Source organism: Streptomyces olivochromogenes, from assembly GCF_001514115.1.
GTDB lineage: Bacteria > Actinomycetota > Actinomycetes > Streptomycetales > Streptomycetaceae > Streptomyces > Streptomyces olivochromogenes.
In genome coordinates this window covers 55,426-170,768 of sequence record NZ_KQ948470.1, presented here as the reverse complement: position 1 = coordinate 170,768, position 115,343 = coordinate 55,426, and the positions used below count along the sequence as shown (strand labels likewise).

Annotated in this window: 93 protein-coding genes, 1 tRNA gene and 1 other RNA gene (2 of these 95 only partly in view); 58 read left to right on the top strand and 37 right to left on the bottom strand. The window is 70.7% G+C overall.

Annotated features, from left to right (window positions below; translation table 11 throughout):
* The 4 genes from AQJ27_RS39520 to AQJ27_RS39505 all read left to right on the top strand — a co-directional run.
* On the top strand, nt 1-919 hold the 3' portion of the coding sequence (locus AQJ27_RS39520) for an NAD-glutamate dehydrogenase (protein ID WP_067379979.1). The gene continues 4,022 nt to the left of window position 1, outside the view; the window shows 919 of its 4,941 coding nt (coding positions 4,023-4,941); its start codon lies off the left edge, out of view; its stop codon occupies nt 917-919.
* 262 nt (nt 920-1,181) lie between these two features.
* Entirely contained in the window at nt 1,182-1,688 is a 507-nt protein-coding gene (locus AQJ27_RS39515) for a GtrA family protein (RefSeq protein WP_235613753.1), read from the top strand.
* A gap of 105 nt (nt 1,689-1,793) precedes the next feature.
* Nucleotides 1,794-4,703 carry a bifunctional glycosyltransferase/CDP-glycerol:glycerophosphate glycerophosphotransferase gene (locus AQJ27_RS39510; RefSeq protein WP_067379974.1) on the top strand — a complete coding sequence of 970 codons (2,910 nt, stop codon included), beginning with the start codon at nt 1,794-1,796 and terminating at the stop codon, nt 4,701-4,703.
* Nucleotides 4,700-5,851: a glycosyltransferase gene (locus AQJ27_RS39505; protein WP_067379972.1), complete on the top strand. Its 1,152-nt coding sequence runs from the start codon at nt 4,700-4,702 to the stop codon at nt 5,849-5,851. Before AQJ27_RS39510 ends, AQJ27_RS39505 begins: the two co-directional genes overlap by 4 nt.
* A gap of 96 nt (nt 5,852-5,947) precedes the next feature.
* Here AQJ27_RS39505 and AQJ27_RS39500 read toward each other — a convergent pair whose 3' ends face one another.
* Nucleotides 5,948-6,772, bottom strand: coding sequence for an ABC transporter ATP-binding protein (locus AQJ27_RS39500; RefSeq protein WP_067379969.1), 825 nt, complete (start codon nt 6,770-6,772; stop codon nt 5,948-5,950).
* 1 nt (nt 6,773) lies between these two features.
* The gene (locus AQJ27_RS39495; RefSeq protein ID WP_067379966.1) at nt 6,774-7,685 is read right to left on the bottom strand and encodes an ABC transporter permease; all 912 of its coding nucleotides are present in this window, start codon (nt 7,683-7,685) and stop codon (nt 6,774-6,776) included.
* Nucleotides 7,686-7,855: 170 nt separating this feature from the next.
* Here AQJ27_RS39495 and AQJ27_RS39490 point away from each other — a divergent pair, with 170 nt between their 5' ends.
* The 3 genes from AQJ27_RS39490 to AQJ27_RS39480 all read left to right on the top strand — a co-directional run bounded on the left by AQJ27_RS39490 (nt 7,856) and on the right by AQJ27_RS39480 (nt 10,591).
* Entirely contained in the window at nt 7,856-8,512 is a 657-nt protein-coding gene (locus tag AQJ27_RS39490) for a TetR/AcrR family transcriptional regulator (protein ID WP_235613754.1), read from the top strand.
* A 212-nt stretch (nt 8,513-8,724) separates the two neighbouring features.
* Nucleotides 8,725-9,918, top strand: a complete 1,194-nt coding sequence (locus tag AQJ27_RS39485; RefSeq protein WP_067379959.1) for a sensor histidine kinase — start codon at nt 8,725-8,727, stop codon at nt 9,916-9,918.
* Nucleotides 9,919-9,943: 25 nt separating this feature from the next.
* The gene (locus AQJ27_RS39480; RefSeq protein WP_067379956.1) at nt 9,944-10,591 is read left to right on the top strand and encodes a response regulator transcription factor; all 648 of its coding nucleotides are present in this window, start codon (nt 9,944-9,946) and stop codon (nt 10,589-10,591) included.
* 49 nt (nt 10,592-10,640) lie between these two features.
* Here the strand turns inward: AQJ27_RS39480 and AQJ27_RS39475 are convergent, their stop codons facing one another.
* Complete coding sequence (locus tag AQJ27_RS39475) at nt 10,641-11,603, bottom strand: ADP-ribosylglycohydrolase family protein (RefSeq protein ID WP_067379954.1); 963 nt, start codon at nt 11,601-11,603, stop codon at nt 10,641-10,643.
* Nucleotides 11,604-11,607: 4 nt separating this feature from the next.
* A complete protein-coding gene (locus AQJ27_RS39470; RefSeq protein WP_067379952.1) occupies nt 11,608-12,222 on the bottom strand; it encodes a TetR/AcrR family transcriptional regulator in 615 nt (204 codons plus the stop codon).
* 117 nt (nt 12,223-12,339) lie between these two features.
* On the opposite strand from AQJ27_RS39470, the gene AQJ27_RS39465 reads away from it, so the two are divergent.
* Nucleotides 12,340-13,302, top strand: coding sequence for an oxidoreductase (locus AQJ27_RS39465; protein ID WP_067379950.1), 963 nt, complete (start codon nt 12,340-12,342; stop codon nt 13,300-13,302).
* A 114-nt stretch (nt 13,303-13,416) separates the two neighbouring features.
* On the opposite strand, the gene galE is transcribed toward AQJ27_RS39465, so the two are convergent.
* The 3 genes from galE to AQJ27_RS39450 form a co-directional block, all read right to left on the bottom strand.
* Nucleotides 13,417-14,397 (bottom strand): UDP-glucose 4-epimerase GalE, encoded by a 981-nt coding sequence (gene galE, locus AQJ27_RS39460; protein WP_067379948.1) that lies wholly within the window; start codon nt 14,395-14,397, stop codon nt 13,417-13,419.
* Nucleotides 14,398-14,497: 100 nt separating this feature from the next.
* Complete coding sequence (locus tag AQJ27_RS39455; protein WP_067379947.1) at nt 14,498-16,093, bottom strand: glycosyltransferase family 2 protein; 1,596 nt, start codon at nt 16,091-16,093, stop codon at nt 14,498-14,500.
* Nucleotides 16,094-16,148: 55 nt separating this feature from the next.
* Entirely contained in the window at nt 16,149-17,429 is a 1,281-nt protein-coding gene (locus AQJ27_RS39450) for a glycosyltransferase family 87 protein (RefSeq protein WP_201264420.1), read from the bottom strand.
* A gap of 108 nt (nt 17,430-17,537) precedes the next feature.
* On the opposite strand from AQJ27_RS39450, the gene AQJ27_RS39445 reads away from it, so the two are divergent.
* Nucleotides 17,538-19,058 carry a glycosyltransferase family 39 protein gene (locus AQJ27_RS39445; protein ID WP_235613758.1) on the top strand — a complete coding sequence of 507 codons (1,521 nt, stop codon included), beginning with the start codon at nt 17,538-17,540 and terminating at the stop codon, nt 19,056-19,058.
* Between the two features lie 84 nt (nt 19,059-19,142).
* On the opposite strand, the gene AQJ27_RS39440 is transcribed toward AQJ27_RS39445, so the two are convergent.
* Entirely contained in the window at nt 19,143-19,658 is a 516-nt protein-coding gene (locus tag AQJ27_RS39440; protein ID WP_054229617.1) for a MarR family winged helix-turn-helix transcriptional regulator, read from the bottom strand.
* A 124-nt stretch (nt 19,659-19,782) separates the two neighbouring features.
* Here AQJ27_RS39440 and AQJ27_RS39435 point away from each other — a divergent pair, with 124 nt between their 5' ends.
* The gene (locus AQJ27_RS39435) at nt 19,783-20,196 is read left to right on the top strand and encodes an organic hydroperoxide resistance protein (RefSeq protein WP_054229732.1); all 414 of its coding nucleotides are present in this window, start codon (nt 19,783-19,785) and stop codon (nt 20,194-20,196) included.
* 109 nt (nt 20,197-20,305) lie between these two features.
* Here AQJ27_RS39435 and AQJ27_RS39430 read toward each other — a convergent pair whose 3' ends face one another.
* The 9 genes from AQJ27_RS39430 to AQJ27_RS39390 all read right to left on the bottom strand — a co-directional run bounded on the left by AQJ27_RS39430 (nt 20,306) and on the right by AQJ27_RS39390 (nt 37,808).
* On the bottom strand, nt 20,306-21,886 hold the full coding sequence (locus AQJ27_RS39430; protein ID WP_067379946.1) for a hypothetical protein: 1,581 nt from the start codon (nt 21,884-21,886) through the stop codon (nt 20,306-20,308).
* Between the two features lie 46 nt (nt 21,887-21,932).
* Entirely contained in the window at nt 21,933-23,303 is a 1,371-nt protein-coding gene (locus AQJ27_RS39425) for a hypothetical protein (RefSeq protein WP_067379943.1), read from the bottom strand.
* A gap of 8 nt (nt 23,304-23,311) precedes the next feature.
* Complete coding sequence (locus tag AQJ27_RS39420; RefSeq protein WP_067379940.1) at nt 23,312-25,522, bottom strand: bifunctional glycosyltransferase/CDP-glycerol:glycerophosphate glycerophosphotransferase; 2,211 nt, start codon at nt 25,520-25,522, stop codon at nt 23,312-23,314.
* A 1-nt stretch (nt 25,523) separates the two neighbouring features.
* Nucleotides 25,524-27,761 carry a bifunctional glycosyltransferase/CDP-glycerol:glycerophosphate glycerophosphotransferase gene (locus AQJ27_RS39415; protein WP_067379937.1) on the bottom strand — a complete coding sequence of 746 codons (2,238 nt, stop codon included), beginning with the start codon at nt 27,759-27,761 and terminating at the stop codon, nt 25,524-25,526.
* Nucleotides 27,762-27,924: 163 nt separating this feature from the next.
* Nucleotides 27,925-30,192, bottom strand: a complete 2,268-nt coding sequence (locus tag AQJ27_RS39410) for a bifunctional glycosyltransferase/CDP-glycerol:glycerophosphate glycerophosphotransferase (RefSeq protein ID WP_067379933.1) — start codon at nt 30,190-30,192, stop codon at nt 27,925-27,927.
* Nucleotides 30,193-30,341: 149 nt separating this feature from the next.
* Entirely contained in the window at nt 30,342-31,250 is a 909-nt protein-coding gene (locus AQJ27_RS39405) for a carbohydrate ABC transporter permease (protein ID WP_067379930.1), read from the bottom strand.
* On the bottom strand, nt 31,247-32,587 hold the full coding sequence (locus AQJ27_RS39400) for a carbohydrate ABC transporter permease (RefSeq protein WP_067379928.1): 1,341 nt from the start codon (nt 32,585-32,587) through the stop codon (nt 31,247-31,249). Before AQJ27_RS39400 ends, AQJ27_RS39405 begins: the two co-directional genes overlap by 4 nt.
* Before the next feature lie 7 nt (nt 32,588-32,594).
* The gene (locus AQJ27_RS39395) at nt 32,595-34,028 is read right to left on the bottom strand and encodes an ABC transporter substrate-binding protein (protein ID WP_067379926.1); all 1,434 of its coding nucleotides are present in this window, start codon (nt 34,026-34,028) and stop codon (nt 32,595-32,597) included.
* Nucleotides 34,029-34,358: 330 nt separating this feature from the next.
* Nucleotides 34,359-37,808: an FHA domain-containing protein gene (locus tag AQJ27_RS39390; RefSeq protein ID WP_067379924.1), complete on the bottom strand. Its 3,450-nt coding sequence runs from the start codon at nt 37,806-37,808 to the stop codon at nt 34,359-34,361.
* Between the two features lie 477 nt (nt 37,809-38,285).
* On the opposite strand from AQJ27_RS39390, the gene AQJ27_RS39385 reads away from it, so the two are divergent.
* The 4 genes from AQJ27_RS39385 (at nt 38,286) to AQJ27_RS39370 (ending at nt 43,801) form a co-directional block, all read left to right on the top strand.
* Nucleotides 38,286-40,043: a serine/threonine-protein kinase gene (locus AQJ27_RS39385; protein WP_067379921.1), complete on the top strand. Its 1,758-nt coding sequence runs from the start codon at nt 38,286-38,288 to the stop codon at nt 40,041-40,043.
* A gap of 135 nt (nt 40,044-40,178) precedes the next feature.
* Complete coding sequence (locus AQJ27_RS39380; RefSeq protein ID WP_067379918.1) at nt 40,179-41,420, top strand: serine/threonine-protein kinase; 1,242 nt, start codon at nt 40,179-40,181, stop codon at nt 41,418-41,420.
* A gap of 341 nt (nt 41,421-41,761) precedes the next feature.
* A complete protein-coding gene (gene prfB / locus AQJ27_RS39375; RefSeq protein ID WP_054229629.1) occupies nt 41,762-42,868 on the top strand; it encodes a peptide chain release factor 2 in 1,107 nt (368 codons plus the stop codon).
* A gap of 312 nt (nt 42,869-43,180) precedes the next feature.
* Nucleotides 43,181-43,801 (top strand): LPXTG cell wall anchor domain-containing protein, encoded by a 621-nt coding sequence (locus tag AQJ27_RS39370; protein ID WP_067379916.1) that lies wholly within the window; start codon nt 43,181-43,183, stop codon nt 43,799-43,801.
* A 199-nt stretch (nt 43,802-44,000) separates the two neighbouring features.
* Here the strand turns inward: AQJ27_RS39370 and AQJ27_RS39365 are convergent, their stop codons facing one another.
* Entirely contained in the window at nt 44,001-44,192 is a 192-nt protein-coding gene (locus AQJ27_RS39365) for a hypothetical protein (RefSeq protein WP_067379913.1), read from the bottom strand.
* Nucleotides 44,193-44,572: 380 nt separating this feature from the next.
* Here AQJ27_RS39365 and ftsE point away from each other — a divergent pair, with 380 nt between their 5' ends.
* The 10 genes from ftsE (at nt 44,573) to AQJ27_RS39315 (ending at nt 52,297) form a co-directional block, all read left to right on the top strand.
* Nucleotides 44,573-45,262: a cell division ATP-binding protein FtsE gene (gene ftsE / locus AQJ27_RS39360; protein ID WP_067379910.1), complete on the top strand. Its 690-nt coding sequence runs from the start codon at nt 44,573-44,575 to the stop codon at nt 45,260-45,262.
* A 31-nt stretch (nt 45,263-45,293) separates the two neighbouring features.
* Nucleotides 45,294-46,211 (top strand): permease-like cell division protein FtsX, encoded by a 918-nt coding sequence (ftsX, locus tag AQJ27_RS39355; RefSeq protein WP_067379909.1) that lies wholly within the window; start codon nt 45,294-45,296, stop codon nt 46,209-46,211.
* A 67-nt stretch (nt 46,212-46,278) separates the two neighbouring features.
* Entirely contained in the window at nt 46,279-47,445 is a 1,167-nt protein-coding gene (locus AQJ27_RS39350; RefSeq protein WP_079065577.1) for a S41 family peptidase, read from the top strand.
* A 69-nt stretch (nt 47,446-47,514) separates the two neighbouring features.
* Nucleotides 47,515-48,057: an SsrA-binding protein SmpB gene (smpB, locus tag AQJ27_RS39345; protein WP_067379905.1), complete on the top strand. Its 543-nt coding sequence runs from the start codon at nt 47,515-47,517 to the stop codon at nt 48,055-48,057.
* Nucleotides 48,058-48,162: 105 nt separating this feature from the next.
* Nucleotides 48,163-48,550, top strand: a transfer-messenger RNA (tmRNA) gene (gene ssrA / locus AQJ27_RS39340).
* Between the two features lie 133 nt (nt 48,551-48,683).
* Nucleotides 48,684-49,067, top strand: a complete 384-nt coding sequence (locus tag AQJ27_RS39335; protein WP_067379904.1) for a hypothetical protein — start codon at nt 48,684-48,686, stop codon at nt 49,065-49,067.
* Between the two features lie 112 nt (nt 49,068-49,179).
* Entirely contained in the window at nt 49,180-49,746 is a 567-nt protein-coding gene (locus AQJ27_RS39330) for a hypothetical protein (protein ID WP_067380057.1), read from the top strand.
* Between the two features lie 17 nt (nt 49,747-49,763).
* Nucleotides 49,764-50,000 carry a Scr1 family TA system antitoxin-like transcriptional regulator gene (locus AQJ27_RS39325; RefSeq protein WP_067379903.1) on the top strand — a complete coding sequence of 79 codons (237 nt, stop codon included), beginning with the start codon at nt 49,764-49,766 and terminating at the stop codon, nt 49,998-50,000.
* 80 nt (nt 50,001-50,080) lie between these two features.
* The gene (locus AQJ27_RS39320) at nt 50,081-50,818 is read left to right on the top strand and encodes a hypothetical protein (RefSeq protein WP_067379901.1); all 738 of its coding nucleotides are present in this window, start codon (nt 50,081-50,083) and stop codon (nt 50,816-50,818) included.
* A 75-nt stretch (nt 50,819-50,893) separates the two neighbouring features.
* Nucleotides 50,894-52,297: a hypothetical protein gene (locus AQJ27_RS39315; protein ID WP_067379899.1), complete on the top strand. Its 1,404-nt coding sequence runs from the start codon at nt 50,894-50,896 to the stop codon at nt 52,295-52,297.
* 6 nt (nt 52,298-52,303) lie between these two features.
* Here AQJ27_RS39315 and AQJ27_RS39310 read toward each other — a convergent pair whose 3' ends face one another.
* The 7 genes from AQJ27_RS39310 to AQJ27_RS39280 form a co-directional block, all read right to left on the bottom strand.
* Nucleotides 52,304-55,246: a glycoside hydrolase family 3 protein gene (locus AQJ27_RS39310; RefSeq protein ID WP_079065576.1), complete on the bottom strand. Its 2,943-nt coding sequence runs from the start codon at nt 55,244-55,246 to the stop codon at nt 52,304-52,306.
* Between the two features lie 11 nt (nt 55,247-55,257).
* A complete protein-coding gene (locus AQJ27_RS39305; protein ID WP_067379896.1) occupies nt 55,258-56,271 on the bottom strand; it encodes a LacI family DNA-binding transcriptional regulator in 1,014 nt (337 codons plus the stop codon).
* Complete coding sequence (yicI, locus tag AQJ27_RS39300; RefSeq protein ID WP_067380052.1) at nt 56,271-58,553, bottom strand: alpha-xylosidase; 2,283 nt, start codon at nt 58,551-58,553, stop codon at nt 56,271-56,273. The genes AQJ27_RS39305 and yicI overlap by 1 nt, the downstream gene beginning before the upstream one ends.
* 11 nt (nt 58,554-58,564) lie before the next feature.
* Nucleotides 58,565-59,386 carry a carbohydrate ABC transporter permease gene (locus AQJ27_RS39295; protein WP_067379893.1) on the bottom strand — a complete coding sequence of 274 codons (822 nt, stop codon included), beginning with the start codon at nt 59,384-59,386 and terminating at the stop codon, nt 58,565-58,567.
* Nucleotides 59,383-60,351 (bottom strand): carbohydrate ABC transporter permease, encoded by a 969-nt coding sequence (locus tag AQJ27_RS39290; protein ID WP_067379890.1) that lies wholly within the window; start codon nt 60,349-60,351, stop codon nt 59,383-59,385. Before AQJ27_RS39290 ends, AQJ27_RS39295 begins: the two co-directional genes overlap by 4 nt.
* A complete protein-coding gene (locus tag AQJ27_RS39285; protein WP_067379887.1) occupies nt 60,348-61,643 on the bottom strand; it encodes an ABC transporter substrate-binding protein in 1,296 nt (431 codons plus the stop codon). Before AQJ27_RS39285 ends, AQJ27_RS39290 begins: the two co-directional genes overlap by 4 nt.
* A 254-nt stretch (nt 61,644-61,897) precedes the next feature.
* Nucleotides 61,898-63,238 (bottom strand): MFS transporter, encoded by a 1,341-nt coding sequence (locus tag AQJ27_RS39280; protein WP_067379886.1) that lies wholly within the window; start codon nt 63,236-63,238, stop codon nt 61,898-61,900.
* 83 nt (nt 63,239-63,321) lie between these two features.
* Here AQJ27_RS39280 and AQJ27_RS39275 point away from each other — a divergent pair, with 83 nt between their 5' ends.
* From AQJ27_RS39275 to AQJ27_RS39250, 6 genes are all read left to right on the top strand, one after another.
* Complete coding sequence (locus tag AQJ27_RS39275; protein WP_079065575.1) at nt 63,322-64,374, top strand: LysR family transcriptional regulator; 1,053 nt, start codon at nt 63,322-63,324, stop codon at nt 64,372-64,374.
* Between the two features lie 1,881 nt (nt 64,375-66,255).
* Nucleotides 66,256-66,993 carry a hypothetical protein gene (locus tag AQJ27_RS39270; RefSeq protein ID WP_067380046.1) on the top strand — a complete coding sequence of 246 codons (738 nt, stop codon included), beginning with the start codon at nt 66,256-66,258 and terminating at the stop codon, nt 66,991-66,993.
* Complete coding sequence (locus AQJ27_RS39265) at nt 66,993-69,203, top strand: bifunctional polysaccharide deacetylase/glycosyltransferase family 2 protein (RefSeq protein WP_067379884.1); 2,211 nt, start codon at nt 66,993-66,995, stop codon at nt 69,201-69,203. The genes AQJ27_RS39270 and AQJ27_RS39265 overlap by 1 nt, the downstream gene beginning before the upstream one ends.
* Nucleotides 69,200-70,516: an acyltransferase family protein gene (locus AQJ27_RS39260; RefSeq protein ID WP_067379883.1), complete on the top strand. Its 1,317-nt coding sequence runs from the start codon at nt 69,200-69,202 to the stop codon at nt 70,514-70,516. The genes AQJ27_RS39265 and AQJ27_RS39260 overlap by 4 nt, the downstream gene beginning before the upstream one ends.
* A 181-nt stretch (nt 70,517-70,697) precedes the next feature.
* The gene (locus AQJ27_RS39255) at nt 70,698-72,077 is read left to right on the top strand and encodes a nitrate/nitrite transporter (protein WP_067379881.1); all 1,380 of its coding nucleotides are present in this window, start codon (nt 70,698-70,700) and stop codon (nt 72,075-72,077) included.
* Between the two features lie 100 nt (nt 72,078-72,177).
* The gene (locus AQJ27_RS39250) at nt 72,178-73,338 is read left to right on the top strand and encodes a uroporphyrinogen-III synthase (protein ID WP_067379878.1); all 1,161 of its coding nucleotides are present in this window, start codon (nt 72,178-72,180) and stop codon (nt 73,336-73,338) included.
* On the opposite strand, the gene AQJ27_RS39245 is transcribed toward AQJ27_RS39250, so the two are convergent.
* Nucleotides 73,287-73,841 (bottom strand): anthrone oxygenase family protein, encoded by a 555-nt coding sequence (locus AQJ27_RS39245; protein WP_067379875.1) that lies wholly within the window; start codon nt 73,839-73,841, stop codon nt 73,287-73,289. The two genes, AQJ27_RS39250 and AQJ27_RS39245, sit on opposite strands and share 52 nt — an antisense overlap.
* A gap of 179 nt (nt 73,842-74,020) precedes the next feature.
* Here AQJ27_RS39245 and AQJ27_RS39240 point away from each other — a divergent pair, with 179 nt between their 5' ends.
* The 6 genes from AQJ27_RS39240 (at nt 74,021) to AQJ27_RS39215 (ending at nt 81,393) form a co-directional block, all read left to right on the top strand.
* Nucleotides 74,021-74,608, top strand: a complete 588-nt coding sequence (locus tag AQJ27_RS39240; protein ID WP_067379872.1) for a CGNR zinc finger domain-containing protein — start codon at nt 74,021-74,023, stop codon at nt 74,606-74,608.
* 333 nt (nt 74,609-74,941) lie between these two features.
* Nucleotides 74,942-75,478 (top strand): sigma-70 family RNA polymerase sigma factor, encoded by a 537-nt coding sequence (locus tag AQJ27_RS39235; RefSeq protein WP_054229655.1) that lies wholly within the window; start codon nt 74,942-74,944, stop codon nt 75,476-75,478.
* 38 nt (nt 75,479-75,516) lie between these two features.
* Nucleotides 75,517-76,305 carry an anti-sigma factor family protein gene (locus AQJ27_RS39230; protein WP_067379870.1) on the top strand — a complete coding sequence of 263 codons (789 nt, stop codon included), beginning with the start codon at nt 75,517-75,519 and terminating at the stop codon, nt 76,303-76,305.
* An 83-nt stretch (nt 76,306-76,388) separates the two neighbouring features.
* Nucleotides 76,389-78,815, top strand: coding sequence for a HelD family protein (locus AQJ27_RS39225; RefSeq protein ID WP_067379867.1), 2,427 nt, complete (start codon nt 76,389-76,391; stop codon nt 78,813-78,815).
* Between the two features lie 424 nt (nt 78,816-79,239).
* Nucleotides 79,240-80,661 carry an NAD-dependent malic enzyme gene (locus tag AQJ27_RS39220; RefSeq protein WP_067379864.1) on the top strand — a complete coding sequence of 474 codons (1,422 nt, stop codon included), beginning with the start codon at nt 79,240-79,242 and terminating at the stop codon, nt 80,659-80,661.
* Between the two features lie 450 nt (nt 80,662-81,111).
* Complete coding sequence (locus AQJ27_RS39215; RefSeq protein ID WP_007382399.1) at nt 81,112-81,393, top strand: HU family DNA-binding protein; 282 nt, start codon at nt 81,112-81,114, stop codon at nt 81,391-81,393.
* A gap of 188 nt (nt 81,394-81,581) precedes the next feature.
* On the opposite strand, the gene murA is transcribed toward AQJ27_RS39215, so the two are convergent.
* A complete protein-coding gene (gene murA, locus AQJ27_RS39210; protein WP_067379861.1) occupies nt 81,582-82,928 on the bottom strand; it encodes a UDP-N-acetylglucosamine 1-carboxyvinyltransferase in 1,347 nt (448 codons plus the stop codon).
* A 280-nt stretch (nt 82,929-83,208) separates the two neighbouring features.
* On the opposite strand from murA, the gene AQJ27_RS39205 reads away from it, so the two are divergent.
* From AQJ27_RS39205 to AQJ27_RS39145, 14 genes are all read left to right on the top strand, one after another.
* Nucleotides 83,209-83,784: a YqgE/AlgH family protein gene (locus AQJ27_RS39205; RefSeq protein WP_054229660.1), complete on the top strand. Its 576-nt coding sequence runs from the start codon at nt 83,209-83,211 to the stop codon at nt 83,782-83,784.
* A gap of 154 nt (nt 83,785-83,938) precedes the next feature.
* Nucleotides 83,939-84,640 carry a transposase gene (locus tag AQJ27_RS39200; protein ID WP_341866134.1) on the top strand — a complete coding sequence of 234 codons (702 nt, stop codon included), beginning with the start codon at nt 83,939-83,941 and terminating at the stop codon, nt 84,638-84,640.
* Between the two features lie 296 nt (nt 84,641-84,936).
* On the top strand, nt 84,937-85,233 hold the full coding sequence (locus AQJ27_RS39195) for a DUF3039 domain-containing protein (RefSeq protein WP_075029065.1): 297 nt from the start codon (nt 84,937-84,939) through the stop codon (nt 85,231-85,233).
* A gap of 253 nt (nt 85,234-85,486) precedes the next feature.
* Entirely contained in the window at nt 85,487-86,806 is a 1,320-nt protein-coding gene (locus AQJ27_RS39190; RefSeq protein ID WP_201264421.1) for an extracellular solute-binding protein, read from the top strand.
* Nucleotides 86,807-86,810: 4 nt separating this feature from the next.
* Nucleotides 86,811-87,743, top strand: a complete 933-nt coding sequence (locus AQJ27_RS39185) for a carbohydrate ABC transporter permease (protein WP_067379858.1) — start codon at nt 86,811-86,813, stop codon at nt 87,741-87,743.
* Nucleotides 87,744-87,745: 2 nt separating this feature from the next.
* Nucleotides 87,746-88,594, top strand: a complete 849-nt coding sequence (locus AQJ27_RS39180) for a carbohydrate ABC transporter permease (RefSeq protein ID WP_373559073.1) — start codon at nt 87,746-87,748, stop codon at nt 88,592-88,594.
* Between the two features lies 1 nt (nt 88,595).
* Nucleotides 88,596-90,254 carry a beta-N-acetylhexosaminidase gene (locus AQJ27_RS39175; protein ID WP_268814603.1) on the top strand — a complete coding sequence of 553 codons (1,659 nt, stop codon included), beginning with the start codon at nt 88,596-88,598 and terminating at the stop codon, nt 90,252-90,254.
* 280 nt (nt 90,255-90,534) lie between these two features.
* Nucleotides 90,535-91,428, top strand: coding sequence for an FAD binding domain-containing protein (locus AQJ27_RS39170; protein WP_067379849.1), 894 nt, complete (start codon nt 90,535-90,537; stop codon nt 91,426-91,428).
* Nucleotides 91,425-93,065, top strand: coding sequence for a 2Fe-2S iron-sulfur cluster-binding protein (locus AQJ27_RS39165; RefSeq protein WP_067379846.1), 1,641 nt, complete (start codon nt 91,425-91,427; stop codon nt 93,063-93,065). The genes AQJ27_RS39170 and AQJ27_RS39165 overlap by 4 nt, the downstream gene beginning before the upstream one ends.
* Nucleotides 93,062-95,368 carry a xanthine dehydrogenase family protein molybdopterin-binding subunit gene (locus tag AQJ27_RS39160; protein ID WP_067379840.1) on the top strand — a complete coding sequence of 769 codons (2,307 nt, stop codon included), beginning with the start codon at nt 93,062-93,064 and terminating at the stop codon, nt 95,366-95,368. The genes AQJ27_RS39165 and AQJ27_RS39160 overlap by 4 nt, the downstream gene beginning before the upstream one ends.
* Complete coding sequence (locus AQJ27_RS56720) at nt 95,365-95,529, top strand: hypothetical protein (protein ID WP_159064507.1); 165 nt, start codon at nt 95,365-95,367, stop codon at nt 95,527-95,529. Before AQJ27_RS39160 ends, AQJ27_RS56720 begins: the two co-directional genes overlap by 4 nt.
* Before the next feature lie 220 nt (nt 95,530-95,749).
* Entirely contained in the window at nt 95,750-96,928 is a 1,179-nt protein-coding gene (locus tag AQJ27_RS39155; protein ID WP_067379837.1) for an SUKH-4 family immunity protein, read from the top strand.
* A 257-nt stretch (nt 96,929-97,185) separates the two neighbouring features.
* Nucleotides 97,186-97,695, top strand: a complete 510-nt coding sequence (locus tag AQJ27_RS39150) for a SigE family RNA polymerase sigma factor (protein WP_067379834.1) — start codon at nt 97,186-97,188, stop codon at nt 97,693-97,695.
* Nucleotides 97,696-97,756: 61 nt separating this feature from the next.
* Complete coding sequence (locus AQJ27_RS39145) at nt 97,757-98,470, top strand: hypothetical protein (RefSeq protein ID WP_067379831.1); 714 nt, start codon at nt 97,757-97,759, stop codon at nt 98,468-98,470.
* A 137-nt stretch (nt 98,471-98,607) separates the two neighbouring features.
* On the opposite strand, the gene AQJ27_RS39140 is transcribed toward AQJ27_RS39145, so the two are convergent.
* Nucleotides 98,608-98,679: transfer RNA gene (locus AQJ27_RS39140), tRNA-Cys, on the bottom strand.
* A 218-nt stretch (nt 98,680-98,897) separates the two neighbouring features.
* Here AQJ27_RS39140 and AQJ27_RS39135 point away from each other — a divergent pair.
* The 4 genes from AQJ27_RS39135 to AQJ27_RS60275 all read left to right on the top strand — a co-directional run bounded on the left by AQJ27_RS39135 (nt 98,898) and on the right by AQJ27_RS60275 (nt 103,618).
* Nucleotides 98,898-100,340, top strand: coding sequence for an MFS transporter (locus AQJ27_RS39135; protein WP_067379829.1), 1,443 nt, complete (start codon nt 98,898-98,900; stop codon nt 100,338-100,340).
* Between the two features lie 256 nt (nt 100,341-100,596).
* On the top strand, nt 100,597-102,396 hold the full coding sequence (locus AQJ27_RS39130) for a DEAD/DEAH box helicase (RefSeq protein ID WP_067379826.1): 1,800 nt from the start codon (nt 100,597-100,599) through the stop codon (nt 102,394-102,396).
* A 407-nt stretch (nt 102,397-102,803) separates the two neighbouring features.
* Nucleotides 102,804-103,448, top strand: a complete 645-nt coding sequence (locus AQJ27_RS39125; protein WP_067379823.1) for an IclR family transcriptional regulator — start codon at nt 102,804-102,806, stop codon at nt 103,446-103,448.
* A 41-nt stretch (nt 103,449-103,489) separates the two neighbouring features.
* Nucleotides 103,490-103,618 (top strand): succinyl-diaminopimelate desuccinylase, encoded by a 129-nt coding sequence (locus tag AQJ27_RS60275; RefSeq protein ID WP_162489357.1) that lies wholly within the window; start codon nt 103,490-103,492, stop codon nt 103,616-103,618.
* Here the strand turns inward: AQJ27_RS60275 and AQJ27_RS39120 are convergent.
* Nucleotides 103,599-104,420: an alpha/beta fold hydrolase gene (locus AQJ27_RS39120; RefSeq protein WP_067379819.1), complete on the bottom strand. Its 822-nt coding sequence runs from the start codon at nt 104,418-104,420 to the stop codon at nt 103,599-103,601. The two genes, AQJ27_RS60275 and AQJ27_RS39120, sit on opposite strands and share 20 nt — an antisense overlap.
* Nucleotides 104,421-104,512: 92 nt before the next feature.
* Between AQJ27_RS39120 and AQJ27_RS39115 the strand changes: the two genes are divergently transcribed.
* On the top strand, nt 104,513-105,019 hold the full coding sequence (locus tag AQJ27_RS39115) for a MarR family winged helix-turn-helix transcriptional regulator (protein WP_067379817.1): 507 nt from the start codon (nt 104,513-104,515) through the stop codon (nt 105,017-105,019).
* A 155-nt stretch (nt 105,020-105,174) separates the two neighbouring features.
* The gene (locus AQJ27_RS39110) at nt 105,175-105,963 is read left to right on the top strand and encodes a YlbL family protein (RefSeq protein WP_067379814.1); all 789 of its coding nucleotides are present in this window, start codon (nt 105,175-105,177) and stop codon (nt 105,961-105,963) included.
* A 30-nt stretch (nt 105,964-105,993) separates the two neighbouring features.
* On the opposite strand, the gene AQJ27_RS39105 is transcribed toward AQJ27_RS39110, so the two are convergent.
* The 7 genes from AQJ27_RS39105 to AQJ27_RS39075 all read right to left on the bottom strand — a co-directional run bounded on the left by AQJ27_RS39105 (nt 105,994) and on the right by AQJ27_RS39075 (nt 111,275).
* Nucleotides 105,994-106,182: a hypothetical protein gene (locus AQJ27_RS39105; RefSeq protein ID WP_067379811.1), complete on the bottom strand. Its 189-nt coding sequence runs from the start codon at nt 106,180-106,182 to the stop codon at nt 105,994-105,996.
* Entirely contained in the window at nt 106,179-106,796 is a 618-nt protein-coding gene (locus AQJ27_RS39100; RefSeq protein WP_067379808.1) for an ArsR/SmtB family transcription factor, read from the bottom strand. The genes AQJ27_RS39105 and AQJ27_RS39100 overlap by 4 nt, the downstream gene beginning before the upstream one ends.
* A 77-nt stretch (nt 106,797-106,873) precedes the next feature.
* Nucleotides 106,874-107,890, bottom strand: coding sequence for a glycine betaine ABC transporter substrate-binding protein (locus AQJ27_RS39095; protein WP_079065571.1), 1,017 nt, complete (start codon nt 107,888-107,890; stop codon nt 106,874-106,876).
* Nucleotides 107,887-108,765, bottom strand: coding sequence for an ABC transporter permease (locus AQJ27_RS39090; protein ID WP_067380040.1), 879 nt, complete (start codon nt 108,763-108,765; stop codon nt 107,887-107,889). The genes AQJ27_RS39095 and AQJ27_RS39090 overlap by 4 nt, the downstream gene beginning before the upstream one ends.
* A 101-nt stretch (nt 108,766-108,866) precedes the next feature.
* On the bottom strand, nt 108,867-110,144 hold the full coding sequence (locus AQJ27_RS39085) for a betaine/proline/choline family ABC transporter ATP-binding protein (RefSeq protein WP_067379802.1): 1,278 nt from the start codon (nt 110,142-110,144) through the stop codon (nt 108,867-108,869).
* Nucleotides 110,137-110,784, bottom strand: a complete 648-nt coding sequence (locus AQJ27_RS39080) for an ABC transporter permease (RefSeq protein ID WP_067379800.1) — start codon at nt 110,782-110,784, stop codon at nt 110,137-110,139. The genes AQJ27_RS39085 and AQJ27_RS39080 overlap by 8 nt, the downstream gene beginning before the upstream one ends.
* A 20-nt stretch (nt 110,785-110,804) precedes the next feature.
* On the bottom strand, nt 110,805-111,275 hold the full coding sequence (locus AQJ27_RS39075) for an Lrp/AsnC family transcriptional regulator (RefSeq protein WP_067379797.1): 471 nt from the start codon (nt 111,273-111,275) through the stop codon (nt 110,805-110,807).
* Nucleotides 111,276-111,398: 123 nt separating this feature from the next.
* On the opposite strand from AQJ27_RS39075, the gene hppD reads away from it, so the two are divergent.
* Complete coding sequence (hppD, locus tag AQJ27_RS39070) at nt 111,399-112,544, top strand: 4-hydroxyphenylpyruvate dioxygenase (RefSeq protein ID WP_067379793.1); 1,146 nt, start codon at nt 111,399-111,401, stop codon at nt 112,542-112,544.
* A 188-nt stretch (nt 112,545-112,732) separates the two neighbouring features.
* Here the strand turns inward: hppD and AQJ27_RS39065 are convergent, their stop codons facing one another.
* Nucleotides 112,733-114,328 carry a tetratricopeptide repeat protein gene (locus AQJ27_RS39065; protein WP_067379790.1) on the bottom strand — a complete coding sequence of 532 codons (1,596 nt, stop codon included), beginning with the start codon at nt 114,326-114,328 and terminating at the stop codon, nt 112,733-112,735.
* 92 nt (nt 114,329-114,420) lie between these two features.
* Here AQJ27_RS39065 and AQJ27_RS39060 point away from each other — a divergent pair, with 92 nt between their 5' ends.
* A protein-coding gene (locus tag AQJ27_RS39060; protein ID WP_067379782.1) for an FAD-binding oxidoreductase crosses the window boundary here: on the top strand, nt 114,421-115,343 show its 5' portion. The gene runs 484 nt beyond the window's last position; 923 of the gene's 1,407 nt are visible here — the first part of the coding sequence; it begins with the start codon at nt 114,421-114,423; its stop codon lies off the right edge, out of view.

The following is a 115,343-nucleotide window of genomic DNA, read 5'->3' as shown; positions in this document are numbered from 1 at the left end:
CGCGTACTTCCCCACCGCGCTGCGCGAGAAGTTCCGCGAGCAGATCGAGGCGCACGCGCTGCGCCGCGAGATCGTGACGACCGTCCTGGTCAACGACACGGTCAACACGGGTGGTACGAGCTTCCTGCACCGCCTCCGTGAGGAGACGGGCGCGTCCCTGGAGGAGATCGTCCGGGCGCAGACCGCGGCCCGCGCGATCTTCGAGTCGAGCAAGGTGTGGGACGCGGTGGAGGCGCTCGACAATGTCGTCGCCGCCGACGTCCAGACCAGGATCCGGCTGCACTCGCGCCGTCTCGTCGAGCGGGGCACGCGCTGGCTGCTCAACAACCGGCCGCAGCCGCTCCAGCTCGCCGAGAACATCTCCTTCTTCCGCGAGGGGGTCGCGCAGGTCTGGGGCGAGCTGCCCAAGCTGCTGCGCGGGGCGGACCTGGAGTGGTACCAGCAGATCTTCGAGGAGCTGACGGGCGCCGGCGTGCCCGAGGAGCTGGCCACACACGTGGCCGGGTTCTCCTCGGCCTTCCCGACGCTGGACATCGTCGCGGTGGCCGACCGCATGGACAAGAACCCGATGTCCGTCGCCGAGGTCTACTACGACCTCGCCGACCGCCTGAACATCACCCAGCTCATGGACCGCATCATCGAGCTCCCGCGTGCCGACCGCTGGCAGTCCATGGCCCGCGCCTCGATCCGCGAGGACCTGTACGCGGCCCACGCGGCGCTCACCGCGGACGTGCTCGCCGTCGGCAACGGCACCTCGACCCCGGAGCAGCGCTTCAAGGCCTGGGAGGAGAAGAACGCCGCGATCCTGGGCCGCGCCCGCACCACCCTGGAGGAGATCCAGACCTCGGACTCGTTCGACCTGGCGAACCTGTCGGTGGCGATGCGCACGATGCGGACGCTTCTGCGGACGCACTCGTAGAGCGCGGTGACGCACGCGCGGGGGTCGAGGTGACCCCCGCGTGGTTCACCTCTGGGTGCGCTTGACTCACTCGTGAGTGCACTTGTTTCACTCGATCGGATGTACGTCGATGGGGCAGCCCCGGCCGGGATGGCCGGGGCTGCCCCTGTTTGTGCGGGTAGGCGCAAGCGCCCTGGCCGCCCTCTTGCCTCGCTCTTGCGGATCTCTCGGGAAAACCGGAACTGGAATTTACCTATTACTGATAAAAGGGACAATTGTGACCGTGAATCTCTCCGAGGGGCCGGCCCGTGTAGGCCGACAGGCCCCCGCGCCGCACCAGCCCGCACCAGCCGCCACTCCTCCCGGGGCGATCGAAAGGACCCGGCGGATCGTCCTCGAAGTGGTGAAGTTCGGAGCCGTCGGCGGTAGCGGTATCGCAGTCAACTTCCTGGTCTTCAACCTTCTCCTGCACGGCCTGAAGTGGGCCCCGATGGCCGCCACGGTCATCGCCAGCTGTGTCGCCATGGGCGGCAACTACCTCGGCTTCCGCTTCTTCGCCTACCGTGACCGGGCCTCGCGCACCCGACGCCAGATCGCCCTGTTCTTCGCCTTCAGCGGCATCGGCGTCATCATGGAGAGCGCGCTGTTCTACATCGGCTACCACGGTCTGGGCATGGACACCCCGCTCGGCTCCAACCTGGCCAAGGCGCTGTCGATCGTGCTGGCCTCGGCGTTCCGTTTCCTGGTCTACCGCACCTGGGTGTTCGAACAGGTGAAACACAGCCGCTAGACAGCCGCCCGCAACCCTTTGCGGGCGATCGACATCTACCTAGGTGATACGCAAATGGACTAGATCGCCTAGGTTGAACCATCAGGAATGTCTAGCATTAATAGGATGAGTGTGGATCACCCCCGCCCGCCAGCAGAAACAGCAGCCGTGCCCGCCGTGTCCGTGGTCGTGATCGTCTACAACGACGCGTCCCGGCTGACGACGGCCGTGCGCTCCGTTCTCGACCAGACCCTGCGCGGCGTCGAAGTCGTCATCGTCGACGACCGCAGCACGGACGGCTCGTACGACGTGGCGCAGCGACTGGCCGCCGCGCACCCGGACCGCGTCCGGGCCTTCAGGCTGCCCGAGAACAGTGGCGGCTGCGGCGCCCCCCGCAACCACGGCATCCAGCAGGCCCGCGGCGACTACGTCCTCTTCCTGGACAGTGACGACGTCCTGGAGCGCAACGCCTGCCGCAACATGCTGGAGGCCGCCGAGTCCACCGGCGCGGACCTCGTCTCGGGCCTGTGCGTGCGTGTGCACGTCGACTCGCGCACCGGCAAGGAGGTCAAGTGGTACCCCTGGCTGTACGACCGCACCCGCACCCTGGAGTCCATCTCCGAGCTGCCCGACCTGCTGGTCTTCGACACGCTGTCGACGAACAAGTGCTACCGCAGGCAGTTCCTGCTCGATGAGGGCCTCGAGTTCCCGGTCGGGATCCACTACGAGGACCTGCTGTTCTCCGCGCAGGCCTACGTGGCCGCGCGGCGCATCACGCTCATCCCGAACCGGGTGTACGACTGGCGGATCGTCGAGAAGGCGGCCGCCAAGTCCATCAGCAACCGGCGTGACGAGATCGCCAACTTCACGCACCGCATGGAGATCCACCGCCGGGTCGACCAGCTCCTCGCCGACCACGGACTGCTGGAGCTGAAGTTCGCCAAGGACGTCAAGTGGCTCAAGCACGACCTGGTGCTGCACCTGCGCGAGCTGCCCTTCCGTGACGAGACCTACCGCCAGGAGTTCGCGCAGATCGCGCGCGCCTACCTGGAGTCGATCGACCGCGTCGCCTTCGACGAGATCGAGCCGATCCACGCCATCTGCGCGTACCTCCTCCACGAGGCCGACTGGGACAACCTGCTGCCCGCGGTGGACACGCTCAGCAACCGCGACAAGATCTCCTCGCCGCTCGTCGAGCACGAGGGGCGCGTGTACTGGTGCGCCGAGCACATCGAGCACGACGCCTTCGCCCGGCACGTCCTGGACGTCACCGAGCTCGGCTACCACACCAAGCCGGTCGAGAAGATGTTCCTGCGCAACGCGCTGACCGGATACGCGGAGACCGACGGCACCGTCCGGCTGGCCGGGCGCATCACCAACCCGCTCGGCGTGATCCCCTCCGACGCCCGGCTCTCCGCGCAGCTGGAGTTCTACGCCCGCCGTCCGGGCGTGCGCTTCCAGACCTTCCGCTTCCCCGTGGCCACCGTGCGGCACGAGGGCGAGGCCATCGCCTGGGAGGCCTCGGCCGACCTCGCCAAGGGCCTGCGCCCGCTCGGCATCGTGGACGCGGTCTGGGACGTACGCCTCCACCTCGCCGTCGCCGGTGAGGGCGAAGGCGCGGGGACGGTCCGCACCACGACCCGGCTCACGGCCTCCGAGCCCGAGCTGGCCCAGGGGCACCTGCCCGTCCGGCCCCGCCTGACCCGGCTGGTCGCCGACCGCATCGAGCCCGAGGTCTCCTCCCGCGGCCACCTCTCCTTCCGGCTCGTGCCGGACAAGAAGGCCAACGAACTCGTCCAGCGCGGTGTGCAGGGCCCGACCGGGCGGCTCGCCAAGACCGGCTACCGCAAGGTCAAGGCGCTGCGCAAGGAACTCGCCTCCGGCGACACCAAGCTGCGCGTCTACCACGACGTGTTCAGCCGCCTGCCCGTCAAGAAGGGCCTCGTCGTCTTCGAGAGCCACCTGGGCCGGCAGTACAGCGACAGCCCCAAGGCCATCTACGAGGAGATGCGCCGCCAGGGCCTGGAGTTCGAGGCCGTGTGGGCCTACGCGGACAGCCCCCAGGGCTTCCCGGACGACGCCACCCTCGTACGCCGCTGGTCGCTGCCGTACCTCAAGGCGCTCGCCCAGGCCGAGTTCTGGGTCGACAACCAGAGCTACCCGCTGAAGGTCACCAAGCGGCCCGAGACGACGTACATCCAGACCTGGCACGGTTCGGCGCTCAAGCGGATGGGCTTCGACGAGCCGGAGTGGAAGCTCAAGTCCCGTGAGGAGCAGGCCGAGCAGCAGCGCACCCTCGACCGCTTCGACCGCTTCCTGATCCGCTCCGAGCACGACGTGCGCACCCTCGCGCGGGCGTTCCGGCTCCAGGAGCGGACGCTGCTGCGGGTGGGCTACCCGCGCAACGACGCGCTCGTCCAGGCCAAGCAGCACGAGGAGGCCACCGGGCAGCGGGAACGCGGTGCGCTGGCGGCCGAGTTCGGCATCCCGGAGGACAAGCAGATCCTGCTGTACGCGCCGACCTTCCGTCAGCGCGGCGGCAAGCGCCGGTTCGAGCTGCCCTTCGACGTGGAGCGCTTCGCCGACACCTTCGGCGACCGCTATGTCCTCCTGGTCCGCTCGCACTACCTCAACCACGTCGTGCTGCCGCCCTCCGTGCGCGGCCGGGTCATCGACGTGACGGACTACCACGACATGACCCCCCTGCTGGCGCTTGCCGACGGTCTGATCACCGACTACTCGTCCGTGATGTTCGACTACTCCCTCCTCGACCGCCCGATGTTCTTCTTCACGTACGACTACGACGAGTACGTGCACGAGGGCCGAGGAACCTACTTCGACCTGCTGGAGAGGGCCCCCGGCCCGGTCGTCCGCACCGAGGACGAGCTGCACGCGGTCCTGGAATCGCTGGAGGAGCAGAAGGTGAAGTACGCGGCCCCGCGCGAGCGGTTCGTCGCCGACTTCGGCGAGTTCGACCAGGGCAACGCCGCGCAGAGCATCGTCGACCAGTTCTTCTCCCAGTGGAGGCGCGCGTGACCGCGTACAGCGAGCGGGACGTCTTCTTCGTCTCCAACAGCGTCGACGAGCTCGGCGGCGTGACCAGCTGGTCGCACCAGATGGCCCGGCTGTTCACCGAGCGCGGCCACCGCGTCCACGTCATCGGCATCACCGAGCCCGCGGTCGTCCAGGAGCTCGGCGAACTCCCGTACCCCACCACGACGTTGTACGACGCCCACCCGCCGCGCGTGGGCTCCGCGCGCGGCATCAAGGGGCGGCTCAACGTCGCCGAGCGCAGGCTGCGCGCCGAACGGGCGGCGGGCATGCGCGAGCAGGCCGCCAAGCTGACCCGGCTGTTCCGGGCCGCGCGCCCCGGCGCCGTCGTGATCGTCACGCAGGTGTGGGCGATGGAGTGGGTGGAGCTCGCCGACACCACCGGCCTGACCGTCATCGGCATGAGCCACGAGTCCTTCGCGTACTCGAAGGCGACCTCGCGCTTCGGACGGGTGCAGAAGCACTACAAGGACGTCGACCGGATGCTCGCGCTCACCCGCGAGGACGCCGACCTGTGGATCCGCCAGGGCCTCGACAACGCGTCCTTCATGCCGAACCCGATCCCCTTCATGCCCGAGGTGCCCTCCTCGCGCACCGAGAACGTCGTCGTCAGCGTCGGCCGGCTCTCGGACCAGAAGGGCATCGACATGCTCCTCGACACCTGGGCCGAGGTGGCGCCCCGCCATCCCGACTGGACCTTGCGGATCTTCGGCTCCGGCGAGGACGAGGAGATGCTCAAGAAGCAGTGCACCGCCCTGGGCCTCGACGACTCCGTCGAGTGGATGGGCCGCACCAGCGACGTACCCGGCGCCCTGCGCGGCGGTTCCGTCTTCGTCCTGTCCTCCCGCGGCGAGGGCTTCCCCCTCGCCCTCATGGAGGCCATGGCGACCGCCCTCCCGTGTGCCGCCTTCGACTGCGCACCCGGCGTCCACGAGATCGTCCAGGACGGCGAGGACGGTCTCCTGGCGGCCCTGGGCAACACCGGGGAACTGGCCCGCCGTCTCGACACCCTGATGTCCGACAAGGACCTGCGCGACCGCATGGGCGAGGCGGCCCGCGTCAACATCCAGCGCTACACGACGGACGAGATCGTCCGCAGGTGGGAAGACCTGTTCACCTTCTTGGAGAGGTGAGCAGAGGCGCCCCGAAGGGGTGCGGGGAACTGCGCGGCCGGCCACGACGAACTCGCGGCCGGCGTCGAGCAGTTCCCCGCACCCCCTGAGTCGCCCCTACTTCCCCGTGAACTTCTCGTACTCCGCGAGCACGTCCTCCGTGGGCCCGTCCAAGCGAAGCTCCCCCCGCTCCAGCCAGAGCACACGGTCGCAGGTGTCCCGGATCGACTTGTTGTTGTGGCTCACCAGGAACACGGTGCCCGCGTGTTTGCGCAACTCTCGGATCCGCTCCTCGGAGCGCTTCTGGAAGGAGCGGTCCCCCGTGGCGAGGGCCTCGTCGATCATCAGCACGTCGTGGTCCTTGGCCGCCGCGATGGAGAACCGCAGTCGCGCCGCCATCCCGGAGGAGTACGTCCGCATCGGGAGGGTGATGAAGTCGCCCTTCTCGTTGATGCCGGAGAAGTCGACGATCTCCTGGTAGCGCTCCTTGACCTGCTCGCGGGACATGCCCATGGCGAGCCCGCCGAGGTAGACGTTCCGCTCACCCGTGAGGTCGCTCATCAGGGCCGCGTTGACGCCGAGCAGCGAGGGCTGACCGTCGGTGTAGATCTTGCCGTTCTCCACGGGAAGGAGGCCGGCGACCGCCTTGAGCAGGGTGGACTTGCCCGAGCCGTTGGTGCCGATCAGACCGATGGCCTCGCCGCGGTAGGCGGTGAAGGACACGTCCTTGACGGCGTGCACCTTGCGTACGCCCGCGGCCTTCTCGGTCTGCTTGCGCCGCAGCATGCGGTTGAGCGCGGCGGTGGCGCTGCCCCGTCCCGCACCGGTGCCGTTGACCCGGTAGACGATGTCCACGTGGTCGGCGACGACGGTGGGGACGAGCGCGTCGGCGCTGCCGGCCGCATCCCGGGGCCGGGCGTCCTGCGTGAGGGTGTCAGCCATGTCAGCCACGTCCGTACGTCTCCTCGGCCTTCCAGAAGTAGATGAAGCCGCCGACTCCGGCGAACAGTGCCCAGCCGATCGCCAGCGCCCACACGTGGTGCGGCAGCTGGTGGGCGTGGAAGCTGTCGATCAGCGCGTAGCGCGTCAGGTCGATGTAGACGGCGGCCGGGTTGCTCTCCAGCGCGACCATCGCCCAGTGCGGCATGTGGCTGTGCTTGAGCGTCGAGGCGATGCTCCACATGACACCGGAGACGTACATCCAGGTGCGCAGCACGAACGGCATGAGCTGCGCGATGTCCGGCGTCTTGGCGCCCATCCGCGCCATGATCATCGCCACGCCCGCGTTGAAGACGAACTGCAGCGTCAGGATCGGCACGACGAGCAGCCACGACGCGCTCACGGGAATGCCGAAGCAGAGCAGGATGACGACCAGTGCGGCCATCGAGAACAGCAGCTGCTGGAGCTGCTGGATGGCGTACGACACCGGCAGCGCGGCCCGCGGGAAGTGCAGGGCCCGGACCAGGCCCAGGCTGCCGGAGATCGCCCGGGTGCCCGCCATGATCGAGCTCTGTGTGAAGGTCCAGATGAAGACGCCGGTGACCAGGAACGGCACGAAGTCCGGCACGCCGTGCTTGGTGCCGAGCAGCACACCGAAGATGAAGTAGTAGACCGCCGCGTTCAGCAGCGGGTTCGCCACCTGCCAGACCTGGCCGAGCTTCGCCTGGCTGTACTGGGCGGTGAGCTTGGCGGTGGCGAAGGCGGTGATGAAGTGACGCCGTGCCCAGAGCTGGCGGACGTACTCCGGCAGCGTCGGGCGGGCGCCACTGACGGTGAGGCCGTACCGGGCGGCGAGCGCCGCGGGATCGTCGGTGGGGGGAACCGACGTCGGCGGTGTGTGGAGGACCTGGCTCACATCCGCTGCTTTCGCTCGGGGGGTGGGATGCGTGGGCCGTCCTTAACGTTTCTTACTGCCGCTTTGCCAGCTTCTTACGTCGGGACGGCACCGTATCGTCGCAACGCGAGACTATGGCTTCTCGACGTCGGAACGCAACCGTTTCGTCGTAACGCCCTATGCTGGAAGGCATGACGACGAACGCCGACACCACGAGTGCCGCCGCGAACGCGGGGAGTGCTGCCGGGAAGGCCCCGCGTCGTAGGGCTCCGGCGGGGGCGGCCGTGCTGCGCGAGGACGTGACCGAGGCGATCCGGGCCGCCGTCTTCGAGGAGCTCGCGGCCGTGGGCTACGCCCGGATGTCCATCGAGGGCATCGCGCGCCGCGCGGGCGTCGGCAAGACGGCGGTGTACCGGCGATGGCGTTCGAAACTGCACCTGGTGCTCGACGTGGTCTCCGCCATAGCGGTCCAGGGGCTGCCCGTCCCCGACACGGGCTCCCTGGAGGGCGACCTGCGCCTGCTGTACGAGGTCACCTCCCGTGCGCTGCGCCACCCCGTGGCCGGCCAGATCATCCCGGACCTCCAGGCGGAGGCGGCCCGCAACCCCGACATCGCGGACGCCATGCAGAAGGCGCTGCGGGAAGGCCAGCAGGGAGTGGCGAGCGGGATCGTCGCGGCGGCGGCCGCGCGGGGCGAGGTGCGCGAGGGGATCGACCAGGAACTCGCGCTCGACCTCATGTCGGGCCCGCTGTACTGGCGGGCGGTGGTGGTCCACGGGCCCAAGCTGCCGAAGGGGTACCTGGCGAGCCTGGCCCGGGCCACGGCGGCGGCGCTGCGGGCGTTGTGAGGGCACCTGTCCGACGGGCGGGCATGGGGCGGGCACCTTGTCCGACGGGCGGGCATCGGGCGGCCACGTGTTCGACGGGCGGCGGGTTCGGGCGCCTGTCGAAAGCCGCTCAGGCGGCGGGCTGTCCCTCCCTGCGGCCTGTGAGAAGGGTGCTGCACCTCACCAGGTCACCTGTTCGCCCACGGGGACTGCCGTTCGCCTAACCTGTGGCCATGCGCGAGACGGTGCGGCAGGCGGCGCGGGCCACGGCCGGCCTCGTCATGTCCGCCGCGCTGGCCTTCGGCACGATCCTCTTCATCACCGTGCTGCTGATCACGGCCACGCTGACGCTCGCGGTCGTCGGCGCCGGGCTGCTGCCCGAGACGGTGCTGCTGGTCCGGCGGATCGCCGGGGCCAAGCGGAACCTGGTGGCCCAGTGGACGGGCAGAGCGATCCCCGAGGCCTACCAGCCCATCGAGGGCCCGCTGCGGCAACGACTGCGCACGGCCATCCGCGGCCCCGGCACCCTCGGCGACTTCCGCTGGATGGTCTTCCACTACGTCTACGGCTTCCTCGGACTGCTCACCGCCCCGCTGTGGCTGCTGGGCCTGCCCGTCGACGGCGTACGACAGGGGCTGCTCGGTCGCTCCCCGCTCGTCCTGCCGCTGATCGGCCGCCTCGCGGACCTCGACGCCGCCTGGTCCACCGCCCTGCTCAAGCCCTCCCCGGAGGCGCTGCTCGCCGTCCGGATCGAGGAGCTGACCGAGACCCGCGCCGGTGCGATCGCCGCGCACGGTGCCGAACTGCGCCGCATCGAGCGCGACCTGCACGACGGCACACAGGCCCGGCTGGTCTCCCTGTCGATGCGCATCGGTATCGCCAAACGGGCCTACGAGCGCGACCCGGAGACCGCGCTCAAACTCCTCGAGGACGCGCAGAGCCAGGCCGAGGAGGCGCTGACCGAGCTGCGCCACGTCGTCCGCGGCATCCACCCGCCGATCCTCACCGACCGGGGACTGGCCGGCGCCGTACGGGCGCTCGCCGCGAGCAGCGGGCTGGACGTCACCGTCGTCGTGGACGGCCTGGAGGACGGGGCGCGGAGCGGGTTCCGGGCCCCGGCGGCGGTCGAGGCGGCGGCGTACTTCGTGGTCGCCGAATCGCTGACGAACGCCGCCAAGCACAGCGGATCCGAGCGCGCCGAGGTGCGGCTGGTGCGCAACCGGGGCGGCCTGAGCGTCCGGGTCGCCGACGAGGGACGGGGCGGAGCCGGGGGCACCTCCCAGGCTCTCGGCTCCGGCGGAGAGGCGGGTGGCTCCGGGCTGCTCGGTATGCGGCGACGCGTGGCCGCGCTCGACGGGACCCTGCTGATGACCAGCCCCGTCGGGGGGCCGACCGTGATCGAGGTGGAGCTGCCGTGCGTGTGGTGACCGGGACAGTGGAGACGAGGCCGCCGTGCGTGTGGTGATCGCCGAGGACAACGCCCTCCTGCGGGAGGGAATGGTGCTGCTGCTGACCTCCGCCGGGCACGAGGTCGTGGCCGTCGCGGGCAGCGGCCCCGAGGTGCTGCCCGCGCTTCTCGAGCACCGGCCGGACATCGCCGTGCTCGACGTCCGGATGCCGCCGGGCTTCCGCGACGAGGGCCTGCGCGCGGCCCTGGAGGCACGCAAGGAGATGCCCGGCCTGCCGGTGCTCGTGCTCTCCCAGTACGTCGAGGAGTCGTACGCCGCCGAGCTGCTCGGCGGTGGTGCGAGCGGGGTCGGCTATCTGCTCAAGGACCGGGTGGGCCGGGTCGACGAGTTCCTCGACGCGCTCGACCGGGTCGCGACGGGCGGTACGGCTCTGGACCCCGAGGTCGTCACCGAGCTCCTCACCCGGCGCCGCGACGACCCGCTCGACACGCTCACGCCCCGCGAGCGCGAGGTCCTGAAGCTGATGGCCGAAGGCCGCGACAACACGACCATCGCCAAGACGCTGGTCGTCACGGAACGCGCCGTCAGCAAGCACATCGGCAACGTCTTCCTGAAGCTGGGCCTGCCGCCGAGCGACAGCGGCCACCGCCGGGTGCTCGCGGTACTGGCGTACCTCAACAGGGACTCGTAAGCCGCGCCCGGTACGCGCCGGGTACGCGTCGGCTCCCGGCGGCCGGCACTCACCCCGCCAGCCGCCGGGCCAGCCCGACGAGTTCGGCCGCCCTCAGCACCCGCCCGCCGAACCCCGGCAGCGGCACGTGCAGCGCCGCCACCCACCGTCCCGGAATCCCGTCCACCCCGTAGAGGGCTCCGGCCAGCCCACCCGTGACGGCGGCGACGGTGTCCGTGTCGCCGCCGAGATCCACGGCGGCCCGCACGGCGTCCTCGTACGAGCCCGTGCTGCGCACCGCCCACAGGGCGGACCCGAGACAGGGCCACACAGCCCCGTTGCTGTGTTTTCTGGGGGGCACCCCCAGACCCCCAGCCGTCGCCTGATCGGGATGCCAGGCGTCGGCGAGAACGACGGCGTACCGAGCCCGATGGTCGGGATGCACGGCCGCCAGGACGTCCGGCACGGCGGTGACCGGGTCGCCGCCGTCGAGCGCGACCCGGATCAACTCGTGGAAGATCGCGGTGCCTTCCCACGCCGCGCGGTCGCCGTGGGTGAGCGCGGCGATGCGGCGGCCGGCCTCCATGGTGGCGTCCCGCCCCTGCCGTGCGAAGTACACGGCGGACGTGGCCGCCCGCATCAACGCCCCGTTCCCGGCCGCCCGTTGGCTGACCTGGAAGTGCAGGGCCGCGGCGAGGTCCCAGGGGTCTTCGCCGGTGAGCACGGCCTCGGTCTGCAGGCCGATGTCCTTGGGGTCGGCGGCGGCCCAGCGCCGGAATCTGCTGAAGATGTCGGGGAGTTCGAGCGTGTCGTGGTCCGTCAGGGACTCGCCGACCAGCACCGCCATCTGTGTGTCGTCGGTCGCCTCGCCCGGGTCCCAGCCGCCCCCTCCGCACATTTCCCCGCCCTGTCCGGCGACGGGGAAGCGGGCCGAGAACGCTCCCTCGGGCCCGAACTCGAAGGGCGCGCCGAGGGCGTCTCCCACGGCGGAGCCGAGAACGGTGCCGACGGCGCGTTCTTCAGGGCGGGGCACGGGGTCAGCGCGGTGCGGGGGAGTCCGGGGCGCAGCCGCGGAGGGTGTGGGCGATGACGTGTTCCAGGTCCCTGTCCAGGGTCGCGCTGGGCAGGGTGACGCTGACCGCGAGCCGCGCGAAGCCGTTGAGGGTGCTGAAGATCGGGATGGCGATGGTTTCCAGGGGGCCTTCGCGGACCTCGCCCCGGCGCTGGGCCTGCGTGATGAGCTCCGCGGCCAGGCCCCCCATGCTCTGGGAGGCCTTGACCAGGGCCTCGGACGCCTCCGGGTCGTGCTTGACGGCGAACATGAGGTCGAGGAGTTCCGCGTTGGCGGTGGCGAAGCCCACGTAGGTGCGGGCCAGGGCGCCGAGCCGGTCGGCGAACGACTCGCCCGCGGTCTCCTGCGACGCGGTCAGGGTGGCCAGGAGCCGTTCGAAGCCGGCCAGGGCCAGCGCGTCCAGGAGGGCCTGCTTGTCCTTGAAGTGCCGGCTCGGGGCCGCGTGGCTGACGCCCAGGTCGCGGGCCAGTTCGCGCAGGGACAGGGCGCCGGGACCCTTCTCCTCGAGTGTTTCCTCGGCGCGGGTCAGCAGTGCGGCGCGCAGGTCTCCATGGTGGTAGCGGCGAGGGCGGGTCTGCATGCCCGACAGTCTATCCGGTATGTAACCGGCGACTACATTGTTGGCGCTGTCAGCTTTGTTGGCATCGTCATCATTGTTGTCGTTGACATCATTGTTGTCGGCGTCTACATTCAGGGCATGGCTACCAAGCACTCGGCTGACCAGAACAGCAAGTGGAACGCGGGCGACATCGGTGACCAGCGCGGCCGTACGGCCGTGGTCACCGGCGCCAACAGCGGGCTCGGCATCGCCACCGTCGACGCCCTCGCCCGGGCCGGCGCCCATGTCGTCCTCGCCGTGCGGGACCCGGAGCGCGGGGAGGCCGCCGCCCACACGGTCAACGGAAGCGTCGAGGTACGCCGACTGGACCTCGCGGACCTCGCGTCCGTGCGCGAGTTCGCCGCGTCCTGGCGGGGCGACCTCGATCTGCTGATCAACAACGCGGGCGTCATGAACATCCCCGAGGCCGGTACGAAGGACGGCTTCGAGATGCAGTTCGGGACCAACCACCTGGGGCACTTCGCCCTGACGAACCTGCTGCTGCCGCACCTCACCGACCGGGTGGTCACCGTGTCCTCGGGGGCGCACAGGATGCCCGGCACCCGCATCCACTTCGAGAACCCGAACCTGACCGGCGAGTACTCGCCCGTCGCCGCCTACAACCAGTCCAAGCTCGCCAATCTGCTGTTCACCCTGGAACTCCAGAGCCGGCTGGCCGCCGCGGGTTCGTCCGTACGGGCCCTCGCCGCGCACCCCGGCTGGGCCGCCACCGGCCTCCAGGGCCGGGACGCCAGCGTGCTGCGGCGCACGCTGATGGCGGTGGGCAACCGGTTCATCGCCCAGGACAACAAGGCCGGCGCCCTGCCCACGCTGTACGCCGCGACGCAGGACCTGCCCGGCGCCAGCTACGTGGGACCCGACGGGCTCGGCGAGATGCGTGGCGCGCCGACACTGGTCGGACGCTCGGCCGCGGCCAGCGACCCGGTGTCCGCGGTCCGCCTGTGGGCGGCCTCCGAGGAACTGACCGGCGTCACCTTTCCCCGGCTGGAATCCGAGCAGAGCCAGAGCCAGAGCCTGACCCCGCAGGCTGTCTCCGTCTAGGTCCGGTCCGCCGGACAAGGGCTGGGCGGACAAGGCTGCTTGGGCGGACGCGGCTTGGGCGGACGCGGCCCGGGTCGGCAGGACCCGGGCCGGCGGGGCCTGAGCCGACAGGCGCTACGAGCGCGCCGCGCCGGGGTGCAGCCGTACCCACCCCGCCCATGCCGACGTGATCATGTCCTGGACGTCGTACTTCGCCTTCCAGCCCAGTTCCACCGAGATGCGGTCGGCGGAGGCGACGACGCGCGCCGGGTCGCCGGGGCGGCGCGGTGTGGTCACCGCGGGACGGTCGTAGCCGGTGATCGCGTTGATCCGGTCGATCATCTCGCGGACGGAAACGCCTTCCCCGCGGCCGATGTTGAGGGTCAGGTCCCGCCCGGGCGAGGCATCGAGGGCGCGGGCCGCGGCCACGTGGGCCTCCGCCAGGTCCACCACGTGGATGTAGTCCCGAACACACGTCCCGTCGGGCGTCGGGTAGTCGTCACCGAAGATGCGCGGCGGCGCGTCCTCCGTGAGCTTCTCGAAGACCATGGGGACGAGGTTGAAGACGCCGACGTCGGCGAGTTCGGGGGTCGCCGCCCCCGCCACGTTGAAGTAGCGCAGCGACGCCGTGGACAGGCCCGTGGCGCGGCCCGTCGCACGGACCAGCCACTCGCCCGCCAGCTTCGTCTCGCCGTACGGGCTCATGGGTGCGCAGGGGGTCTCCTCCGTCACCAGGTTGACGTCCGGCATGCCGTAGACCGCGGCGGAGGACGAGAACACGAAGGAGCCGACGGACGTCGCCGTCACCGCCTCCAGGAGAACCCGCAGGCCCTCGACGTTCTCGCGGTAGTAGTGCAGCGGGAGGTCGACGGACTCACCGACCTGCTTCTTCGCCGCGAGGTGGACCACGCCGGTGATCGCGTGCTCCTCGATCGTGCGGGCCAGCAGCTCGGCGTCCAGCGTCGAGCCGACCACCAGCGGTACGTCGGAGGGGACCCGCTCGGCGATGCCCGTGGACAGGTCGTCGTAGACCACGGCCTGCTCGCCCGCGTCCCGCATCGCGCGCACCACGTGTGCCCCGATGTAGCCGGCGCCGCCGGTGATCAGCCAGGTCATGAACGGTCGTCCCCTCGGGAGTGAGATCGGTGTGACATCGGTGTGAGATCGGTGTGAGGTCTGGGTCGGGTCGGGGTGAGATCGATGTGTCGGTGCGACGTCAGTGAAGCAGGCGCTTGAGCCGGCGGCGCACCACGTCGGTCAACCCCCGCAGCCCGGGTGCCAGACGCAGCGCCAGCGCCCCCGCGTGGGTGCGGTACGGCTGCACCAGCAGGACGCCGTACCGCAGGTTCGGTACCGCGCGGCGGCGCAGCAGGCCCCCGCCGCCGACCGCGTGCGCGGTGACGTCCCGGCTCGAACCGTCACGGTAGTGAACCCGCAGCCGCAGGTCCCAGGTGCCCGAGCCCAGCGCCGACAGGTCCACCGGCAGCTCGCCCGACCAGGTGGTCCGGTCCGCGTCCTGGGCCAGCTCGACCGGCAGGCTCAGCCCGATCCGCCCCTCGTCCCGGTGTGCGAACTCCACGTCCGCCGAGGCCGGACCGGCCTCCGCGAGTCGTCCGTACAGGTCGTGCAGGCGCAGCCGCAGCCGTGCCGCACGCGCGCGGGGACGCAGTTCCGCGTCGACCGCGACGGGCAGCACATGCGCGGGGCGTTGCAGGTAGTGGTCCAGCGTGACCTGGGGGAGGTCGTCCGACCAGACGGGCGTGCCGTCGGCGGCGCGGGCGTACGGCGGGCGCAACCGGGCCGGGCGGGCGGCGAGTTCCTTGAGGCGCGGCAGGTCGCGGGGCTCATCGGAGGCGAGCACGACACGGGCGATCAGCCGGCCGGGCGCGGTCGGGTTGACGGTGAAGTCGCTTGCGTCGAACGTCGACAGGTAGGTGCGCGTGAGCTCCCACCAGGCCCGCTGGTAGTCGGCGTCGCGCAGCTCCAACTCGCGGGCGTACATGCGCAGTTCATGGTCGAGGAACTTGGCGTTGGCGGCCCGGGCGAGCTGCTTCTCACCGGCGCTGAGCAGGATCTCGTAGGCCGTGTGGTGCGCCTCGGTGCGGGAGCGCCAGTTCTCGATGTCCGCGCGGTCCAGCGAGATCGACAACTGCTGGGCGCCGCGCCGCACATGCCACACGTACACCGTGTCGGGGATCAGCGCGATGCGCGGCCCGGCGGCCAGCACGCGCGCGGTGAACACGAAGTCCTCGTAGGGGTGACGGCCCTCGGGGAAGCGGATCGCGTGTTCACGAAGGAAGTCGGTTCGGTACAGCTTGTTGACGCACAGCGTGTCGTGGACCAGACGGGGCCGCTGCGTCGGGTGAGGGATCAGCGCGGGCTTCGCGTAGAGGTCGCGCTCCCAGGGGACCTCACGGCCCGAGGGCAGTTCGCGGCGTACGCACAGACCCGCCGCGACCTCCGTGCGCTGTTCCCGCGCCGCTTCGAGCAGCGCGTCCACGGCGCCCGGCGGCAGCACGTCGTCGCTGTCCAGGAACATCACGTACGGGGCGGTCGCCGCGTCGATCCCGTCGTTGCGGGGGCTCCCGCAGCCGCCGCTGTTCTCCGAGCGGCGTATGACCTTCACGCGCGGCTCATCGGCGGCGAGGCGGTCGAGGAGGTCGGCGCTGCCGTCGGTCGAGCGGTCGTCGACGGCGAGCACCTCCAGGACGGCCGGGCCCTGAGCGAGTGCCGAACGCACCGCGTCCGTCACGTGGTCGGCGTCGTTGTAACCGATGACGACGACACAGACCTGCGGGTGATGAGGTTTCATAGGATCCACGGGCCGAAATCGTAGGGCTTGACAGTAATTTTCCGTTAAGAGGTACTTAGTGGCCGGTCCGGAAGACGACAGGAATTTGGTGGGGGTTCCGTTTCCGCCTGTCGTCTTTCGGTCGATCCACCACGAGCACGGGAAGTCCGGAGTGCCAGAGCCGGGTGAAGGACAGCACCGCCGCGGCCGCCAGCAGACCGTTGCGGATGAGCATGAGCAAACAGCCCGTCCAGGTGCTGTCGATGACCTCCCCGTACAGGGCAGGGTAGGCGATGGAGCTGACCGCCGTCGCCGCGACGACGAGCGCCGCCACCGGGCGCTGTGTGGTGTGCCGCGAAGTCAGGCACACGGCGGCCAGACCGAGCAGCCACACCATGTACTGCGGGCTGATCACCCGGCTCGTCACCGTGAACATCAGCACGGCGGCGAGCGCGGCGTCGTACGGGGTCGCCGCCGTCCAGTGCCGTGCGCGCACCCGCCACAGCAGCAGGAGCGCGAAGGAGACGGCCGTCAGGGCGAGCGAGAGGGTCGCGACCGTCTGGACGTAGGGGCCCACGAACTCCATCGCGCCGTACTGGTAGCGCACGCTGCCCGGCCAGCCCGCGTGGCGCGCGAAGCCGAGCACGGTGCCGCCGAGCGACTCGATCTGCACGCCCCGGCCGCCCTGCTGGCGCAGGAAGTCGAAGGGGTCGCTGAAGGCGGTCGCGAGGACGGCGAGCAGGGTGACCGCCGTGAGCACGGCCGCGGTCCAGGCCTCCCGGGTCGTACGGCCCCGGGGTGTGCCGATGAGGACGAGTGCGGGCCAGACCTTCACCAGGGCGCCGAGCGCGGCGAACACGCCTCCCGCACGCGGGGAGCGCTTCAGCGCCAGCAGGGAGACGACGGCGAACGCCGTGACCTGTACGTCGTAGCGGGCGAGCGGGATGTGCAGGAGCAACGGCAGGCCCAGCGTCCACAGTGCCGCGCCGCGCAGGCTGCGGCCGGGTCTGCTGCCCGCGTGTGCCAGGGCCAGCACGATCACGGCGTCCGCGAGGAGCGTCAGGGCCACGAAGGCCTGCAGGTATGTCAGGCCCGGCAGCAGCCCGGGCGAGAGCAGGACGGGGCCCGCGCCCGGCGGGTACTGCCACAGCCGGTCGCCCGCCGGATAGGCGCCGTGCGACAGGGTCTCGTACCAGCGGAAATAGAGGTGACTCGCCTCGCGGGAGACCCCGCCGCTGCCCAGCACGGAGAGGTTGTCGTGCGCGAGCAGCCACAGCATCAGGGCGCGGGTCGCCACCCAGGCGGCGGCGAGGGGGAGCAGACGGGATCGGCCTCGGGGGCTCAGGTAAGCGCTCATCAAGCCCGGATCGTAAGCTCTCGGATGCCTCACAAGAACCGATACGCCATCAAAGGTTAACGAAGGTCAGTTAATAGTAAGAAGTTGGACATGGGGGTAAGCGTGTTAATGAAACGGTCCGGCGCCGGCCGCCTGGAGGCCCCGGAGGTCTCGGTCGAGCCCGTGGCGCGGGTCGTCGCCGTGGTGCTGCCGGTGCTCGTCATGTTCACGCTCGGGCTCTGGAGGCTCGACCGCGGGGGCATGTGGCGCGACGAGGCGGCCACCTACCAGGTCGCGCGGCGCTCGGTTCCGCAGATCTGGCATCTGTTGCACCACGTCGACGCGGTGCACGGCCTGTACTACCTCTTCATGCATCTCGTCCTCGCCCCCGTCCCCGGCGAGGTCGCCCTGCGCCTGCCCTCGGTCGTCGGCGCCGCCGCGACCGCGGGTCTCGTCGCGGCCCTCGGGATCCGTCTGTGCAACCCCCGCGTCGGTCTGTGGGCGGGACTGCTGTACGCGGTCACCCCTCTGACCGGGCACTTCGCCCAGGAGGGCCGCTCGTACGCCCTGGTCGCGGCCGGGGCGACGGCGGCGACCCTGCTCCTCGTGCGGGCCCTGCGCGGGGACGGAGGCTGGTGGGCGTACGGCGTGACCGTCGCCGTCACCTGCCTGCTGCACGAGTTCGCCGTACTCCTCCTGCTCGCCCACGGCACGACCCTGGCGCTGACGCGGATGCCATGGCGGGTGTGGTGGCGATGGGGCGTCGCGGCGGGGGCCACGTCGCTCGTCCTGGCGCCGCTCGCGGTCGTCTCCCACCGGCAGTCGGCGCAGGTGGCATGGCTGGCGGTGCCGAACCGCAAGAGCGTGGACCATCTGACGCACGCGTTCCTCAGCCAGGCCCAACTGGTGTTCGTGCCCTACGTGTTCCTGATCGCGCTCGCCCTGTGGCGCCCGTTCCCGCGACGCCGCGAGGTGAACCTCGTGTCGGTCGCCCTGCCGCTGCTGCTGGTCCCGCCGGCGGTCCTGATCGCGGTCTCCCGCTTCCGGCCGCTGTACGACGAGCGGTATGTGCTCTACGCGCTGGCCGGGGCACCGCTGCTGGCCGCGGCGGGGGCGGAGCGGCTGACCGGGTGGGTGTCGCGGCTGCCGAGCGCCGCGGCTCCCCGCCTCGTCGCCCTCGCCGGTGTCCTCGCCATCTCCCTCGTCCTCGCCGTCCAGTTCCCCCTGCTCCGCAAGGACCGCGACCCCGCCCACCGTCCCGACAACCTCGCCGCCGTCTCCGCCGCCGCCGGCTCCGAACTACGGCCCGGCGATCCGGTGTTGTACATGCCGTCGCTCACACGTCGCTCGGCGCTGGCCTACCCGGCGGGCTTCCGCGGGGTGCGCGACGTCGCCCTGAAGACGTCCGCCATAGCGTCCGGGACGCTGTACGGGACGGAAGTTGGCCCGCGCGAACTGCGCAGCCGGCTCGAGCGGCTCGACCGGGTGTGGCTGGTCTGCGAACCGTTCGTGTTCCGGCCGAACTGGCATCCGGACACCTCGGTCGCGACCGAGGACACCAAACGCGCCGTACTCGCCAGGGAATTCACCCTGCGCGAGCAGATCGTCCGCAGGGGTGTCACCCTCCGCCTGTACGTACGCCACCGCTAGGGCCTGTCCGGTGTGCATACACCACCGCCAGGACCTGCCCGGTGTACGTACACCACCGCTGGGACCTGCCCCATGGATCGGACCCTAGGAGACGTCCGCGCCGGCCGCGTCCAGGGCCGCGGGGTCGAGCGCCGCCGCGTCCAGTGCCGCCGTGAGCCGGTCGAGCCGCGCCTGCAGCTCCCGGATCTCCTCGAGGTTCGCGCCCGTCGCCGCGGCGATCCGGCGCGGCACGCGCAGCGCACGCTCGCGCAGGGCCGTTCCCTCGTCCGTGAGATGGACGTGCACGGAGCGCTCGTCCACCGCGCTGCGCTCCCGCCGCACCAGACCGGCCGTCTCCAGCCGCTTGAGCAGCGGGGACAGTGTCCCGGAGTCGAGCCGCAGATGTTCGCCGACCTTCTTCACGGGCAGCTCGCCGTGTTCCCACAGCACCAGCATCACCAGGTACTGGGGGTAGGTGAGCCCGAGGTCCTTGAGGATCACCCGGTACACGCCCCCGAAGGCGCGTGAGGCGGCGTTCAGCGAGAAGCAGATCTGCTGGTCGAGACGGAGGTAGTCCCCGTCGGACGGGGCCTGGGTGCTCGGGGTCGGCATGGCGGTCATGACTCCAGGATAGCTCTTGCCCACCATTAAGTTGTGCGCAATTGAATTGCGTGCTCTAATTGAGGTCGTGAGGCGGTCGGACCGGCCGCCCCGGCAAGACCTTGACTTGAGAGGGATGGTCTCCATGGACGCGCTCTACACCGCTGTCGCCACCGCCACCCACGGCCGCGAGGGCCGCGCCGTCAGCTCCGACGGCAAGCTCGACCTCCAGCTGGCCATCCCGGTGGAGATGGGCGGCAGTGGTCAGGGCACCAACCCCGAGCAGCTGTTCGCCGCCGGCTACGCCGCCTGTTTCGCCAGCGCCCTCGGCCTCGTCGGCCGCGCCGCGAAGGTCGACGTCAGCGAGGCCGCGGTGACCGGCGAGGTCGGCATCGGCAAGCAGGGCGAGGGCTTCGGCCTGGCGGTCACGCTCCGCGTCGAGCTTCCCGACTCCGTGGACGAGGCCACCGGCCGCAAGCTGGTCGAGCAGGCCCACCAGGTCTGCCCCTACTCCAACGCCACCCGCGGCAACATCCCGGTCGAGCTCGTCATCGAGTAGTACGGGATCCAGTACGGGATCTTGTGATCACGCGTGCACCCCCGTGCCCCTTCAGGGGTGCGGGGGTGCACGCTCGTTCCCCACCGCCCCGCAGCCTCCGAGCGGCCTCTCACGCCCTCACGCGCGCGAGCACCTCACCCGTACGCCGGCTCCAATCCACCACCGTCGCCTCCTCCGGCACCCGACTCCACCGCGTCAGCAACAGCCACCGCACGTGATACCGCCGCACCACCGCGGAGCGCCCCGCCCGCGTCGACGTGGGGTCGAGGTACCCCCGGACGGCCGCGAGCCGCCGCACCCGCTCCCGTTCGTCCAGTCCCGCGTCCGGCCACACGGGAGCGGCCAGGTTCGGGCCGTAGGCCGGGATCAGACGGGCGGCGTAGTACCCGTCGGCGATCACCACCTCGCCGGGCTTGATGTGCCGCGCCGCCCAGTCGTACGAGGGCCAGCGCGGTGGCTGGTCGAAACTCACCGGATCGAGTGAACGCGGTACGACGGCACCGGCCTGCACCGTGAGGAAGCCGACGCAGGCTCCGACGGCCGCCACCGCTCCCAGCGCCCGCCGCCACACCGGCCACGGCCGCGCCGCCGCCAGCTCGATCGCGAGCGCGAACTGCGGTGCCACGAGCGCGAGTCCCAGGATCCTGCCGTAGGTGTAGTGCCCGCTGATCCAGCCGTACGCCACCACCAGGCAGTCCAGCGCGAACATCAGCACCAGTGGGTCCCGCCGGGAGCGCCGCGCGCGCAGCCACAGTGCCGGTACCCCGATCAGCGCCAGCCAGAAGTGCCCCGGCACCCCCTCATACAGCCGCCGGTGCATCGCGTCCATGCTGTGGTCCCCGGGCAGCGCGAGGACGTCGAAGTACGGCCAGAGGTGGGCGACCATCAGCGCCGCCGCCCCCGTGATCGCCCACCGGGCCGCCACGGCCGCCCGCCATCCCCGCTGCCACCCGGCCACGAACGCCACCGCCCCGAGCGCCGCCGCCGACGCGGTGATCGGATGGACGAGCAGGATCAGGCCGTAGAGGACGCCGAGCCCCTTGTACCCGGACAGGCTCCGCAGTCCGCTCGGGCCGATGTACCGGACCGGGCCGCCGATCCCTCCCGCGAGCGTGCCCGTGAGCGCCCAGGCCCAGAAGGTGAGTCCGATGGCGAACGTCGACGGATAGCCGAGGTTGCCCGTCATCGACATCAGCCCGAGGTAGCCGCTCGACCAGGCCCGCTCGGTGCCCCACAGCAGCACCATCGCGAGCAGCGCGCACACCGGTGCAAAGGGGCGGCGGGGCGCCAGGACGCGCACGAAGCGGCCGATCCCCGTCAGCAGCACCAGCAGGTTCAGCGGCGCCGAGAGCCGTACCACCTCCCAGCCCGCGAGGCCCGTCACCCGTGCGAAGGCGCCCTGGGCCACGGTGTACGGCGAGTAGAAGGGGCTGCCCTCGCCCGGCAGGTCCGCCGTCGGATGGGCCGGATGCAGGAGGCTCGCCTTGAGGCGCTCGACGACCGCCGCGTGCTGGCCGAAGTCGCAGCACATCGGCACCCGCCAGGAGGCGAGGCACAGCACCAGCCAGAACAGTCCGCCGAAGACCTGATAGGGCGTGGGGCGCCAGGGAGCGCCGCCGCGCAGTGCGGTCGCGCCGCGGGCGGTCCGCCGGACGAGGAGGCCGACCTCGGTCTGAGCTGTTCGGGTCATTTGTCGTATATGCCCACCGAAGCCAACGGCTTTGCCGAACTTCACCTCATCGAGCGACTCCGGCGTCCAGCCCGGCGCCCGCCCCGGCGTCCATCGCGGTGTTCGGCCCCGCGTGCGTCCGAAGCGGGCCCGGCACCGTGTCGAGACCCCGCACCCGAGGCCGTACGACCTGTTCCAGCAGCAGCGGAAGTCCCACCACCGGCAGCACCCACGCCAGCACGATCAGCCGGTCGCCGTAGATGTTGATGTCGGGGTGCCCGGCCTGGTTGAGGACGCCGGTGAGCGCGCCCGCGACCAGGAACACCCCGAAGGCCGGACGCTGCCGCAGCGCGCCCCAGGCCCCGGCCAGCAGGGCCGTCGGGAAGAACGGCTGCCAGAACTCGCGACGCAGCCACTCCACCCAGAAGTTGACCTCCAGGTCGAGGAAGTCCGACCACGGGCGGCCGCGGTCGGGCCGGGAGAAGTGGGCCGTGAGCAGGTCCTGGAGGGACTCCGACTCGGACGGGTAGCCCAGCACCTTCGCCGCGAGCAGGGTGACGGCGACCCCGCAGGCCGCCACCACCCCCACCTCCCGCAACGGCCGGGCGAGCCTGCGCAGCGGTTGCCGTAGCCCGCCGCGCCGGATGCCGAGCACCGCGCAGGCACCCGCCAGGCACAGCCCGAGGAACAGGGCCTGCGAGTGCTTGACGGCGAACAGCGCGGCCAGGGACCCGCCGACCAGCGCGGTCGCGGCCCGTGTCCGGCCCTCCAGAGCGAGTGCGCAGCCCCACAGCGCGGCCAGAGTCAGGGTCAGCAGCAGGCCCTCGGTCATGGGCCGCATGGCGGTCGTGCCGCACGGCAGGACGTAGAAGAGGGCCTGTCCGGTCAGCGCGGCGATAGTGGGGGCGCGCAGGGTGCGCAGCACCAGGAAGGCGAGTACGCCCCCGGTGACCGTGATGAGGACACTCGACGTCCACAGGCCCCACTTCACGCCGAGGACGGTGATGAAGGGGACCAGGAAGACCGGGTAGCCGGGGCGCGCCTCGAAGATCCGCATGAAGCGCGGCGGCATGAACGGCACGGTGTGGCCCGCCGTCTGCCCGGCACTCAGCCGCTTCGACACCCACCCCCACTGGTCGCGCCGGCACTCCTCGGCGACCCGCCGGGCGGGGCTCGGCTCGCGGAAGTGGACGACGTTGACGCTCTGATTGCGGCGCGCGATGGACGCCCGGCCGGCGCAGGCGTAGTCGATGGTGGCCGCGGCCGCCTCGTGCTTGCTCGCGCCGCGCAGACTCAGGGCGTACGAGAGGTAGTTCTTGGTGTCGGGGGTGTCGCGGCCGGTGACGTTCGCGAGCTGGAGCAGGGCGAAGACGACGGCCAGGACGACCACCCAGAACCGGGGCGGGCGCGGCTTCACGAACGGGCCGACGACGGTCATGAGGGCGCTCACGACGAGGTGAGGACGTTGTGTCCCGCCTGAGCGGGCACCACCGCCACCGGCACCGGGTGCTCGACGCGCTCGCCGAGCATCAGCGTCCTTACCACCCGCTCGGCCGCCCGCCCGTCGTCGAACGCGCAGAACCGCGCCCGGAACCCGGACCGCAGCCGAGCCGACTCCTCGTCCCGCCAGGACCCGGAGGCGAACAGCCACGCCAGCTCCCGGTAGGAGCGGGCCACATGACCCGGCGCGTCGGCCGTGATGTCGAAATACGCGCCCCGGCTCGCGGCGTACGCGCCCCAGTCGTCCGCGTGGATCACGATCGGCCGGTCCAGGTTGGCGTAGTCGAACATCAGGGCCGAGTAGTCCGTGACCAGCACGTCGGAGGCGAGCATCAGGTCCTCGACGTGCGGCTCGTCGGTCGCGTCGAGCACGACCCCGCGCCGGTGCAGCTCGGACAGGCCCATCCCGCGCGAGGGGCCGTCCGTGAGCGAGGGGTGCAGCCGTACGAGGAGGGTGTGGCCCTCACCGAGGTCGTCGGCGAACCGGGCGAGGTCGATCCGGTCGACGAGGCCGCCGCGGACGTAGTCGCGGCGCGTCGGCGCGTACAGCACCACCCGGTGGCCGGCCGGGATGCCGAGGCGGGCGCGGACCGCCGCACCGTCCTCGGGCCGGGCCCGTACGAGGACGTCGTTGCGGGGGCTGCCGGTGCGCAGCGAGGTGAAGCGGCAGGGGTAGGCGCGGTCCCAGACCAGTTCGGAGTGGCGGTTGGCGACCAGGCTGTAGTCCCAGCGGTCGGCGCGGCGCAGCATCTGCGGCACGTCGAAGCCGTGCCGGGCGCCGGTCTTGTCGCGCAGGTCGGCACCCATGTACTTCAACGGGGTGCCCAGGTGGGTGTGCACATGGACGCTGCCCGCGCGCTTGACCAGCGTGCCGGGCCAGTTGACGTTGTTGATCAGGTACGTGGCGCGGGCGGTGACCCGGCGGTAGCCGAGCGAGTCCGGCAGGACGTACTCGATACCGGGCGGCAGCAGAGGCACCTGGTCCTCGCGCACCACCCACACCCCCCGGACGTGCGGGGCGAGTTCGCGCGCCGCGTGGTAGATCGCGCCCGGGTCGCCGAGCACCCCGCGGTGCGAGAACGCCGAGTACACCGCGAGGTCCGGGTCCAGCGGCCGGTGTTCGTGCGCCGCGGACCAGCCGCTCTTGACCCGGGTGGCCGCCGCTCTGCGCACCTGGAGCCCGCGCCGCCCGAGTTCCGCGCCGAGCCGGCCGGACTGGCGCCGGGCGAGGTAGGTCACGTAACCGCCCTGGAGGACGCGCAGTTCGCGCGGCACCGGGCCGCCGCCCTTGTGCTTGCGGAAGAGGGCGACCGTACGCCGGAAGAACTCGCCCTTGTCGGACGCGGGCAGCCGGTCCGGCTTGGCGAGGATGTCCAGACAGTGTTCACCCATCTTGCGGTGCAGGAACGGGCGCCAGCTCGACAGCTGCGGGCGGGAGTCGACGAAGGCGAAGACCCGCTCGTACTGGTCGTGGATGTCGAAGTGCTTGCGGCTGGTGGTGGACAGGATGTTGCCCTGGCGGCGCTGCCGGTAGTTCAGGCAGATCCGGTCCAGGGTGGCGATCCGCTCCGCGCCGAGCAGGACCGGGAAGGTCCAGGGGGTGTCCTCGTAGTAGCCGGGCGGGAAGGTGAAGCCCTCCCGCTCGACGAACGCGCGGCGGTGGACCTTGTTCCACACGACCATCAACAGGTCGAGGATCTCCGGGTGTTCGGCGGCCGTGAAGCAGCCGTCGCCGCCCTCGGCCAGCACCTGCGCGAGGACGTTGCGGCGCGTACCGCCCCACCAGTAGGTGCGCGCGTAGTCGAAGACCAGCACATCGGGGTCGGCCGTCTCGTCGAGGCGGTCGGCCATGGCGCGCAGGGCGCCCGGCGTGAGGGTGTCGTCGCTGTCGAGGAAGAAGAGGTAGTCCCCCGTCGCGTACGGCATTCCGGCGTTGCGGGCGCGGCCGAGGCCCACGTTCTGCGGCAGGTGCAGCACCCGCAGGCGCGGTTCGCGGGCCGCGTACTCGTCGAGGATCGCGCCGCAGCCGTCCGGCGAGCAGTCGTCGACCGCGATCACCTCGATGTCGGTGTACGACTGATCCAGGACCGAGTCCAGGCACTCGCGCAGAAAGCCCTGCACCTTGAAGACGGGGACGATGACGCTGAAGCGGGGCACGTCAGCTCCTTACGAGGGTGGACGCGGCGGGGGCCGGAAGGCGCTCGGCGAGCGGGATCACCGGCGGGATCGCCTCGGGCGGCCGGCCCAGCAGCACTCTGCGGACGACCCGCTCGGCGGCCTGCCCGTCGTCGAACTGGCAGAAGCGCTCACGGAACGCGGCCCGCAGGGCTCGCGAGGAGTCGTCCGCGTAGGAGCGGTCACGAAAGGCCTCCGCGAGCTCCCCCGGGGTGCGCACCACCGGGCCCGGGGGTGCCTCCATCAGGTCGAAGTAGACGCCCCGCGTCTCCCGGTAGACCTCCCAGTCGTCCGCGTACACGACGATCGGGCGGTCGAGGTTGGCGTAGTCGAACATGATCGACGAGTAGTCCGTGATCAGCGCGTCGGCGGCCAGACAGACGTCCTCCGAGGACCGGTGCCGCGTCACGTCGATGATCCGGCCGCTACTCCCGCGCCTGCCCTCGTCGTAGAAGTAGTGGGCGCGCAGCAGCACGACGAACTCGTCGCCGATCTCCTCGCAGAAGGCCTCCAGATCGAGCCGGGACTCGAAGCCGGTGCTGTAGTCGCGGTGCGTGGGCGCGTAGAGGAGAGCGGCCTTGCCCTCGGGGACGCCCAGCCGGGCGCGGACGGCGGCCACGTACTCGGCGGTCGCCGTGTAGTAGACGTCGTTGCGCGGATAGCCGTACTCCAGGGCCTCGTACGTGCCCGGGAAGGCCCGCTCCCACATCTGGGTGGAGTGCCGGTTGGAGGAGAGGTTGTAGTCCCAGCGGTCCACCCGGGCCAGCAGCTTGGCGAAGCTGCCCGTCGCGGCGGCCACGATCGGATACGTCGACTGGTCGACGCCCATCGTCTTCAGCGGCGTGCCGTGCTGGGTCTGCAGATGCACGCTGCCGGGCCGCTTGACGACACCGTCCGCGAAATTGGCGTTGTTGACCAGGTACTTGGCACGGGCCAGCACATCCCAGGCGCGCGGGCTGCCGATCACCGCGTGGTCGACACCGTCCGGGACCTGGTCCGCCGCGTCGGCCTCGACCAGGAACACCGAGCGCAGATGCGGGGCGAGTTCGAGGGCCTTGGCGTGGATCGCGGCCGGGCTGCAGGCGTAACCGCGGCCCCAGTAGGCGCAGTACACGACGAGGTTCTCGTCGAGGGGGAGACGCAGTTGCGCGGCGTACCGCGCGCGGGCGCTCAGCCGACGGGGACGCGGCAGCTTCCCCCAAGCCCTCGGCTTCGCTCGACCAGGGGGGACCCCCATTCCCGCCCGCGCCATCCGCCGGCTGACGCCGCGCAGCGCGCGGAAGGCGCTGTACGCCCCGGCCGCCAGGAGCCGGTACTGCACCCCGATCCGGCCCGGCGGCGGCCGGAACCCGACGGGCCGGTGGCGCCGGTAGAGCCGGCCCGCGCGCCGGAAGAAGGCCCGGCGCCGGTGCAGCGGAAGCCGCTCCGGATGGGCGGCCGACTTCAGCACCGCCGCGAAGAGGTCACCGAACAGCGCCCGCGACCGCTCCACGGACAGCTCCTCCTCGGCCGCCCGGCTCAGCACCAGGTCGACCTGGTCCAGGAGTTGGAACTGGTGCTCGCCCGGCGTGTTCAGGCGGCTGCCCTGGCGCCGCAGCCGATGCCGGACGACGACCTGGCGCAGCACCGCCAGCCGCCCGGCGGCGATCGTCACCAGGCCGCCCCAGCCGAGATCCGTGAAGTGCCCCGGGGGGAAGGCGAGGCGCCGCTCCCGCAGGAACGCCCGGCGGTAGGCCGCGCTCCACGCCGGAAGGCCCGCCCCGGTCAGCCGCGGTGCCCGGTCCGGGGTGAACACCCCCTCCGGGGCCTTCGGGAGGGGCGGTGTGCTGGTCTCGGCGTCCCACCAGTGGACGCGTTCGTGTGCGAAGTAGAGGACGTCCGCCTCCTCGGGCTCCTCCCGGAGTTTGCGGTCCAGGGCGGCCAGCGCGCCCGGCACCAGGACGTCGTCGCCGTCGAGGAAGAGCAGATACGTGCCGCCCGCCGCCCCGGTCCCGGTGTTGCGCGCCCCGCTCGGTCCGTCCGCGGGCGGGGAGTGGACCGGGGCGACCCGGGAGTCCCGCGCGGCGTACCCGGCGGCGACCTCGCCCGCCGAGGAGTCCGGGCCGTCGCAGACCGGGATCAGCTCGAAGTCGCCGAAGGACTGGTCGAGGACCGAGTCCAGTGCGAGGGCCAGCCGCCCGGCGACTCCATGAGTGGGGACGATGATGCTGAAGCGGGGCATTCTGCTCTTTCTCTGCTTACTGCTCTGCATACTTCTCTGGTTGCTTCTCGGGCTACTGCCGGGGTGCCGGTGGGTGTCAGCGCCCGGGCCGCCCGGCGGGGCGCCAGGTGACGGGTCTCGTCGGTGTGGGCCGGGAGGGGCTGGAGGGCATGCCTGCTCCGGTTCAGAGGGTCTCGGCGACGGGGACGGGGGTGCCGGGCGCGGGCACCGTGGCCAGGCGGGTCCGGGGACGGGCGGCGGCGGCCGACGGGACCGGGTGGCGCTCCGCGGGCGGCAGCACCCGCGGCAGCCCGGCGCTCTGGCCGAGCACGACATGGCGTACGACCCGCTCGGCGGCGCGCCCGTCCTCGTACGGGCAGAAGCGCTCGCGGAACGCGGTCCGCAGCTGGGTCGAGCGGGAGCCGCGCCAGTGGCCGGTCGCGAAGATGTCGATCAGCTCGTCCTCGCTGCGCGCGACCGCGCCCGGCGGGAAGTCCCGCAGGTCGAAGTAGGTGCCCCGGGAGGCCTGGTACGCCTCCCAGTCGTCCGCGTGGATCACGATCGGCCGGTCCAGGACCGCGTAGTCGAACATCAGGGAGGAGTAGTCGGTGACCAGCGCGTCCGAGGCGAGGCAGAGGTTCTCGATGCTCGGATGGTCGGAGACGTCGATGAGCCGGGCCCCGGAGTGGTTGCTCAGCGCGGCGGCGTACGAGTGGTGGGCGCGGGTCAGGACGACGAACCGGGGGCCGAGCCGGCGCAGGACGCGCTCCAGGTCGAGGGCGAGGCGCTGGGTGCGGCGGTAGTCGCGGTAGGTCGGCGCGTACAGGACGGCGACCGTGCCCTCGGGGATGCCGAGTGACTGGCGCAGCCGGGTGACGTCCGTCGAGGTCGCCCGCTGGAACACGTCGTTGCGGGGGAGGCCGTACTCCAGCGTCGTGTACGCGGCGGGGAAGACGCGCTCCCAGACCAGGGTGGAGTGGCGGTTGCCCGACAGGCAGTAGTCCCACTTGTCGGCGCTGCGCAGCAGCTCGGCGAAGTCGGTGTCACGGGCGGCCGCCGGGCGGTCCTGGAGGTCGAGGCCCATGTACTTGAGCGGGGTGCCGTGCTGGGTCTGGATCATGATCTGGCCGGGGCGCTTGACCAGCCGGCGGTCGAAGTTGACGTTGTTGACGAGGTACTTGGAGCGGGCGAGCGCCGTCCAGTACGCCGTCGTACCGGGCCGCAGACGGCGCGTCGAGGCCGGGATCGTGTGGTGGTGCTCGGGGTGCGCGATCCACGCCGTACGGATGTGCGGGGCGAGTTCGCGGAACGCGGACTCCAGGGCGCCCGGGTTGCAGCCGTGGCCGCGCCCCCAGTAGCTGGAGAAGACGGCGCGGTCGGCGCGCAGCGGCAGGCGGAGCTGGACGCGGTAGTGGAACTGGAGGGCGCCGCCGCGGACCTTGCGCAGCAGTCCCTTGACGCCGCGCAGCGCCTTCTTGTGGGCACTCGTGGCCAGGCCGAGCAGGCGGTACGTGCGGTGGTTGCCGAGTCGGACCAGGGCGTGCCGCAGGCGGGTGCGGGGGCGGACGGGGGCGCCCGGGACGCGGTAACGGCGGTAGTGGGTGCGGGCCTTGCGCAGGAACTCGGCGCGGGTGCCGCGCGGCAGCCGGCCCCGCTTGGAGAACACCGTCGAGAGGTGGTCGACCATGCGGCGGAACAGGACCGGACGCCAGCGTGCCAGCTCCGGGTGCGCGTCGAGATGCGCGAAGACGCGGTCGTACTGCTCGAAGATGTCGAAGTGCTGGCGGCTGCTGGTGCCGAGGATGTTGCCCTGACGGCGCTGGCGGTAGTGCACACAGACCCGGTCGAGGGTGGCGATCGTCTCGGCGGAGATCAGCGCCGGGTAGGTCCAGGGGGTGTCCTCGTAGTAGCCGGGCGGGAAGGAGAGGCCCGCACGCTGCACGAACTCCCTTCGGTACGCCTTGTTCCACACCACCATCAGGACCCTGAGCAGGTCCGGCCGGTCGTCGAGCCGGAAGGGCGCGGGTCCCCGCTCGCTGAGCTGCTCCGCGAAGCGGTTGCGGACGATGTCCCCGTTCCAGTAGGTGCGCGCGTAGTCGTAGACCAGGACGTCCGGTTCGGCGGTCTCCTTCAGCCGGTCGGCGATCGCGCGCAGGGCGTCCGGGGTGAGGGTGTCGTCGCCGTCCAGGAAGAGCAGGTAGTCGCCGGTGGCGTGTTCGAGACCCGCGTTGCGGGCGCGGCCGAGGCCCACGTTCCCCGGCAGGCGGACGGGGCGGACCCGGGAGTCACGGGCGGCGAACTCGTCGATGATCGCGCCGCAGGCGTCGGGCGAACAGTCGTCGACGGCGATCAGTTCGAGGTCCGGACAGGACTGCTCCAGCACGGATTCGAGGCATTCGTGCAGGTACGCCTGGACCTTGTACGCGGGGACGATGACACTGAACCTGGGCAAGGGACATCCATGGGTCGGCGCGGGCATACTGCCCGGCAACGGCCGAAGGTGTGACTTGGTTACGCCAGATGTGGCATACGGGGGATTCTGGGTGAACGCCGAGGGGCGAGCCGGTGTCCGGCTCGCCCCTGATGTGGTTGTTTGTCCGGCTACTTCACCGCGCCCGCCATCACCCCGGACACGAACTGACGTTGGAACGCGAAGAACACGGCCAGCGGGATGACCATCGAGATGAAGGCGCCGGGCGCCAGCACGTCGATGTTGTTGCCGAACTGGCGTACCTGGGTCTGGAGCGCGACCGTGATCGGCTGGCTGCCCGCGTCGGAGAACACCAGCGCGACCAGCATGTCGTTCCACACCCACAGGAACTGGAAGATGCCGAGCGAGGCGATCGCGGGACCGCCGAGCGGCATCACGACCCTGAGGAACAGGCGCAGTTCACCCGCGCCGTCGAGCCGGGCCGCCTCCAGCAGCTCCCGGGGGATCTCCGCGAAGAAGTTCCGCAGCAGGAACACCGCGAAGGGCAGGCCGAAGCCCACGTGGAAGAGGATCACCCCGAAGATCGTGCCGAAGATGCCGATCTTGCCGAAGAGTTCGGCGATCGGGATCAGCGCCACCTGTACGGGGACGACCAGCAGACCGACGACCGCGAGGAACCACCAGTCGCGGCCCGGGAACTCCATCCAGGCGAAGGCGTAGCCCGCGAGCGCGCCGATGACGACGACGAGGACGGTCGCCGGGACGGTGATCAGCACCGTGTTCCCCAGTGAACCGGTGATGTCACCGTTCTCCAGGAGCTTTTGGTAACTGTCCACGGTGAGCTGGGAGGGCTCACTGAAGACCTTCCACCAGCCGGACGCGCTCATGTCCTGCGGTGTGCGTAGCGAGGACAGCAGCAGCCCGATCGTCGGCACCAGCCAGAACAGGCCGACCAGGAGGAGGAAGACCCGGACGATTCCGCCGCTGACACCGCTCGCGAGCCGTGAGCCGAGCGACTGCCTGGCCTTGACGCCGGTGACGGGCGCGGTCTTCGTGAGACCGCCGACCTGGGTGGTCATCGTCGTACCTCCCGCCGCAGACGACGCACGTTGAACCACACCACCGGGATCACGAGCAGCAGCAGGAACACGGCGATCGCGCTCGCGATGCCCGGCTGGTCCTCGGAGAAGCCCTTCCGGTACAGCTCCAGGGCCAGCACGTTCGCGTCGTCCTGGGAGGAGCCCGGCGGGATGATGAAGACCAGGTCGAAGACCTTCAGCACGTTGATCATCAGTGTGACCAGGACGACGGCGAGGACGGGCGCGAGCAGCGGCACGGTGACCCTGCGGAACACCTGCCACTCGTTCGCCCCGTCCACCCGTGCCGCTTCGAGGAGTTCACGCGGCACGCCCGCGAGTCCCGCCGCGATGAGCACCATGGCGAAGCCGGCCCACATCCAGACGTACGCGCCGATCACGGCCGGGGTGACGAGCGACGGGCCGAGCCAGTCGACGCCGTTGTACGGCTCACGGAAGTTGCTCGCCGGGAGCCGCAGTTGAGCCCCGTCCGCCTTGTCGGAGAGCGTGAAGGTGCCGTCGTCCCGCACCTTCGCCGAGTCGACGACCTTGCCGTCCTTCACCGCCTCGATCTTCATGCCCGGGTAGCCGAGTTCGCCCGGGTCGACCTGGCCGAGCCTGCCGACGCCCTTGCCCCGGGTGAAGTCCTGCCAGGCGGTGCCGGTGACCTTGCCGGGCTCGGAAGGTGCCTGTACGGCCTTCTTCGCGCCGCCCGGCATCTTGTCGGGGGCGACGCCGACGAGGGGAAGGGTGACGGACTGCCCGGTGTGCACGGCCTGTTGGGTGAGGAACCCGCCCTTCTCCGGCCGGAGCGGCGACTGCCGCCCCGGGTGGGCGTTCGGGAACGCCGACGACTCGGCGAAGGTGTCGTGCACCCCCACCCAGACCGCGTTCGCGACCCCCTTGTGCGGGTCCTGGTCGTACACCAGCCGGAAGATGATCCCCGCGGCGAGCATCGAGATCGCCATGGGCATGAAGACCACCAGCTTGAACGCCGTGCCCCAGCGGACCCGTTCGGTCAGGACCGCGAACACGAGACCGAGCGCGGTCGCGACGGTGGGCGCGAACACGACCCAGATGACGTTGTTCTTGAGGGCGGTGCGGATGCCGTCGTCGGTGAACAGCGCCTTGTAGTTGTCGACCCCGGCGAAACCGTCGCCTGACTGGTTGAGGAAGCTGCGGATCAGCGAGTACCCGATCGGGTAGACCACGAGCGCGCCGAGCAGCACGAGACAGGGCAGCAGGAACAGCACCGCCACGGCCTTGCGGGTGCCGGTCACGCTCTTGCGTGTGCGGGCCGGAGGAACCGGTGCGGTTCCTCCGGCCGTTGCCGACGTCATCGCCGGATCAGCTTCCGCTGCCGTACGCCGCCGCCGCGTCCTTCTCCAGCGTCGCCTGGGTGCCCGCGACGTCGGTCGGGTTCTTCAGGAAGTCCTGGAGGTCCTTCCACTCACCCTTGCCGGGCGTGCCGCCGAAGGCCTGCGGGGCCTGGTCGGACATGTCGAAGCGGAAGTCGTCGCCCGACGCGATCAGGGACTTGGCGATCTTCTGCTGCACCGCGTTCGGGTACGCCGAGTTCGGCACGTTCTTGTTGGGGGAGAGGTAGCCGCCCAGCTTGGCCTGGATCGTCGCCGCGTCCGGGGAGGCCAGGAAGGTGGCCAGCGCCTGCGCCGCCTTGGAGTCCTTCAGGATGACGGCCGCGTCGCCGCCGGAGACCACGGGCGCCGCGCTGCCCACGGCCGGGAACGGGAACACCTTCGCGTCCGTGCCCACCTTGGCCTTGGTCTCGCCGATGTTGACCTGTGCGAAGTCGCCCTCGAAGACCATGCCCGCCTTGGGCTGGTCCCCGCCGGTGAAGGTCTGGGTGACCGAGGCCGGGAACTCCGTCTGCAGGGCGCCGTTCGCGCCGCCCGCGATGTAGTTCTTCTTGCCCCAGATCCCGGCGAGGGTGGTGAGGGCCTGCTTGACGGACGGATCCGTCCACTTGATCTTGTGCTGGCTCAGCTGGTCGTACTTCTCCGGGCCCGCCTGGGAGAGATACACGTTCTCGAACCAGTCGGTGAGGGTCCAGCCGTCGGCGCCGCCGACGGAGAACGGGGTGACACCGGAGTCGTAGACCGTCTGCGCGGTGGTCAGCAGGTCCTGCCAGGTCTGGGGCTCCTTCGCGCCCGCGTTCTCGAAGACCTTGGCGTTGTACCAGATCAGCGACTTGTTGGCCGCCTTGTAGTACACGCCGTACTGCTTGCCGCCCACCTTGCCGATGTCCTGCCAGCCCTGCGAGTAGTTCTTGGCGAGTTCGGCCAGGGCCTCGGCGCCGAGCGGCTTGGCCCACTTCTTGTCGACGGCCTGTTTGATGGCGCCGGGCTGCGGGAGCAGCGCGACGTCCGGCGGCTGGCCGCCCGCGATCTTCGAACCGAGGAAGTTGATGATCGGGTCCTGGGCCGCCACGAAGGTCACCTTCGCGCCGGTGCGCTTCTCGAACTCCGCGAGGACCGTCTTGAAGTTCTTCTGCTCCTCGCCGGTCCAGACGGCGGCGACTTCGAGGCTCTCACCGTCGAGCTTGGGGAGGGTGACGGTGTCGCCGCTCGCACTGGCGCTGCTCGTACCGCCGTTCTCCTTCTTGTCCTTGCTGCCACCGCCACACGCGGTGAGGGCGAGCGCGACGGCGACGGCGGCTGCGGCGGCCTGCGCGGCCCTGGGTGACCTGCGGTGGTGTGCGGCCCTGCGTGACCTGTGCGTCGAGTGGTTGGGCGACTTGTGTGTACGAAGAGCTCTGTGCATCACTGCCCCGTTCTCGTTCTTCGTCGAACGTCCGGCGCTGTCCCGTGCGCTCTGGTCTACGCCCGGGGCAACGAGGGCGGCAAGAGCGCCTGCGCTGTCAAGTGGGTGATCGTGATTGGGTCGTGACGTCGGCGGCTGTGCGAACCCGGTGCGAGCGCGGTGCGGACTCTGTGCGGCGAAGGCGCTCCGGCGGTGGAAGTGACGCGAGGAGGATTCGAGCGCCGGGTGACGGCCGGTCAGTCGGGCATCCACCACCACGAGACACACACCCGGCCCCGGCCGCGACCCGCGGTCCATGAGGGCCGAGTGTGGCCTACAGCCGTCGAAGACCTACAGCAACGACGGTATCTCCACCGCCGCCACCGACCTCGCCGCCCGCTCCAGCGCGCTGGCCAGCAGGGCCAGGTCCGTGGGGCCGTTGCCTAGTTCGCGGACCGGGCGGCGGGCCGGGGGGTCGCCCATGCGGTGCCATTCGAGGGGGACGACCGTGGGGCGGAGGGTGGCCGTGCGGGGGATGCGGCCCGTGACCCGGCCGGCCTGGAAGGGCGTGAGCCGACCGTCGGGAGTGGACAGGCGGCCCCGGCCGGGGGCGGGTTCGTCCGCGCCGGGGGACACCGGGTCGAGGGAGATACGGAGCGAGGCGGCGCGGCCCAGTTCGGTGGTCGCCGTGCGGCCGTCGTCCGCGGCGGCCGCCACAAGGTGCACACCGAGGCGGTCACCCTCGCGGGCGACGGCCTCCAGAGCCCGTACGACCGAACCGGCCGCCGGTCGTCCCGGGGAGCCCAGCGCGGGGGAGAGCAGCGCGTCCAGGTCGTCGATGATGACGAAGAGACGGGCCAACGGGGGGCCCGGATCCGTCCGTTCGCGGGCAGCCGCCGGGCGCAGCCGCAGGGTCGAACTGTGGGGCGCGTCGAGATCCGCGGCGCCGGAGGCGGAGGGAGAGACGGAGGGGGAGGCTGAGCCGGGCTTCGCTCCCGGGGAGGGTTTGGGGGTGCGCTGGGCGACCATCCGGCCCGACACCTCGCCGCGCGTGTGCCACTCCGCGAAGCCGAGCCGGCCCAGGAGCTCGGCCCGACGCTTCAGCTCGGCGCTGAGTGCCTGGGCGAACTCCCGCATCCGTACGGGGTCGTTGGCGGTGAGGTGGGTGGTGACATGGGGCAGGTCCGTACAGACCCGCAGCCCCTCCGCTCCTTGGGCCGTGCCATGGCCCCCGGTGCTGTCCCGCCCGTCCATCAGCACGATCCCGAGCCGGTCGGGGCGCTCCGCGGCGGCCAGGGACGCGGCGATCGCACGCAGCAGCTCCGTACGACCGCTGCCGGGCGGGCCCTCGATCAGCAGGTGCGGGCCCTCGGCGGGGAGATCCACGGCGACCGGGCCGCGCGGGCCGGCGCCGAGGACGGCCCGGCCGCGGCCGCCGAGTGCCTCCGTGTCGTCCGCCGCGTCCGCCCAACGCGCCATGAGTGACGCCGGGGTGGCCCGGGCCAGTCCCAGCTCGTCCAGCAGACGGGCCGCTTGAGGGAGCGGCGCGGACACGCGCGTGTGGCGGTCGGCGTGCGCCCCGTCCGTACGGAGGGGGGCGAGGGCGCGCGCGAAACGCTCCGCCCAGGCCAGTGACACCGCGTCCACCGCGGCGACCGTGCCGTGCCCCACGGGCCCGTCGGATCCCACCCGCATCAGCCGCAGCGCCGTCGCCACATCCCCGCTGAGCAGCGCGACCGCCCCGCACTCCCGGAACGCCGGTGACGCCTCGCAGGCCGCCTCGTACGTCTCCGTCACCGGGGACGCGGGCGACGCGGACACGGTCTCGGCCAGACACACCACGTGTATGCCCGCCCGCGCGCCCTCGTGCGTCAGCCGCAGCACCGCCTCCCGTACGTCGGCGCCTCCAGGGTCCCCGTCCACGACGAGCACGGTGAACGGCCCATCGAAGTCCCGGTCGGCACCCGTCGGGCCCTCGTCGCGGGCCCAGGAGGGACGCCGTGCGCCGCCCCGCGCGTCCACGGGGACGCGATCGGCCTTGTCGTACGCGCCCCGGGCGCCGCCCGTTTCCGTCAGCTGGTCCTCCAGGCGGCGCAGGAGCTCGTCCGTGCGGGCCGTCGCCTGCTCACGGTCGTAGGCGAGGAGGAGACGGCAGTCCTGGCCGTGGGTGGGGCGCAGATGCGGGAGCCAGCCGAGCCAGGACCACTCGGCGGTGCGCACCTCCACAGGGCGGGAGCGGTCCGCGCTGATCAGGACGATGTCGAGGGCGTCGGGGGAGTGCAGCGCGGCGAGCTGGGCGACCACCGAGCGGGCCAGCCCGGACAGCCGCGCCCGCGGCCCCGCCAGGCCCAGCGAGCCGACCTCCCGCAGGCCCGAGGTCACCGGCACCGCGGGCACCAGCCCCGAACCGTCGGGCGCCGCCCGGTCCGCCGTGCCCAGCCGCACTGTCAGCGTCTCCGGGTGGCCCGGGCCGCGCTCCCACAGCCGCGGGCCCGGACCCAGCGCGGTGAGCAGCAGCGTCGCGGGGTCGGGCCAGCTCTCCGGGGCCTGTGTGGGCAGGGCGGCCGCCAGGAACTCCGCCGCCCCGTCATCCCCGTCCGTGTCGTACGGATCCCCCGGTCCGGTGCCCGGCAGTTCGCCCCGGCCGCCGGTCAGCCGACGCGCCCACGCGCCGATCCCGCTCCGCCTGCGCACCCCCGGCGGCATGTCCGTGCCCCGCGTGGGTGTGCCCTTTCGGGTGCCCGGCTCCGGACCGGACGCGGCCCGGGGCGTGGCTCCGCCCCCCGACGCGTCGGGGCCGGACGGCCGCGCGGGCCTGCTCTCGGTCCGGGGTGCCCTGCTCTCGATCCGGGGTGCCCGGCCCTGCTCGGGCACGACCGGGCCGTGCTCCGGTGCTCCGGGGACGCCGCCCGCGGCTCCCCACTCCGCCGATCCGAAGCCGTGATGTGTGTCACCGACGGGCGGCACGGGCAGCGCGCCGGCGCCGGACGCGCCCCCCACGCGCGCGTGGGGCACGACAGGAGCGGAAGGACCGGCGGGGGCAGCGGGACCGGCGGGGGCGGCGGAGGACGACGAGGGGCCGGGGCCGGTGGGCGGCTTCGGGCGGGTGGCCGTACCGGTGAGGGTGGTGACCCTGACGTGGCCCTCCCCGTCGGGCGTCGTGCCCACCGGATCCGCGCCACCGGGCGGAGCCAGTCGCAGGGCGGACTCGCCGACGCGCAGCAGCGCGCCCTGCCCGAAGCGGACCGGGCGGGTGCCGACATGGGTGCCGTCCAGCGTCGTGCCGTTCGTCGAGCCCAGGTCGGCGACCGAGACGCGGCCCTCGGGGGTGACCGTGACCGCGCAGTGCAGGCGGGAGACGTCGGGATCGTCCAGCGGGACGTCCGCGTCGGCGGAGCGGCCGATGTCGATCCGGCCGCCGTGCAGCAGGTGGACGCCGCCCGCGTCGGGGCCCGCGACGACATGGAGCCGGGCCGCGACCCCGTCCACGTCGGGGCCGGGTTCGGCGGGGCAGCCCAGGGACAGCACGGCGCCGTCCGTCAGGGGCGGCTCGCCCAGTGTGCAGCGCTGGCCGTCGAGGCGCTCGGCGCCCGCGTACAGCACGACGGGTCCTCCGCCGAGCTCTCGGCCGCGGTCGTGCTGGCCTGCGCCCTCACCGCCGACCGCCGAGGCCAGACCCGCTGCCACCGCTGCCAACGCCGTCCCGGCGGGGGCGGTGACCAGCACATCGCAGGCCGCGGCTCGCCCCCGCGGCTCCGAGGGCGAGCCCAGCGGGTCTACGACGGTCAGCCGGATCTGCATCGCCGCCAGCGGTCCCTTCCGCGCAGGCACCCGCGAGGAGGGCGAGGCTGTGCCGCGGTCCCCCACCGCAGATTCCCCCACCGCACACGGGCACGTCGGCCAGTACTGAAGGCATCCTCGCACCTGTCACTGACAACACGCCCGCCACCCACCGGCAAGTGATCTTGATTGGTCGGCTCTGCCCGTAAAAGTGCCTGACCAGTAGCCGACCGGTGCCCGCTTGAGATCGGTCACGTCGCCCCCGCGGGCGTCGATCGGCAACCAACAGCCGAATGCGAGCGTCTTTCCATCGAACATGTGCGGGAACGCGTACGTAAGCGCTTATGCGAAGCACAGGCGCTTATGGGAAGCAGTGGAAAGCACAGGAAGACGACAGTCCGGTGCCAGGTGTCTCGGCACTACAGTGGGGCGGAAACCGTCGCAGCAAGTTGACGGCGGCGGACGGACCAGGCAAGCAAGCAACAGGGAGCGCATGACGTGCGGCCGGTAGGGAGCAAGTACCTCCTTGAGGAGCCGCTTGGGCGCGGCGCCACAGGCACTGTCTGGCGAGCCCGCCAGCGGGAGACCGCGGGCGCCGAGGCGGCCGTCGCCGGCCAGCCCGGCGAGACCGTGGCGATCAAGGTCCTCAAGGAAGAGCTCGCCAACGACGCGGACATCGTGATGCGGTTCCTCCGGGAGCGCTCCGTCCTGCTGCGCCTGACCCACCCGAACATCGTGCGGGTGCGGGACCTCGTCGTCGAGGGTGACCTGCTCGCCCTGGTCATGGACCTGGTCGACGGCCCCGACCTGCACCGCTATCTGCGCGAGAACGGCCCGTTCTCGCCCGTCGCCGCCGCCCTCCTCACCGCCCAGGTCGCCGACGCGCTCGCCGCCAGCCACGCCGACGGTGTCGTGCACCGCGACCTGAAGCCCGCGAACGTCCTGCTCAAGCAGGACGGCGGCCAGATGCACCCGATGCTCACCGACTTCGGCATCGCCCGGCTCGCCGACTCCCCGGGCCTCACCCGGACCCACGAGTTCGTCGGCACGCCCGCGTACGTCGCGCCGGAGTCCGCCGAGGGACGCCCGCAGACGTCCGCCGTCGACATCTACGGCGCGGGCATCCTGCTGTACGAGCTGGTCACCGGGCGTCCCCCGTTCGCCGGCGAGTCCGCCCTCGAAGTGCTGCACCAGCACCTGAGCGCCGAGCCTCGCCGTCCCTCCACGGTCCCGGACCCCCTGTGGACCGTCATAGAACGCTGCCTGCGCAAGAACCCGGACGAGCGGCCCAGCGCCGAGAACCTCGCCCGCGGGCTGCGCACCGTCGCCCAGGGCATCGGTGTGCACGCCAACTCCGCGCAGATCGCCGCCGCGGAGGGCGTGGGCGCGCTGCTCGCCCCCGACCCGGCGCCGGCGGCGGTGCCGGGCGTGCCCGGCGCGGCCGACCCCACGCAGGTGCTGCCGCACAGCGCCCCGGGGGCCTACGACCCGAACGGCGCGACCAGCGTCCTGCCGCACACCGGCGCCCCCGGCATGCCCGGTGCCGCCGACCCCACCGCCGTACTGCCGCACCGCGGAGCGGCCGACCCGACCGCCGTCATGCCGCCGGTGCCCCCGCACCAGCCGGGCGGACAGCCCGGGCAGCCGGGGCAGGGCGAGGACCCGCACCCCTGGCAGAACCAGCTGCGCGCGGCCCGGGACCGCAACGAGCAGACCCAGGTCCAGTACCTCGACCCCGGCCAGGACCCGCTGCGCCGCCGTCCGCAACGGCAGGTCGCGCGCCCGCAGCAGCAGCAGCGCCCGCCGCAGGGGCAGCAGCCGCCGCCCGGATACGGGTATCCGCAGCAGCAGCAGCCGCAGCAGTACGCGCCTCAGCAACAGCCCCAGCAGCAGCCGCAGCGCCGTCAGCGGCAGCAGCAGCCGCAGGGGTACGCCCCCGCGCCGCAGCAGCAGCCTCAGCGGTACGCACCCCCGCCGCAGCAGCCCGAGGCACCGGCGCCCCGGCAGTCGCGTGAGCCGCGGCAGCGCAGCGCCAACCCGATGAAGATCCCGGGACTCGGCTGCCTCAAGGGCTGCCTGTTCACGATCGTCATCCTGTTCGTGGCCGCGTGGCTGATCTGGGAGTTCAGTCCCCTGCAGGGCTGGATCGGCACCACCCAGAGCTTCTGGGGCGAGCTGCACGACGGGTTCAAGTCCGTGACGAACTGGATCGGGGATCTCGGCGGAGGCTCTTCCGGTGGCTCTTCCACCAACTAGTTCCCATAGTTCCCGTTAGCTCCCGTGCGACTCTGGGGATTTGTCGACATCTGACGGGTGATTTCCGTCTCCGGAGTGAAGGTTGGCTCTTCGGACGCGTACTTTTAGCGGCAACACGCGTCAGTAGGAGCAGTCTTGGCACGGAAGATCGGCAGCCGGTACACCGCCCACCAGATTCTGGGGCGGGGCAGCGCCGGCACGGTGTGGCTCGGCGAGGGACCTGAGGGGCCCGTCGCCATCAAGCTGCTGCGCGAGGACCTCGCGTCCGACCAGGAGCTGGTGGGCCGCTTCGTACAGGAGCGCACGGCTCTGCTCGGGCTCGATCACCCGCATGTCGTGGCGGTACGGGACCTCGTCGTCGACGGCAACGACCTCGCGCTCGTCATGGACCTCGTACGGGGCACGGATCTGCGCACCCGGCTCGACCGGGAACGGCGGCTGGCGCCCGAGGCCGCGGTCGCGATCGTGGCCGACGTCGCGGACGGACTGGCGGCGGCGCACGCGGCCGGGGTCGTGCACCGGGACGTGAAGCCGGAGAACGTGCTGCTGGACATGCAGGGTCCGCTGGGCCCGGGGGGTTCGCACCCCGCGCTGCTCACGGACTTCGGTGTGGCCAAACTCATCGACTCACCGCGGCGGACCCGGGCCACGAAGATCATCGGGACGCCGGACTATCTCGCGCCCGAGATCATCGAAGGGCTGCCGCCGCGGGCCGCCGTCGACATCTACGCCCTGGCGACGGTCCTGTACGAGCTCCTTGCCGGGTTCACGCCCTTCGGGGGCGGGCATCCCGGGGCGGTGCTGCGGCGGCACGTGACGGAGACCGTCGTGCCCCTCCCCGGTATCCCCGAGGAGCTGTGGCAGCTGATCGTGCAGTGCCTGGCCAAGGCGCCGGCGTCGCGGTTGCGGGCCTCCGAGCTGGGGGCGCGGTTGCGGGAGCAGCTGCCGCTGCTGGTGGGGATGCCGCCGCTGGACGTCGACGAACCGGACGGGGAGTCGGCGGAGGACGTCCCCGAGGGGGGCGAGACGGCGGAGCCGACGGCGCCGGCTTCGCGGGTGCGGCGGGGGGCGGTGCCGTTGGTGCCGGGGGCTGCGCCGGACTCCAACCGGGACACGCACACGTCGATGCGGGTGCCGGGGCCGGACGAGCTGGCGGGAGGGGCGCGCGGGACGGCTCGGGCGCCGCGGGCGGCGGGGGCGCCTCGGCCGGGGTCGGCTCGGCACCGGGCGTCGGCGCGGCGACGTCGGATCACGTTGGGGGTGGCGGGGGCCGTTCTTGTCGCCGCGGTGGGGGTCGGTACGTGGCTGGCCACGTCGGGTGACGACGCGGGGGCGACGCCGCACGACACGAAGAACTCGGCCCCGGCGTCCCCCTGACCCCACTCCGACCCGGGGCTCCGCCCCGGACCCCGGGTTGTTCGGCTGCGGGCCGGTGGGGGCTGGTCGCGCAGTTCCTCGCGCCCCTGGGGGCCGGGGCTTCGCCCCTGGCCTCCGGGCTGGGGGTTGTTCGGCTGCGGGTGGGTGGGGGTTGAGCGCGCAGTTCCTCGCGCCCCTGGGGGCTGGGGCTTAGCCCCTGGCCCGCCGGCCGGGAGCTGTTCGGCTGCGGGCCGGTGGGGGCTGGTCGCGCAGTTCCCCGCGCCCCTGGCCCCCGGTGGGGCCTGTGTCGTCCCCGTCGGACGAGGGCGAGCCTCGCTTGCGGCAGCCGTTACGCTGGAGGCGTGGCAGTCGTCGATGTATCCGAAGAGCTCAAGTCCCTCTCCTCGACCATGGAGTCGATCGAGGCCGTCCTGGACCTCGACAAGCTGAGGGCAGATGTCGCCGTGCTCGAGGAGCAGGCGGCCGCGCCGTCCCTGTGGGACGACCCGGACGAGGCGCAGAAGATCACCAGCAAGCTGAGCCACCTCCAGGCGGAGGTCAGGAAGGCCGAGGCGCTGCGCGGGCGTATCGACGATCTGAGCGTGCTCTTCGAGATGGCCGAGGAGGAGGACGACCCGGACACCCGTGCCGAGGCCGAGTCCGAGCTCGTCGCCGTCAAGAAGGCGCTGGACGAGATGGAAGTGCGGACGCTGCTCTCCGGGGAGTACGACTCCCGTGAGGCCGTCGTCACCATCCGTGCGGAGGCCGGCGGCGTCGACGCCTCCGACTTCGCCGAGAAGCTCCAGCGCATGTACCTGCGCTGGGCCGAGCGCCACGGGTACAAGACCGAGCTCTACGAGACCTCGTACGCGGAAGAGGCGGGCATCAAGTCCACCACCTTCGCCGTCCACGTCCCGTACGCGTACGGAACGCTCTCCGTGGAGCAGGGCACCCACCGCCTCGTGCGCATCTCGCCGTTCGACAACCAGGGGCGCCGCCAGACGTCCTTCGCGGGTGTCGAGATCCTGCCCGTCGTCGAGCAGACCGATCACATCGAGATCGACGAGTCCGAGCTGCGCGTCGACGTGTACCGGTCCTCCGGCCCCGGCGGCCAGGGCGTGAACACCACCGACTCCGCGGTGCGCCTCACCCACCTCCCCACCGGAATCGTCGTCTCCTGCCAGAACGAGCGGTCGCAGATCCAGAACAAGGCGAGCGCGATGAACGTGCTCCAGGCCAAGCTGCTCGAGCGGCGCCGCCAGGAGGAGCAGGCCAAGATGAACGCCCTGAAGGGCGACGGCGGCAACTCCTGGGGAAACCAGATGCGTTCGTACGTCCTGCACCCCTACCAGATGGTCAAGGACCTGCGGACCGAGTTCGAAGTCGGTAACCCCGAGGCCGTTTTCGGCGGGGAGATCGACGGGTTCATCGAGGCCGGAATTCGCTGGCGCAAGCAGCAGGAGAAGTAGTTCGAGGTATCAACATCACCTAGATGCCTCTTTGTCGACAAGGCAACTGCCGCCCATCGGGCGGCAGTTGCCTTTTGTGTGGGGGAATTCTGGGTTTTACGTCACAGTCACATGTCCGCACGGCAGGCAAATGTCACTGATCCGGACATCGCGTACGCAACGACCTTGACGTTGCTGTGAAAACTGGGAATGGTGACGCGTGGCATGCGTATCTCCGGGGCGCATGTGAACCGGGGGCTGAGCGAGCCACCTGTGACGCCGTGGCCCCGGGCGCTGCTCCATTGACGATCAGCTACTGGGGGTAGCAAGCAGATGACCAAGAAGACGCGGATCCGCGTGGCACGCATAGCAGCCGGTGTGGTGATCGCCGCCGGTGCTTCGCTGACTGCCGCGGGTGCCGCCTCGGCTCTCGACATCAACGTGGGTGTCACGGTCGACGGAGACCCGAGCGCCACCCCGACCGTTACGGGCATTCCCACCGACCCGCCCTCCACCCCGACCGACCCGACGACGGAGCCGGGCACGCCCACGCCCCCGGAGACGCCCACCATCCCGGCCACGCCGACCGGCCCGGCCACGCCCACCACCACGCCGCCGACGGACGAGCCCACCGACCCCACCGAGGACCCCACCGAGCCCTCCGACCCGACGGACACCCCGACGGACGGTTCCGGCACCGGCACCGGTGGCAATGACAGCAACCCCGACGGCGGCTCCAAGCCCGTCGAGCAGGGCAAGGGTTCCTCCGGCCTGACCGACACCGGCGCGAACACCTCGTCCGACACCTCCGCCCAGGGCAAGAAGGGGCAGCTGGCCGAGACGGGTGCCGCCGAGACCACGTTCCTGCTGATCGGTGCCGCCACGATGATCGCGGGCGGTATCGGCTTCCGTCTGCTGCCACGCCTCGCGAGCGGCCGCGGCGCCGCTGCCTGACGCAGCTGAGCGCAGCACAAGAGGGGCCCGGAGCAGCTTGCTCCGGGCCCCTCTCGCGTCAAGCGCATCAGCGATGCTCGGGATGGTTCACAGGGTGACCGACCGTCTCGGACAGTGGTCATCATGATGAACACCGTGGTGACCATCATGATGACCACCTGAGATGGTGACTGAGGTCACACCGCTGTTCTCAAGAGACTCATACTGTCTGGTGCGCCAGCAGCGCCACCGCCGCGATCAGCACGGCGAGCAGCGTGATCAGCGCCATCGGGTTCAGTCCCGCGAAGGGGCTCTCCTGCTGCAGCCGCTCCCGGTTCGCGCGGCAGACCGGGCAGCGGCCCTCGCTGACGGGCGCCGCGCAGTTCGCGCACACCAATCGGTCGTACGTCATGCGCTTGCCCTCCTTGCGCCGTCCTCCGCCGTTTACATAACGCTGCGGGGAACGCAACCGTTCCCCTTCCACTGTGCCAGGTTCCGCGGGAAACGGCGCGGCTCGCCTTATCCTGCCCTGTGCTCCGCGGGTTAGGCGGGGAAACGGACGCTTCCGGAGGGTGGGCGGGGTCGGGGTCGCGGCTGCCGGCCGGTGAGGGCCGGGCGCGCAGTTCCCCGCACCCCTACACGGCGCCCGTACAAAGGCCCGTACAAAAGGGCCCCGCCAAAGACCTGTACAAAAACGCACAAGCCCCGCACAACCCTGACCGGCGACTGCGCTCGTGCACCCGGTTCGCGTATGGTCACGCTCACCTACCCCCGGCGACCCGTGGTGCATCCGTGATCCGATTCGACAGTGTCTCCAAGGTCTACCCCAAGCAGACCCGCCCCGCTCTCAGGGATGTCACCCTGGAGGTCGAGCGTGGTGAGTTCGTGTTCCTCGTGGGGTCCTCCGGCTCCGGAAAGTCCACCTTCCTGCGGCTGATCCTCCGCGAGGAGCGGACCAGCCAAGGCCAGGTGCACGTTCTGGGCAAGGACCTCGCGCGTCTCTCCAACTGGAAGGTGCCGCAGATGCGCCGCCAGCTGGGGACCGTGTTCCAGGACTTCCGCCTGCTGCCGAACAAGACGGTCTCCGAGAACGTCGCCTTCGCGCAGGAGGTCATCGGCAAGTCCCGCGGCGAGATCCGCAAGTCCGTGCCCCAGGTGCTCGACCTCGTCGGGCTCGGCGGCAAGGAGGACCGGATGCCCGGCGAGCTGTCCGGTGGTGAGCAGCAGCGCGTGGCCATCGCGAGAGCCTTCGTGAACCGGCCCAAGCTCCTCATCGCGGACGAGCCGACCGGCAACCTCGACCCCCAGACCTCCGTCGGCATCATGAAGCTGCTCGACCGCATCAACCGGACGGGCACCACCGTGCTGATGGCGACGCACGACCAGAACATCGTGGACCAGATGCGCAAGCGCGTCATCGAGCTGGAGCAGGGCCGCCTCGTCCGCGACCAGGCGCGCGGCGTCTACGGCTACCAGCACTGACAACGGTCCACGGAAAGGCTTAGCAGACGCCATGCGCGCCCAGTTCGTTCTGTCGGAGATCGGTGTCGGTCTCCGTCGCAATCTGACGATGACCTTCGCGGTCGTCGTCTCGGTCGCCCTCTCCCTCGCCCTGTTCGGCGGTTCGCTGCTGATGAGCGATCAGGTGAGCACCATGAAGGGCTACTGGTACGACAAGGTCAACGTCTCGATCTTCCTCTGCAACAAGAGTGACGCGGAGTCCGACCCCAAGTGCGCCAAGGGGGCCGTGACCGCCGAGCAGAAGGACCAGATCAAGAGTGACTTGGGCAAGATGGCCGTCGTCGAGAAGGTCTCGTACGAGTCGTCGGACCAGGCGTACAAGCACTACAAGGAGCAGTTCGGCGACTCCCCGCTGGCCAGCTCCCTCACGCCGGACCAGATGCAGGAGTCGTACCGCATCAAGCTGAAGGACCCGCAGAAGTACCAGGTCATCGCGACCGCCTTCGACGGCCGTGCCGGCGTGCAGTCCGTGCAGGACCAGAAGGGCATCCTGGACAACCTCTTCGGGCTGCTCAACGGCATGAACTGGGCCGCGCGCGCGGTGATGGCGATGATGCTCGTCGTCGCCCTGATGCTGATCGTCAACACGGTGCGCGTCTCGGCGTTCAGCCGGCGCAGGGAAACCGGCATCATGCGGCTCGTGGGCGCCTCCGGGTTCTACATCCAGGCGCCGTTCATCATGGAGGCCGCGGTCGCCGGACTGATCGGCGGAGGTGTCGCCTGCGGATTCCTGTTGGTCGCGCGGTACTTCATCATCGATCACGGCCTCGCGCTGTCCCAGAAGCTGAATCTGATCAACTTCATCGGCTGGGACGCCGTGCTCACCAAGCTGCCGCTCATCCTCGCGACGAGTCTGCTGATGCCTGCGCTTGCGGCGTTTTTCGCGTTGCGCAAGTACCTGAAGGTGTGACGCATGCCAAGGGGGCCGTACTGCCAACCGGCGGTACGGCCCCTTGCGTTGTCCTAGACTCACCGCCATGTCAGGCCGAGACCTGTTTTGTCAGCCCCGCCGCGCAGGCCGCGGGGCCGCCCTGACATTGCTTTTCGCGAGTGTCCTCGTCGCGGGGGCCGCGACCGGGTCCTTCGGTGATCCCGACCGGAAATCCCCGTCTCCTTCGGCGCGTTCGACCCCGGCGGCGCACCGCGAGACGGTCACCGACGCCGCCGCCGAGGCGATGGCCGACGGCAAGTCACCCATGGAGGCCGCCGAGCGGGCCGTCAGCCGCAGCGGGGACCGCTGGGGCGCCGTCTACTCCCAGGGCGAGTACGAGGAGTTCGAGGAGGCCCTCGACGGTCAGTACACGGGCGTGGGGCTGTGGGCCCGGCGCGAGAGTGACGGCCGGATCGAGGTGACCCGGGTGCAGAGCGGGTCGCCCGCGGCCGCCGCCGGGATCCGCACGGGCGACCGGCTGCGCAGCGTCGACGGCGAGAAGGTGGACGGCCGGCCGGTCACCGAGGTCGTCTCGTTACTGCGCGGGGACGCGGACGACGCCGCCGCCGGAACGAAGGTCTCCCTCGGCCTGGAGCGCGGCACACGCGCGTGGAGCGAGACGCTGCGCCGGGCGAGGCTGTCCACGGACTCCGTGACCGTCCGAAAGCTCCCCGGCGGCGTCAGCGTGATCAAGGTCGCGGCCTTCACCAAGGGCGTCGGTGACGCCGTACGGACCGCCGTCGAGCAGACCCCCGACCACGCCGGGATCGTCCTCGACCTGCGCGGCAACTCCGGTGGACTGGTCACCGAGGCCGTCACCGCCGCCTCCGCCTTCCTCGACGGCGGCCTCGTCGCCACCTACGACGTCAACGGCGCGCAGCGCTCCCTGCACGCCGATCCCGGCGGCGACACCACCAGACCCCTGGTCGCGCTCGTCGACGGCGGCACGATGAGCGCGGCCGAACTGCTCACCGGGGCCCTCCAGGACCGCGGCCGTGCGGTCGTCGTGGGCTCCAGGACCTTCGGCAAGGGCTCGATCCAGATGCCGAGCCGGCTGCCCGACGGCTCCGTCGCCGAGCTGACCGTCGGCCACTACCGCACCCCCGCCGGGCACACCGTCGACGGGCGGGGCATCACCCCCGACCTGGAGGTGGACGCGGAGGCCCTGGAGCGGGCGGAGACCGTACTCAGCGGTCTCGGCGACCCGTCGTAGCCACCGGCTCGGCGCTCTGGTAATCGGCTTTCCCCCACACCCCCCTGTAGTGCGAAAATGGTCAGCACTATGAGTAAGGGAATGTACGTACCGAAGGAGTCCCAGCCCAAGCAGGGCGGAGGGGCCGCGAAGGCCAAGGACGGCAAGCGCAAGATCGTCGCGCAGAACAAGAAGGCACGCCACGACTACGCGATCATCGACACCTACGAGGCCGGGCTCGTCCTGACCGGCACCGAGGTGAAGTCGCTGCGCCAGGGACGCGCCTCGCTGACCGACGGCTTCGTCCAGATCGACGGGAACGAGGCGTGGCTGCACAACGCCCACATTCCCGAGTACACCCAGGGCACCTGGACCAACCACACGGTGCGCCGCAAGCGCAAGCTGCTCCTGCACCGCGAGGAGATCGACAAGCTGGCGTCGAAGTCGGAGGAGACGGGTCACACGATCGTGCCCCTCGCCCTGTACTTCAAGGACGGCCGTGCCAAGGCCGAGATCGCGCTCGCCCGCGGTAAGAAGGAGTACGACAAGCGGCAGACCCTGCGTGAGAAGCAGGACCGCCGGGAGTCGGACCGCGCGATCGCGGCGGCCAAGCGGAAGCAGCGGGGCGAGTAGCCACGGGGAATACGGTGGCATCGACGTGCGTTGGTCACGTACGATGGCATCTGCACCCCACAGCGGGTGCGCAACCCTCTTCGGAGGGGCTTGAAAAAACAACATGGGGATGATCGGTTTCGACAGCGGCTGTCGAAGCAGGGGAAGCGTGTCGAGGAAGCGACAATGATCTCGTTAACCATATGTCGCAACCAATAATCGCCAATTCCAAGAGCGATTCCCAGTCCTTCGCCCTCGCTGCCTAATAACAGCGACTGAAGGACCCTAAAAGGGTGTCAGCCCGGGGGTGTTCCCGACCCGGACCCTGGCATAATCTAGGGAACTAAACCATCGAGCCCGGTCACGGGGTTCGATGGGAAATCAAACAGTGACTGGGCCCGTCGGCGACTTGTTCGCGTGATCACCGGGGCCGAGAAAATCGCAGCGAACTGCACACGGAGAAGCCCTGATTCTGCACCGGTGGACGCGGGTTCGATTCCCGCCATCTCCACGATCAGGAGGTCCTCCCGGACCTCCACATCCCATGTGGGCAAAGGCCTCGTCGCTTTCGAGCGGCGGGGCCCTTGTCATGCCCGGTGTGTCATGCTCCGTGGCCGACGGCCGCTCGCTGCAAAGGCAAGGAAGCGATGACCAAGCTCGTGTCGTTCCCCTCCGGAGGGGCAGGAGAAGACCTCGACTGGTTCGCCACCGCGGCCCTCTTCGACGATGTAGCCGCCTTCATTCTCCGGCATGTGACGGACGAGTACGCAAAGCGTGGTGTCACTGCAGGTGCCGCATCGGGTTACGTGTTCATCGGTGACCTTCCCGAACCTGATCAGATGAACGTTCTGACCGCGCTGCGTGACGAATTCCCCGACCATGTGGATTCCGTGATCTATCCACCGGACGTGACCTCCAGAATGGAAGACGCGGAGATCTTCGTCGCGCGCGCCAAGTCGCTCGCGCACATGGCAAGCGAAAGCATCGCCCTGCGCGACGCTTCCGGAGCCATACCGGAAGGGAAGGGGTGAAGGGGTGCGCCGACTGACCGGTCGCCGCTGGACTCTGGCATCCGGCCGAGGACCTTGGGTCCGAAGGATCCCTCGGCGCTTCACCGAGTTCGATTTCGGTGCCTCGTGGGTGATGAGCTTCTTCCACCAGGACGGGACCCATGACGGGGACACGGCCGCCGACATCGTCGCGAAACACCTCTTGGAATCGGCCGACGAACTGGCACTGACAGTCCGCCGCGACGCCCGGACACTCCTCGACAACCTCCCTTCAGAGACGCTCGAGGTGCTGTGGACGGCCGGAGCGCAGTACATGGCGAGCTTCGAGGGGACCTCGGGAGCGGAGTGGACGCGGACGGTCATCGGCCTGTGTGATGCCCGGCTGGCCGCGAAGGCGGGCGTACGCCCGCTTGCCGGGGCCGACGTGGAGGACGGCTGGGGGTGTCGGGACGCCGTCATCGCTGAGATCGAGCGGGCGGAGTTCCTGGCCGTCGAGGTGCGCGAGGCGCTCGTCGACTGCGCTCGCCAATGCACTCCGGACCTGGCGTTCCGGGTGCTGCTCAGCACCATAGTCAACGACGCCTCTGATCGGTCATTGTCTCCGGAGCAGTACGCGAGGATGGAGACCATCGGATCGGCCCTCTTCTACGGCGAGTTCGTGGTGGACTCCGTCGAGTTCCTGGTCGACAGGCCGCTCTGACGCACCGCACCAAGACGGTGTTCGGCTTCGTCGTTCACGAGGCCGCGCTGCGCACGAAGGTGGGTGGACGGGAGGGCATGCGGCAACAACTGCTCCATCTGCCGGAGATCGGCGGGCTGCGCAACGTGTCCCTCCAGGTGCTGCCCTCCGGGAAGTGCGGTGGCCTCGCGCAGGTGCATGGCATGATCCGCATGCAGGCCTTCGGAGTTGAGGAGTCGGCAGCGTTCATCAGGAAGGTGGCAGAGGAGCCATGAGCGAACCGTTGGCATGGTTCGAGTCCAGCTATGCGTACGCCGCCCGCGAGGCCTGAGGCGGAGCGGCCGGTGACGGCGGCATGAGTACCGGTCACGAACCGCGTCACCTCCTCGTCCGTGCCCTCGGCGCTCCGTCCCCGCTGTACGGGACGGACGCGGGCCCCCTCGCGGAGGTCGCCGACTTCACACAGAGCGTGCCGGTCGATTCACTCGGACTGCCCGACGAGTCGGCTCGCGAGCTGCTGTCCTGGTCACAGACGCGCCCACCCGGCGGGTTCACCGCACGCCCGGCCTTGCGGAAGCACGTCGAACGGGGACTGGAGGCCGCTCAGGCGGTGGCGAGGCATCTGGGGCCCGCATGGGTGGTGCGGTACTGGGACGAGCGGCAGGACAGGGCGAAGTTCGTGTGCTGGGGATGCGGACGTCTGGACTGGGCCCTTGAGGAGCACGGCGAGCCCCCGCACCCGCTCCACATCGTGGTCGAAGGCGAGTTCAAGTGGTACCCGCTCCGCGCGGAGGGGTTCGGGGACTTCGCGCCGGACGGTCCCGTCGGCAGTCTCCATCTGTCCGAGGAACTGGTGGCCGATCTGTACGCGTGGGCGAAGAACATCGACACCACGGTGAACCTGGACCTGCGGGACCGGAAGGACGGTAAGTACGACGACGAGTGGGAGCGGCTGTTCCACGCGGGGACGGAGCTGGCGAGACGCGTCGCGCACGAGCTCGGCCCTGCCCGGAAGGTGACCTACAAAGGTCTGGCGAACGGTGGTCCGGACGCCATGACGTCAGTCACCTGGCAGGGCGACCGGGACGTGTGAAAGTCCGCTGAACACGGCCGGTGAAGTGCGGTTCGTGTGCGACGTGAGAGACCTGAACGGCTGGAGGGGACGACCGTGACGGGACGGCAGGAGCCGTACTACGTGGAATACGACGCGGACTTCGGACTCAGTGGGCTGGCCGAGGCGTTCACGCTCTCACCCGCCCCGGAGGACACCGGCGCGGCACTCGGGCTCGTCACGGCGAAGCTCGATGCGTATGACCGTGAGTGTCCCGTGGGCAGCGTCGACCATCTCAGCGCGGACGAGCGGAGCATCCTCGGCTATGACACCAGCCACGACGACTGGGGGTACGCCGAGGAGCTGCGCGAGGACGTGCGCGGGCTCGTCGAGTCCCCGCTGGCGGACGAGGCGATCCGGGCCGTGTGGCGAGCGGCCGCCGGGGGCGGGTGGGATCCCGCGGCGCACGGCATGAGCGCCCGTGACTGGCTGCGGCGCATCGACGAGACCTGCGCCGCACGCCCGCCCCGGAAGATTCCCGGGCGGCGCCCGGCACCTTCCTCGTGGTGGGGCGCCTGGCGGCCGGCGGCCGACGAGGTGCGTGACGACGTCGTCGCGGAGATCGCGGAGATCGCGAAGATGCGGTCCTGTCGCGAGCGGTCGGCCGGTCCCCTCCCTTCCCCCGACACCCTGTCGGCCCTCGAAGAGGTGGCCGCCCACGTGGATCCCGATCTCGGCTTCCGGCTCTTCCTCCGCGCGCTGAAGGCGCACTCCGTGCGGATAGAAAAGGCGCGGTACGACCGGCTCCAAGCGCTCGGTGAGAGGTTCGGCCACCCCGCCGCGCTCATCGACTCCGGTCTCGACATCGCGTGGCCGCCCATCGACACCGCCCGCCGCGACGCCACCTGGGACTTCGGGTTCTCCCGCCTCGCCGGGCAGGCCCATCAGGACTGGCGTGAAAGCCGGGAGGAGCTCCGGAAGGCAGCCGCGGGCGACGACATCGGGCAGACCCCGGGCTCCGGGGCGGCCGTCCTCCTGGAGGACGCGCTCCGGCTGCTGCGGTCCGCACTGCCCGACGCCGCGGTCACCGCCCTGTGGGCCGGGGCCTCGGACAGGCCGGGGAGTACCGACGGCCGGGACTGGCTTCGGCTGATCGCGGACGTGTGCCGGGAGCGGCTGAGGGAGGCCGCCCCCGCGTTCACACCCGTTGTGGCGCCCGCCCGCAGCGAACTCGCCGACCCGGTGCTGCGGGAAGTACGGGAGACGGCGCCCGCGGTGGCGGACAAGGTCGTCAGCCCCCACTGGCATCCTGTTCCCGCCACGGACGTCATGGACGCGCTGGAACACGTGGTCACCCGGATCGATCCCGATCTCGGGTTCCGCTTGTTCCTCCGCGTCCTGAGCACGCTGTCCGTGCCCCTCACACAGGAGCGGTACGACCGGTACAAGGCGATCGGCGAGCGCTTCGGGTACGGCGAGTACCACGTCTCCGACGTGGAGTTCCTGATCGAGGCCGGCTGACCCGCCTCAGCGCAGGGTGAACGTGGACAGTCGCACACCCCCGCTCAGCACCAGGTACACGCCCGTACGGCCCTTCGCCGCGCCGGTGAGGGCGGCGGTCACCGTCGTGTAGTCGTACGGGGATGCCGTGCCGCCCGTACGAGCGGTGCCGACGAGCGGGCCGGTCGGCGAGCCCAGCCGGACCTCGACCGTGCCCGACGAACCGGCGACGCGTGCGCTGAACTTGGAGGCACCGGAGCCCAGTTCGGTGTCCGCGAACTTCAGCCAGGCTCCGTCGGCCGTCGCGCCCACCGCCGTCCCGCGCGCCTTCTTCTCGTCGACCAGACGGACGGAACCGGGTGAGTAGTCGTCGAAGTTCTCCGCCCGGGTCACCTTCGTGAGATCCCGGGGCGGGATCGTCTCGCCCCGTACCGTCCATGACGTCCGGGAGCGGATGTCGGAGGACGAGGCGCCGACCAGGACGTCGTACGTGCCGCTCTCCACCACCCACTTCGAGCGGGTGACGTCCCAGTGCGCGAGGTCCGACGGTCGTACCTTCAGTCGGACCGTCTTCGTCTCGCCCGGCTTCAGGGACACCCTCGTGTACGCCTTCAGCTGCTTCAGGGGCTGCTTGTCCCTCGATGCCCGCTGGTGGGTGTAGAGCTGGACGACCTCGTCGCCCGCCCGCTTGCCCGTGTTCGTGACCGCCACCTCGTAGCCGCCGTCCACCCTCTTCGGCGCGCCGTAGCGGAACGTCGTGTACGACAGGCCGTAGCCGAAGGGGTACAGCGGCCGCCCCTTGAAGTACTGGTAGGTGCGGTCGGACTTGATGATGTCGTAGTCGAGGATCGAGGGGAGGTCCGATGCCGACCGGTACCAGGTCTGGGTGAGGCGGCCCGCCGGGTTCGTGTCGCCGTAGAGGACGTCGGCGAGCGCGTTGCCCGTCTCCTGGCCCGCGTGGGTGGTCCACAGGAGGGCCGGGACCTCCTTCTGGAGGGTGCCGAGGGTGGTCGGGTAGCTGTTCTCCACGATCACGACCGTCTTCGGATTGGCCGCGCGCACCGCTTTGACCAGGGCCTCCTGTGCCGGGGCCAGGCCCATGTCCGTACGGTCGTGGGCCTCGCGGCCGTTGATCGCGGGCATCGAGCCGACCACGACCACCGCCGTGTCCTTGCCCCGCACCGCGGCCACCGCCTCGCCCACGCCGCTGCGGACGACGTCCTTGGAGTAGTGGGCCGCCCCCGACTTCTCGACCAGGCCCAGGGTGCCGTCGGGGCCCGTCGGGCCGAGGTAGACGGGGTTCGACCACCAGGACTCGGTGGTCTCGTATCCGGCGTACCGGAGCAGGTACGTCCCGTCGTCCTGCTGCTCCAGCTCGAACTGCTGCTGGACGTACCAACCGTTGGGCTGGACCTGGTCGTTGACGAAGTTCGACCAGTTGTAGCCGACGTACTTGCCGTTGGCGGCCGAGCGCAGGGTCACGATGCCGGAGCCCCAGTCGAACGCGTCGAACTGGGCCGCCACCCCTGTCTCGGTGCTCTCCTTCAGGGCCCCACCGGCCTGAGACGCGCCCGCCGTCACGTACTTCCCCGTCGCCGTGTCCTTCAGCGCGATGCGGTCGACGCCCTCGCTGCTTCCCACCGAGGCGCCCAGCTTCGCGGCGATGCCGTCGGCAGGTGTGACCGCGTACGGCAGTGTGCCGGAGTACCAGTCCGTGTAGAGGGTGTCGGCGAGCGGGCCGACCACGGTCACGTTCTTCGCCGAGGTCTTCAGGGGCAGTACGCCGTCCTTGTTCTTGAGCAGGACCGCGCTCTCCGCCGCCGCCTCGCGGGCCAGCTTCTGGTGGGCCGGGCTGTTGATGACCGACTGGTCGATCGAGCCGTACGTGCCGCCGTTCGGGTCGAACTCGCCGAGCCGGACGCGGACGGCGAGGATGTGGGAGACGGCCGTGTCGACGTCCGACTCCTTCAACAGGCCCGTGGCCAGGGCGGACTTGACGGCCGTGGTCGTCGGGGCCGAGTCGCCGTTGTTGTCCGTGAAGCTGTCGATGCCCGCCTTGAGCGCCGCCGCGTCGCCCTCGGCGAGGGTGGGGTAGTACTGCTGGTCTCCGGTGAGATTGCCCGGAGCGAAGGCGTCGGTGACGTTCAGGAGATCTCGGGAGGTCCACGTCCGTACGACGTCGTCCAGGTCCGGGTTCACCGTGTCGGGGCGGCCGTTGACCAGGTTGTACGACGCCATCACGCCCGTCGTCGCGTCCGCTTCCACCGCCGGTCTGAACGCCGCCTCGTCGTACTCGTGCTGGACGCGCGGGCGCAGGTCCGAGGACGTGGTCGTGCGGTTCACCTCGTTGTTGTTGGCGAGGTAGTGCTTGAGGGTGGGGGCCGTCTTGAGGTGGTCGGGGTCGCCGCCGGTCAGACCCTCGCCGTACGCCGTGGAGATCGAACCGGTCAGGTACGGGTCCTCGGAGTAGCCCTCCTCGTTGCGTCCCCAGCGCGGGTCGCGCAGCAGGTTGACCACGGGCGCCCACAGGTTGAGGCCCCAGCCGTCGGGGCGTTCCTGCTGGAAGCCGCGCGCCTCGTCGCCGACCGCCGAGCCGACCTGCTGGATCAGCGCCGGGTCCCAGGTGGAGGCGAGTCCGATCGCCTGCGGGAAGACGGTCGCCCTGCCGAGCCAGGCGACGCCGTGCAGGGCCTCGGTGCCGGTGCGGAAGGACTGGATGCCGAGGCGGGGGATCGCGGGCTCGTACTGGTGGAGGAGGGAGATCTTCTCGTCGAGCGTCAGCCTCCCGAGCAGGTCGTTCACGCGTTCGGTGACGGGGAGGCGGGGGTTGCGGAAGGCGTACGCGGGGTCGTCCGCCCCCGCGGGAACGACGGCTGTCAGACCGGCGGTCAGCGCCAGCGCCAGGATGAGGGAGGCCCGCTGTCTTCTCCTGCTTCCTCTGCTTCTCTTGCTTCTCTTGCCTTTCCTCATGTCACGGCTCCTCAAGGGGTGAGCGTGCGCGGTGCGGTACTCGCCCGTTCCGTCAGCCGGGGTGCGAGGAGCGTGGCCTCGGGTACGTCGGTGCCGCCCAGCTTCTTCATCAGCAGTTCCACCGCCCGCGCGCCCACCTCGGTGGACGGGATGGCGACGGAGGTGACGGGGACGCGGACGTTCTCGGCGAGCTCGTCCGGGCAGATCGCGGTGACGGACAGGTCGACGGGGACGCGCAGACCGAGCTGCCCGAAGGCGTCGATCAGCGGTTCCAGGACCGGTTCGTTGTGCACGACGACGCCGGTGAGCGCCGGCTGTTCGCGCAGGAGCTGTTCGGCGACCCGGCGGGCGGCGGCGGGCGAGGCCTCGCAGGGGTGGACGGAGGACGCCAGCCCGCCCCGGTCGGCGGCGGCGGTGAAGCCCTCCACCACGCGCTGGGCGAACGCCGTCCCCCGTACGTACACCTCGGGCGGTGACCCGACCAGCGCCACGACCCGGTGCCCGAGCCTCGCCAGCCGCTCGACGCACAGCTCGCCCGCCGCCTTGAAGTCCAGGTCGATGCAGGTCAGCCCGGCGGGCCCGGCAGGGAACCCGATGAGGACCGAGGGGCGGTCCAGGGCGCGCAGCAGCGGCAGCCTGGGGTCGTGCAGCTGGACGTCCATCACGATCAGCGCGTCCACCAGCGCGGTGTCCGCGACCCGCCGCAGCCCCTCCTCGCCCTCCTCCTGCGTCAGCAGCAGGACGTCGTGATCGTGCCGGCGCGCCGCCGTCACCACCGACACCGCGAACTGCATCACCACCGGCACATGGATGCCCGCCCGCAGCGGCACCACCAGCGCCAGGACGTTGGACCGGCTGCTGGCCAGCGCCCGTGCCCCCGCGTGCGGGCGGTAGCCGAGTTCGCGGATGCTGGCCTCGATGCGCTGCCGGGTCTCCTCGGAGATGGGGCGCTTGCCGCTGAGGGCGTAGGAGACGGTGCTGGGGGAGACCCCGGCGTGCCGCGCCACATCGGTGATCTTCACCATCAGGCCGGCTCCACCGTGAGGAACCCGGTCCCCGCCTGTGCCTGCGCGGTCCGCTCCCCGGAGGCCAGCCCCCAGGGTGTCGAGGGATCACTGCAGGACGCCCGGAGCGTGTCTCCTTCCCGTACGACGGTGAAGGTCACGTCGCCGACCGGCACGGTCACCTGGGCGCCCCGCTCCAGGCCGTACGCCCTGAGCGTGACCCCGTCGGCGTGGACGTAGTCGGGCCGGTCGTCCACCGCGCCCACCGGGATCACCGCGCCCGGCCGCACCAGCAGCGGCACGCTTGTGAAGCCGTGCCGCTCGCGCACCCAGCGCGGACCGGTCACCGTGCGCCCCGTGAGGAAGTGGGTCCAGGTGCCGTCCGGGACGTAGTAGGAGACGTCTCCCTCGTCGCTGAAGACGGGTGCGACCAGCAGGTCCGGGCCGAGCATGTACTGCCGTTCCAGGTGCGCGCACCCCGGGTCGTCGGGGAACTCGAGGACCATCGCCCGCATCATCGGCACGCCCTCCGCGTGGGCGGCGCGGGCGGCCTCGTACAGATAGGGCATGAGGGCGAGCTTCAGCCGGGTGAACAGCCGCAGCACGTCCACGGCCTCCTCGTCGAACAGCCACGGCACCCGGTAGGAGGACGAGCCGTGCAGCCGGCTGTGGGAGGAGAGGAGCCCGAAGGCGATCCACCGTTTGAAGAGGGCCGGTGTCGGTGTTCCCTCGAAGCCGCCGATGTCGTGGCTCCAGAACCCGAACCCCGACATGCCGAGGCTCAGCCCGCCGCGCAGCGACTCGGCCATCGACGCGTACGTCGCCTCGCAGTCGCCTCCCCAGTGCACCGGGAACTGCTGGCTGCCGGCGGTCGCCGAGCGCGCGAAGACGACGGCCTCCGCCTCGCCCCGGTGCTTGCGCAGCACCTCGAAGACGGTGCGGTTGTAGAGGTAGGTGTAGTAGTTGTGCATGCGTTCCGGGTCGGCGCCGTCGGCGTACGCCACGTCGACCGGGACCCGCTCGCCGAAGTCGGTCTTGAAGCAGTCGACGCCCTGGTCGAGCAGCGCCTCCAGCTTCGAGGCGTACCAGTCACGGGCGGCCGGGCTGGTGAAGTCGACCAGCGCCATGCCCGGCTGCCACAGGTCCCACTGCCACACACTGCCGTCGGGCTTCCTGAGCAGATGGCCCAGGGCCTTGCCCTCCGCGAAGAGCGGGGAGCGCTGCGCGATGTACGGGTTGATCCACACGCAGATGCGCAGGCCCTTGTCCTTCAGCCGGGTCAGCATGCCTTCCGGATCGGGGAACACGCGCGGGTCCCACCGGAAGTCGCACCAGTTGAACTCGCGCATCCAGAAGCAGTCGAAGTGGAAGACGGAGAGGGGGAGTTCGCGCTCCCGCATGCCGTCGATGAAGGAGGTGACGGTGGCCTCGTCGTAGGAGGTGGTGAAGGACGTCGACAGCCACAGGCCGAAGGACCAGGCGGGCGGGAGGGCCGGGCGTCCGGTGAGCTGGGTGTACTTGCGCAGGATGTCCTTCGGGGTCGGCCCGTAGATCACGTAGTACGTCAACTGCTGTGTCTCGGCGCTGAACTGGACCCGGGAGACCGCTTCCGAGGCGACCTCGAAGGAGACACGGCCCGGGTGGTCGACGAAGACCCCGTAGCCCGCGTCCGTCAGATAGAAGGGGACGTTCTTGTAGGCCTGTTCCGTCGCCGTACCGCCGTCGGCGTTCCACATGTCCACGACCTGGCCGTTCTTGACGAGCGGGCCGAAGCGCTCGCCGAGGCCGTAGACCTGGGTGCCGACCCCGAGGTTCAGCTGCTCGCGCAGATAGTGGGCGCCGGCCGCGTCCCGCATGATGCCCATGCCCTTGGGGCCGCTGGTGGTGAGGACGCGGCCGTGGGCGAGGAAGTCGACATGCCAGGGGGTGGTGCGGGCGACCCGCACGGACAGGGCGCCCGCGGTGAGGGTCGCGTGCTCGTCGTCGTGCTCCACGGTGGGGGTGCTGTGCTTTTCCGGGGGGTATCCAGCGGACCCCCCGACGCTCCGGTGGAGCTCGAAGCGGGGGCCGCGCGGTTCCTCGCCCTGGAAGTGCGTGAACGTGACGCCGATGACGTCCGGCATCGGCGCGTGCGCGCTGATCGTCACGACCGGTCCCTTCAGCAGGTCGCCGCGGTGGCGGATGGGCTGGGTCGGCGCGTGGATGTCGAGGGTTCCGTCGGACGCGCTGACGTCGAGGACCTCGACCGGGTGGGCCGCGCTGACGCCCTCGCGCAGCAGCCAGTAGCCGTCGGTGAACTTCACGCCCACACCCCTTACTTGACCGCGCCCACGGCGATGCCGCGGGTCAGTGTCCGCTGGAAGACGAGGAAGAAGACGATCGCGGGGAGCACACCCAGGAGGGCCGCCGCGTTGGTCATGGTCGCGTCCATCAGGCGTTGGCCCTGAAGGACGCCGAGCGCCACCGACACCGTCTGGTTGTCGTTGGAGATCAACATGACCAGCGGCAGCAGGAACTCGTTCCAGGTCCAGATGAAGAAGAAGACCAGCAGGACGCCGATGGTGGGGCGGCTGACCGGGACCACGATCCGCCACAGCACCTGCCACTTGTTCGCCCCGTCGATCCGGGCGGCCTCGATGATCTCGCGCGGGAACTGCCCGAGGACGGAGGACAAGAGATATGTGCCGAAGGCCGCCTGGACGACGGTGAACACGATGATCACGCTGAGCCGGGTGTCGTAGAGACCCGCCTGCTTGCTCAGGTAGTAGATCGGGTAGACCAGCGCCTCCTGCGGCAGCATGTTCGCCAGCACGAAGAAGGCGAGGACCCAGGTGCGGCCCTTGATGCGGCCGATGCCGATCGCGTACGCGTTCAGGACGGACAGCAAGGCGGCGCCGATCGCCACCGAGCCGGAGATCAGGATCGAGTTGACGAGCTTCTGGCCGTAGTCGACGCGCTGCCAGAAGTCCTTGAGGCCGTCGAGGTAGAGGCCGTGGGGAAGGCTGAGGGGTCCGTTCGACGAGTACTCGGCGGGGGACTTGACCGCGTTGATCGCGACGATGCCGAAGGGCAGCACCATGAACAGGGCCGCGATGATCAGGGCCACGAGGACGGGGTAACGGCGTACGGCGGTCATGCGCGGAGTCCTTCCTCGGCGTCCTCGGCGCGGGTCTGGAGCTTCAGGCCGATCAGGGCGAGTACGAGGATGATCACGGTCAGCACGGTGGAGATCGCGGCGCCATAGCCGACCTGGGTCTTCTCGAAGAACGTGGTGAAGGAGAAGTAGGACGGCACGTCGGTCGCGCCGCCGGGACCGCCCTTGGTGAGGACGTACACCGCGCCGAACACCTTGAGCGCGGCGATCGTGCACCAGAGGAGGACGACGTACATCTCCGGGCGGATCTGCGGCAGCGTGATGTGCCGGAAGCGGCGCCACCAGCCCGCGCCGTCCAGCTCCGCCGCCTCGTACAGCTGCGGGTCGACGCGTTGCAGCCCCGCCATGAAGACGACCAGCGGGAAGCCGATCTGCACCCACACCATCACGCCCATGACGCTGTAGAGGGCGAAGTCGGGGTCGCCGAGCCAGTCCCGCTGGAGCGAGCCGAGGCCCACCGCCTTCAGGAGCGCGTTCAGGGAGCCGTTGTCGGGGGCGAGGATCCAGCTCCAGACGATGCCGGCGACGGCGATGGGCAGGACCTGGGGGAGGTAGAAGCAGGCGCGCAGGACGGCGGCGATCTTCGTACCGAAGTGCTTGCCGACGAAGTCGAAGAGGGCGGCGGCCAGCACGAGCCCGAGGGCCGTCGGTACGGCGGCCATGGCGACGACCATGAACAGGCTGTGCCGGAAGGACGCCCAGAACTCGGAGTCGTCCATCAGCTCGCGGTAGTTGGCGAGCCCAGACCACTTCGGCGAGCCGACGCCCTGCCAGTCGGTGAAGCTCACACCGGTGTTCATCAGGAACGGCACGACGATCACCGCGAGGAAGGCGAGGACGCCGGGGAGCAGGAAGAGGGCGTAGGAGGAGTGGGGGCGGCGCGGGCGGGCCGTGCGGCTGTGCTGCCGCCGGACCACCTCGCCGCCCCGTTCGACGGTGGCCGTCATGTCTTCGGCGCGCCCTTGTCGTACGCCGTCTGCAGCGCGCTCAGATAGGCGTCCGGTTTCTCGCTCCCCGTGATCAGCTTCTGGGTCTCGGAGACGAGGACGTCGTAGAAGCCGGCGACCGGCCAGTCCGGGTAGAAGGCCAGACCGTCCTTGCCGGAGAGCGTGTTGAAGTCGGCGATCAGGGTCTTGGCCTTCGGGTCGGTGATGGCGGCGGTGTCGGCGCCCACCGGGACCCCGCCCTTGTTGCCGAGCAGGTTCTGGATCTTCTGCGACATGGTGATGTCGATGAAGTCGTAGGCGAGGTCCTTGTTCTTGGCGCCCTTGGGGACGACCCAGAGGTTGCCGCCGGAGCCGAGGGTGAGGTTGCTGCCTGGCCAGAGGAAGGTGCCCCAGTCGAACTTGTTCTCCGTCTGGAAGCGCCCGTACCACCAGCTGCCGCTGAACAGGATCGGGCTCTTGCCCTGGATGAAGGAGACGCCCGCGTCCTCGGCCTTGAGTGAGGTGGACTTCTTGCTGATGTAGCCCTTCTTCACCCAGTCGGCGAAGGTCGTGGCGGCGTACGTCCAGGCGGCGTCGTGGAAGTCCGTCTTGCCCTTGTAGAGCTCGTACTTGTCGACCCACGAACGGTCGGCCTTGGAGAGCGCGAGCTGGTACAGGTACTGCTGGGCCATGTACTCGGCGCCCGCGTTCGCCAGCGGGGTGATGCCCTTCGACACGAACGTGTCCATGGCGGCGGTGAGCTGGTCGAGGGTGGTGGGCTCCGCGATGTCGTACTGCTTGAAGAGGTCCTTGTTGTAGAACACCATCGTGTACTCGGCATAGTTGGGCACGCCGTACCACTTGCCGGAGCCCATGACCCCGTTGGTGTCGTACTGGCTGGTGGTGCGCACGCCCGCGCTGAGCTTCTTGTCCCAGCCGCGCTTGGTCGCCTCGGCGGTCAGATCGGTGAGAAGCCCCTGCTTGGAGAGCAGCCCGGCCGTCGCGTTGCCCTTGTTGTACTCCATGATGTCGGGCGCGTCGTTCGAGTTGAGGACCATCGGGGCCGTCTTCTGGATCTGCTCGAAGCCCTTCTCCTCGAACTTCACCTTGACGCCGGGATGCTTCGCCTCGAACTCCTTGATGGCCTCGTTCCAGGCCACGCCCATCGCGCTGTCCGGCCCTTCGTAGTGCCACAGCTTCAGCGTCTTGCCGTCCGAGGAACCGCTGTCCGAGCCGCCGCAGGACGCCAGCAGCAGGGAGCCCGCCAGAGCCACCGCCGCCGTTGCCACCGCACGCCTTCGTGTCGTCAACATCCATTGCCTCCGGGGGAGTTGGATGGGTTTCGGGGCCGTCACGCAGCGTTCGTCGAATCGTTTCGATGCGTGACGTCGAAGCGCTTCGACGGGGGAAGGTATGTGGGGGGCCTGGGCGCGTCAATGGGGTGCGTCGGAATTGGGGCCGGGGGATGGGCGGCGGTTCGGCGGGTCGGACGAGCGGTACGCGTCCCGTGTCCTTGACGTGCGCGTGATCGTGCGTGTGCGTGTGGGCGTGATCGGGTGCGCGGTTGTCACCGGGCCCTGAGCCGGGAGAGGGTCGGTCGGATCGTGAGGGAGATCGCGAGCGCGCTTCCCGCCGCCGCGACCGGCACCCCGTACCCCGCCGTCGCCGAGATGTGTTCGACCATCCAGCCGCCGGTCGCCGAACCGCAGGCGATCCCGCCGAGCAGGCCCGTCACCGCGAGGGTCATGCCCTCGTTCAACCGGCCCTCGGGAGTGCGCTGCTGGACGAGGGTCATGCCGGTGACCATGGTCGGCGCGGTCGCGGCCCCGGCGAGTAGCAGTGCGCCCGCGAGGGCCGCGAGTGAGGCGGTCAGGGAGGCCGCGAGCAGGGGGAGGGTCAAGAGGGCCGTCATGGCGGCGAGGCACAACGGATGGCGCCGCTCGGCCGGACCGGTCGGCTTCCGCGCCCCGTACAGCAGCCCCGCCACGCACGACCCGGCCGCCTGGAGGGCGAGCACCGCGCCCGCCGCCGACCGATGTCCCTGTGCGTCCGCGAAGGCGATCGTGACGACCTCCATCGAACCGAAGACGGCACCGGTGGCGAGGAAACAGAGGAGCAGGGGCGGCATTCCGGCGGCCAGGAGGGGGGACTTGGAGGGCGTACGGGGCTGGGGCGGCGGCTCCGTCGAACGCTGGGCGGCGAAGATCAGCACGCCGGTCATCATGAGCACGCCTGCCACCAGCGTGCCCGCCTCCGGGAAGAACGTTCCGCACAGGAAGGCCGCGCACACCGGGCCCAGCATGAAACACAGCTCGTCCGCGGCCTGTTCGAAGGAGTTCGCGGTGTGCGCGGCGGCCGGATCGTCCCGCAGGAGGTGGGCCCAGCGGGCGCGTGACATGCCGCCCGTGTTGGGGGTGGTGGCCGTGGCGGCTTCTGCGGCGAACAGGGTCCAGTCCGGCGCCCCGAAGCGCACGCACAGTAGCAGCGCGACGCTTCCCAGCAGGGCGAAGGCCGTGGCCGGCACCGCGATCCGGGCCTGACCGTGGCGGTCGACGAGCCGTGCGGTCCAGGGGGCGACCAGCGCGGTCGCCGCGAGGCCGGTCGCCGTCACGGCACCGGCGAGGGCGTACGAGCCCCGCGAGCCCGCGATCATGATGACCGCGCTGACGCTGAACATCCCCATGGGGAGCCGGGCGAGCAGGTTGCCGACGGTGAAGGCGCGGGTGCCGGGGATGGTGAAGAGGCGGTGGTACGGGGTTGTCCGGCGGTGCGGGGCCTTGTGGAGGCGGGGGGCCTTCTGACGACGTGGGGCCTTCTGGCGGCGGGGGCGGAAGTCGGCGATCACCAGGCTGTCGCCGGTGGCGGTGAACAGGGGCGGGTACGCGTGCTCGGAGGGCTGTTGCGGCATGGGTCAACCGTCGCCGGGTGTGGGGTGGACGGTCCAACACTTACTCTGTGGCCATTGACGCACCCGCGTTGTAAGTTCGCGCGATGCCCGCCCCTGCCGACCGGTCTCCCGGCCTCTCTTCCGGCCTCGCTCCCGGCTTCTCTCCCGGCTTCTCTTCCGGCCTCCCTCACCGCCATCTCGACCCCCGGCTCCTGCGCGGGTTCCTCGTCGTCGCCGAGGAGTTGCACTTCACGCGGGCCGCCGCCCGGCTGTACGTCGCCCAACAGGCCCTCAGCCGTGACATCCGGCGACTGGAGCGCGAACTCGGGGCGGAGCTGTTCGTGCGCACGACCCGGCAGGTGACGCTGACCGCCGACGGTGAGCGGCTGGTGCCGTACGCGCGGCGGGTGCTGGAGGCGCAGGACGCGCTGCTGTCCGCGTTCACGGGGGACGGACCGGAGCGGCCGCTGCTCGTCGACGTCAACTCCCCGGGCCTCGTCTCAAGCCGCGTCCTGGACCGGGCCCGTGCGCTCGCGCCCGACTGCGAGCTGATGGCCCGCTTCGAGAGCGGGCTCACCGGCGCGGCGGGGGAGATCCTCGCGGGGCGCCTGGACGCGTCGTTCGGACGGTTCGCGGGCCTCGATCCGGCGGTCCGGGCGCGGCTCGAACAGCAGCCCGTACGGTACGAGCCGATGGCCGTCGTGCTGCCCGAGGACCATCACCTCGCCGGCCTGGACGCGGTGCCGCTCGACGCGCTCGCGGGCGAGACGGTGTACGCCGGGGCGGGGAACCCGCGGACGCGGGAGTGGACCGACTTGGCGCTTCACCTTTTCGAGGGACGCGGTATCGCGCTGGCGCCCCCCGCGCCGGTGGCCGTCGGAGCCGATGAGTTTCGTCGGGTCATGGCCAAGAAGCGGAATCCTGTCCTCGCCGTGGTGGATTTTCCGGCCATGTCTGAAACTGTGCGGAAACCGCTTGTTGGACCTGTTCCGTTGTCACCCGTGTCACTGGTGTGGCGAAAGGGTCTGGTGCACCCCGGGATCGATGCCCTTCGACGAGCTGCCGGCGAGCTGGCTGCCGAGGAGGGGTGGCTGCGGCGCCCTGCGGACGGTTGGATTCCGGCCAGCGATGAGCTGGTGATGGTGGGGCAGGATTGACACATAAGCACACGGGTCTTCCACATGCGCTACATTCATGGTCCGGGTGCAGTGTGGTAAAGGGGGGCGCTCGGGACGGGTGGGGGCTCGTTCCGAACGACATATACGTAATGCCCGGAGTCGTGCGCGCACCCGAAACCTGTCCCTGGGGGGATGTGCGTGCACGTGGAGAAGTGGCGAAAAGACGCCCAACCTGATCATCGAGATGGCGATCAGGTGGACAGGCGTGGAACCGGGGAGTCGGCCGTGCCGACCGCGCCGGCGGGGTCCGGAAAGTCGGTGGTGTGGCCCGAGGCCGCCCGTGCGACGTCGACGTGGCCCCAGATAGCGGGCGCCGCCGCCGTGGGGTTCGCCGCGGAAGCGGAATTCGACACCGACGTCGAACGCGGTGTCGAAAGAGAGCCTGGAGCTGGCGGCGAAGGCCGATCGGGCGCCGATACGAGAACTGGCGCGGAACGTGGATCGGGCGTGGAACGTGAATCGGGTGCGGAGGGCGCGGAGGGCGCGTTCGGCGCGGGCCGGGTGCCGGGTGCGGGTCGTTCGTCCGCTTCTGAGGGGTTGTCCGATGCGGGCAGATCGTCCGCTTCTGAGGAGTTGTTCGATGCGGGCCGTTCGGCCGGTTCTGAAGGGCCGTCCGGTGCGGGCCGTTCGTCCGGCGCCGGTCGTCGGTCCGGTGTTGAGCGACGGTTCGATGTGGACCGTCGGGTGAGCGCGGACGATGACGCGGGCGCCGAACGCCACGACGAGGCGAGCCACGGAGAAGGGGCTGCCCTCGGGGCCGGGGCGGTTGGCCGTGTCGGGGTCGTCGACCGGGCGGGCCGACCGGACGGCGCTACCGAGGTGCCCGACCGGACCGCCGGACCGGACGCCGTCGCCGGGGTGCCCGATCAGCCTGCCGGGCCGCGTGACCGTACCGGAGTGGACCGGGGAGAAGAGGCAGCCCCGGGGGTGTTGGCCAGCCGGGCCGGGGCGGTTCGCCGTGCTGGGTCGGTCCGTCACGCCGGGATTGCCGACGTGACGGTCGGATCGGACGGCGTGGCCGGGGTGTCCGACCGGACCGCCGGACCGGACGACCTCGCCGGGGTACCCAACCAGCCCGCCGGGCCGCGCGACCGTGCCGGGTCCGATCGGCGCGCTGTGGCGTCCGACCAGCCTGCCGGGCCGCGTGATCGCATCGCGTCGGATCAATTCGCGGGAGTATCCGACCAGCCCGCCGGGGTCGTCGACCGGGCGGGCCGACCGGACGGCGCTGCTGGGGTGGCCGACCGGGCCGATGGACCGGACGACCTGGCCGGGGTGCCCGACCAGCCCGCCGGGCCGCGCGACCGTGCCGGGGCGGATCGGCGCGCTGTGGCGTCCGACCAGCCCGCCGGGCCGCGCAACCGTGCCGCTTCGGATCAACTCGCCGGAGTACCCGACCAGCCCGCCGGGCCCCGCGACCGTGCCGGAGCCGATCGACGCGTCGGCAAGGACGATCGGCCGGCCACGGGTGGCTGGCCGGACGCGCGTAGGCGCCCCGACACCTTCAGCCTTCCTGACAACTTCGGCCGCCCTGACACCCTCGGTCGGCCGGACACCCCTGGTCGACCTGACAACTTCGGCCGTCCGGACACCCTCGGCCGCCCTGACACCCTCGGTCGATCCGACACGCCCAGCCGACCCGACACGCCCAACCGACTTGACACGCCCAACCGACCCGACACGCCCAGTCGACCCGACAGGGGAGGCTGGCCGGTCGTGGATCGTAGGGCGGACACGCTCGGTCGGTTTCAGGTGGACGGTCGGTCGACCGTGGGCCGTGGGGCCGACACGCCCGGTGGGTCCGCTGCCGCGCCCTGGGAGCGGTCCGGTGAGCCGGGACACACCCACGATCCGCACGAGGTGACGGTTCAACTCGACGGAGTCGGACGGCGGAAGACGGAGGACTGGCTGGTTCAGCAGGCCAAGGACGCCCCGGGCGCCCAGGACGGCTCGGACGGCCCGGTGTTCGTCGACGAGTCCGGCCGCCGCAGCCGCAGGTTCCGCCGGCTCGGCATCCTCGTCGGCATCGCCTGCGCGGTGTACGCCGTCGTCATCGTCGCCACGCTCCTGTCCGGCAACTCCAACGCGCCCTGGCTGCCGGTGCCCGGCCAGCAGGACGACACGCCGGCCGGGAAGGTCGACACCTCGCCGCTGCCCACCGGCTCGGTGTCGCCGTCCGGTCCGAGCAGCGCCGCGCCCGGCGCGAGCGCCTCGGCGAGCGACGGCACGGCCCCCGCACCGGGCGTCAGCCCGACACCGGGCGCCTCCGCGAGCGCCACCGACCCGGGCACGTCCGCGGACCCGAAGCCCTCGACGTCCGCCACCACCAAGCCGAAACCGAGCACCAGCACCACCAAGGACCCCGTCACCCCACCGTCCCTCCCGGTGTCCGGCTCGCCCGACCCCAGCCCCTCCGAGGACGGCGCCGCCTCGCCGAGCCCCTCGGAGAGCACGGTCGGCGCCGACGGCACCGGCACGGTCGCCGACAGCCCCGTAGAACCGGGCCCCATCGCCTCCGAGCCCGGCATCACCAACTCCTCGTCCCCGGAGAACCCGGTGAGCCCGGCGACCCCGCAGAACCTGGAGAACATCCTCTGATGGCATCCCGCACCAACGCGCACGGGCCCGCTCCCCGTGCGCGGCGTCCGGCACCCGATGTCCGGCGCCGACGGCTGCCCATGCGCTGGCTGCTGCCCTCGCTGCTCCTCGTCGCCATGCTGGCGATGCTGATGCTGCGCGGCTATGTGCACAGCGAGATCCTCGCCGACCACCGCATCCAGCCCGAGGCCGCCACCGACAAGGTGCCGGACAAGATCCTCGACGGCGGCCCGGTCATCGACACCCGCGGTGGCCGCACGAACAGCCTGACCGTCCCCGACCACCGGCTCGTCCTCACCTTCGACGACGGCCCGGACCCCACGTGGACACCCAAGGTCCTCGACGTGCTGAAGAAGCACCACGCCCACGCCGTCTTCTTCGTCACCGGCACCATGACCTCGCGCTATCCGGAGCTGGTGAAGCGCATGGTCGAGGAGGGCCACGAGGTCGGCCTGCACACCTTCAACCACCCCGACCTCTCCTTCCAGTCCACGAAGCGCATCGACTGGGAGCTCTCCCAGAACCAGCTGGCCCTGGCCGGCGCGGCGGGCATCCGCACCTCGCTCTTCCGGCCCCCGTACTCGTCCTTCGCGGACGCCATGGACAACAAGTCCTGGCCGGTGACGAAGTACATAGGCACACGCGGTTACATCACCGTCGTCAACAACACCGACAGCGAGGACTGGCAGAAGCCGGGCGTCGACCAGATCATCCGCAACGCCACGCCCAAGGGCGGCAAGGGCGCGATCGTCCTGATGCACGACTCCGGCGGCGACCGCCACCAGACCGTGCAGGCGCTGGACAGGTTCGTGCCGGAGCTTCAGGAGCGCGGGTACCGGTTCCAGAACCTCACCGAGGCCCTCGACGCGCCCAGCGCGCACACCCAGGTCACCGGCCTCGAACTGTGGAAGGGCAAAGCCTGGGTCTACCTGGTGCGCGCCTCCGACAACGTCACCGACGTCCTGGTCGTCGGCATCGCGATCATCGGCGTACTCGTCTTCGCCCGCTTCGGCATGATGCTCCTGCTGTCCGCCCTGCACGCCCGCCGGGTGCGGCGCAAGGACTTCCGCTGGGGTCCGGCGCCGGTCACCGAACCGGTGTCGGTGCTCGTGCCGGCGTACAACGAGGCCAAGTGCATAGAGAACACGGTCCGTTCCCTGATGGCGAGCGAACACCCCATCGAAGTGCTCGTCGTCGACGACGGTTCGAGCGACGGCACGGCGCGGATCGTCGAGGACCTGCTGCTGCCGAACGTCCGGGTCGTGCGCCAGCACAACGCGGGCAAGCCCGCGGCCCTCAACCGGGGCCTGGCCAACGCCCGTCACGACATCGTCGTGATGATGGACGGCGACACGGTCTTCGAACCGGCCACCGTCCGAGAACTCGTCCAGCCGTTCGCCGACCCGAGCGTCGGCGCGGTCGCGGGCAACGCGAAGGTCGGCAACCGCGACTCCCTCATCGGGGCCTGGCAGCACATCGAGTACGTGATGGGCTTCAACCTCGACCGCCGGATGTACGACATCCTCGGCTGCATGCCGACCATCCCCGGCGCGGTCGGCGCCTTCCGCCGCTCCGCGCTGGAGAGGGTCGGCGGCATGAGCGACGACACGCTCGCCGAGGACACCGACATCACGATGGCCCTGCACCGCGACGGCTGGCGGGTCGTCTACGCGGAGAAGGCACGCGCGTGGACGGAGGCGCCGGAGTCCGTCCAGCAGCTCTGGTCCCAGCGCTACCGCTGGTCGTACGGCACGATGCAGGCGATCTGGAAGCACCGCAGAGCGCTCGTCGAACGGGGCCCGTCGGGCCGCTTCGGCCGGGTGGGCCTGCCGCTCGTCTCGCTGTTCATGGTCCTGGCCCCGCTGCTGGCCCCGCTGATCGACGTCTTCCTGCTGTACGGGCTCGTCTTCGGCCCGACGCAGAGGACGGTCCTCGCGTGGCTGGGCGTCCTCGCTGTCCAGGTGGCGTGCGCGGCGTACGCCTTCCGGCTGGACCGTGAGCGCATGAGGTACCTCATCTCGCTCCCGCTCCAGCAGATCCTCTACCGGCAGTTGATGTACATGGTCCTCCTCCAGTCCTGGATCACCGCGCTCACCGGAGGCCGGCTGCGCTGGCAGAAGCTGCGGCGCACGGGCGTGGTGGAGGCACCGGGAGCGATCCCGCGGCAGCGGACGGCACAGAGCGGGAACGATCGGAGGCCGGTCGCATGACCACGCACGAGTACACGGCGGGCGCGACGCCGCCGCTGGGATCGGCCCGGGTCCACCCCGAACCGGCACCATCGCCGACATCCGCGCCGACACCCACCCCGACACCCACCCCGGGATCGGCCCCGGGATCGGCTCCGCAGTCCGCTCCCGCGCCCAAGAAGCCCGGCCGTGACCGCTACCTGGACCTGCTGCGCTCGATCGCCCTGGTCCGTGTGGTCGTCTACCACCTCTTCGGCTGGGCGTGGCTGACGGTCCTCTTCCCCTCCATGGGCGTGATGTTCGCGCTGGCCGGCTCGCTGATGGCCCGCTCGCTCAGCCGCCCGCCCCTCGGTGTGATCCGCGGCCGCGTCCGCCGCCTCCTGCCGCCCCTGTGGGCGTTCAGCGCGGTGGCACTCACGCTGATGTTCGCGGGCGGCTGGAACGTGCTGAAGGACCCGGACAACGGCGGCACCTGGGGCCTCGTCAAGCTGATCGACTACGTCATTCCGATCGGCGCCCCGCCCTTCCCCTGGCACGTCGGCTCCAAGTCCGGCCTGCTGGAGGACACCTGGGCGGTCCAGGCCGCGGGCCCGCTCTGGTACCTGCGCGCCTATCTGTGGTTCGTGATCGCCTCGCCCCTGCTGCTGTGGGCCTTCCGCAGGGTGCCCTGGGCGACGCTGCTGGCCCCCCTCGCCCTGACGGCGGTTCTCGGTACCGGCCTGGTCACCATCCCCGGCGAGACGGGCAACGCGATCTCCGACTTCACGGTCTACGGCGGCTGCTGGGTCCTGGGCTTCGCCCACCACGAGGGCGTCCTGCAACAGGTCCCCCGCTATCTCGCGGTCTCCTGCTCGGCCCTGCTCATGGCCTTCGGCCTGTGGTGGGCCTCGGGACACCTGGGCCCCGACGGCTGGGACCTGAACGACATCCCCCTCGCCCAGGCGGCCTGGTCCTTCGGCTTCGTCGTCATCCTGCTCCAGTACTCCCCGTCCTGGCAGGAACTCCCCGGCCGGCTGGCCCGCTGGGACAGGCTGATCACCCTGTCCAACAACCGGGCCGTCACGATCTACCTCTGGCACAACATGCTGATCATGGCCACGGTCCCGATCATCGACCAGGCCTACAACCTCCCGTTCATGCAGAGCGACAGTGCGGTGGCCGCGCTCGACTCCTCGTACATGGTGTGGATGTTCCTCCTGGTCTGGCCCCTCATCGGCCTGACGATCCTGGCGTTCGGCTGGATCGAGGACATCGCCGCCAAGCGCAGCCCGAGGCTGTGGCCCGACGGCGCGAAGAGGAAGAAGGCCGCCTCGCGAGGGAGCCACCGGGTCTAGACACGGGCAGGGGGCGACGGCACCCCGGAAGTCCTCACCGTCGCCCCCTCGCTCCCGTGAGAGCAACGTTCCTTTCCGGTCACTCACAGCCACAGCCTCGAAACGCGTCCTCCCTACCTTCGGGACTCAGTCAGTCGTTGTACGACACCTGGGCACCGCACCGGAGAACCGTGGAGGCGTCATGACAGCCCCTAGTACAGCCCCCGCACCGAGCACGGGAGGCCGCTGGATCCAGGAGTGGGACCCGGAGGACGAGACCTTCTGGAAAGAGACCGGTGAGAAGGTCGCCCGGCGGAATCTGCTCTTCTCCGTGCTCTCCGAGCACATCGGGTTCTCGATCTGGACCATGTGGTCGGTGATGGTGCTCTTCATGGGCCCCGAGTACGGGCTCACCCCGGCCGACAAGTTCATGCTCACCTCGATGGTGACGCTGGTCGGAGCCGTGGTGCGGGTGCCGTACACCTTCGCGGTGGCGATCTTCGGCGGCCGGAACTGGACCATCGTCTCGGCGAGCCTGCTGCTCGTCCCGAGCGTCGCCGCCTTCGCGGTGATGAAGCCGGGGACCTCCTTCGACACCTTCCTGCTGGTCGGTCTGCTCGCCGGCATCGGCGGCGGCAACTTCGCCTCCAGCATGACCAACATCAACGCCTTCTTCCCGTTGAGGAAGAAGGGCTGGGCGCTCGGCCTCAACGCGGGCGGCGGAAACATCGGCGTGCCCGTCATCCAGCTCGTGGCGCTCGCGATCATCGGCGCGAACGGCGGACCGCGGGTCCTGCTCGGCATCTACATCCCGCTGATCGTCGTCGCCGCCGTGCTCGCCGCCGTCTACATGGACAACATCGCGTCCGTGAAGAACGACACCGGCGCCGCCAGGGACGCCGCGAAGGACGCCCACACCTGGATCATGTCCTTCCTCTACATCGGCACCTTCGGGTCGTTCATCGGCTACAGCTTCGCCTTCGGGCAGGTGCTCCAGAACCAGTTCGGCCGCACTCCGCTGCAGGCGGCCTACGTCACCTTCGTCGGCCCGCTGCTCGGCTCGCTGATCCGGCCCGTGGGCGGCCGGCTCGCCGACCGCTACGGCGGCGCGCGCATCACACTGTGGAACTTCGTCGCCATGGCCGGCGCGACCGGTGTCATCGTCGTCGCCTCCACCCAGAAGTCGCTTCCCCTGTTCACGATCGCGTTCATCGCGCTGTTCGTGCTCACCGGGCTCGGCAACGGCTCGACGTACAAGATGATCCCGGGCATCTTCCAGGCCAAGGCCGTCGCCAAGGGCCTGGAAGGGGAGGAGGCGGCCTCCTACGGGCGACGGCTGTCCGGCGCCTCCATGGGCCTCATCGGCGCGGTGGGCGCGCTCGGCGGCGTCGGCATCAACCTCGCCTTCCGGCAGTCCTTCCTCTCCTACGGCTCCGGCACCGGAGCCTTCGTGGCCTTCCTCGCCTTCTACGCGGTGTGCTTCCTGGTGACCTGGGCCGTATACCTTCGCGGCCCCGCCACCCAGACCCGTACGGCCACTGCCGCAGAGGCGAAGCCGCAGCTCAGCTACGTCGAGGTCTGACGTAACACGGGTGACATCAAGGGGTACCGAGCCTGTCACGGAGCGTTGACAGGCTCGGTCAGCCGTATCCGCACGAAGCCCCCAGCGCGAGACGAGAGCCATGGACGACGAACAGCAGCGACCGGCCGGGCAGGACTGCGGCCCCCTCGCGGGGTTCACCGTGGGCGTGACGGCCGCGCGTCGGGCCGACGAACTCGGGGCTTTGCTCCAGCGACGCGGCGCCGTCGTCCAGCACGCGCCCGCCCTGCGCATCGTGCCGCTCGCCGACGACAGCGAACTCCTCGCCGCCACCAAGGAGCTGATCGACCAGGCGCCCGACATCGTGGTCGCCACCACCGCGATCGGCTTCCGCGGCTGGATCGAGGCGGCCGACGGGTGGGGGCTCGGCGAGGCCCTGCTCGGTCGGCTGCGCGAGGTCGAACTGCTCGCGCGCGGCCCCAAGGTGAAGGGAGCCGTACGGGCCCAGGGACTGACCGAGGAGTGGTCGCCCTCCTCCGAGTCCATGGCCGAGGTGCTCGACCGGCTCCTGGAGGAGGGCGTCGAGGGCCGCCGTATCGCCGTACAGCTGCACGGCGAGCCGCTGCCCGGGTTCGTGGAGTCGTTGCGGGCCGCCGGAGCCGAGGTCGTGGGGGTCCCCGTCTACCGGTGGATGCCGCCGGAGGACATCGGACCCGTCGACCGGCTCCTCGACGCCACCGTCACCCGCGGCCTGGACGCACTCACCTTCACCAGCGCGCCCGCCGCCGCCTCCCTGGTGTCCAGGGCCGAGGGCCGCGGTCTGCTGTCCGAACTCCTCGCCGCCCTCCACCACGACGTCCTGCCCGTCTGCGTCGGCCCCGTCACCGCGCTCCCTCTGCAGGCGCACGGCATCGACACCGTCCACCCCGAGCGCTTCCGGCTCGGCCCCCTCGTCCAGCTGCTCTGCCAGGAACTCCCCGGCCGGGCCCGTACGTTGCCCATCGCCGGCCACCGGGTCGAGATCCGCGGCCACGCCGTGCTGGTCGACGGGGCGCTGCGGCCCGTACCGCCCGCCGGGATGTCGCTGGTGCGGGCCCTGTCCCGCCGCCCCGGCTGGGTGGTCGCCCGGGCCGAGCTGCTGCGGGCGCTGCCGGGCGCCGGGCGGGACGAGCACGCCGTCGAGACGGCCATGGCCCGGCTGCGTACGGCACTCGGCGCGCCCAAGCTCATCCAGACCGTCGTCAAGCGCGGCTACCGACTCGCGCTCGACCCGGCCGCCGACTCCAAGTACGCGGACCTATAAGGCCGTCGGTACAGGAGCAGCGCGCGGACGAGGCAGGCCAGGGCGAGCGTCGACAGCAGGGCCCGTACGACGTTCCAGGCGACCCAGGTGTCCTCGAACCGCCGGCGTACGGCGGCCGGGTCGGCGATCGCCGCGGGGTTTCCGGCGTCCGCCAGGCGGTTGTTGAGCGGGATGTTCACGGCGACCGTGAACAGGAAGGCCAGCGCGTACGCGGCGAGGGCGGCGAACACCCACCACCGGTGGGGGGACTTGCGCAACTGCCAGGCGGAGACCGCCGTGAGGACCAGCGCGCCCATGAAACTCAGGAAGAACACCGGGTTCTGGATCACGTCGTTGATGTTCCGCATGACCTCGATGAAGACGCGGTCGTCACTGCGGGCCAGTGACGGCATGACGTCGCAGGCGAAAATGTAGAAGACCCCGGCGATCAGGCCCATCGCGACCGTGGCCGCACCCAGGACACCTCCGGCGGTGGTACGCCGCCCCGTGCTGTTCTCTGTCATGCCGTCGAGTCAACCGGCGTGGTCCGGCGCCGGACATGGCCGAGGCGCGCGGTCTCATAAGCGGACGTCCACCCCCCTGACCGGCACAGGTCTTCCGGTCGCGGGTGCAGCCATGCACTGTAGGGGGTACGACCCCTACCGACCCCTCACGGCGGTAACCCCAAGGCGGTGACAGGCACATGGCATCGGGCATGGCCACGGCCTCGTACGAGCTGAGATTCGACTCCGGGCGGATCTGCCTGGACCTCCTCGCGACCACCCACCCCGAGGAACGGCTGGACTCGGTGGACCGGCTGCGCGCCTGGATCACCCGCTCCGGGCTCGTCCCCGCGGGCACCCCGCTCGCGGCGGCCGACATCTCCTGGCTCGTGGGCTTTCGCGAACTACGCGGTCATGTCGGCCGGTTGGTCCGCGGCGAGCTGGACGCGCGGCCCGCCGACACCGCGCTCGCCCGCGTCAACGCCGTCGCGCTCGCCGCCCCGCCCGCCCCCTGGGCCGTACGCGCGGACGACGGCTCGCTGCGGCGCCGGCTGCACACCCCGCCCGGCCGCCCCGGGTTGCTCGCCGTCATCGCCCGCGACGCCCTCGAACTGCTCACCGACCCGGCGGCGCGCGCGAGCCTCAGACAGTGCGAGGGGGACAACTGCCCGATCGTCTACCTCGACACCTCCCGGGGGCGGCGTCGCCGGTGGTGTTCCAGCGAGGTGTGCGGAAACCGGGAGCGGGTGGCCCGGCATCGGCGCCGGGCGGCCCTCGCCCGCGCGTGAACCGCGTATGACGCTTGTGAACCGTCCATGACGCTGTGAATCGTCTATGACACGCGCGAACCGTGTATGAAACGCGTCACAGTGCCCCGGCCCTCGGCGACGCGATCCGGAGTCTTCGCTTCACCCCTACGTGATGTGTCGATCGCTTGAAGTGATCAACAAACTTCCTTCACAACCTTTCCAAGAAATATGTCCCACCTCTTTGAACATGCGCACGCCCAGACACGTACTCCGGGACGAGCGACCGACTGGGGGATCCCCCGGACACCGGAGGTAGGCGTGCGCAAGGATTCCGCCGTGGCTGATGAACGAAGGTCAAGGGCCCGACATCGCATGAATCCGTCTGCGTCGGCTTCGTCGAACGAACCCGACGAGGAGCTGATGCGTGCGCTGTACCGGGAACACGCGGGTCCGTTGCTCGCGTATGTGCTGCGGCTGGTCGCGGGGGATCGGCAACGTGCCGAGGACGTTGTGCAGGAAACACTCATCCGTGCCTGGAAGAACGCCGGTCAGCTCAATCGGGCGACCGGTTCGGTACGACCCTGGCTGGTGACGGTCGCCCGGCGCATCGTCATCGACGGCCACCGCAGCCGGCAGGCCCGGCCGCAGGAGGTGGACCCGTCACCGCTGGAGGTCATCCCCGCGGAGGACGAGATCGACAAGGCGTTGTGGCTGATGACACTGTCGGACGCGCTGGACGACCTGACCCCTGCTCACAGGGAAGTTCTGGTCGAAACGTACTTCAAAGGGCGTACGGTCAATGAGGCGGCCGAGACGCTCGGCATACCCAGCGGCACCGTGCGCTCCCGGGTGTTCTACGCCCTGCGGTCGATGAAGCTGGCGCTGGAGGAGCGGGGGGTGACGGCATGAACGCATACGGGGGTTACGGAACAGGCGGTCCAGGAGCCATGCAGGGACCACGGGGACAACAGAACCCCGGTGACAACATTCACGAAACCGTCGGCGCCTACGCCCTCGGCATCCTCGACGACGCCGAAGCGACGGCCTTCGAGGCCCATCTCGCCACCTGTGAGTGGTGCGGCCAGCAGCTCGACGAGCTCGCCGGGATGGAACCGATGCTCGCCGCGCTCGCGGATCTGCCCGCCTCCCAGGGCACCCCGGCCATCGGCGAGTCGCTGGCCGCCCGCCCGAGCCCACAGCTCGCGGAACGGCTGGTCGACGAGGTGTCGGAGCGACGCGCGGTCAAGCGCCGGCGCGGCCTCTACCTCGTGGCCGCCGCGGCCGCGCTGATCATCGGCGGCCCGCTGACGGTGATGGCCGTCAACGGCGGCGGCACCACCACCACCGCGTCGCCCGACTCTGCGATGGCCACCAGCCCAGCCAAGGCCGCCTTCGACGTCATGACGGACAAGAAGTCGGCCACGGACCCGAGCACCAAGGTCAACGCCGTCGTCGCGATCGAGAAGAAGGACTGGGGCACCCACGCCGTCCTCCAGCTCAAGAACGTCAAGGGCCCGCTGAAGTGCTCCCTGATCGCCGTCGGCAAGAACGGCGAACGCGAGACGGTGACCTCCTGGTCGGTCCCGAACTGGGGCTACGGCATTGCGAACGCCAAGACGGAAGAGGCGAAGAAGCCCCTCTACGTCCACGGCGGCGCGGCCTTCAACCCGAGCGAGATCGACCACTTCGAGGTCATGACCTTCGACGGGAAGCGGCTCGTCGAGGTGAACGTGTGAGCGATCTCGGGGCGCGCACGTAGCCTCACGGGGTCCCCTTCGCGTACGGTTGACGGCTGCCCAGCACGTCAGAAGGGGGCCCGGTGGCCGCTCAGGCTCAGCAGGAAACCGCGCTCGACCAGATCCACGATTCCGCACAGGACGATTCCGTACGGGATCGTGAGATCAGCGTCGAGCAGCAACATCTGGACCGGGTGTACCGGCGCCTCGAGGAGAAGATCCACGAGGCGGAGTTCCTGATGAACGATGCCGCCCAGCGCGGCCAGGTCGGTACACCGGGGGCGCTCGCGGAGCGCGACGCCCAGGTGTTCCGGGCGGGGATTCATCTGAATCGCCTGAACAACGAGTTCGAGGACTTCCTCTTCGGCCGGATCGACCTGTTGCTCGGGAAGGACGGCAAGAAGGGCCCGGACGGCGCCTACACGGCTGTCGAACCGGCCGAGGGTGTCGTACAGGTGGACGAGACCGGTCAGTACGCCACCATCGCCGAGACGCTCCACATCGGCCGCATCGGGGTGCTGGACGCGGACTACGCGCCGCTGGTCATCGACTGGCGGGCGCCCGCCGCGGCCCCGTTCTACCGCTCGACACCGGTCGACCCGGGCCGCGTCGTACGCCGCCGGGTCATCCGCTCCAAGGGCCGCAAGGTCCTCGGCGTCGAGGACGACCTGATGCGCCCCGAGCTCAAGGCCACCCTCGACGGCCGGGAACTCCCGGTGATCGGCGACGGCGCCCTGATGGCCGCGCTCGGCCAGGCCCGCAGCCACACCATGCGGGACATCGTGGCGTCCATCCAGGCCGAACAGGACCTGGTGATCCGCGCCCCCGCCGCGTCGGTGACCTACGTGGAGGGCGGCCCCGGCACCGGCAAGACGGCCGTGGCCCTGCACCGGGCGGCCTACCTCCTCTACCAGGACCGCCGCCGGTACGCGGGCGGCATCCTGATCGTCTCCCCGACCCCGCTCCTGGTCGCCTACACGGAGGGCGTGCTGCCCTCCCTCGGCGAGGAGGGCCAGGTCGCCATCCGCGCCATCGGCTCCCTCGTCGACGGCGCGGAGGCCACCCTGTACGACTCCCCGGCCGTCGCCCGCGCCAAGGGCTCGTACAGGATGCTCAAGGTGCTGCGGAAGGCCGCCAGGGGCGCGCTGGAGACGCCCGGCGGCAGCCCGGGTCGGTCCACCGCCGCCGGGGGCCGGTCGGAGCAGCTCGCCTTCGGCGAGGAGGCCGCCCCGGCCCCCGCGGGCACCCCCACCCGCCTGCGCGTCGTCGCCTTCGGGCGGCGCCTGGAGCTGGAGGCCGCCGAGCTCGACCGCATCAAGCACAACGCGCTGAGCGGGACCGCGCCGGTGAACCTGCTGCGCCCGCGCGCCCGCAAGCTGCTGCTGGACGCGCTGTGGGCGAAGTCCGGGGCCGGTACGCGGCACACGGACCCGGAGCTGGCCGCCGAGCTGCGGTCGTCCTTCGACGAGGACGTCGCCTCCGAGGACAGCTTCATCGACTTCGTGAACGCGTGGTGGCCCGAGCTGACCCCGCGGGGCGTCCTCGCCGCCATGGCAGACGAGCGGCGCCTCGGCCGCTGGGCGCGCCGGATCCTCAACCCCGGCGAGGTGCGCCGGGTCGCGCGCTCGCTCAAGCGGGACGGGCTGTCCGTCCACGACGTGGCGATGCTGGACGAGCTCCAGGCGATCCTGGGGATGCCCGTCCGGCCCCGCAAACGCCGTGAGCTGGACCCGCTGGACCAGCTCACCGGTCTCGAGGAGCTCATGCCCGTACGCGAGGAGTCGCAGCGCGAGCGGGCCGAGCGGCTGGCGCAGGAGCGCGTCGAGTACGCGCACGTCATCGTCGACGAGGCGCAGGACCTCACGCCCATGCAGTGGCGGATGGTGGGCAGACGCGGCCGGCAGGCCACCTGGACCGTCGTGGGCGACCCGGCGCAGTCCTCGTGGTCGGACCCCGACGAGGCCGCGGAGGCCCGTGACGAGGCCCTGGGAAGCCGTCCCCGGCGCCGCTTCACCCTCACCGTCAACTACCGCAACCCCGCCGAGATCGCCGAGCTGGCCGCCAAGGTCCTCGCCCTCGCCATGCCCGGCTCCGAGTCCCCCTCGGCCGTACGGTCCACCGGGGTCGAGCCGCGTTTCGTGGCGACGAACAAGGCGGACACCGGCGTACGGGACTCGCTCGCGCAGACCGTGCGCGCCGAGGCCGCGCGTCTGCTGGACCGGGTGGACGGCACGGTGGGCGTCGTGGTGGCCATGAACCGGCGCGAGGAGGCCGCCCGCTGGCTCGCCGGGCTCGGCGAACGGGTGGTGGCGCTCGGGAGCCTGGAGGCGAAGGGACTGGAGTACGACGCGACGGTGGTCGTCTCGCCGGCGGAGATCGCCGACGAGTCGCCCGCGGGTCTGCGGGTGCTGTACGTCGCCCTCACCCGGGCCACGCAGCAGCTGACGATCGTCTCCGGCGACCGCGACGAACCCGACGCGAACGGGGTGCCGGATCTGCTCCGGGACTGACCCCCGAGGGGGCCGACGCCCCAAATGAACTCTCGGGGTGGGAATTGCCTTACGGGGATCGTTTGTTACCGTGGATGTGACACCGGCCCGATCCAAGCCCCCGGGCCCAACCTTCGTCGCTACGAGCGACCACTTGCCGCGAGGCGAGCATGGCGGGTCGGTGTCACTGAACGAGAAGAGGCTCACGTCACCTGACGTGAGCCTCTTTCGTTGTCCGGCTCTCGTTGGCCGAACGTTTCCCCCGAGGTTCACGTACTCTCGTATGGTGGAAGTTGCCTTCCGAAAATGCACGCCTTACCTGCGAACAAAACGTTCGCAATCCGGGGCGGCTACCACGTACTGAGGGGTAGGTGCGACGATCGGACGGCATACCCGCGAGACAGCGCGACCCAGCAGTACACGGTGAAAGCAGAGGAAGTCGGCCATGGCAACGGCGCCCAGCGTCTCCTACTCGATTACGGTCCGACTGGAGGTGCCCGCGAGCGGAACCGCGGTCTCCCAGATCACCACGGCCGTAGAGTCCCACGGAGGCTCGGTGACCGGCCTCGACGTGACCGCCTCAGGCCACGAGAAGCTCCGGATCGACGTCACCATCGCGGCGAGCTCCACGGCCCACGCCGACGAGATCGTCCAGCAGCTGCGCGGCATCGAGGGCGTCACGCTGGGCAAGGTCTCCGACCGTACGTTCCTCATGCACCTCGGCGGCAAGATCGAGATGCAGTCGAAGCACCCGATCCGCAACCGTGACGACCTCTCCATGATCTACACCCCGGGCGTGGCCCGCGTGTGCATGGCGATCGCCGAGAACCCCGAGGACGCCCGCCGCCTCACCATCAAGCGCAACTCCGTTGCGGTCGTGACGGACGGCTCCGCCGTGCTGGGCCTCGGGAACATCGGCCCGATGGCCGCCCTCCCGGTCATGGAGGGCAAGGCGGCCCTCTTCAAGCGCTTCGCCGGCATCGACGCCTGGCCGATCTGCCTGGACACCCAGGACACCGACGCGATCGTCGAGATCGTCAAGGCCATCGCCCCCGGCTTCGCGGGTATCAACCTGGAGGACATCTCCGCGCCGCGCTGCTTCGAGATCGAGGCCCGGCTGCGCGAGGCCCTCGACATCCCCGTCTTCCACGACGACCAGCACGGCACCGCGATCGTCGTCCTGGCCGCCCTCACCAACGCCCTGCGCGTGGCGGGCAAGGCCATCGGTGACATCCGGGTCGTCATGTCCGGCGCGGGCGCGGCCGGTACGGCCATCCTGAAGCTGCTCATCGCCGCGGGCGTCAAGAACGCCGTCGTCGCCGACATCCACGGTGTCGTGCACGCGGACCGCGCGGACCTCGTCGACGCGGCTTCCGACTCGCCACTGCGCTGGGTCGCCGACAACACCAACCCCGAGGGCCTCACGGGCACGTTGAAGGAGGCCGTGCGCGGCGCCGACGTGTTCATCGGCGTCTCCGCCCCGAACGTGCTCGACGGCGACGACGTGGCCGCCATGGCCGAGGGTGCCATCGTGTTCGCGCTCGCGAACCCCGACCCCGAGGTCGACCCGGCAATCGCCCGCCAGACCGCGGCAGTTGTGGCCACCGGCCGCTCCGACTTCCCCAACCAGATCAACAACGTGCTGGTCTTCCCGGGCGTCTTCCGCGGCCTCCTGGACGCCCAGTCCCGCACGGTCAACACCGAGATGATGCTGGCCGCCGCGGCCGCGCTCGCGGACGTGGTGACCGAGGACGAGCTCAACGCGAACTACATCATCCCCAGCGTCTTCAACGACAAGGTCGCGGGCGCGGTCGCCGGAGCGGTGCGCTCCGCGGCGAAGGCCGCGGGTGTGACAGCGGCGGAGTAGGGCACTCGGCGCCGGTACGGGCGTCGCCGGGGGCCTGCCGCCCCCGGATCCGGCGGTGTGACTTGCTGTGACGATCGCCACGACGGCCGCGCGTCGGCGCGTCGCGGGATGCGGGGTCCCTGGCCGCCCTCTAGGGTGGCGGCCAGGCTCAGGCCTCCCAGGCCTCCCAGGCCCTGCGGTCCGCTGCCGGGAGCGGACGGAGCGTCACCACACTGAGGCAGTGGCGCTTTTCGTGTGACTCCCAAGGGTGTTCGTGTGACTCCCAGGGGTGCCGGATTGGCTTTCCCGCCGCAGGTGGGGGCAGGATGCGTCTTCGGGCGCGAGGGTCTGGCTACGGACCCGGGTCCGGGGACCGACCGAGGGCCCTGGCAGCATCGGCTTCGCCGCATCCAACATGCGGCTCCGCCGCGTGGCACGCCTCAACGGCAAGAAGAACACGGGAGTAACAACATGAACCGCAGTGAGCTGGTGGCCGCGCTGGCCGACCGCGCCGAGGTGACCCGCAAGGACGCCGACGCCGTTCTGGCCGCGTTCGCCGAGACCGTCGGCGAGATCGTTGCCAAGGGCGACGAGAAGGTCACCATCCCCGGCTTCCTGACCTTCGAGCGCACCCACCGTGCCGCTCGCACCGCGCGCAACCCGCAGACCGGCGACCCGATCCAGATCCCGGCCGGCTACAGCGTGAAGGTCTCCGCGGGCAGCAAGCTCAAGGAAGCGGCCAAGGGCAAGTAGCCGCGTCCGTGTGCCTCGGGACGGCGCACGAACCGCAGTAACGCCAATGGGGCGGCCCCCTTGACCGGGGGGCCGCCCCATCGTCGTACGCACACCTGGAACTGTGGCCCGGGCGCCGTCAGCGCCGCCGGGCGACAGACAGCCGTGCTACCCGAGCGCCGGCCGTGCTGTCCCGGGCGTCAGCCGTGTTATCCGAGCGCCTTGCCCGGCAGCTCCACCTTCGCGCCCAGTTCCACGAGCTTCTCCATGAAGTTCTCGTAGCCGCGGTTGATCAGGTCGATGCCGTGGACGCGGGAGGTGCCCTGGGCCGCGAGGGCGGCGATCAGGTACGAGAAGCCGCCGCGGAGGTCGGGGATGACCAGGTCGGCGCCCTGGAGCTTGGTGGGGCCCGAAACGACGGCCGAGTGCAGGAAGTTGCGCTGGCCGAAGCGGCAGTTCGAGCCGCCGAGGCACTCGCGGTAGAGCTGGATGTGCGCGCCCATCTGGTTCAGCGCGGAGGTGAAGCCGAGGCGGGACTCGTACACCGTCTCGTGGATGATCGACAGACCCGTGGCCTGCGTCAGGGCGACCACCAGCGGCTGCTGCCAGTCGGTCTGGAAACCGGGATGGACGTCCGTCTCCAGGGCGATGGACTTGAGCTGCGAGCCCGGGTGCCAGAAGCGGATGCCCTCGTCGTCGATCTCGAACGCGCCGCCCACCTTGCGGTAGGTGTTCAGGAACGTCATCATCGAGCGCTGCTGGGCGCCGCGGACGTAGATGTTGCCTTCGGTCGCCAGCGCCGCGGAAGCCCAGGAGGCGGCCTCCAGGCGGTCCGGGAGAGCCGCGTGGGTGTAGCCGCCGAGCGAGTCCACACCGGTGATGCGGATCGTCCGGTCGGTGTCCATGGCGATGATCGCGCCCATCTTCTGCAGTACGCAGATGAGGTCCTCGATCTCGGGCTCCACGGCCGCGTTGGACAGCTCGGTGACGCCCTCCGCGAGCACCGCCGTCAGCAGCACCTGCTCGGTCGCGCCGACGGACGGGTACGGCAGCTGGATCTTCGTGCCGCGCAGCCGCTGCGGAGCCTCCAGGTACTGGCCGTCCGCGCGCTTCTCGATCCGCGCGCCGAACTGCCGCAGCACCTCGAAGTGGAAGTCGATCGGCCGGCCGCCGATGTCACAGCCGCCGAGACCGGGGATGAACGCGTGCCCCAGACGGTGCAGCAGCGGGCCGCAGAAGAGGATCGGGATGCGCGACGAGCCCGCGTGGGCATCGATGTCGGCGACGTTCGCGCTCTCCACGTGCGACGGGTCGAGGATCAGCTCGCCCGGCTCCTCACCCGGACGGACCGTCACGCCGTGCAGCTGCAGCAGCCCGCGCACGACGCGCACGTCGCGAATGTCGGGGACATTGCGCAGTCGGCTCGGAGCGCTGCCCAGGAGGGCGGCGACCATGGCCTTCGGTACGAGGTTCTTCGCACCGCGGACACGGATCTCGCCCTCGAGCGGGGTTCCGCCGTGGACAAGCAGTACATCGTCAGAGCCGTTGACGGTCATGTATCTCGCGTTCCGATGAGTTGGGCAGGAAAATGCGTCGGCAGGCCGGTTGGGCGGGAGCCGAAGAGCAAGGGTAATCGCCGCCCACCCCCCTTAAGTAGGCCCAAGGACCACCCAGGAACGTCATAGCTTTGCCACAACACGAACCGTTCCGAATCGGGCACACGGGGTCACCGGTAACGGTGTGCGCGGGGGACGCTCCTCTGCGCCCTGAGCTGCATTCACTCGGGTACGGGTATTGGGTCCCCCTACCCGGGGAAGATGCGGGATCATGTCTGGCATGACCGAGGTGTCCTCGCTCACAGGGCGGCTGCTCGTGGCCACGCCCGCCCTGGCGGACCCGAACTTCGACCGCGCGGTGGTGCTGCTCCTCGACCACGACGAGGAGGGCTCGCTCGGTGTCGTCCTCAACCGGCCGACCCCGGTGGACGTCAGCGACATCCTGGAGGCCTGGGCGGACCTGGCCGGGGAACCCGGCGTCGTCTTCCAGGGCGGCCCGGTGTCGCTGGACTCGGCGCTGGGCGTCGCGGTGATCCCGGGCGGCGTCGCCTCCGGGGAGCGCGCGCCACTCGGCTGGCGGCGGGTGCACGGAGCGATCGGCCTCGTCGACCTGGAGGCCCCGCCGGAACTCCTCGCCTCGGCCCTCGGATCCCTGCGAATCTTCGCCGGGTACGCGGGCTGGGGCCCCGGCCAACTGGAGGACGAACTGACAGAGGGCGCCTGGTACGTGGTGGAATCCGAACCGGGAGACGTCTCCTCCCCGTCCCCGGAGCGTCTCTGGCGCGAGGTCCTGCGCCGCCAGCGCAACGAACTCGCGATGGTGGCGACGTATCCGGACGACCCTTCGCTCAACTGATGTCCGCGACCAGCGGGGCAGGTTTGCCGTGTTCGAATGCAGTTGCGGTGAATGCCGGATGGCGTCACGCGGGTGAAGCTGGTGGTGCAGGTAAAGCTGCTGCCGACGCCTACTCAGGCCGTGGCGGGTCAGCCGGATCGCTTTCGAACAGGATGTGAAGAAGAACTTCGCTCTGCGAAAGCTCACCTATGACGCGGTGAAGTCCCGATGGGGGCTCGGCGCGCAAGCCGCCCAACATGTGATCAAGAAGACCTGCGATGCGTACGCGACGCTTCGGGCCAATGTGAAGGCCGGTAACTACGGTGGCCCTGGCTCGAAGCGCTGCCGGAGGGTCTCGGAGAAACCGGTCGTCTTCCGCTCCGAGGGTGCCCAGCCCTACGACGACCGCATGCTCTCCTGGCGGATCCGGGAACGCACGGTTTCGATCTGGACCGTGGAGGGTCGGGTGAAGAGCCTGGCCTTCACCGCTGACCCGGAGCAGTTGGCCCGCCTGGCGTTGTACCGGCAGGGGGAGTCGGACCTGCTGTGCCGTGACGGTATGTGGTTCCTGATCGCCACCTGCGAAGTCCCGGAGGCGGCGTTGACGACCGAGCCGGTGGACTTCCTCGGCGTCGATCTGGGGATCGTGAACATTGCCGCGACGAGTGACGGCGAGATCATGGCAGGGCGCGAGCTGAATCGGGCCCGGGTTCGTGACCGCGACCTGCGGAGGAAGCTCCAGAAGAAGAACACTCCGTCTGCCAGACGCCGCCTGAAGAAGCGGCGACGTAAGGAGGCCCGGCGGGCGAAGGACGTCAATCACAAGATCGCGAAACGGTTGGTGGTGGAGGCTGGGGGTACCTCCCACGCCCTTTAGGCAGTGGGGGAGCACCGGTCGCGGAATTGCCCTGGAAGATCTCACGGGCATCCGCGAGCGGGTACGGCTTCGGGAGCCTCAAAGAGCCACCCACTCCTCCTGGGCGTTTGCCCAGCTCGGAGCCTTTATCGCAGAGGCATGGAGTTGTGGCGACGCGGGGCCCCATCGACGGCCCCGGCCCCACCCAGACAGCGACAGGGCGGGGCTGGACGCAAACGAGGTGTCACAGCCAGTGGCGCGCTTGTTGTGCAAGCCGAGGAACCATAGTTCCCGGCAGTTGATTACCCTTGGCTCCCATGAGCACTCTTGAGCCTGAGACCCAGCCCCAGCGAGGCACTGGGACGGGGACCCTCGTAGAGCCGACGCCGCAGGTGTCGCACGGCGACGGGGACCACGAGCGCTTCGCCCACTATGTCCAGAAGGACAAGATCATGGCGAGCGCCCTCGACGGCACGCCCGTCGTGGCCCTCTGCGGCAAGGTGTGGGTCCCGGGTCGCGACCCGAAGAAGTACCCCGTGTGTCCCATGTGCAAGGAGATCTACGAGTCCATGGGCGCCGGCGGCGACAAGGGCAAGGGCGGCCAGGACAAGTAACGGGCCCCGCCGAGCACCGGCGGCCCGACGATCACAAGGCCCTCGGGGCGCGTTCCGACGCGCCCCGAGGGCCTTTGCGTCGTGTGCGCCGGCGGTCCTCGCGCCGGTTGCCGTTGCACATGGTGCGCCCTGTGGTCACAGAGTGGTTGAGACCTCTTGTGGACATGTTCATGTAGTCCATAGCCTCCGGTGTGTTGTGCAGAGCGAAACCGCCATTGCGTATGTTGCAACGCTCCCCATCGGAGGATGCTCGATGAAGCTCTCTGTGAAGCTGCCCGTGAAGCTCCCCGCCCGAACGGCCGTCGCCCTCGCCGCCCTTGTCGTCGCCACCGCCTGCGCCCCCCAGACCTCCGGCAACTCCTCCTCCGGAAAGGACGAGAAGACCGGCACGCTGCGGGTCTGGCTCTTCCAGGAAGTCAACAACGGGCCGAAGGAGAAGGTCGTCGACGCGGCCGTCAGCACCTTCAAGAAGGCCCACAAGGACACCAGGGTCACCATCGAGTACATCCCCGTGGAGACCCGCGCCCAGCGCATGAAGGCCGCCTTCAACGACCCGAAGAGCGCCCCCGACGTCATCGAGTACGGCAACACGGACACCGCCGGCTACGTCAAGGACGGCGGACTCGCCGACGTCACCGAGGAGTTCACCGACTGGAGCGAGGCCAAGGACACCGACCCGACCGCGAAGCAGTCCGTGACGGTGGACGGGAAGATCTACGGCGCCCCGTTCTTCGTCGGCGTCCGCGCCCTCTACTACCGCACCGACATCCTCAAGGACCTCGGCCTCGAAGCCCCCAGGACCCAGGCCGAGTTGATCTCCACCGCCAAGAAGATCCGCGCGGCCGATCCCGACCTCTACGGGCTCGTGGTCGGCGGCGCCTACACGTACGGAGCGATGCCCTTCATCTGGTCCCAGGGCGGCGAGATCGCCCAGGGCAAGGGCGGCTCCTACGCCGCGGCCATCGACAGCGCGGCCGCCCAGAAGGGCATCAAGGCCTACACCTCGCTGTTCGGCGCCGACAACTGTCCCGCCGCCAAGTGCGCGGGCATGACCGGCAACGACACCGTCACCGCGTTCTCCTCCGGCAAGGCGGGCATGGCCATCGGCGGCGACTTCAGCCACGCCGCGATCGAGGCCGGGAAGATCAAGGGCAAGTACGCGGTCGTGCCGTTGCCCGGTGTGAAGCCGGGCTCGGTGGCCCCGGCGTTCGCGGGCGGCAACAACATCGGCGTCCTGAAGAGCACCTCGCACCGCACCCTCGCCGTCGACCTGATGGAGCAGCTGGCGAGCAAGAAGACCCAGAGCGAGCTCTTCGACGCCATGGGGTTCCTGCCCACGTACACCGACGTGCGGGACGCGGTCGCGAAGAAGCAGCCGTTCGTCGCGCCCTTCGTGAAGACCCTCGCCTCGGGCGCCAAGTTCGTGCCCGCCTCGGCCGCCTGGTCCCAGATCGACGCCTCGCTCGTCCTGCCGACGATGTTCCAGGAGGTCATCAGCGGCAAGAAGGACGTCGCTGCGGCCTCGAAGGACGCGGCGAAGAAGATGAACGACGCGTTCGGCTCCGTGGGGTGAGCGGATGACCACGCAAGAGGCTGTCACGGTCGCGAAGGCCGCGGCCGGCGTCCCCGGCCGCCGGCGCGCCCGCTGGACCCCCTGGCTCTACCTCGCCCCCGCCCTCGTCGTCCTCGGCGCCCTGCTCGTCTACCCCATTTATCAGCTCGGCCTGATCTCGCTCCTGAAGTACACCCAGGCACAGGTCAGCGGCGGCGAACCGACCGCCTTCGAAGGGTTCGGCAACTACACCACCCTCTTCGCCGACGACCAGTTCTGGCAGGTCCTGATCGCCACGCTGGTGTTCGCGGCGGCCTGCGTGCTCTCCACCCTGGCCGTCGGCTGCGCCCTCGCCGTGCTCCTCACCCGCGTACGGGCCCTGCCGAGGCTCGCGCTGATGCTGGCCGCGCTCGGCGCGTGGGCGACCCCGGCGGTCACCGGGTCCACGGTCTGGCTGTTCCTGTTCGACCCCGACTTCGGGCCCGTCAACCGGGTCCTCGGAATCGGCGACCACTCCTGGACGTACGGGCGCTACAGCGCCTTCGCGCTCGTCCTGCTCGAAGTGGTCTGGTGTTCCTTCCCGTTCGTGATGGTGACGGTCTACGCGGGGATCCGCGCCGTACCGTCCGAAGTGCTGGAGGCGGCCGCCCTGGACGGCGCCTCGCAGTGGCGGATCTGGCGCTCGGTGCTCGCACCACTGCTCCGCCCGATCCTGGTGGTCGTCACCATCCAGTCGGTCATCTGGGACTTCAAGGTCTTCACGCAGATCTACGTGATGACGAACGGCGGCGGCATCGCCGGCCAGAACCTCGTGCTGAACGTGTACGCCTACCAGAAGGCCTTCGCCTCCTCGCAGTACGGCCTCGGCTCGGCGATCGGCGTGGTCATGCTGGTGATCCTGCTGGCGGTCACGCTGGTGTACCTGCGCATGCTGCGCAGGCAGGGGGAGGAACTGTGAGCCTGATACCCGGCTTCGTACGGCGTCCCCGGCGCCCCTGGCGGCTCGCCGCCGAGGCGTCCGCACTGCTGATCGCGGTGGTCGTCGCCTTCCCCCTCTACTGGATGGTGCTCGGCGCCTTCAAACCGGCCGGGGAGATCGAGTCGACCGAGCCCCGGCCGTGGACGCTTTCGCCCTCCCTGGATTCCTTCCGCCGCGTCTTCGGGCAGCAGGAATTCGGCCGCTACTTCGTCAACAGCCTTGTCGTGGCAGGGTCCGTGGTCGTCGTCTCGGCGCTGATCGCGTTTCTCGCGGCGACGGCCGTCACCCGATTCCGCTTCCGTTTCCGGACCACCCTGTTGATCATGTTCCTGGTCGCGCAGATGGTGCCCGTCGAGGCGCTGACGATCCCCCTCTTCTTCCTGATGCGGGACTTCGGCCAGCTGAACACGCTGGGCTCGCTGATCCTGCCGCACATCGCCTTCTCGCTGCCGTTCGCGATCTGGATGCTGAGGGGTTTTGTGAAGGCGGTTCCCGAGGCGCTGGAGGAGGCCGCGTACATCGACGGGGCGAGCCGTACGCGATTCCTCTGGCAGATCCTTTTCCCGCTCGTCTTCCCGGGGCTGGTGGCCACGAGCGTCTTTTCCTTCATCTCGGCCTGGAACGACTTCCTGTTCGCCAAGTCCTTCATCATCAGCGACACCTCGCAGTCCACCTTGCCGATGGCCCTTCTTGTCTTCTACAAGCCCGACGAGCCGGACTGGGGCGGCGTGATGGCGGCGTCCACGGTGATGACGATTCCGGTGCTCATCTTCTTCGTACTCGTACAGCGACGCCTGGTCTCCGGCCTCGGCGGAGCGGTGAAGGACTGACGTGAATGATGTGATTCCGGCGCCCCGCGCCATAGAGGGCCCCATGCGCTGCGGGGTCGATCTCGACGCGGAGACCACCCTGTGGGCCGCTCCCGGCACGGACGCCACGGCGCGCTGGCTGCGCGCCACGCTCGGCGCCGCGCTCGGCCTGCCGCTGCCACCAGGGCCCGAGGACGCCCGCAACGCCGTACGGCTGCTCCTCGACGACACCCTGGAGCCGGAGGCGTACAGACTCGGCGTCGTCGTCAACCAGGGCATCGAGATCCGGGGCGGCAGTGCGGCCGGGGTGTTCTGGGGCGCGCAGACGCTGCGTCAACTCCTCGGTCCCGATGCCTTCCGCCGCGCCCCCGTCCGGCCGGGAAGGACGTACGGAATCGCGCACCAGATCATCGAGGACGCACCCCGATTCCCCTGGCGCGGTCTCATGCTCGACGTCTCCCGGCACTTCATGCCCAAGGACGGCGTCCTGCGTCACCTCGACCTCATGGCCGCCCACAAACTCAATGTCTTCCACTTCCACCTCACCGACGACCAAGGCTGGCGTGTCCAGATCAAGCGGTATCCGAAGCTGACGGAGGTCGGATCCTGGCGGGCGCGCACGAAATTCGGCCATCGTGCCTCGCCCCTGTGGGAGGAGAAGCCGCACGGGGGCTTCTACACGCAGGACGACATCCGCGAGATCGTCGCGTACGCGGCCGAGCGGCATATCAGTGTCGTCCCCGAGATAGACATCCCGGGGCACTCGCAGGCCGCCATCGCCGCGTATCCGGAACTGGGCAACACCGACGTCATCGACACGACCTCCCTGACCGTCTGGGACACCTGGGGCGTCTCCAAAAACGTACTCGCCCCCACTGACAACACCCTGCGCTTCTACGAGGGGGTGTTCGAGGAACTCCTGGAGCTCTTCCCGGCGGACGCCGGCCCGTTCACGCGGTCCGCGCCGTTCTCGGGGTTTGTGCACATCGGCGGCGACGAGTGCGCCAAGGACCAGTGGAAGCAGTCGCCGACCGCGCAGGCGCGCATCAGGGAACTGGGTCTCGCGGACGAGGACGAGTTGCAGTCCTGGTTCGTCCGGCACTTCGACAACTGGCTCTCCGCGCGCGGGCGTCGGCTGATCGGCTGGGACGAGATCCTCGAGGGCGGGCTGGCCGAGGGGGCGGCGGTGTCCTCGTGGCGCGGCTACCAGGGCGGCATCACGGCCGCCCGCGCCGGCCACGACGTGGTCATGTGCCCCGAGCAGCAGGTGTACTTGGACCACCGTCAGGCCGCGGGCCCGGACGAGCCGGTACCGATCGGATATGTCCGCACCCTGGAGGACGTCTACCGCTTCGAACCCGTTCCGCCCGAGCTCACCGAGGCGGAGGCACGGCATGTGCTGGGCACTCAGGCGAACGTGTGGACCGAGGTGATGGACGACCCCGCGCGCGTGGACTACCAGACCTTCCCCCGGCTCGCGGCCTTCGCCGAGGTCGCCTGGAGCGCCCTGCCCGCCCCCGCCGAGCGGGACTTCGCCGACTTCGAGCGGCGGATGGCCGCCCACTACGGGCGACTTGACGCCCTGGGCGTGGCCTACCGCCCGCCCACGGGTCCCCTTCCGTGGCAGCGGCGCCCGGGTGTGCTCGGACGTCCGATCGAGGGGGCGCCCCCAAACGTGTGAGGTGACCCCCGACCGGCGTGTCCCGGCCCGCTCGCCCCGACGCAGTGGCCCCACAAGGCAAAAGGCGCCCAAGGACCACCGAAGAGTGGCAATTCGTACCGACCGGCGATGCCGTAGGAAAACGGACCATCTCCCTGGTGAGGGGGCGAATGCCTCCTAGCGGACCCCCGCGTCGAGGGCCGGGGAAGATGTGCCAGAGTTGCCACGTCCGCCCTGTCAGCACGTACCGTACGCGCAACACAGGTGGGACCAGGTGGGGCAGCGGGAAGGGGCAGCCGGTTTGACCACGCACGCACCGCAGGCGGCGCAGGCCGTGACGCTGCCCGCCTCGCTGGACGAGGCAGTGGCGGCGCTGGCCGCCATGCCCGCCGCCGTCCCCGTGGCCGGCGGCACCGACCTCATGGCCGCCGTCAACTCCGGACAGCTGCGGCCCGCCGCGCTCGTCGGCCTCGGCCGGATCAGCGAGATCCGCGGCTGGCAGTACCAGGACGGCCACGCCCTGCTCGGCGCCGGCCTCACCCACGCCCGCATGGGGCGCCCCGACTTCGCGGCCCTCATCCCGGCGCTCGCCGCCGCCGCGCGCGCCGCGGGACCGCCGCAGATCCGCAACGCGGGCACCCTGGGCGGCAACATCGCCTCGGCGGCCCCCACGGGGGACGCGCTGCCCGTGCTGGCCGCCCTGGAAGCCACGCTGATCATCGCGGGCCAGGGCGGAGCCCGCCGTGAGATCCCGGTGTCGCACCTGCTCGCGGGCATGGAGATGCTCCGCGGCGGCGAACTCATCGGCTACGTGCGTGTGCCGCTGCTGCACGCGCCGCAGGTCTTCCTGAAGGCGACCGGACGCACCGGACCCGGGCGCGCCATCGCGTCCGTCGCGCTCGTCCTGGACCCGGCGCGGCGCGGCGTGCGGTGCGCCGTGGGCGCCATAGCGCCGATGCCGCTGCGGCCCCTGGACGCGGAGGCGTGGGTCGCCCGGCTGATCGACTGGGACAACAACCGGGCGATCGTGCCGGAGGCGCTCAACGCCTTCGGGGAGTACGTCGCCGCGGCCTGCATCCCCGATCCCGTCCCGGCCGAGGACGGCTCCGTGCAACAGCTTCCGCCCGCCGTACTGCACCTGCGGCGCACCGTCGCCGCGCTGGCCCGACGAGCACTGGGGAGGGCACTGTCGTGACCGACGACCAGCACGGAGAGAGCACTCCGCAGACCAGCGGCAGGTGGGACCCCCTCCCGCAGGGGGACTACGACGACGGCGCCACCGCCTTCGTCAAGCTCCCCGAGGGCGGAATCGACGCCCTTTTGGCGGAACGTGAGACGCCTCTCGCGGCGCCCGGCCACGGCTATGTGCCTCCCCGGATCACCACGGCGCCCCCGGCGGCGGACCCCGGCGCGACGGGCACCTGGGCCACGCCGGCCGAGGCCGTCCAGTGGCCGGACCCCAACGCCGCGCACCAGGAAGCCGTGCGGCACGAGACCGGGCGCCAGGAGTCAGGGCGTCACGAGTCCGGGCATCAGCAGGCCGCGCACGACGGGTTCTCGTACCACCCGGGCTCCACCGGGCAGTGGGACTTCGGGGAGGCCACCCGGGAGGGCGCCTCCTCCGGTCACCACCCGGCCGACGCGCCCGGACACGACGTCACCGGACAGTGGTCGATTCCGGTCGCCGGGGGTGATCTTCCGGACGAATCGGGCGAGTTCACCACGTCGGCCCTGGTCGAGCAGTGGGGCGGCACCCCGCCCGCCACGCTCCCGGGCGGCGCGGCGGCGCCCTGGGCGACCTCGGAGATCGGCGAGCCGTGGTCGCGCGCGGTGACCCCCGAGGCCCCGGGGGCCCCTGAGGGCCCCGTGGAGCCCGCGCGGCACACGCATGCGGAATCGGCCGCCGAGGCCGCCCAGGCGGCCGCGCAGGCCGCTCACGAGGCTCCTGAGCCGGTCGCCGGGCCCAGGCCCGCGACGGCCGGGCCGTACGGGACCCGGGACGGGTCCGGACCGGACCACGACCCGGCCACGCGAACTGCTCCGGCAGCGGCCCCGGAGGACTCCTCGGAGTACCTTTCGGAGCATCTTTCCGAGCACCCCTCGGAGCACCCCGAGACCCCGGCGCCGGACGCCCCCGGTGCGGAGGCGAGCGACCCCGACACCCCTGCGCCGCCCCCGCACGACGAACACCCCCTGGCCTCCTACGTCCTGCGCGTCAACGGCGCCGACCGCCCCGTGACCGACGCCTGGGTCGGCGAGTCGCTGCTCTACGTCCTGCGCGAGCGCCTCGGCCTCGCGGGCGCCAAGGACGGCTGCTCGCAGGGCGAGTGCGGAGCCTGCAACGTGCAGGTGGACGGGCGGCTCGTGGCGTCCTGCCTGGTGCCCGCCGTCACCGCCGCGAGCAGTGAGGTGCGTACGGTCGAAGGTCTCGCCGCCGACGGACAGCCCTCGGACGTGCAGCGCGCCCTCGCCAAGTGCGGCGCGGTGCAGTGCGGTTTCTGCGTCCCGGGCATGGCCATGACCGTGCACGACCTCCTCGAGGGCAACCCGGCCCCCACCGAACTCGAGACCCGCCAGGCGCTGTGCGGCAACCTGTGCCGCTGCTCCGGCTACCGCGGGGTCCTGGACGCCGTACGCGAGGTCGTCGCCGAACGCGAGGCGCACAGCGCGGCCGCCGCCGAGGCCACGCAGGACGCGGACGAACCGCGCATCCCGCACCAGGCGGGGCCGGGCGCGGGCGGCGTCAACCCGGCGGCGTTCGAGGACCCTTCTCGGTACGACTCCCAGGCGCCGTATGAGCAGCCGTACGGACAGGACGGAGGCCAGGCGTGAGCAACGAGACCGTGACCGCGACTTCCGCGGCACCCGACACGGGCCCCGAGCCGCTGCCGCACGGGCTCGGCGTGTCGCTGCCCGCCGCGGAGGCCCGCGCCAAGACGGAGGGCACCTTCCCGTACGCGGCCGACCTGTGGGCCGAGGGCCTGCTGTGGGCGGCCGTGCTGCGCTCGCCGCACCCGCACGCGCGCATCCTGTCCATCGACACCAGCCACGCGCGTGAGATGCCCGGCGTGCGGGCGGTCATCACCCACGAGGACGTGCCCGGCACGCCCCTGCACGGCCGCGGCCGCGCGGACCGCCCGGTGTTCGCCTCCGAGGTCGTACGCCACCACGGCGAGCCCATCGCGGCCGTCGCCGCCGATCACCCGGACACCGCGCGGATGGCCGCCGCGGCCGTCATCGTCGAGTACGAAGTACTCGACCCGGTGACCGACCCGGAGCAGGCGTTCGAGGCCGAACCCCTGCACCCCGACGGCAACCTGATCCGGCACATCCCGCTGCGCCACGGCGACCCGGACGCGGTCGGCGAGATCGTCGTCGAGGGCCTGTACCGCATCGGCCGCCAGGACCCGGCCCCGATCGGCGCCGAGGCCGGACTCGCCGTGCCCCGCCCGGACGGCGGCGTCGAGCTCTACGTCGCCTCCACCGATCCGCACACCGACCGCGACACCGCCGCCGCCTGCTACGGCCTGGAACCCGAGCGGGTGAAGGTCGTCGTCACCGGAGTGCCCGGCGCCACCGCCGACCGCGAGGACCAGGGCTTCCAGCTCCCGCTCGGCCTGCTGGCCCTGCGGACCGGCTGCCCGGTGAAGATCACCGCGACCCGCGAGGAGTCCTTCCTCGGCCACGCCCACCGGCACCCCACCCTCCTGCGCTACCGCCACCACGCGGACACCGAGGGCAGATTGGTGAAGGTCGAGGCGCAGATCCTGCTCGACGCGGGCGCCTACGCCGACACGTCCGCCGAGTCGCTGGCCGCCGCGGTCTCCTTCGCCTGCGGTCCCTACGTCGTCCCGAACGCCTTCATCGAGGGCTGGGCCGTGCGCACCAACAACCCGCCCTCCGGCCATGTGCGCGGCGAGGGCGCCATGCAGGTCTGTGCCGCCTACGAGGCGCAGATGGACAAGCTCGCCAAGAAGCTCGCCCTCGACCCCGCCGAACTGCGCCTGCAGAACGCGATGGCCACCGGGGACGTGCTTCCGACGGGCCAGACCGTGACCTGCCCGGCCCCGGTCGCCGAACTGCTCCAGGCCGTACGCGACTACCCCCTGCCCGCGCTCCCCAAGGACACCCCCGAGGACGAGTGGCTGCTCCCGGGCGGCCCCGAGGGCGCCGGCGAACCCGGCGCCGTACGCCGCGGGGTCGGCTACGGCGTCGGCATGGTCCACATGCTCGGCGCCGAGGGCGCGGACGAGGTCTCCACGGCCACGGTCAAGGTCCACGACGGTGTCGCCACGGTGCTGTGCGCGGCCGTCGAGACCGGCCAGGGCTTCACCACCCTGGCCCGCCAGATCGTCCAGGAGACCCTCGGTATCGACGAGGTGCACGTGGCGCCGGTCGACACCGACCAGCCGCCCGCGGGCCCCAGCTGCCGGGGCCGGCACACCTGGGTGTCGGGCGGAGCGGTCGAACGCGCCGCGAAGATGGTCCGTACGCAGCTCCTGCAGCCCCTGGCGCACAAGTTCGGCATGTCCACGGAGCTCCTCCAGATCACCGACGGCAAGATCACCTCGTACGACGGTGTGCTCTCGACCACCGTCACGGAGGCGATGGACGGCAAGGAGCTGTGGGCCACCGCGCAGTGCCGCCCGCACCCGACCGAGCCGCTGGACGAGGCGGGCCAGGGCGACGCCTTCGTGGGCCTGGCCTTCTGCGCGATCCGCGCGGTCGTGGACGTGGACATCGAACTGGGCTCGGTACGGGTGGTGGAGCTTGCGCTCGCCCAGGACGTCGGCCGGATCCTCAACCCCGCCCAGCTCACGGCCCGAATCGAGGCGGGCGTCACCCAGGGCGTCGGTGCCGCGCTCACGGAGAACCTCCGCACCGCCCGCGGTCTGGTCCGCCACCCCGACCTGACCGGTTACGCCCTCCCGACCTCCCTGGACGCCCCCGACATCCGCATCGTCAAGCTCGTCGAGGAGCGCGACGTCGTCGCCCCCTTCGGCGCGAAGGCGGCCAGCGCGGTGCCGGTCGTGACGTCCCCGGCGGCCGTCGCGTCCGCCGTACGTGCGGCGACGGGCCGCCCCGTCAACCGCCTCCCGATCCGTCCGCAAGCCGCCGTGGTGACCACGTCATGAGCACCCCCGAGCCGACGACCCACGACCCCGAGCCGATGACCCATGACCCCGAGCAGCCGCGCTACGAGCCCCCGCCGAGCGTCGGGAAGCTGGCGCTGTGGGTCCTGCTGTTCGTCGTGGCGGCCGTGGTGGTCGTCCTGGGCGGCCTGTACCTCACCTGAGCCGGGCGGCGGCCGCGGCTGATCGTCGGTGTCGGCCACGACCGGGCGCCCCCCCGATGGCTTGAACCCGCGTGTTTCCGGGCCGTACGTCCTGCGTGCCTGCGGGTTTCCGGCGTTGTCAGTGGGGCGGCGTATGGTTCTCGGTCAGTGGGGAATTGCCGCTGGGCGGCGGCGAGTTCCCCACGGGAAGCACATATGCGTTCACATGCGCGGGGGAGCCATGAGCACGACTGACACCGATGTCGTCGGCGCGATCACGCTGACCGAGGACGAGCTGGATCCATACATCACGCACACGGACACACGGCAGTGGCTGACGGGGCCCGGGCTGCCGGCCGAGGGCACGCTGCTGGGCTTCGGCGCACTGCGGGAGCACGGGCTGCGCAGGGTCGCAGACCTCGCCGGTGACGCCGACAAACTCGCCGCGGAGCTCCAGGACCAGCTGGTCGTGGGAGCCCTGCGGACCTTCGACCGGGACCTGGAGTCGATCGTCCTGGACGGGGCGACGGGGAAGGTCGCCACGACGTACTTCTTCTCCGACCCGGCGCTGATGGACCTCGCGCCCCTGGCCCCCTCCCTGGAAGCCCTGGTGCGTTTCTCGGCGGCGACGGAGGAACTGACGACGTCCCGCGGACGCTTCGCCTCCTACGAGGGCCGGTTCGGCCCGAAGGCGGTCACGGAGGCCTCCGAGTCCCTCGCCGCGGTCTTCGAGGCGGGCGCGGGCGGCGAGGTGGCGCCGTACTGGCGGATGGCCGCCCTGATCCGCCCCCTCGCCCGGATCGCGGGCCCCGGCGAGGGCCTCGTCCTCGACCTGCCCAAGCGGCTGCTGGACGAGGAGTTCGGCGCGGGCGCGATCATGCGCTTCGAGGACGTCGACTTCCCGCCCGCGCTCGTGCACGAGCCGACCCGTCGCTTCCTGCGCGAGACCGGCCTGCCCGAAGACGGCCTCCTCTTCCAGCTGGACACGGAAGTGCCCCTGCCGGCCCTCGCCGACTACTACGCGGACCAGCGCCCCGACGACTTCTCCGCCGACGAACTCCCTCCGACGGCCGACCGCCTGATACGCCTCGGTTACCTCATCGAGGACACCAGCCTCGTGGTGGACGGCACCACGGGCGCGGTCCTCGCCTGGAGCGAGCCGGACATCACCCTGCGCCCCCTCAACGCCGACATCTCCACCCTCGCCTTCACCCTCTGGCTGCTCCACCGCGAGAAGGCCCTCGACGCGACCCACGACCTCACGGACTCCTACGAACAACTGGCCGCCACCATGGCCCAGACCCTCGCCACGGTCGACCCGATCGCCTGCGACCCCACCCTCACGCTGGAGGGCGACGACGGCTGGCGCTACTGGCCGGAGATATTCGAGGACGAGGCGGGCGGCACCCTCCACGGCTGAGACGGGTGCGGCTCGCTTCGAGGGACGCCTGATCAGGGAACCGTGCCGGCTCCGCGCCGCTCGCACGATGTCGTTCGAAGCGGCGGGGACTGGAAGCGGAGCGACAGCCACCGCTCCAGTCCCGACCCTGCTCAGGCCCGACGCCGAGGTCGCCGAAGGGGAGTTCGCCCGACGCGGCCAGATTTCTGTTTCTCCGGGTGGGACGTAACCCCGCGGCCACAGCGTCTTCAGAGTGTGGACGACGAACAGGATCTCGGATGAAGCGCCGGTACGAAGAGGAATTCATGGCGTTCGCCGCTGCGCGATCCGCACCTCTGTTTCGCTCCGCGTGTGTGCTCACCAGCGGTGATGTGCACCTCGCGGAGGACCTGGTGCAGGACACGCTGGGCCGGACGTATGCCAACTGGCGCAAGATCGCGCAGGTGGACGACCCGGCGGCCTACACCCACACCGTCCTCGTACGGACCTACCTGTCCTACCGCCGCCGGCGCAGCAGCTCCGAGCAGCCCACCGACGCCCTGCCGGACTCCGGTGCCGCCACCGAGCACGACGCCACGCTGCGGGTCACGTTGCTCGACGCTCTCGGCCGGCTCTCCGCCCGGGACCGGGCCGTGCTGCTCCTGCGCTACTGGGAGGACCGCAGCGTCGAGCAGACCGCCGCGATCCTTCAGGTCCGGCCGGGCGCGGTACGCAACCAGAGCATGCGCGCGCTCGCCCGGATCCGGGACCTTCTGGGCCATGAGCTGTCCGAGCTCGTCAGCCCCTGACCCCGGTGCCGCGGCACCCACCTCGCCTTCTTCACCGACCCCCGAAACGCGGTGACCCGCCATGCCCATCGAAGAAGACTTCACCGAAGCCCTCCGCACCACCCTCCTGACCTTCGAGCCGCCCAACACCCCGTCACTTCTGCAGGCCGGCGTCCGCAACGGCCGGCGCAGGCGCCGCCGCCGCGCCACGGCCGTCGGCGTGAGCGGAGCAGCCGTACTCGCGCTCGTCGGGCTCGGCGCGGCGGTCGTTCCCGGACTGCTGTCCGACGGGCGAACGGCCGACCGCACGATCGCCCGTCCCGCGGCCTCGGCCACCACCGGCTCGGACACGGCATCCGCCACCCCGAAGCCGACCTTCACCGGCACACTGCCCGCCGACCGCGCCCTCGCCACCCTGACCGCGCTGCTGCCGACCGGCCTGACCCATTCGAGCCCGCCCGGCGGCCGGCAGTCCGGGCAGCTGTGGGTGGACGACGGCCACGGCAAGTCGCTGCTCGAGGTCCACGTCTCCCGGCAGACCTCCACCAGCGCGATCCGCAGCCACGTCTTCGCCGGCACGACACCCTCGGCCGAAGGCACCCTGATCAGGTCCCGGCAGGCACCACCCGGAACGGACCCCGGGCACGAGACGGTGAACGTACTGCATCCCGACGGGCTCTACGTCACCATCATGCAGTGGCAGGCACCGAGCCAGAACGGCCCCTCGACCCGTACCGCGCCGATCCTGACCCCGGCCCAACTGCGGGCCATCGCAACCAGCTCGCAGTGGCAGTAACGCCCGCAGCGGCCGTGCGGCATCGCTCGAACCGGCCAACCGAGACGGGAACCGAGACGGGAACTGGGACGAACGGCAGAAGGGGCGGTCCTCCCAGGAAGGACCGCCCCATCTGCATGCCCTGGTCGGGGCATGGGAGGCCGTGGCGGGAATTGAACCCGCGTAACTCGCTTTGCAGGCGAGCCCCTGAACCACTCGGGCACACGGCCGTTCTCAGGTGCGGCACGGCTCACTCGTTCCGAACCTGATGGGTTGAACGTAGGCGGGGCGCAGGGTGGGCTCAAGGGGTGCGGGAGCGCTGCAACGGGACTGCCATACGCCGTTCATGAATGCCGGTTCCCGGACCTGCGGCGTACGACCAAAGACCCAGGTGATCACGGTCTTTGGACAGGAGTCACTGTCAGTGGTGGCCCTTACGCTGGCGGCCATGACAGCGCTGGAAGCACGTGATACCGCGACCGCCCAGCCCGCGGGCAAGGGGGAGGGGGGTGTGCTGAGCCGTCCCTATCGGGCGCTCAGCATCGGGATCGTGTTCGTGGAGCTGCTGATCGCCTTCGAGGCGACGGCGGTCGGGACGGCGATGCCCGTCGCGGCGCGGGAGCTCGACGGGGTGTCGTTGTACGCGTTCGCGTTCTCGGCGTATTTCACGACGAGCCTGTTCGGGATGGTGTTCGCCGGACAGTGGGCGGACCGCGACGGGCCCCTGGCGGCGCTGACCACGGGGATCACGGCCTTCGCGGCGGGACTGCTGCTGTCCGGGACGGCCGGGACCATGTGGCTGTTCCTTCTCGGGCGGGCGGTGCAGGGGCTCGGCGGCGGGCTGGTCGTCGTGGCGTTGTACGTCGTCGTGGTGCGGGCCTACCCGGAGCGGCTGCGCCCGGCGATCATGGCGGCGTTCGCGGCGAGCTGGGTGATTCCGTCCGTGGTCGGACCGTTGATCGCGGGCACGGTCACCGAGCACCTGGGCTGGCGCTGGGTGTTCAACGGGATACCGGTGCTGGTCGTGTTTCCGCTGGCGCTCGCGCTGCCGCGGATACGGCGGCTGTCGTCCGGGCGGTCGGCGGACGCGGGGACCGCCGGTCGTGAGCCCTTCGAGCGGCGGCGCATCCGGCTGGCGCTCGGGATCTCGCTCGGTTCCGGACTCCTCCAGTACGCCGCCCAGGACCTGGACCCGCTCTCCCTCGTCCCTGGCCTCGCGGGCGCCGCGCTGCTCGTCCCGGCCGTCCTCGGGCTGCTGCCGCGCGGCACCTACCGGGCGGCGCGCGGGCTGCCGTCCGTGGTGCTGCTGCGCGGGTTGGCGGCCGGTTCCTTCATCGCCGCCGAGTCCTTCGTGCCCCTCATGCTGGTCACCCAGCGCGGGCTGTCGCCGACGCTCGCCGGGTTCTCCCTCGCGGCGGCCGGCGGGACCTGGGCGCTGGGGTCGTATGTGCAGTCGCGGCCACGGACGGAGCCCTACCGGGACCGGCTGATGTTCCTCGGGATGGTGCTGCTCGCGGCGGCCGTCGCCGTCGTGCCCAGCGTCCTGATCCCCGCCGTGCCCGTGTGGATCGTCGCTGTCGCCTGGGGATTCGGCTGCTTCGGGATGGGGCTGGTGATCGCCTCGACCAGCGTGCTGCTGCTGCGCCTCTCGACGCCGGAGGAAGTCGGCTCCAACTCCGCCGCGCTCCAGATCTCCGACGGCCTGTCCAACATCGTGCTCCTCGCGGCGGGCGGCGCGGCGTTCGCGGCGCTGGGCGGCGGCAAGGTCGCGGAGACGGCCACCTCGACGGCCGACGCTTCCCACCCCACCGCGTTCGCCGCCGTGTTCCTGCCGATGGCCGGGGTGGCGTTGGTGGGGGCCTGGGTGACGACGCGATTGCGAGAGCGGTGATCTGGAAAGAGAGCAGTGCTCCCGTTCGGGCGGGTACGGTCATCGTGAACCGGTCGGCCTCGTCCTGCCTGGTCATCGACGTGGCGGCCGGTGTGGAGCGCGACATCGAGGTGATCGGTGGGCGGTCGCGGGGTTTGTGAGGTGGGTCCCATCCACGGGTGACCCGGCGTCGTCCGCGCGTTGACACCTCCGGGGCGCCGGTAGGGTGGCCCGGTTGTCATACGTAGCCGAGCCGCTCGACCCAACCACGGAGACCGTGACTACCACCGCCGCCAGCGCATCCACCTCCCACCACCTCTCACCCGCCTTCCCCGGCCGCGCCCCCTGGGGTACCGCCAGCAAGCTGCGTGCCTGGCAGCAGGGGGCGTTGGAGAGGTACCTCCAGGAGCAGCCCCGCGACTTCCTGGCCGTCGCCACGCCCGGCGCCGGCAAGACGACGTTCGCGCTGACGCTCGCGTCCTGGCTGCTGCACCACCACGTCGTGCAGCAGGTGACCGTGGTCGCGCCGACCGAGCACCTGAAGAAGCAGTGGGCGGAGGCCGCCGCGCGGATAGGGATCAAGCTGGATCCCGAGTACAGCGCCGGTCCGCTCAGCAAGGAGTACCAGGGCGTCGCCGTGACGTACGCGGGTGTGGGCGTGCGGCCCATGCTCCACCGCAATCGCGTCGAGCAGCGCAAGACCCTCGTCATCCTCGATGAGATCCACCACGCCGGTGACTCGAAGTCCTGGGGCGAGGCCTGCCTCGAAGCGTTCGAGCCCGCCACCCGGCGGCTCGCGCTCACCGGTACGCCCTTCCGGTCCGACACCAATCCCATTCCCTTCGTGACGTATGAAGAGGGAAACGACGGGATTCGACGGTCTTCCGCCGATTACACCTACGGCTACGGGTCCGCGCTGGGGGACGGGGTCGTGCGGCCCGTCATCTTCCTCTCCTACAGCGGCAACATGCGGTGGCGCACGAAGGCGGGGGACGAGATCGCGGCCCGGCTCGGCGAGCCGATGACCAAGGACGCCATCTCGCAGGCCTGGCGCACCGCGCTCGACCCGCGCGGCGAGTGGATGCCCAGTGTGCTGCGCGCCGCCGACCAGCGCCTGACCGAGGTCAGGAAGGGCATCCCGGACGCGGGCGCGCTCGTCATCGCCTCCGACCAGGACTCCGCGCGCGCGTACGCCAAGCTCATCCGTGAGATCACCGGGACGAAGGCGACCCTCGTCCTGTCCGACGACACCGGCGCGTCCAACAGGATCGACGAGTTCAGCCACAGCGAGGACCGGTGGATGGTCGCCGTCCGCATGGTGTCCGAGGGCGTCGACGTGCCGCGGCTCGCCGTCGGCGTGTACGCCACCACCATTTCCACGCCCCTCTTCTTCGCGCAGGCCGTCGGCCGTTTCGTACGGTCCCGGCGGCGCGGCGAGACCGCCTCCGTCTTCCTCCCGACCGTCCCCGACCTCCTCGGCTTCGCCAACGAGATGGAGGTCGAGCGCGACCACGTCCTCGACAAGCCCAAGAAGGAGGGCGAGGAGGACCCGTACGCCGAGTCCGAGCAGGAGATGGACGAGGCGAACCGGGAGCAGGACGAGGACACCGGCGAGCAGGAGCAGTTCTCCTTCGAGGCGCTGGAGTCCGAGGCCGTCTTCGACCGAGTGCTGTACGACGGCGCCGAGTTCGGGATGCAGGCCCACCCGGGGAGCGAGGAGGAGCAGGACTACCTCGGGATTCCGGGGCTGCTCGAACCCGACCAGGTGCAGCTGTTGCTCCAGAAGCGGCAGGCGCGGCAGATCGCGCACAGCCGCAAGAAGCCCGACGAGGAGGCCGACCTCCTCGAACTGCCCGCCGAGCGGCGGCCCGTGGTCTCGCACAAGGAGATGCTGGAGCTGCGCAAGCAGCTCAACACCATGGTCGGCGCGTACGTCCACCAGAGCGGCAAGCCGCACGGCGTGATCCACACCGAACTGCGCCGCGTGTGCGGGGGGCCGCCGAGCGCGGAGGCGACGGCGGGACAACTGCGGCAGCGGATCGCCAAGGTGCAGGAGTGGGCCACCCGTATGCGGTGACGCCGGGCGCTGTGCCTGGGCGGTCGCGGTTCGTGGGGCGACGGGTTGTGCTTCGGCTGTGGGCCGGTGGGGGCTGGTCGCGCAGTTCCTCGCGCCCCTTCCAGGGGCGCGTTCTTGTGCGTGTGCGCTGTACGTACGAGGACAAAGGCTGCGTAAAGGGGAAGAGTCCGTACCGGGCCATGACCGGATTCTGGACGGAGACTTCCGCTGAGCGAACCGGCTCGCTACTGTCCCGCTACGCACACGCCCCGTGGCAGCGCCGCCGCGGAGCGCAGCCGTGTAGCGACTCCGCCCGGGAAGAGCCCGGGTCGTCAGCCGACGGCGGCCTCTGAAGCGCGTCGCCGACGGGACTCGGAGACGCAACCGCCGCGAGGGGCCGCCGACCTCACCATTAAGGAGTGGGCGTCGTGACCGCGGAGACCTCTCAGACGCTCGACCGGGGACTGCGTGTCCTCAAGCTGCTCGCCGACACGGACCACGGGCTGACCGTCACCGAGCTTTCGAACAAACTGGGCGTCAACCGGACCGTTGTGTACCGCCTGCTCGCCACGCTGGAACAGCACGCGCTCGTACGCCGGGATCTGGGCGGCCGCGCCCGGGTCGGGCTTGGGGTACTGCGGCTGGGGCGCCAGGTGCATCCGCTGGTACGGGAGGCCGCGCTGCCGGCGCTGCGCGCGCTGGCCGAGGACATAGGGGCCACGGCCCATCTCACGCTCGTCGACGGGACCGAGGCGCTCGCCGTCGCCGTCGTGGAGCCGACGTGGACGGACTATCACGTCGCCTACCGCGCCGGGTTCCGTCATCCGCTGGACCGGGGTGCCGCGGGCCGCGCGATCCTCACCGCCCGGCAGCCCGGACAGGAGGACGCCCCGGGATACACGCTCACGCACGGGGAGTTGGAGGCGGGCGCGAGCGGGGCCGCCGCGCCCCTGATAGGGGTGACCGGGGTCGAGGGCAGCGTCGGCGTCGTCATGCTCGCGGACTCCGTGCCGGAACGGGTGGGGCCGAGGGTCGTGGACGCGGCGCGGGAGGTCGCGGACGCACTGCGCTGAGACCCCACGCTCCGTGGCGGCCCAGGGGTGTTGTCCAAGGCTTGCCGTTCAGCCCGGACCCGGACACCTGGGCCGCGTTCGCCGCCCTCGGCACGCCCGTCCTCGACTACGGCCCGGGCGATCCGGTCCTCGCCCGCACGCCCGGGTGGCTCAGGCGGGCAGGTCGCTGAGCCACTCCAGCAGGAACTTGGTGAAGACGCGGGGCTGTTCCATGTTGGCGTAGTGGGCGGTGCCCTCGACGGTGATGGTGCGGCCGTCGGCTACGGCGTCGACGAGGCGGTCGGCCATCGCGATCTGAGCGGCCGCGTCCAGGGCGCCGTTGATGGCCAGGACGGGCACCGTGATGCTCTTGGCGCGCGCCGGGATGTCGGTCACGGGGACGGACCGGTCGGGTTCGTCGGGCGTGTGCTTGGAAATGGTCCCCCGCGCCATTTCCCGTACCCGCCGTACGACTTCCGGGTCGACCTCGTCGAGTGTGCGATGCGGGCCGGCCACGACCGAGGCGAAGACGTCGACCCAGCCGTCGATGTCGCCGGCGGCCAGGGTGCCGCCCCAGCTCTTCTGGATGTCCAGGGTCCAGGCGTCGGTGTCCTCCGGGTCGGTGATCCCGGCGCCGCTGACGACGAGCGCGCGGACGAGGTCCGGGTGTTCCAGCGTGGTGTCGACCGCGGTGGCCCCGCCCATCGACATTCCGACGAGGACCACGGGGCCCGTGTCGAGGTGGCGCAGGAGAGCGGCGAGGTCGTCGGTGGGGCGGAAGGGTTTCGTCGCGTTGGCGGACCGGCCGTGACCGCGGGCGTCAGGCGCGATCACCCGGTGGCCGGCCGTGAGGAGCGGCACCAGGTCGTCCCACATGCGGTGGTCGGTGAAGCCGCCGTGCAGCAGGACCAGCGGGGGACCGGTGCCGACGTCGCGGTAGGCGAGCGGACCGTCGGCGGACTCGAACATGAACACCTGTGCGGCATCAGTCATGACAACTCCTGAGAGGCATCCGAGGCATCGGCTATGACAACTAAGGTGTCATGTTGGGGGCGACTTGGCAACCAAGGTGTCATCCTGTTCCCGTGACCCACACCAGCAAGCCCGACACCGGTGGCAAACCCGACGACTCCAAGCCGCTCCCGCCCGACGACCTCGCCCCCCGCCTCTACGAGGTGTTCGCCGTGCTGGGGCCCCTGTACCGGCGCGTGAGCCGCAAGGTGGAGCTGAACGAGCCGATCGAAGGCCTGTCCATCGGCGTGCGCGCAGTCCTCGATCTCCTGCGCGCACAGGGGCCCCTGACGGTTCCCCAGATGGGGCGCGCGCAGGCGCTCAGCCGTCAGTTCGTGCAGCGGATGGTCAACGAGGCGGCGGCCCACGGCCTGGTCGAGGCCGTCGCCAACCCCGCGCACCAGCGGTCCTCGCTGATCCGGCTGACCGACGACGGTCGTACGGCCATCGACGCGGTGATCACCCGCGAGAGCGCACTGCTGAAGCGGGTGGGCGGCGACCTCACCGACGCGGACGTGGAGAGGTGCGTACGGGTGCTGACGCGCATGCTGGAGGTCTTCGAGGACGTGGACGTCAACTGACGGCAGAGCCCTTCGTCCTTCAGGGCGGTCATCTGCCGGTGCCGCGCACCCCGGGCACCGGGACCGAGCCGCTGCCGGAGGCGCTGCGCCGCTTCACCACCGCCCGGCGGGACCTGTACGGAGGCCGCGCCGAGCGGTGACGTTAGATTGATCCTGTGCTCTCTCGCCTCACACGCCTCCAGGCCATCACCGTCTGCGCCGTTCCCGTCGTGGCCCTGCTCGCCACGGCGGCGTTCGCGCCGCTGCCGTTCTCCGTGGCGCAGCCCGGGATGACGGCGAACGTCCTGGGCGAGAATAAGGGCGATCCCGTGATCACGATCAGCGGAGCGCCCACCCGCACGACGAGCGGGCAGCTGCGGATGACGACGATCGAGGCGACCGGGCCGGACGCGAGCGTCAGCCTGGGTGACGTGATCGACGGCTGGTTCCGTACGGACCGGGCCGTGATGCCGCGCGACTCGGTCTACCCGAGCGGGAACTCCGTCAAGGAGATCGAGCAGCACAACGCCGACCAGATGAAGCAGTCCCAGGACACGGCCACGAAAGCGGCCCTGTCCTATCTGCACGAGAAGAACGACGTGAAGGTCACGCTCAAGCTGGCCGACGTCGGCGGGCCCAGCGCCGGACTGCTCTTCACGCTCGGGATCATCGACAAGCTGGACGGTGACGGCAGCGGCGGCGACCTCACGGGCGGTCGCAACGTCGCGGGTACGGGGACGATCGACGCCGACGGCAAGGTCGGCGCGGTCGGCGGGGTCGCCCTGAAGACGCAGGCCGCCCGGCGCGACGGCGCGACGGTCTTCCTGGTCCCGAAGGCGGAGTGCTCGGACGCCAAGTCGGAACTGCCCAAGGGGCTGCGACTGGTTCCGGTGACCACGCTCAAGGGCGCGGTCGACGCGCTGGTGTCCCTGGAGAAGGGGAAGGGCTCGGTCCCCAGCTGTTAGTCGTCCCCAGCTGTTGGCCGGCGGGCCGCGTCAGTGCGCGACGGCGACGCGGGGTGCGGCGGCGAGGCGCAGGCCGACCTCCACGAGGGTCCAGCCGAGGCGCGTACGCAGTTCGCCGGGGCGCCGGGCGGAGGCGGCCAGGCGGTGGGCCTCGGCCTGGGCCCGGAGCTCGGCGGCGCGGGTGTGGTGCAGGGCGAGGTGGGTTTCGGCGTGCGTCATGGCTGCGTCTCCGTTCGGTCCTGCGCGACGGGGAAGGCGTGGGTGTGGATGCGGACCTGCTCCGCGTCGGGGTCGTCCTCGGCGTGGGCGAGGGGCCGGTAGCTTTCGAGCAGGTCGTGCATCTTCTCGATGAGTTCACGGGACTGCGCGGCCGTCAGCCGTAGGGTCCAGTTGCTCATGTCGCTGGCCCGGTACCAGTCCTCGGACCAGTCGGCGCGCGTACCCAGCCAGGTGGACAGCTCACGCGTGTGCGTGGTCGCGACCTCGTGCAGATACGTGTCGGCCGCTCCGCGCACCGCCGGGTCGCCGTCCTTGAGCAGGTTCGCGTTGAAGATCACGCCCTGGTCGACGGCCTGCCACCAGCGCTCACGGCCCTTGCCCCGCTCGGGTGCGTCCTCGACGAAGCCGTGCGTGGCCAGCTGCCGCAGGTGGTAGCTGGTCGCCCCGCTGGACTCGCCCAGCCGCTCGGCGAGCATCGACGCGGTGGCGGGCCCCCGCTGCCGCAGCGCGTACAGCAACTGCATGCGCAGGGGGTGGGCGATGCCGCGCAGTGTGCGGGCGTCGAGGGTGCGGACCTGTCGTTCCTCGGGCAGTGGTTCCGTGGGCTCTTCCATGCATCCAAAGGTAGTGTTGCAAAGAAGTGGTTGCAAGGGTTTCTTTGCAACCACTTCTTTGGAAGTCGTCGCCCCGCTCACCCTCCCTTGACGAACCCCTCCTGCTTCATCCAGTCCAGCGCCACCTGATGCGGATCCTGCCCGTCGACGTCCACCTTGGAGTTCAGGGTCTGGGCCATGTCGTTGTCGAGTTTCTTGGTGATCGGGTCCAGGACCTGGGCGATCGCCGGGTACTTCTTCAGGGCCTTGGAGTTGATCACGGGCGCCGCGTTGTAGTTGGGGAAGAACTTCTTGTCGTCCTCCATCACCGCCAGGTTCATCGACTTGATGCGCCCGTCGGTGGTGAACACCTCCCCGTACGTGCAACTCCCCTTCGCCACCTGGGTGTAGATGATCCCGGTGTCCATCTGTGTGATGTTCTTCGCGGGCAGACTCATCCCGTACGCCTTCTCCATGCCCGGCAGCCCGTCGGCCCGGTTGGCGAACTCGCTCTCCACGCACAGCGTGACCGCGCCCGGGTTCGACTTGGACAGCGCGGCCACGTCGGAGAGCGTCTTGGTGCCGTACTTCTTGAAGTTGGCCTGGTTCATGGCGAGCGCGTACGTGTTGTTGAGCGCGGACGGCGGCAGCCAGGTCAGCCCGTTCTTCAGGTCGGCGTCGTGCACCGCCTGCCACTGCTGCCGCGGGTCGGGGATGGGCCTGCTGTTGCCGAGGTACGTGATCCAGGCGGTGCCCGTGTACTCGTACATCCCGTCCGCGTCCCCGCTCTTGACGGCCTCCCGCGCGCCGATCGAACCCTGGATGCCCGTCCGGTCGAGGACGTCCGCGCCGGCCGCCTGGAAGGCGATGCCCATGATCGCGCCGAGGATCAGCTGCTCGGTGAACTCCTTCGACGTCACCGTCAGATGGGCGCCCTTGAGCGGCTGCCCCTGCCCGATCGAGCCGGGCGCGACGTTGTCGACCATGGGGGAGCCGCTGGTGAGCCCGCAGCCGGCGGCCAGGACCAGCGCCCCGGCCAGCACAGGACCCGTACGTCTCGCGGCGGGTGCGGGGCCCGTACGTCTCGCGGCGGGCGCGGAACCCGTACGTCTCATGAGCCCGCCTCCAGTCCGCGCGGCCTGAGCAGCAGTTCGACCAGGGAGGCGAGCCAGTCCACGAGCAGGGCCAGTGAGACCGTGAGGACCGAGCCGAGGACCAGGACGGGCATGCGCTGGGTGGTGATGCCGGTGGTGATCAGGACGCCGAGGCCGCCACCCCCGCCGAAGGTGGCGAGGGTCGCCGTGCCCACGTTCAGGACCAGGGCCGTCCGTACGCCCGCGAGGATCAGCGGCACGGCCAGCGGGAGTTCGATGCGGGTCAGCACCCCCAGGGGGGACATCCCGATGCCGCGGGCCGCCTCCAGCAGGGTCGGGTCGTTGGCCTTCAGGCCCGCGATCGTGTTGGAGAGGACCGGCAGGATGGCGTAGACGGTGATGCCGATCAGGGCCGCCCGCTGGCCGGTGCCCAGCCAGATGACCAGCAGGGCCAGCAGGCCGATCGCGGGCGTGGCCTGCCCCATGTTGGCGAGTGTCATCGCGACCGGGGTCGCCTTCCGGAACGCCGCCCGGGTGAGCAGGATGCCCAGGGGGATCGCGATGATCAGCACGAAGAAGGTGGAGATCGCGGTCAGCCGGATCTGCTGCCACAGGGCCTTCGACACCTGGCCGTTCGACAGCGCGTTCTCGGAGATCGGGTCCAGCCGGGCCTGCTGGAACCAGAGCCAGGTGGCCAGCAGCACGGCCGCGAGGACCAGGGGCAGGAAGGTCAGCTTCTGCCAGGTGATCCGGCGCTTGAGGACGACCTTCGGAGGTGGGGCCTCCCCCTCGACTCCGCCTTCACCGTCCCCGGGAAGGCCTTCGGGAAGGTCCTCGGGGAAGTCCCCGGAGTCCGGGGAGAACGCGCCGTCGTCCCGGAACGCGAGCCCCTTCACCTCGTGCTCGCCCTCGGGCCGCTCCTTGCGCTGTTCCTTGCGCTGTCCCTTGGGCCGCTCCTTGCGCCGCTCCTTGGGCCGTTCCTCGGGTGGGGGAGTGCTCACGCCTTCGCCTCCCCGCCGCCCACACCCTCCTGCTCGAAGTGGGTCTGCTGGGCGCGCGCCTCCTCCAGCTCGTGCTGGTGCTCCATCGCCTCCAGCCGGTCCGCCTCCAGCAGCTCGTGCACGGAGTTCATCAGCGTCTCCATGTCGACGACACCGGTGAACTCGCCGCGCCGCCCGGTGACCGCGACCCGGCCCGTGTTGTCGATGAGCACCGCCTCCAGCGCGTCCCGCAGCGTGGCGTCCCGGGTCACCGTGTCGTGCACCAGCGTGCCCGCCCGCGCCAGCGAACCCCTGGCCCGCATCAGGTCACCGCGCCGCAGCCACTTGTAGGGGCGGCCCCGCCGGTCGAGCAGCAGGATCTCGTTCGTGCCGCTGCTTCTGAGCTTGTTGAAGATCTCCTGGAGCGGGTCGTCCACGGTGACCGTCGGCCAGTCGGTGATCTCCACATCCCGTACCCGGGTGAGGTTGAGCCGCTTCAGCGCCGCGCCCGCGCCCACGAACCCCGACACGAAGTCGTCGGCCGGGTTGGTGAGGATCGCCTCCGGGGTGTCGAACTGCGCGATGTGCGAGTGCTCGCGCAGCACCGCGATCCGGTCACCGAGCTTGATCGCCTCGTCGAAGTCGTGGGTGACGAAGACGATCGTCTTGTGCAGCTCGCGCTGGAGCCGGATCAGCTCGTCCTGGAGGTGGTCGCGGGTGATCGGGTCCACGGCGCCGAAGGGCTCGTCCATCAGCAGCACGGGCGGGTCGGCCGCGAGCGCCCGGGCCACGCCCACACGCTGCTGCTGGCCGCCGGAGAGCTGGCGCGGATAACGTCCCTGGAACTCGGCCGGGTCGAGACCGACCAGGTCCAGCATCTCCTCGACGCGCGCCCTGATCCGCGACTTCGACCAGCCGACCATCTTCGGTACGAGGGCGATGTTCTGGGCGACCGTCATGTGCGGGAAGAGCCCGGACGCCTGGATGGCGTAGCCGATCTTGCGGCGCAGCTTCACCGGGTCCATGTCGGTGACGTCCTCGGCGTTGATGCGGATGCGGCCGCTGGTCGGTTCGATCAGCCGGTTGATCATCTTGAGCGTGGTGGACTTGCCGCATCCCGACGGGCCCACGAAGACGACCAGCTCGCCCGCCTTGATCTCCATGTTGACGCTGTCCACGGCGGGTTCCCGGCTGCTGGGGTAGCGCTTGGTGAGGTTCTCCAGCTCGATGGTGGCGCCGGTCGTGGAGGTGCGCGCGCCCTCCGGTGGCCCCGCGGCCTCGGTCGTCTCAGGCACGGATCCCCCTCGGAATGGTCAGCCGGCCGATGAGGACGTAGGCGGCGTCGAACAGCAACGCGAGGATGATGATCCCGATCGTGCCCGCGAGTACCTGGTTGAGCGCGTTCCTGCTGCCCAGGGACGCGAGGCCGCGGAAGATCTCGTTGCCGAGGCCGGGGCCGGAGGCGTACGCCGCGATCGCCGCGATGCCCATCAGCATCTGCGTGGAGACCCGGATGCCGGTGAGGATCGGCGGCCAGGCAAGCGGCAACTCGACCTTCAGCAGCCGGGCCGGACCGGACATGCCGATGCCCTTCGCCGCGTCCACCAGCGCGGGGTCGACCCCGCGCAGGCCGACGATCGCGTTGCGCACGATCGGCAGCAGCCCGTACAGCGTCAGCGCGATCACCGTGGGTGGCACGCCCAGGCCCACGATCGGGATCAGCAGACCGATCATGGCGAGCGACGGGATGGTCAGGATGGTGGACGTGGTGGTTGTGGCGACGCCGCCCGCCCAGCCGCTGTGATAGGTGACGACGCCGATCACCACACCGATGAGCGTCGCGACGACCATGCACTGGAAGACCACGCTGGCGTGCTGGTACGTGTCCGTGAGCAGCTGCTGATGGCGGCTGCTCAGGTACTGCCAGAAGTTCACGCCACCTCCCCGGTCGTCGGTCAGTGCTCGCTCGCCGCCTGCTCCACCAGCGGGATGATCCGCAACGGAACGGGGTTCTCCATGACGATCGCCGTGGAGGCCCGGACGATGCCATCAAAACCGACGACCCGGTCGATCACACGTTGGAGATCGGCGTTCGAGCGGGCCACCAGGCGGCACAGCATGTCGCCGCCGCCGGTGGTCGTGTGCAGCTCCAGCACTTCGGGGACGGTCGTCAAGTGCGCCCGTACGTCGGGGCCTTGTCCCTGCCGGATCTGCAGCGTCGCGAAGGCCGTGACGGGGTAGCCGAGCGCGGCCGGATCCACCTGCGGACCGAATCCCCGGATGACTCCATTCGATTGAAGGCGGTCGAGCCGGGCCTGCACGGTGCCGCGCGCGACCCCGAGCCGCCGGGACATCTCCAGCACGCCGATGCGGGGCTCCTCGGCCAGCAGCACGATGAGCCGGCCGTCCAGGTGATCGATCGCCATGCCGTCCTCCTGGGATGGTCATCATGTACAGAACGCCCGCTCACATGGACGTTTTGCTGAGCACATTGTCCAGCTCTCCCGCAAACTATTGCGCACCTTGTGGAACGGAGAGAGTCTGCGGCCATGACGCAGACCACACACCTCACTCCCGACACCGCCCGGCAGGCAGACCCCTTCCCGGTCAAGGGAATGGACGCGGTCGTCTTCGCCGTCGGCAACGCCAAGCAGGCCGCGCACTACTACTCCACGGCCTTCGGCATGCGGCTGGTCGCCTACTCCGGACCGGAGAACGGCAGCCGCGAGACGGCGTCGTACGTCCTCGAGAACGGCTCGGCACGCTTCGTCCTCACCTCCGTCATCAAGCCCACCACCACCTGGGGCCACTTCCTGGCCGAGCACGTGGCCGCGCACGGCGACGGGGTCGTCGACCTCGCCATCGAGGTCCCGGACGCGCGCGCCGCGTTCGAGTACGCCGTCGAACACGGCGCCCGCCCGCTCGCCGAGCCCTACGAGCTCAAGGACGAGCACGGCACGGTCGTCCTCGCCGCGATCGCCACGTACGGCGAGACCCGGCACACGCTCGTCGAACGCACCGGCTACGACGGCCCGTACCTCCCCGGATTCACCGCCGCCGCCCCGATCGTCGAACCCCCCGCCCACCGCACCTTCCAGGCCATCGACCACTGCGTCGGCAACGTCGAACTCGGCCGCATGAACGAATGGGTCGGCTTCTACAACAAGGTCATGGGCTTCACGAACATGAAGGAGTTCGTGGGCGACGACATCGCGACCGAGTACAGCGCGCTGATGTCGAAGGTCGTCGCCGACGGCACGCTCAAGGTCAAGTTCCCGATCAACGAGCCCGCCATCGCCAAGAAGAAGTCCCAGATCGACGAGTACCTGGAGTTCTACGGCGGCGCGGGCGTCCAGCACATCGCGCTGAACACCAACGACATCGTGCAGACCGTACGCACCATGCGCGCGGCCGGGGTCCAGTTCCTGGACACGCCCGACTCGTACTACGACACCCTGGGCGAGTGGGTCGGCGACACCCGGGTCCCCGTCGACACCCTGCGCGAGCTCAAGATCCTCGCCGACCGCGACGAGGACGGCTATCTGCTCCAGATCTTCACCAAGCCGGTCCAGGACCGGCCGACCGTCTTCTTCGAGATCATCGAGCGGCACGGCTCGATGGGCTTCGGCAAGGGCAACTTCAAGGCTCTCTTCGAGGCGATCGAGCGGGAACAGGAGAAGCGCGGCAACCTGTAGGGATCATCTGCGGAAATCTGAAATCTGTCATCTGTCATCTGTCATCTGTCATCTGTCATCTGTCAGCCGTCAGCCGTCAGCCGTCAGCCGTCAGCCGTCAGCCGTCAGCCGTCAGCCCTCAGCCCTCAGACCTCAGCTGTCATCCGTCAACCGATGTCTGCCAGCGGCCATCTGCCAGCGGTCATCTGTCAGCGTGACGCCGTGCGCCGCGGCGCCGGTGCCGGCACCGGCGCCGATGCCCGTGGCCTGGGTCGACGGGGCGCCCGCGGGGCCGCCGGGTTCGCCGGATTCACGGCGGTGCCCGGCGGCCCCGCCGCGCCCCCCGGTTCCGCCGGGGTCTCTTCCTTCGGCTCGGGCGGCGGCTCCGCGGGCGGCTCGCCGAGGGCGGCCAGGTCGTGCCGGGCCTGGGGGGCGAGGACGGGGGAGAAGTACGGGTTGATCTGGAGGGACTCCGCGAGGTGGCGGCGCGCAGGCGCGAGCAGGCCCAGCTCGCGTTCGATCTGCCCCCGGTGGTAGACGTACAGCGCGCTGCGGATGCCGCCGCCCTTCGTCTTGTCCGTCGCCTTCGCAGCGAACTTGAGCGCCTCCTCGTCCTCCTCGGCCCGGTGCAGCGCCCACCCCAGCGCGTCCGCGACGCCGACCCCGGGCTGGCGCGCCCACTCCTCGCGCAGTCGGCGCACCGCGTCCTCCGGATCGCCGTGGTCCGCCTCGAACAGCCCGAGGACCAGTGCGTCGTCGACACCGGCCGCGGCGTCGGTGCGCACCCGCTCCTGCAGCAGGGCGTACTGCGTCTGTGCCGCGTCGCGCACCCCCAGCGTCTCGTACAGCTCGCCCAGCTCCAGCGCGTACCGCGGATCCGGTTCCTGGGCGAGCGCCGCCTGGTACGCACGCAGCGCCTCCGCGCCGCGCCCGAGCGCCGCCAGCGCACGCCCCTGTCCGGCGAGCGCGCCGTGCTGGTCGGGGTCGACGCTCAGCGCGGCCTCGTAGTAGCGCAGCGACTCCTCGCGGTCCCCGCGCTCCCAGGCGAGCCGGCCCGTTTGCGCCAGCAAGGTCGCCCGCTCGGCCGGAGCGGTGGCGCCCGCCGCCGCGTCCGCGAGGGAGGCCACCGCGTCCTCGCGCCAGCCGCGGTCCCAGTACACCTGGGCGGCCTCGGCCAGCACCGGCGGCCCGTGGTGCAGCCCCTGGAGTTTCTCCAGCGCGCTGCGGCTCGCCTTGTAGTCACCGAGGCCGCTGCAGGAGTCGATCAGCAGCGGATACGCCGTCCACCGCTTCGGGGCCAGCTTCAGGGCCTCCTCGGCCCACTTCCGCCCGGTCCGGAAGTCGTTGCGGGCGTTGGCGAGCGCGGCCAGCCCCTCCAGGGCCGTCAGATTCCCCTTCGGTTTCGTCTCCAGTGACGTGCGCAGCGCCTGCTCGGCCTTGGGGAAGTACGAGGGCGTGGCCGTCCGCCGCCCCTGCTCCACGTACGCCGCGCCGAGCACCGCCCACAACCGCTCGTCGCGCGGATGGGCACGCAGATGGGCCTCGTGGTCGCCGATGAGCGCCACCAGATCGGGCAGCGCGGCGGGCACCCCGGCCCCCACCGCCGTCGCCGCCCGCGCCGCCGGACCCGGCGACGGCGGCGCCGCGTTCCGCCGCTGCGAGGGCAGCAGCACCAGCACCCCGCCGAGGACGACAGACCCCGCGACCAGGCCGATCAGCACGTGCTTGGCGACGGAGGGACGCCGCCCGGAGGGCCCCTGGGGCGTGAGCCCCGTGAGCACCGGCTGTCGCTCTTCGATCTCCATGCCGCTCACTGTGCGTCAATACGAAGACCACACCCCGGCACGCCAAGCCCCGCGCGGATGGGGTTCACACCGATGGCCCCGAGTGCGACGCTGTGATCATGAGCCGTATCGAAGCCCCGCGCGACGAAGTCACCGGCAACCTCGTGGACCGCCTGCTGAGCGGCCTGCCGGCCGAGGCCGTCCTGATCGACCCGGACATCACGGCCTCGTACGCGAACGACATGGCGAGCTTCTGCGAGGCGGGTACCCCCGCCGTCGTCGTCCTGCCCCGTACCGTCGAACAGGTCCAGCACGTCATGCGGATCGCGACCGAGCTGCGTGTCCCGGTCGTCCCGCAGGGCGCCCGCACCGGTCTGTCCGGCGCCGCCAACGCCTCCGACGGCTGCATCGTGCTGTCGCTGGTGAAGATGGACCGCATCCTGGAGATCAACCCGGTCGACCGGATCGCCGTCGTGGAACCCGGCGTCATCAACGCCACCCTCTCCCGCGCCGTGAACGAACACGGTCTGTGCTACCCGCCGGACCCCTCCAGCTGGGAGATGTGCACGATCGGCGGGAACATCGGCACGGCCTCCGGCGGCCTGTGCTGTGTGAAGTACGGGGTGACGGCCGAGTACGTCCTCGGCCTCGACGTGGTGCTGGCCGACGGACGGCTCATGTCCACCGGCCGCCGTACGGCGAAGGGGGTCGCCGGGTACGACCTCACCCGCCTGTTCGTCGGATCCGAGGGCTCGCTCGGCATCGTCGTACGGGCGATCCTGGCGCTCAAGCCGCAGCCGCCCCAGCAGTTGGTGCTGGCGGCGGAGTTCGGATCGGCGCGGGCCGCCTGCGACGCCGTGGTCCGGATCATGGAGGGCGGACACGTCCCCTCCCTCCTCGAACTCATGGACCGTACGACGGTCAAAGCCGTCAACGACCTGGCCCACATGGGCCTCCCGGAGACCACCGAGGCGCTCCTGCTCGCCGCCTTCGACACCCACGACCCGGCCGCCGACCTGGCCGCGGTCGGCGCCCT

Coding starts and splice junctions, on each gene's coding strand:
- AQJ27_RS39485 (WP_067379959.1), top strand. CDS start 8,725: ATGCGCGAGACGGTGCGGCAGGCGGCGCGGGCCACGGCCGGCCTCGTC.
- AQJ27_RS39365 (WP_067379913.1), bottom strand. CDS start 44,192: ATGACGTACGACCGATTGGTGTGCGCGAACTGCGCGGCGCCCGTCAGC.
- hppD (WP_067379793.1), top strand. CDS start 111,399: ATGACGCAGACCACACACCTCACTCCCGACACCGCCCGGCAGGCAGAC.
- AQJ27_RS39245 (WP_067379875.1), bottom strand. CDS start 73,841: ATGACAGAGAACAGCACGGGGCGGCGTACCACCGCCGGAGGTGTCCTG.
- AQJ27_RS39260 (WP_067379883.1), top strand. CDS start 69,200: ATGACCACGCACGAGTACACGGCGGGCGCGACGCCGCCGCTGGGATCG.
- AQJ27_RS39335 (WP_067379904.1), top strand. CDS start 48,684: ATGACCAAGCTCGTGTCGTTCCCCTCCGGAGGGGCAGGAGAAGACCTC.
- AQJ27_RS39500 (WP_067379969.1), bottom strand. CDS start 6,772: ATGGCTGACACCCTCACGCAGGACGCCCGGCCCCGGGATGCGGCCGGC.
- AQJ27_RS39065 (WP_067379790.1), bottom strand. CDS start 114,328: ATGGAGATCGAAGAGCGACAGCCGGTGCTCACGGGGCTCACGCCCCAG.
- AQJ27_RS39510 (WP_067379974.1), top strand. CDS start 1,794: ATGAGTGTGGATCACCCCCGCCCGCCAGCAGAAACAGCAGCCGTGCCC.
- AQJ27_RS39215 (WP_007382399.1), top strand. CDS start 81,112: ATGAACCGCAGTGAGCTGGTGGCCGCGCTGGCCGACCGCGCCGAGGTG.
- AQJ27_RS39105 (WP_067379811.1), bottom strand. CDS start 106,182: ATGACGCACGCCGAAACCCACCTCGCCCTGCACCACACCCGCGCCGCC.
- AQJ27_RS39400 (WP_067379928.1), bottom strand. CDS start 32,587: ATGACGTCGGCAACGGCCGGAGGAACCGCACCGGTTCCTCCGGCCCGC.
- AQJ27_RS39280 (WP_067379886.1), bottom strand. CDS start 63,238: ATGCCGCAACAGCCCTCCGAGCACGCGTACCCGCCCCTGTTCACCGCC.
- AQJ27_RS39320 (WP_067379901.1), top strand. CDS start 50,081: ATGAGTACCGGTCACGAACCGCGTCACCTCCTCGTCCGTGCCCTCGGC.
- AQJ27_RS39445 (WP_235613758.1), top strand. CDS start 17,538: ATGAAACGGTCCGGCGCCGGCCGCCTGGAGGCCCCGGAGGTCTCGGTC.
- AQJ27_RS39150 (WP_067379834.1), top strand. CDS start 97,186: ATGAAGCGCCGGTACGAAGAGGAATTCATGGCGTTCGCCGCTGCGCGA.
- AQJ27_RS39145 (WP_067379831.1), top strand. CDS start 97,757: ATGCCCATCGAAGAAGACTTCACCGAAGCCCTCCGCACCACCCTCCTG.
- AQJ27_RS39440 (WP_054229617.1), bottom strand. CDS start 19,658: ATGACCGCCATGCCGACCCCGAGCACCCAGGCCCCGTCCGACGGGGAC.
- AQJ27_RS39395 (WP_067379926.1), bottom strand. CDS start 34,028: ATGCACAGAGCTCTTCGTACACACAAGTCGCCCAACCACTCGACGCAC.
- AQJ27_RS39235 (WP_054229655.1), top strand. CDS start 74,942: ATGAATCCGTCTGCGTCGGCTTCGTCGAACGAACCCGACGAGGAGCTG.
- AQJ27_RS39250 (WP_067379878.1), top strand. CDS start 72,178: ATGGACGACGAACAGCAGCGACCGGCCGGGCAGGACTGCGGCCCCCTC.
- AQJ27_RS39230 (WP_067379870.1), top strand. CDS start 75,517: ATGCAGGGACCACGGGGACAACAGAACCCCGGTGACAACATTCACGAA.
- AQJ27_RS39435 (WP_054229732.1), top strand. CDS start 19,783: ATGGACGCGCTCTACACCGCTGTCGCCACCGCCACCCACGGCCGCGAG.
- AQJ27_RS39290 (WP_067379890.1), bottom strand. CDS start 60,351: ATGACGGCCACCGTCGAACGGGGCGGCGAGGTGGTCCGGCGGCAGCAC.
- murA (WP_067379861.1), bottom strand. CDS start 82,928: ATGACCGTCAACGGCTCTGACGATGTACTGCTTGTCCACGGCGGAACC.
- AQJ27_RS39370 (WP_067379916.1), top strand. CDS start 43,181: ATGACCAAGAAGACGCGGATCCGCGTGGCACGCATAGCAGCCGGTGTG.
- AQJ27_RS39095 (WP_079065571.1), bottom strand. CDS start 107,890: ATGAGACGTACGGGTTCCGCGCCCGCCGCGAGACGTACGGGCCCCGCA.
- AQJ27_RS39205 (WP_054229660.1), top strand. CDS start 83,209: ATGACCGAGGTGTCCTCGCTCACAGGGCGGCTGCTCGTGGCCACGCCC.
- AQJ27_RS39450 (WP_201264420.1), bottom strand. CDS start 17,429: ATGAGCGCTTACCTGAGCCCCCGAGGCCGATCCCGTCTGCTCCCCCTC.
- AQJ27_RS39285 (WP_067379887.1), bottom strand. CDS start 61,643: ATGTTGACGACACGAAGGCGTGCGGTGGCAACGGCGGCGGTGGCTCTG.
- AQJ27_RS39155 (WP_067379837.1), top strand. CDS start 95,750: ATGAGCACGACTGACACCGATGTCGTCGGCGCGATCACGCTGACCGAG.
- AQJ27_RS39305 (WP_067379896.1), bottom strand. CDS start 56,271: ATGGTGAAGATCACCGATGTGGCGCGGCACGCCGGGGTCTCCCCCAGC.
- AQJ27_RS39075 (WP_067379797.1), bottom strand. CDS start 111,275: ATGGCGATCGATCACCTGGACGGCCGGCTCATCGTGCTGCTGGCCGAG.
- AQJ27_RS39350 (WP_079065577.1), top strand. CDS start 46,279: ATGTCAGGCCGAGACCTGTTTTGTCAGCCCCGCCGCGCAGGCCGCGGG.
- AQJ27_RS56720 (WP_159064507.1), top strand. CDS start 95,365: ATGAGCACCCCCGAGCCGACGACCCACGACCCCGAGCCGATGACCCAT.
- AQJ27_RS39465 (WP_067379950.1), top strand. CDS start 12,340: ATGGCTACCAAGCACTCGGCTGACCAGAACAGCAAGTGGAACGCGGGC.
- AQJ27_RS39405 (WP_067379930.1), bottom strand. CDS start 31,250: ATGACCACCCAGGTCGGCGGTCTCACGAAGACCGCGCCCGTCACCGGC.
- AQJ27_RS39415 (WP_067379937.1), bottom strand. CDS start 27,761: ATGCCCCGCTTCAGCATCATCGTCCCCACTCATGGAGTCGCCGGGCGG.
- AQJ27_RS39430 (WP_067379946.1), bottom strand. CDS start 21,886: ATGACCCGAACAGCTCAGACCGAGGTCGGCCTCCTCGTCCGGCGGACC.
- galE (WP_067379948.1), bottom strand. CDS start 14,397: ATGACCTGGCTGATCACCGGCGGCGCCGGCTACATCGGGGCACACGTG.
- AQJ27_RS39455 (WP_067379947.1), bottom strand. CDS start 16,093: ATGAAACCTCATCACCCGCAGGTCTGTGTCGTCGTCATCGGTTACAAC.
- ftsX (WP_067379909.1), top strand. CDS start 45,294: ATGCGCGCCCAGTTCGTTCTGTCGGAGATCGGTGTCGGTCTCCGTCGC.
- smpB (WP_067379905.1), top strand. CDS start 47,515: ATGAGTAAGGGAATGTACGTACCGAAGGAGTCCCAGCCCAAGCAGGGC.
- AQJ27_RS39470 (WP_067379952.1), bottom strand. CDS start 12,222: ATGCAGACCCGCCCTCGCCGCTACCACCATGGAGACCTGCGCGCCGCA.
- AQJ27_RS39185 (WP_067379858.1), top strand. CDS start 86,811: ATGACCACGCAAGAGGCTGTCACGGTCGCGAAGGCCGCGGCCGGCGTC.
- AQJ27_RS39310 (WP_079065576.1), bottom strand. CDS start 55,246: ATGAGGAAAGGCAAGAGAAGCAAGAGAAGCAGAGGAAGCAGGAGAAGA.
- AQJ27_RS39390 (WP_067379924.1), bottom strand. CDS start 37,808: ATGCAGATCCGGCTGACCGTCGTAGACCCGCTGGGCTCGCCCTCGGAG.
- AQJ27_RS39490 (WP_235613754.1), top strand. CDS start 7,856: ATGACGACGAACGCCGACACCACGAGTGCCGCCGCGAACGCGGGGAGT.
- AQJ27_RS39425 (WP_067379943.1), bottom strand. CDS start 23,303: ATGACCGTCGTCGGCCCGTTCGTGAAGCCGCGCCCGCCCCGGTTCTGG.
- AQJ27_RS39120 (WP_067379819.1), bottom strand. CDS start 104,420: ATGACTGATGCCGCACAGGTGTTCATGTTCGAGTCCGCCGACGGTCCG.
- AQJ27_RS39135 (WP_067379829.1), top strand. CDS start 98,898: ATGACAGCGCTGGAAGCACGTGATACCGCGACCGCCCAGCCCGCGGGC.
- AQJ27_RS39190 (WP_201264421.1), top strand. CDS start 85,487: ATGAAGCTCTCTGTGAAGCTGCCCGTGAAGCTCCCCGCCCGAACGGCC.
- AQJ27_RS39265 (WP_067379884.1), top strand. CDS start 66,993: ATGGCATCCCGCACCAACGCGCACGGGCCCGCTCCCCGTGCGCGGCGT.
- AQJ27_RS39220 (WP_067379864.1), top strand. CDS start 79,240: ATGGCAACGGCGCCCAGCGTCTCCTACTCGATTACGGTCCGACTGGAG.
- AQJ27_RS39295 (WP_067379893.1), bottom strand. CDS start 59,386: ATGACCGCCGTACGCCGTTACCCCGTCCTCGTGGCCCTGATCATCGCG.
- AQJ27_RS39275 (WP_079065575.1), top strand. CDS start 63,322: ATGCCCGCCCCTGCCGACCGGTCTCCCGGCCTCTCTTCCGGCCTCGCT.
- AQJ27_RS39195 (WP_075029065.1), top strand. CDS start 84,937: ATGAGCACTCTTGAGCCTGAGACCCAGCCCCAGCGAGGCACTGGGACG.
- AQJ27_RS39255 (WP_067379881.1), top strand. CDS start 70,698: ATGACAGCCCCTAGTACAGCCCCCGCACCGAGCACGGGAGGCCGCTGG.
- AQJ27_RS39240 (WP_067379872.1), top strand. CDS start 74,021: ATGGCATCGGGCATGGCCACGGCCTCGTACGAGCTGAGATTCGACTCC.
- AQJ27_RS39330 (WP_067380057.1), top strand. CDS start 49,180: ATGAGCTTCTTCCACCAGGACGGGACCCATGACGGGGACACGGCCGCC.
- AQJ27_RS39100 (WP_067379808.1), bottom strand. CDS start 106,796: ATGGAAGAGCCCACGGAACCACTGCCCGAGGAACGACAGGTCCGCACC.